Source organism: Streptomyces sp. NPDC026206 (assembly GCF_040638465.1).
Taxonomy (GTDB): Bacteria; Actinomycetota; Actinomycetes; order Streptomycetales; family Streptomycetaceae; genus Streptomyces.
Genome location: NZ_JBEZYL010000002.1, coordinates 574401 through 660261 on the forward strand (window position 1 = coordinate 574401; position 85861 = coordinate 660261).

At 71.2% G+C, this 85861-nt stretch carries 60 protein-coding genes, 1 tRNA gene and 1 pseudogene (1 of these 62 running past the window's edge); 39 read left to right on the plus strand and 23 right to left on the minus strand.

The annotated features are described in order from the left end of the window. Positions 1-2310, minus strand: partial view of a Tex family protein gene (locus AB0F13_RS06010; RefSeq protein ID WP_362075826.1) — the 5' portion only. 54 nt of this gene lie to the left of the window's left edge; the window shows 2310 of its 2364 coding nt (coding positions 1-2310); the start codon lies at positions 2308-2310; its stop codon lies beyond the left edge, outside the window. A 72-nt stretch (positions 2311-2382) separates the two neighbouring features. Further along, positions 2383-3237 carry a hypothetical protein gene (locus AB0F13_RS06015; RefSeq protein ID WP_362075829.1) on the minus strand — a complete coding sequence of 285 codons (855 nt, stop codon included), beginning with the start codon at positions 3235-3237 and terminating at the stop codon, positions 2383-2385. A gap of 103 nt (positions 3238-3340) precedes the next feature. Between AB0F13_RS06015 and AB0F13_RS06020 the strand changes: the two genes are divergently transcribed. Both AB0F13_RS06020 and AB0F13_RS06025 read left to right on the plus strand, forming a co-directional pair. Beyond that, positions 3341-4363, plus strand: a complete 1023-nt coding sequence (locus tag AB0F13_RS06020; protein ID WP_362075832.1) for a GlxA family transcriptional regulator — start codon at positions 3341-3343, stop codon at positions 4361-4363. Positions 4364-4377: 14 nt separating this feature from the next. Beyond that, complete coding sequence (locus AB0F13_RS06025; RefSeq protein ID WP_362075835.1) at positions 4378-5007, plus strand: DJ-1/PfpI family protein; 630 nt, start codon at positions 4378-4380, stop codon at positions 5005-5007. Between the two features lie 14 nt (positions 5008-5021). Here the strand turns inward: AB0F13_RS06025 and AB0F13_RS06030 are convergent, their stop codons facing one another. Beyond that, positions 5022-5792 (minus strand): enoyl-CoA hydratase-related protein, encoded by a 771-nt coding sequence (locus AB0F13_RS06030; protein WP_362075838.1) that lies wholly within the window; start codon positions 5790-5792, stop codon positions 5022-5024. A 245-nt stretch (positions 5793-6037) separates the two neighbouring features. On the opposite strand from AB0F13_RS06030, the gene AB0F13_RS06035 reads away from it, so the two are divergent. Beyond that, on the plus strand, positions 6038-6556 hold the full coding sequence (locus AB0F13_RS06035; RefSeq protein ID WP_362075841.1) for an ATP-binding protein: 519 nt from the start codon (positions 6038-6040) through the stop codon (positions 6554-6556). Here the strand turns inward: AB0F13_RS06035 and idi are convergent. The 3 genes from idi to galE form a co-directional block, all read right to left on the minus strand. Next, a complete protein-coding gene (gene idi, locus AB0F13_RS06040) occupies positions 6531-7142 on the minus strand; it encodes an isopentenyl-diphosphate Delta-isomerase (protein WP_362075844.1) in 612 nt (203 codons plus the stop codon). The two genes, AB0F13_RS06035 and idi, sit on opposite strands and share 26 nt — an antisense overlap. Positions 7143-7251: 109 nt before the next feature. Next, positions 7252-8199, minus strand: a complete 948-nt coding sequence (locus tag AB0F13_RS06045) for a cation diffusion facilitator family transporter (RefSeq protein ID WP_362075847.1) — start codon at positions 8197-8199, stop codon at positions 7252-7254. 143 nt (positions 8200-8342) lie between these two features. Continuing rightward, a complete protein-coding gene (gene galE / locus AB0F13_RS06050) occupies positions 8343-9329 on the minus strand; it encodes a UDP-glucose 4-epimerase GalE (RefSeq protein WP_362075850.1) in 987 nt (328 codons plus the stop codon). A 252-nt stretch (positions 9330-9581) separates the two neighbouring features. Here galE and AB0F13_RS06055 point away from each other — a divergent pair, with 252 nt between their 5' ends. The 17 genes from AB0F13_RS06055 (at position 9582) to AB0F13_RS06135 (ending at position 30020) form a co-directional block, all read left to right on the plus strand. After that, positions 9582-11369, plus strand: a complete 1788-nt coding sequence (locus AB0F13_RS06055; RefSeq protein ID WP_362076074.1) for a DUF5941 domain-containing protein — start codon at positions 9582-9584, stop codon at positions 11367-11369. Further along, positions 11366-12118: a phosphocholine cytidylyltransferase family protein gene (locus AB0F13_RS06060; RefSeq protein ID WP_362075853.1), complete on the plus strand. Its 753-nt coding sequence runs from the start codon at positions 11366-11368 to the stop codon at positions 12116-12118. Before AB0F13_RS06055 ends, AB0F13_RS06060 begins: the two co-directional genes overlap by 4 nt. Next, a complete protein-coding gene (locus AB0F13_RS06065; protein WP_362075856.1) occupies positions 12106-13167 on the plus strand; it encodes an iron-containing alcohol dehydrogenase family protein in 1062 nt (353 codons plus the stop codon). Before AB0F13_RS06060 ends, AB0F13_RS06065 begins: the two co-directional genes overlap by 13 nt. Continuing rightward, entirely contained in the window at positions 13145-13930 is a 786-nt protein-coding gene (locus AB0F13_RS06070; protein WP_362075859.1) for a CDP-alcohol phosphatidyltransferase family protein, read from the plus strand. Before AB0F13_RS06065 ends, AB0F13_RS06070 begins: the two co-directional genes overlap by 23 nt. Then, positions 13927-14823 (plus strand): glycosyltransferase, encoded by an 897-nt coding sequence (locus AB0F13_RS06075; protein WP_362075862.1) that lies wholly within the window; start codon positions 13927-13929, stop codon positions 14821-14823. Before AB0F13_RS06070 ends, AB0F13_RS06075 begins: the two co-directional genes overlap by 4 nt. Positions 14824-14901: 78 nt before the next feature. After that, a complete protein-coding gene (locus AB0F13_RS06080) occupies positions 14902-15837 on the plus strand; it encodes an ABC transporter permease (RefSeq protein ID WP_362075865.1) in 936 nt (311 codons plus the stop codon). Continuing rightward, the gene (locus tag AB0F13_RS06085) at positions 15830-16621 is read left to right on the plus strand and encodes an ABC transporter ATP-binding protein (protein WP_362075868.1); all 792 of its coding nucleotides are present in this window, start codon (positions 15830-15832) and stop codon (positions 16619-16621) included. Before AB0F13_RS06080 ends, AB0F13_RS06085 begins: the two co-directional genes overlap by 8 nt. 488 nt (positions 16622-17109) lie before the next feature. After that, positions 17110-17976 (plus strand): squalene synthase HpnC, encoded by an 867-nt coding sequence (gene hpnC, locus AB0F13_RS06090; protein ID WP_362076077.1) that lies wholly within the window; start codon positions 17110-17112, stop codon positions 17974-17976. Further along, on the plus strand, positions 17973-18923 hold the full coding sequence (gene hpnD, locus AB0F13_RS06095) for a presqualene diphosphate synthase HpnD (protein WP_362075871.1): 951 nt from the start codon (positions 17973-17975) through the stop codon (positions 18921-18923). Before hpnC ends, hpnD begins: the two co-directional genes overlap by 4 nt. 103 nt (positions 18924-19026) lie before the next feature. Then, positions 19027-20487, plus strand: coding sequence for a hydroxysqualene dehydroxylase HpnE (gene hpnE, locus AB0F13_RS06100; RefSeq protein WP_362075874.1), 1461 nt, complete (start codon positions 19027-19029; stop codon positions 20485-20487). A gap of 70 nt (positions 20488-20557) precedes the next feature. Beyond that, positions 20558-21622: a polyprenyl synthetase family protein gene (locus AB0F13_RS06105; RefSeq protein WP_362075877.1), complete on the plus strand. Its 1065-nt coding sequence runs from the start codon at positions 20558-20560 to the stop codon at positions 21620-21622. A 133-nt stretch (positions 21623-21755) separates the two neighbouring features. Further along, positions 21756-23777: a squalene--hopene cyclase gene (gene shc, locus AB0F13_RS06110; RefSeq protein ID WP_362075880.1), complete on the plus strand. Its 2022-nt coding sequence runs from the start codon at positions 21756-21758 to the stop codon at positions 23775-23777. Further along, a complete protein-coding gene (locus AB0F13_RS06115; RefSeq protein ID WP_362075883.1) occupies positions 23777-24427 on the plus strand; it encodes a 1-hydroxy-2-methyl-2-butenyl 4-diphosphate reductase in 651 nt (216 codons plus the stop codon). The genes shc and AB0F13_RS06115 overlap by 1 nt, the downstream gene beginning before the upstream one ends. Before the next feature lie 5 nt (positions 24428-24432). Next, entirely contained in the window at positions 24433-25455 is a 1023-nt protein-coding gene (gene hpnH / locus AB0F13_RS06120; RefSeq protein ID WP_362075886.1) for an adenosyl-hopene transferase HpnH, read from the plus strand. A gap of 5 nt (positions 25456-25460) precedes the next feature. Next, on the plus strand, positions 25461-26627 hold the full coding sequence (ispG, locus tag AB0F13_RS06125) for a flavodoxin-dependent (E)-4-hydroxy-3-methylbut-2-enyl-diphosphate synthase (protein ID WP_362075889.1): 1167 nt from the start codon (positions 25461-25463) through the stop codon (positions 26625-26627). Between the two features lie 58 nt (positions 26628-26685). Then, positions 26686-28626, plus strand: coding sequence for a 1-deoxy-D-xylulose-5-phosphate synthase (dxs, locus tag AB0F13_RS06130; protein WP_362075891.1), 1941 nt, complete (start codon positions 26686-26688; stop codon positions 28624-28626). Then, a complete protein-coding gene (locus tag AB0F13_RS06135) occupies positions 28623-30020 on the plus strand; it encodes an aspartate aminotransferase family protein (protein WP_362075893.1) in 1398 nt (465 codons plus the stop codon). Before dxs ends, AB0F13_RS06135 begins: the two co-directional genes overlap by 4 nt. A gap of 57 nt (positions 30021-30077) precedes the next feature. Here the strand turns inward: AB0F13_RS06135 and AB0F13_RS06140 are convergent, their stop codons facing one another. Further along, on the minus strand, positions 30078-30884 hold the full coding sequence (locus AB0F13_RS06140; protein ID WP_362075895.1) for a tyrosine-protein phosphatase: 807 nt from the start codon (positions 30882-30884) through the stop codon (positions 30078-30080). Between the two features lie 137 nt (positions 30885-31021). Between AB0F13_RS06140 and AB0F13_RS06145 the strand changes: the two genes are divergently transcribed. Continuing rightward, a complete protein-coding gene (locus tag AB0F13_RS06145; protein ID WP_362075898.1) occupies positions 31022-31813 on the plus strand; it encodes an SGNH/GDSL hydrolase family protein in 792 nt (263 codons plus the stop codon). Positions 31814-31827: 14 nt separating this feature from the next. Here the strand turns inward: AB0F13_RS06145 and AB0F13_RS06150 are convergent, their stop codons facing one another. Then, a complete protein-coding gene (locus AB0F13_RS06150; protein WP_362075901.1) occupies positions 31828-32286 on the minus strand; it encodes an ATP-binding protein in 459 nt (152 codons plus the stop codon). Between the two features lie 135 nt (positions 32287-32421). Between AB0F13_RS06150 and AB0F13_RS06155 the strand changes: the two genes are divergently transcribed. The 3 genes from AB0F13_RS06155 to AB0F13_RS06165 all read left to right on the plus strand — a co-directional run bounded on the left by AB0F13_RS06155 (position 32422) and on the right by AB0F13_RS06165 (position 34465). Next, positions 32422-33288, plus strand: a complete 867-nt coding sequence (locus AB0F13_RS06155; RefSeq protein WP_362075904.1) for a helix-turn-helix transcriptional regulator — start codon at positions 32422-32424, stop codon at positions 33286-33288. Positions 33289-33291: 3 nt separating this feature from the next. After that, a complete protein-coding gene (locus AB0F13_RS06160; RefSeq protein ID WP_362075907.1) occupies positions 33292-33555 on the plus strand; it encodes a DUF397 domain-containing protein in 264 nt (87 codons plus the stop codon). 61 nt (positions 33556-33616) lie between these two features. Then, entirely contained in the window at positions 33617-34465 is an 849-nt protein-coding gene (locus AB0F13_RS06165; RefSeq protein WP_362076080.1) for an SAM-dependent methyltransferase, read from the plus strand. Positions 34466-34480: 15 nt separating this feature from the next. Here AB0F13_RS06165 and AB0F13_RS06170 read toward each other — a convergent pair whose 3' ends face one another. Further along, entirely contained in the window at positions 34481-35041 is a 561-nt protein-coding gene (locus tag AB0F13_RS06170) for a carboxymuconolactone decarboxylase family protein (protein WP_362075910.1), read from the minus strand. A 177-nt stretch (positions 35042-35218) separates the two neighbouring features. On the opposite strand from AB0F13_RS06170, the gene AB0F13_RS06175 reads away from it, so the two are divergent. The 3 genes from AB0F13_RS06175 (at position 35219) to AB0F13_RS06185 (ending at position 38268) form a co-directional block, all read left to right on the plus strand. Further along, positions 35219-35872, plus strand: coding sequence for an alpha-ketoglutarate-dependent dioxygenase AlkB (locus AB0F13_RS06175; RefSeq protein WP_362076083.1), 654 nt, complete (start codon positions 35219-35221; stop codon positions 35870-35872). Positions 35873-35956: 84 nt separating this feature from the next. Further along, complete coding sequence (locus tag AB0F13_RS06180; RefSeq protein ID WP_362075913.1) at positions 35957-37201, plus strand: MBL fold metallo-hydrolase; 1245 nt, start codon at positions 35957-35959, stop codon at positions 37199-37201. A gap of 215 nt (positions 37202-37416) precedes the next feature. Further along, positions 37417-38268 carry a chitosanase gene (locus tag AB0F13_RS06185; RefSeq protein WP_362075916.1) on the plus strand — a complete coding sequence of 284 codons (852 nt, stop codon included), beginning with the start codon at positions 37417-37419 and terminating at the stop codon, positions 38266-38268. Between the two features lie 63 nt (positions 38269-38331). Here AB0F13_RS06185 and AB0F13_RS06190 read toward each other — a convergent pair whose 3' ends face one another. Continuing rightward, a complete protein-coding gene (locus AB0F13_RS06190) occupies positions 38332-41604 on the minus strand; it encodes an amidohydrolase family protein (RefSeq protein WP_362075919.1) in 3273 nt (1090 codons plus the stop codon). A gap of 470 nt (positions 41605-42074) precedes the next feature. On the opposite strand from AB0F13_RS06190, the gene AB0F13_RS06195 reads away from it, so the two are divergent. Further along, positions 42075-42148: transfer RNA gene (locus tag AB0F13_RS06195), tRNA-Pro, on the plus strand. Positions 42149-42546: 398 nt separating this feature from the next. Beyond that, entirely contained in the window at positions 42547-43143 is a 597-nt protein-coding gene (locus AB0F13_RS06200; protein ID WP_362075922.1) for a 2'-5' RNA ligase family protein, read from the plus strand. Here AB0F13_RS06200 and AB0F13_RS06205 read toward each other — a convergent pair. Continuing rightward, positions 43140-43268: pseudogene (locus AB0F13_RS06205) on the minus strand (ADP-ribosylation/crystallin J1); the annotation flags it as partial. The gene AB0F13_RS06200 and the pseudogene AB0F13_RS06205 overlap by 4 nt on opposite strands. Positions 43269-43767: 499 nt before the next feature. On the opposite strand from AB0F13_RS06205, the gene AB0F13_RS06210 reads away from it, so the two are divergent. Beyond that, complete coding sequence (locus AB0F13_RS06210) at positions 43768-44181, plus strand: lipocalin-like domain-containing protein (protein ID WP_362075925.1); 414 nt, start codon at positions 43768-43770, stop codon at positions 44179-44181. Beyond that, positions 44178-45134: an acyltransferase domain-containing protein gene (locus AB0F13_RS06215; protein WP_362075928.1), complete on the plus strand. Its 957-nt coding sequence runs from the start codon at positions 44178-44180 to the stop codon at positions 45132-45134. The genes AB0F13_RS06210 and AB0F13_RS06215 overlap by 4 nt, the downstream gene beginning before the upstream one ends. Positions 45135-45233: 99 nt before the next feature. Here the strand turns inward: AB0F13_RS06215 and AB0F13_RS06220 are convergent, their stop codons facing one another. Next, entirely contained in the window at positions 45234-52772 is a 7539-nt protein-coding gene (locus AB0F13_RS06220) for an SDR family NAD(P)-dependent oxidoreductase (protein ID WP_362075931.1), read from the minus strand. A 498-nt stretch (positions 52773-53270) separates the two neighbouring features. Between AB0F13_RS06220 and AB0F13_RS06225 the strand changes: the two genes are divergently transcribed. Both AB0F13_RS06225 and AB0F13_RS06230 read left to right on the plus strand, forming a co-directional pair. After that, positions 53271-54641, plus strand: a complete 1371-nt coding sequence (locus AB0F13_RS06225; protein ID WP_362075934.1) for a hypothetical protein — start codon at positions 53271-53273, stop codon at positions 54639-54641. A 36-nt stretch (positions 54642-54677) separates the two neighbouring features. Continuing rightward, positions 54678-55529, plus strand: coding sequence for a short-chain dehydrogenase/reductase (locus tag AB0F13_RS06230; RefSeq protein ID WP_362075937.1), 852 nt, complete (start codon positions 54678-54680; stop codon positions 55527-55529). 34 nt (positions 55530-55563) lie between these two features. Here AB0F13_RS06230 and AB0F13_RS06235 read toward each other — a convergent pair whose 3' ends face one another. Beyond that, positions 55564-56925, minus strand: coding sequence for a condensation domain-containing protein (locus AB0F13_RS06235; RefSeq protein ID WP_362075940.1), 1362 nt, complete (start codon positions 56923-56925; stop codon positions 55564-55566). Between the two features lie 37 nt (positions 56926-56962). Continuing rightward, positions 56963-58306, minus strand: coding sequence for a condensation domain-containing protein (locus tag AB0F13_RS06240; protein ID WP_362075943.1), 1344 nt, complete (start codon positions 58304-58306; stop codon positions 56963-56965). Between the two features lie 281 nt (positions 58307-58587). On the opposite strand from AB0F13_RS06240, the gene AB0F13_RS06245 reads away from it, so the two are divergent. Genes AB0F13_RS06245 through AB0F13_RS06255 form a run of 3 tightly spaced genes read left to right on the plus strand, consistent with a single transcriptional unit; the run spans position 58588 to position 60949 of the window. Beyond that, positions 58588-59427 (plus strand): class I SAM-dependent methyltransferase, encoded by an 840-nt coding sequence (locus AB0F13_RS06245; RefSeq protein ID WP_362075946.1) that lies wholly within the window; start codon positions 58588-58590, stop codon positions 59425-59427. Between the two features lie 23 nt (positions 59428-59450). Then, positions 59451-59720 carry a phosphopantetheine-binding protein gene (locus AB0F13_RS06250; protein ID WP_362075949.1) on the plus strand — a complete coding sequence of 90 codons (270 nt, stop codon included), beginning with the start codon at positions 59451-59453 and terminating at the stop codon, positions 59718-59720. Between the two features lie 8 nt (positions 59721-59728). Beyond that, entirely contained in the window at positions 59729-60949 is a 1221-nt protein-coding gene (locus AB0F13_RS06255; RefSeq protein ID WP_362075952.1) for a beta-ketoacyl-[acyl-carrier-protein] synthase family protein, read from the plus strand. 26 nt (positions 60950-60975) lie between these two features. On the opposite strand, the gene AB0F13_RS06260 is transcribed toward AB0F13_RS06255, so the two are convergent. Then, the gene (locus AB0F13_RS06260) at positions 60976-63339 is read right to left on the minus strand and encodes a helix-turn-helix domain-containing protein (RefSeq protein ID WP_362075955.1); all 2364 of its coding nucleotides are present in this window, start codon (positions 63337-63339) and stop codon (positions 60976-60978) included. A gap of 163 nt (positions 63340-63502) precedes the next feature. Between AB0F13_RS06260 and AB0F13_RS06265 the strand changes: the two genes are divergently transcribed. Together AB0F13_RS06265 and AB0F13_RS06270 are read left to right on the plus strand one after the other, a co-directional pair. Further along, positions 63503-64573, plus strand: coding sequence for a BTAD domain-containing putative transcriptional regulator (locus AB0F13_RS06265; protein WP_362075958.1), 1071 nt, complete (start codon positions 63503-63505; stop codon positions 64571-64573). Further along, positions 64570-65289 carry a DUF6585 family protein gene (locus tag AB0F13_RS06270; RefSeq protein WP_362075961.1) on the plus strand — a complete coding sequence of 240 codons (720 nt, stop codon included), beginning with the start codon at positions 64570-64572 and terminating at the stop codon, positions 65287-65289. Before AB0F13_RS06265 ends, AB0F13_RS06270 begins: the two co-directional genes overlap by 4 nt. A gap of 129 nt (positions 65290-65418) precedes the next feature. Here AB0F13_RS06270 and AB0F13_RS06275 read toward each other — a convergent pair whose 3' ends face one another. Continuing rightward, complete coding sequence (locus tag AB0F13_RS06275) at positions 65419-66546, minus strand: PP2C family protein-serine/threonine phosphatase (protein WP_362075964.1); 1128 nt, start codon at positions 66544-66546, stop codon at positions 65419-65421. Between the two features lie 170 nt (positions 66547-66716). Here AB0F13_RS06275 and AB0F13_RS06280 point away from each other — a divergent pair, with 170 nt between their 5' ends. Continuing rightward, a complete protein-coding gene (locus AB0F13_RS06280) occupies positions 66717-67115 on the plus strand; it encodes a DUF4440 domain-containing protein (protein ID WP_362075967.1) in 399 nt (132 codons plus the stop codon). A 135-nt stretch (positions 67116-67250) separates the two neighbouring features. Here the strand turns inward: AB0F13_RS06280 and AB0F13_RS06285 are convergent, their stop codons facing one another. From AB0F13_RS06285 to AB0F13_RS06315, 7 genes are all read right to left on the minus strand, one after another. Then, the gene (locus tag AB0F13_RS06285) at positions 67251-68408 is read right to left on the minus strand and encodes an acyl-CoA dehydrogenase family protein (RefSeq protein WP_362075970.1); all 1158 of its coding nucleotides are present in this window, start codon (positions 68406-68408) and stop codon (positions 67251-67253) included. A gap of 11 nt (positions 68409-68419) precedes the next feature. Continuing rightward, a complete protein-coding gene (locus AB0F13_RS06290) occupies positions 68420-76567 on the minus strand; it encodes a type I polyketide synthase (RefSeq protein WP_362075973.1) in 8148 nt (2715 codons plus the stop codon). 207 nt (positions 76568-76774) lie between these two features. Then, positions 76775-77362: a DUF2867 domain-containing protein gene (locus AB0F13_RS06295; RefSeq protein ID WP_362075976.1), complete on the minus strand. Its 588-nt coding sequence runs from the start codon at positions 77360-77362 to the stop codon at positions 76775-76777. Between the two features lie 86 nt (positions 77363-77448). Then, complete coding sequence (locus AB0F13_RS06300; protein ID WP_362075979.1) at positions 77449-78798, minus strand: DHA2 family efflux MFS transporter permease subunit; 1350 nt, start codon at positions 78796-78798, stop codon at positions 77449-77451. A gap of 125 nt (positions 78799-78923) precedes the next feature. Further along, positions 78924-80384: a cytochrome P450 gene (locus AB0F13_RS06305; protein ID WP_362075982.1), complete on the minus strand. Its 1461-nt coding sequence runs from the start codon at positions 80382-80384 to the stop codon at positions 78924-78926. An 87-nt stretch (positions 80385-80471) separates the two neighbouring features. Then, positions 80472-81881 carry an MFS transporter gene (locus AB0F13_RS06310; RefSeq protein ID WP_362075985.1) on the minus strand — a complete coding sequence of 470 codons (1410 nt, stop codon included), beginning with the start codon at positions 81879-81881 and terminating at the stop codon, positions 80472-80474. Then, the coding region (locus AB0F13_RS06315) for an SDR family NAD(P)-dependent oxidoreductase (protein ID WP_362075988.1) at positions 81878-85861 on the minus strand (3984 nt) is incomplete at its 5' end. The genes AB0F13_RS06310 and AB0F13_RS06315, both read right to left, overlap by 4 nt.

Consider the following 85861-nt stretch of genomic DNA (forward strand, 5'->3'; position numbering starts at 1 on the left):
GGCGTCGTTGGCGGGAGCCGCCGCTTCGCGGTTGTCCGCCCGGCGGGGGCGGGGAGTGCCGCCCCGGCGGGGAGCGCCACCGCGCTCACGCGGCGCGGCCGCCGCCTTGGCCGCCGCCTCGTCCTCCAGCCGCAGCGTCAACGAAACCCGCTTACGCGGAATATCGACGTCCATCACCTTCACCCGCACGATGTCACCCGGCTTCACGACATCCCGCGGATCCTTGACGAACGTCTTCGACATCGCCGACACATGCACCAGACCGTCCTGATGGACGCCGATGTCCACAAAGGCGCCGAAGGCCGCGACGTTGGTGACGACGCCCTCCAGCAGCATCCCCGGCGCCAGGTCGCCGATCTTCTCGACGCCCTCCTTGAACGTCGCCGTCCTGAACGCGGGCCGTGGGTCCCGGCCGGGCTTCTCCAGCTCGCGCAGGATGTCCGTGACCGTGGGCAGGCCGAAGGAGTCGTCGACGAAGTCGCCGGGCCGCAGCGAGCGCAGCGTCGCCGTGTCGCCGATGAGGGAGCCGACCGCGCCGCCCGTGGCCCTGGCCATGGCGCGGACCACGGGGTACGCCTCGGGGTGCACGCTGGACGCGTCGAGCGGGTCGTCGCCGCGGATGCGGAGGAAGCCGGCGCACTGCTCGTACGCCTTGGGGCCGAGCCGCGCCACGTCCTTGAGGGCCTTCCTGGACCGGAAGGGACCGTTCGCGTCACGGTGGGTGACGATGTTGTCGGCGAGGCCCGCGCCGATGCCGGAGACGCGGGAGAGCAGGGGCGCGGAGGCGGTGTTGACGTCGACGCCGACGCCGTTGACACAGTCCTCCACGACCGCGTCCAGCGACCGGGACAGCTTCACCTCGGACAGGTCGTGCTGGTACTGGCCGACGCCGATCGACTTGGGATCGATCTTGACGAGCTCGGCGAGCGGGTCCTGCAGGCGCCGCGCGATGGACACCGCGCCGCGCAGCGACACGTCGAGCTCCGGCAGCTCCTGCGAGGCGAAGGCCGAGGCGGAGTAGACCGAGGCACCGGCCTCGGAGACCATCACCTTGGTGAGCCTCAGCTCGGGATGACGGGAGATCAGGTCCGCCGCCAGCTTGTCGGTCTCGCGGGAGGCCGTGCCGTTGCCGATGGCGACGAGCTCCACGCCGTGCTCGCGGGCGAGCCGGGCCAGCGTGGCGAGGGAGGCGTCCCACTTGTTCTGCGGGACGTGCGGGTAGATGGTCTCGGTGGCGGCCACCTTGCCGGTGGCGTCCACCACGGCGACCTTCACACCCGTACGGAAACCGGGGTCGAGCCCCATCGTGGCGCGCGTGCCGGCGGGCGCGGCGAGCAGCAGATCGCGCAGGTTGGCGGCGAAGACACGGACCGCCTCGTCCTCGGCGGCCTGCCGCAGCCGCAGCCGCAGGTCGATGCCGAGGTGGACCAGGACGCGGGTGCGCCAGGCCCAGCGGACGGTGTCGCCCAGCCACTTGTCCGCCGGGCGGCGGTGCTTCCAGGGTTCCGCGATGCCGAAGCGGCGGGCGATCATCTGCTCGTACGAGCTCGGGCCCACGGCGGCCTCGTCCGGTGCCTCCGGCTCCAGGGCGAGGTCGAGGACCTCCTCCTTCTCGCCCCGCAGTATCGCCAGCACCCGGTGCGAGGGCAGCTCGGTGAAGGGCTCGGTGAAGTCGAAGTAGTCGGCGAACTTCGCGCCCGCCTCCTCCTTGCCCTCGCGCACCTTCGCGACCATGCGCCCGCGCGACCACATGCGCTCGCGCAGCTCGCCGATGAGGTCCGCGTCCTCACCGATCCGCTCGGTGAGGACGGCCCGGGCGCCCTCCAGCGCGGCGGCCGCGTCCGCGACGCCCTTGTCCGCGTCCACGAAGGCCGCCGCGGCGGCCGACGGCTCGACGCCGGGGTCGGCGAGCAGCGCGTCGGCCAGCGGCTCCAGCCCGGCCTCCCGCGCGATCTGCGCCTTCGTGCGCCGCTTGGGCTTGAAGGGCAGGTAGATGTCCTCCAGCCGGGCCTTGGAGTCTGCGGCGCGGATCCGCGCCTCCAGCGCCTCGTCCAGCTTGCCCTGCGAGCGCACGGACTCCAGGACGGCCGTGCGCCGCTCCTCCAGCTCCCGCAGATACCGCAGCCGCTCCTCCAGGGCGCGCAGCTGCACGTCGTCGAGCGCCCCGGTCGCCTCCTTGCGGTACCGCGCGACGAACGGCACGGTCGAGCCGCCGTCGAGCAATTCGACGGCCGCCCGCACCTGCCGTTCCCGTACGCCGAGCTCCTCGGCGATCCTGCCTTCGACCGACGTCGACGTCGTCACGATCACGCTCTGCCTTCTTCCGGGATCATTCGAGCCGCGATCTGCATTGTGGCAGGTACCACCGACAGTGACGGCCTTCTACCCCCGCAGGTCCGCCGGGAAGCCGCCGGCTTCCACGATGGCCGTGGTGAACGCCGTCAGCAGCTCGGTGAGGCGCTCGACGCCGGCCGCGCCCAGGTGCTCGTAGGGCGCCGCGTCCAGGACGTCCGTCTCGTCCTCCAGCTCCTCGCGCAGCGTGATGCCGGCCTCCGTCAACGTGCCGTCCGGGCCGAGCAGTCCGCGCTCCACCAGCCGCTCCCTGCCCGCGGTCAGCTCCTCCTCGCTCCACCCCCGCGTGGTGAGCAGCCACTTCACGGACATGCCGCGCCCGGTGACGGAATGGCTGACGAGCGCCTCCACGGGGTCCAGCCCGGTCCGGCTGAGCGCGATGAGGTGCCCGTCGCCGCGGTGCTCGCGCAGCAGCGTCGCCGCGTGCCACAGGGCGAGGTGCGGGGCGTTCGGCACGGGCAGGTCGGCGTGGGCGGCGTAGAGCGGGCGGACGGGGCGCTCGCAGGCCTCCGTGGCGCGCAGCGCCAGCTCGGCGGCCTCGGCCATCTCCTTGGAGGCCACGGCCTCGCCGAGCAGCCGTCGCAGCGTGGCGTCGGCGGCGCGCAGCCGCGCGTCGAGGACCTGCTGCGGCGAGGCGGTGTCCCAGACGTGCGGGACGTGCCGCGCCACCATCTCGTACTTGAAGCTGTGGAACGTCGCCGTGACGGTGCCCGCACCGACCCGGCCGAGGGCCGCGGCCCGGGCGGCGAGGTAGACGGCGTTGTGGTTCTCTATGCCGAGCCCGGCCATCTCGCGGGCGGAGTCGGGGGAGAAGTAGACGACGGAGTGCAGGGGATTGGCGACGTTGTGGCAGCGGCGTCCGGCGCGCGCGGGCAGAGAGCTCATGTCCCGTACGTTACCGACTGGTTGGTACGGACGGGAAGGCGGGTCGTGATGGCAGGAAAGGTGGGGAGCTCGTCATTGCAGCCATCGCCCGGCCGCCGCCAGCATGGAGGGCATGACCTCCCGCCGCACCGTGCTGATCGTCCTCTACGAAGGGGTGCAGAGCCTCGATGTCACCGGCCCGCTCGAGGTCTTCCACAGCGCCGCCGTCCTGACCGGCGACCCCGGCACCTACCGGGTGCGTACCGCGACCGTCGACGGCGGGCCGGTCCGCACCGGCAGCGGACTGCGCCTCGCCCCGGACGGCGCCCTCGGCGACTGCGCCCCGGCGGACATCGTCCTGGTGCCCGGCGGCCACTGCATGGGCGACGTGGACCCCCGGCTGCTGGACTGGCTGCGCAGCAGCGGCACCCGCGCCGGGCGGCTGGTCTCCGTGTGCACGGGCGCGTTCCTGCTCGCCGCGGCGGGGCTGCTCGACGACCGCCGCGCCACCACGCACTGGGCGTACTGCGAGGACTTCGCACAGCGGTTCCCTGCCGTGCGGCTGGACCCCGAGCCCGTCTTCGTCCGCGACGGCGGCATCGCCACCTCGGCCGGCGTCACCGCCGGCATCGACCTCGCGCTCGCCCTGGTCGAGGAGGACCTGGGGCGTCGGACCGCGCTCAGCATCGCCCGCTACCTGGTGGTCTTCCTGCGCCGCCCGGGCAATCAGCGGCAGTTCAGCATCCAGCTCGCCGCCCAGACCGCCGGCCGGCCGCCGCTGCGCGACGTCCAGCACTGGATCGCCGAACACCCGGACGCCGACCTGAGCGTGGAGTCACTCGCATCCCGCGCCAACCTCTCGCCCCGTCACTTCGCGCGGGCCTTCCAGGCGGAGGTGGGCATGCCGCCCGGCCGCTATGTGGAGGGCGTGCGCCTGGAGGCCGCCCGCCGGCTGCTGGAGGACACCGTGCAGGGCGTCGGGGAGGTCTCCCGCGCGTGCGGCTACGGCACACCCGAGGCCATGCGACGCGCCTTCGTCCGCGCCCTGGGCACGGCACCCGCCGAGTACCGGCGCCGCTTCCGTCCCCTGTCGCCTTCCCTGTCCACGACGTCCACGACCACCTCCCTGTCCACGACCACCTCATGAGACGAGGACCGCGCATGAAGACCGCCATCCTGCTCTTTCCCGGCTTCACCACCCTCGACGCCGTCGGCCCCTTCGAGACACTCGCCCGCCTGTCCGGCGCCGAGACGTCCTTCGTCGCCGAGCGGCCCGGCCCCGTACCCAACGACAACGGCCGGCTCACGCTCGTGGCGGAGGCCTCGCTGGACGACGTGCCGCGCCCGGACATCGTCGTCGTGCCGGGCGGCCCCACGGGCAACCTTCCCCTGAAGCCCGGACCCGTGCGGGACTGGCTGAAGGCGGCGGACGAGACGTCCACGTGGACGACGTCCGTGTGCACCGGCTCCCTGATCCTGGGCGCCGCCGGGCTGCTGGAGGGCCGCCGGGCCACGTCGCACTGGCTGTACCTGGACGACCTCGCCGGTTACGGTGCCGACACGACGGGGGAGCGGGTCGTCACCGACGGCAAGTACGTCACGGCCGCCGGGGTCTCCTCCGGCATCGACATGGGGCTCACGCTCGTGGGCCGCATCGAGGGCGACCGGGCCGCCCAGTCCGTACAGCTGATGATCGAGTACGACCCGCAGCCGCCGTACGACGCGGGCTCGCCGGAGAAGGCCCCCGCCGACCTCGTCGCCGAATGGCGCGAGATCCGGGGCAAGGCCTGAAAGGACGGCAGGAACTAACGGGAACCGGCGGGCCGGACCGTCCACGCGAAGCGCGGCTGCCTGCGCTCCAGGAACGCGGTGACCCCCTCCGTGGTGTCCCCGCTCCCGCGCGCCTGCTCCGCCCAGTGCGCAAGGCGCTCCGGCCCCGCCGGCCCGGCCGCGAACTCCTTCGCCGCCGCCTGCGTCAGCTGCGACCGTGAGGCCAGAGTCCGGGCGAACTCCGCGACCCGCTTCTCCAGCGCCTCCTGGGGCCACACCTCGTCCACCAGCCCCGTGCGCAGGGCCCGCTGGGCGTCGATCAGTTCGGCGGAGAAGAGCAGGTACTTGGCCGTCGCCGGACCCACCAGGTCCACCAGCCGCCGGGTGGAGGAGGCCGGGTAGACGATGCCCAGCCTGGCGGGGGTGACCCCGAAGGAGGCGCCCTCCGCCGCGAACCGCAGGTCGCAGGCGGTGGCGAGCTGGCAGCCGCCGCCCACGCAGTAGCCGCGGACGGCGGCGATCGTGGGCTTGGGGAACGCGGCCAGGGCCTCCTCGGCCGCGACCGCCAGGTCCCTGGAGCCCACGCCGTCGTCGGCGCTCAGCGAGGAGATGTCCGCGCCCGCGCAGAAGGTGCCGCCCTCGCCGGTCAGCACCAGCACCCGGACGTCCGGATCGTCCGCACACCGCTCCAGAAGGCCGGGCAGCGCGCGCCACATGTCCGTGGTCATGGCATTGCGCTTGGCGGGGTTGGCGATGCGGACGGTGGCGGTGGCGTCGGCGACGTCCAGATGCAGTGCGGGGTCCATGCGCCGGATGCTAGCCGGGACGCCCCCGCCCCTGACCGGCCCGCCGCTCTGATCATCCCGTCACCTCATCGTTCATTGAAGGGTGAATGGGGGAGCCAGGAACAGTCGTCGAGGCGGCCACGGCACACGTATGCGATCAAAACCCGTCGATAAAGGCTGACTTCTGTTCAGCTCGCCGCGCGGACCTGGAGATTCCCAACACTCGACCTGTGCGGTCGGGCCACGGCGAGGGGTTGGTATCGGACATGGAGATCCTCGGGGGCGTACCGCCCGAGCCCGGCCGGGCGCACCCGCCGCGAAAGCCGGCCGAGTACGACGGGACCTGGCGCTACACCGCACCCGCGCTCGACTGCTCGGTGCCCCGGGCCAGACACGCGGTCCGCGAGCTGATCCGGCGCCGGCACGTACCGCTGCGCGAGGACCTGCTGCACGGACTGCTGCTCATCGTCTCCGAGCTGGTCACCAACGCCGTCCGGCACGCGGCGCTGCTCTCCCCCGAGGTGGCCGTCGAGGTCTCCATCGGCCCCGAGTGGGTGCGGGTGGCCGTCGAGGACAACCACCCCTACCGCCCCAAGGCGCTCGAGGTGTACCCCGAGGAGGAGCCGCGCACCGGCGGCCGGGGCCTGCTGCTCGTGCAGGCCACCGTGGAGGAGGTGGGCGGCCGGTGCGCCGTCGAGCACACCGCGAGTGGCGGCAAGGTGGTCTGGGCCGCCCTGCCGCTGCGCCCGTGCGCTGCCGCTACCAGCCCGCTGCGTCCCCGGTGACCTCGCGGATCGCCGGGCGCGCGGCGTCCAGCACCGTCATGAACCAGGCGGAGAACGTGCCCTTCTCCCGCAGCTCGTCGAGCTCGGCCGGGGTGACGAACGCCGTCTGGGCGATCTCCGCCGGATCCGGGTCGGGCTCGGCGCGCACGGTACCGACGAAGAGGTGGTTGTACTCCTGCTCGACCAGACCCGAGGCCGGGTCGGGGTGGTTGTAGCGCACGGTCCCGGCCTCGCGCATCAGCGCGGGGGCCAGGCCCAGCTCCTCGCCGGTGCGCCGGGCGGCGGCGACGAAGGGCGGCTCGTCCGGGTAGGGGTGGCCGCAGCAGGTGTTCGACCAGACGCCGGGGGAGTGGTACTTCCCCAGGGCCCGGCGCTGCAGCAGCAGCCGGCCGCTGTCGTCGAAGAGGAAGACCGAGAAGGCGCGATGCAGCCGGCCGGGCGCCACATGGGCGGAGAGCTTCTCGGCGGTGCCGGTGGTCCTGCCGTCCTCGTCGACCAGCTCCAGCATGATCGGTTCAGCGGCGTCGGCGGAGGCGGGAACCGCGGTGGCGTCGGTGGAGCGGCCCGTGGCTGATGTGATCGGCATTGACCATCCTCATTGTCTGTCTTCGACCCCCAAGTCTGCCGTACGAGATGCCCGGGGCGGTGACGGATGAGTCCTGGCCGCCCACCGGGGCGCCGGGCCGCCGGCCGGGTCAGTGGCAGAGCCGGGCCTCGTGCTCCGCGTGCCCGCTGGGCTCCAGCTGGAAGGTGCAGTGCTCGACGGCGAAGTGCTCGCCGAGGCAGCCCTGCAGGTCATGCAGTATCTTCCCGTGTCCGGCCGAGTCCAGCGCGGCCGGATCCACCACCACGTGCGCGGACAGCACCGGCATCCCCGATGTGATCGTCCACACATGCAGGTCGTGCAGATCCTCCACGCCCGGCAGGGCCATGATGTGCGCCCGCACGTCGTCCATGTCGACGTTCTTCGGCGCCGCCTCCAGCAGGACGTCCAGCGCCTCCCGCAACAGCTTCACGGTGCGCGGCACGATCATCAGGCCGATGAGCAGGGAGGCGATCGGGTCGGCCTGCGTCCAGCCCGTCAGCATGATCACCAGAGCCGCGAGGACCACGGCGAACGAGCCGAGCGCGTCCGAGAGGACCTCCAGGAACGCCCCGCGCACATTGAGGCTCTCCTTCTGACCGCGCATCAGCAGGGCCAGCGAGATCAGGTTGGCGACCACACCCACCAGGCCGAAGATCACGGTCGTGCCGCCGGGCACGTCGGCGGGGTCGCGCAGCCGCTCGACGGCCTCGAAGAGGATGAAGCCGCCCACACCCAGCAGCAGCAGACAGTTCAGCAGCGCCGCAAGGATCTCGGCGCGGGCGTAGCCGAACGTGCGCCGGCTGCTCGGCGGCCGGTTCGCGAAGTGGATCGCCACCAGCGCCATCGACACCCCCACCGCGTCCGTCGCCATGTGCCCGGCGTCCGCGAGCAGCGCCAGCGAACCGGTCAGCGCGCTGCCGGCGATCTCGGCGACCAGCACCGTGAGGGTGATGCCCAGCGCGATCCGCAGCCGCCCCTTGTAGGCGGCGGCCGCGGTGCCGCTCGTGCCGGGCGGGGGTCCCCCGTGCGAGTGGCCGTGGTCGTGCCCCGCTCCCATGAATGCCGCCTCCGAAGATCTCCGGGAACGGCCGACGGGCGCCGGCCGAGCCCCAGTGAACTACGGGCGGGGGGCAGCGGGCAACGCGGCACTGAACACCGTTGTCATTGCCTCTGACCTGCGGAGATGCCCACGGGTGCTGATCAGTGCAGACGGGCCTGCGGGTGGTGCAGGCACCACCCTTCCCAGGCCGAAGTGACCATGCTCAGCAGGTCGTGCCGCGCGCTCCAGCCGAGCTCCTTCGCGATCAGCTCGCCGGACGCCACGACACGCGCTGGATCACCCGGACGGCGTGGCCCGGTCTCGGCCGTCAGTCCGGTCCGGCCGGTGACCTCGCCGATCAGGTCGGCCATCTCCCGCACCGACACGCCCCGCCCGGTGCCCACGTTCAGCGTCAGGTCGCCCGCCCCCGGCCGCCCGGCGAGCCGGCGGGCGGCCGCCAGGTGCGCCGTGGCCAGGTCCTCGATGTGGATGTAGTCACGGACGCAGGTGCCGTCGGGAGTGTCGTAGTCGGTACCGAAGATCCGGGGGCGCTCCCCGCGGGTGATGCGGTCGAACATCATCGGAATGATGTTGAAGACGCCGGTGTCGGCCAGTTCCGGCCGGGCCGCGCCCGCCACGTTGAAGTAGCGCAGACACGCCGTCGAGATGCCGTGCGCGGCCCCCGCCGCCCGTACGAGCCACTCGCCCGCCAGCTTCGTCTCACCGTAGGGGTTGATCGGCAGGCAAGGCGTCTCCTCGGTGACGAGGTCGACGTCGGGCATGCCGTAGACGGCGGCGGAGGACGAGAACACGAAGCTGCGGACCCCGGCGGCCACGACCGCCTCCAGCAGCACCGTCAGGCCGTGCACGTTCTCGCGGTAGTAGAGCAGCGGCTTCTCCACCGACTCCCCGACCTGCTTCTTCGCCGCCAGGTGCACCACACCCCGCACGTCCAGCTCCGCGAACGCGCGGTCCAGCACCTCGCGGTCCAGCACCGAGCCCAGCACCAGCGGGACATCCGCGGGCAGCCGGGCGGACACACCGGAGGAGAGGTCGTCCAGCACGGCCACCCGCTCCCCGGCCTCCGTCATCGCCCGCGCCACGTGCGCCCCGATGTACCCCGCTCCGCCTGTGATCAGCCACGTCATGACGGCACCCTATTCCAGCCGGCCGACGCGAGACGTGCTGTGCCCGGGCGGGAACCGCCAGGGCCGCCCGGTCGTCCTGTCAGTGCCGGGACGCCCGGGTGCACGTGCGGTGAACGGCGGCTTCCGGTGATCCGATAGCCTCTGCCGACGTGCCGCACGCCGCCCCTGACCGGGGCCCGGCGCGCCGCGCCCGCTGCCCGGCCACGTCGCGGACCCGGGGCGGCCACGCCAGCTTCCAAGGAGTGAGTTCGTCTGTCGACCGCCATCCTCACCGGCACGCCGCCCGCCGGCTCCTCCCTCGAGGACGACCTGCGGTCCCTGGGCTTCGACGTCCGCACGGCCCCTGACGCCGCCGGCGCCGCCACGGCGCTCGCGGCCGTCCCCGCCGCCGAGCGGGTCGCGCTCGTCGACCACCGCTTCGTGGGTCACCTCCACGCCCTGCGGCTCGCCCTGACCGACCCCCGCTTCCCCGCCGCCGCCGTCACCGGCGCGCTCACCGCGCAGCCGGAGGCCCGAGCGGCGCTGACGCGCGCGCTGGCGGCCACCGCGGCCGGCGAGAGGGGTGCGGGGGACCTGCCGGACGCCCTCGGCGCCCGGCTGGAGGCCGAGGGCGTCGCCGTACACCGCCCCGACCTGGGCGTCCTGGTGGCCGCCGTGCCCGAGGACGCGGACGCCCGCGCCAAGACGCTGGCCGGGACCGCCGCCGTCGACGACGAGGCCGTGCGGCTGCGCAGCGCCGTGAAGTCCCGCGACGGGTTCTTCACCACCTTCTGCATCAGCCCGTACTCCCGCTACCTCGCCCGCTGGTGCGCCCGCCGTGGCCTCACCCCCAATCAGGTGACCACCGCCTCGCTGCTGACCGCGCTGATCGCGGCCGGCTGCGCGGCGACCGGCACGCGCCCCGGATATGTCGCCGCGGGCGTCCTGCTGATCGCGTCGTTCGTGCTCGACTGCACCGACGGCCAGCTCGCCCGCTACTCCCTTCAGTACTCCACGCTCGGCGCCTGGCTCGACGCGACGTTCGACCGCGCCAAGGAGTACGCCTACTACGCGGGCCTCGCGCTCGGCGCGGCCAGGGGCGGGGACGACGTATGGGCCCTCGCGCTCGGCGCGATGATCCTGCAGACCTGCCGGCACGTGGTCGACTTCTCCTTCAACGAGGCCAACCACGACGCCACCGCCAACACCAGCCCCACCGCCGCCCTCTCCGACAAGCTCGACAGCGTCGGCTGGACGGTCTGGGTGCGGCGCATGATCGTGCTGCCCATCGGCGAGCGCTGGGCGCTGATCGCGGTCCTCACCGCGCTCACCACCCCCCGCGTCGTCTTCGTCGTGCTGCTGATCGGCTGCGCCTTCGCCGCCTGCTACACCACCGCCGGCCGCGTGCTGCGCTCGCTGACCCGCAAGGCCAGGAGGACCGACCGGGCCGCCCGGGCGCTGGCGGACCTCACCGACTCGGTCTGGCTCACCGTGGAACCGGCCCGCAAGAGGCCCGGCCGGACGTACAGCGCGCCGCTGTGGGCGGCGGTGGCCGCCGCCCTGCTGCTGGTCGGCCCGCTGCTCTTCGGCTACGGCGGCACCTGGCGGGCGGTCGGGGAAGCGACGGCGTACGCCGGCCTCGCGGCCATCGCCGTCTCCCACTCCCTCAAGGGCCCCCTCGACTGGCTGGTGCCGCCCGTCTTCCGGGGGGCCGAGTACGGGATCATCCTGGGCCTGGCGGCCCGGTCGGATGCCCCGGGCGCCCTGCCCGCGGCTTTCGGCCTGGTGGCCGCGGTCGCCTACCATCACTACGACACGGTGTACCGCATCCGTGGCGGCAGCGGCGCCCCGCCGCACTGGCTGGTGCGGGCGACCGGCGGGCACGAGGGGCGGGTCGTGGCGGTCACGGCCGCCGCCGCCCTCTGGCACGGCCGGGGCTTCACCATCGCGCTGACGGTCCTCGCGGCCGCCATCACGCTCCTGGTGCTCAGCGAGAGCATCCGGTTCTGGGTGTCCGCCGGGGCGCCCGCAGTACACGACGAAACAGGAGAACCCGCATGATCGGCCTCGTGCTGGCAGCCGGCGCCGGACGGCGTCTGCGTCCCTACACCGACACCCTGCCCAAGGCCCTGGTGCCGGTCGGCCCCGAGGGTGCGGAGGAGTCGCTCACCGTTCTCGACCTGACCCTCGGCAACTTCGCCGAGGTCGGCCTGACCGAGGTCGCGATCGTCGTCGGCTACCGCAAGGAGGCCGTGTACGCGCGCAAGGAGGCGCTGGAGGCCAAGTACGGCCTCAAGCTCATCCTGATCGACAACGACAAGGCCGAGGAGTGGAACAACGCCTACTCCCTGTGGTGCGCGCGTGACGTCCTGGGCCGCGGCGTGATCCTCGCCAACGGCGACACCGTCCACCCGGTCTCCGTCGAGAAGACGCTGCTCGCCGCCCGTGGCGACGGCCAGAAGATCATCCTCGCCCTCGACACGGTGAAGAAGCTCGCCGACGAGGAGATGAAGGTCGTCGTGGACGGCGACAAGGGCGTTCAGAAGATCACCAAGCTGATGGAGCCGTCCGACGCCACCGGCGAGTACATCGGTGTCACCCTCATCGAGGCCGACGCCGCCGCCGAGCTGGCCGACGCCCTCAAGGTCACCTTCGAGCGCAACCCCGACCTCTACTACGAGGACGGCTACCAGGAGCTCGTCCACCGCGGCTTCACGATCGACACGGCCCCCATCGGCGACGTGAAGTGGGTCGAGATCGACAACCACGACGACCTCGCCAAGGGCCGGGAGATCGCGTGCCAGTACTGACGAGGCTCATCCCCTCGCCGGTCGTCGTCGACATCCGTGCCGGTGCGCTGAACGATCTGGCCTGCGTCCTCGCCGACCAGCGGATCTCCAGCTCCGGCAAGCTCGCCATCGCCATCAGCGGCGGCTCCGGGGCGGCGCTGCGCGAGCGGCTCGCCCCGGCGCTGCCCGGCGCCTCCTGGTACGAGGTCGGCGGCGGTACCCTCGACGACGCGATCAGGCTCGGCGACCGCATGAAGAAGGGGCACTACGACGCGGTCGTGGGCCTCGGCGGCGGCAAGATCATCGACTGCGCGAAGTACGCGGCGGCGCGGATCGGCCTGCCGCTGGTCGCCGTCGCCACCAACCTCTCGCACGACGGTCTCTGCTCGCCGGTCGCCACCCTCGACAACGACGCGGGCCGCGGCTCGTACGGCGTGCCGAACCCCATCGCCGTCGTCATCGACCTCGACGTCATCCGCGAGGCGCCGGTGCGCTACGTGCGCTCCGGCATCGGCGACGCGGTCTCCAACATCTCCGCCGTCGCCGACTGGGAGCTCGCCCACCGCGAGCGCGGCGAGAAGATCGACGGGCTGGCCGCCGCCATGGCCCGCCAGGCCGGCGAGGCCGTGCTCCGCCACCCCGGCGGCGTCGGCGACGACGGCTTCCTGCAAGTGCTGGCCGAGGGGCTGGTGATGACCGGCATCTCGATGTCCGTCGCCGGTGACAGCCGCCCCGCCTCCGGCGCCTGCCACGAGATCAACCACGCTTTCGACATCCTCTTCCCCAAGCGCGCCGCCAGCCATGGCGAGCAATGCGGCCTCGGGGCCGCCTTCGCGATGCACCTGCGCGGTGCCCGCGAGGAGTCCGCGCTGATGGTCGAGGTGCTGCGGCGGCACGGCCTGCCCGTGCTGCCCGGCGAGATCGGCTTCACCGACGACGAGTTCGTGCAGGTGGTGGAGTACGCGCCGCAGACCCGCCCGGGGCGGTACACGATCCTGGAGCACCTCGACCTCTCCACCCACCAGATCAGGGACGCCTACGCCGACTATGCACAAACCGTCAGTCGCTGAACTCCGCCCGGTCGTCCACCCCGAGGGTGTCAAGGACCGGCGCAGCGGTGAGCACTGGGCCGGCCGCCTCTACATGCGAGAGATCTCGCTGCGTTGCGACCGGTACCTGGTGAACACCCGGATCACCCCCAACCAGCTCACCTACCTGATGGTCGTCGCGGGCGTCCTGGCGGGCGCGGCACTTCTCGTGCCGGGCCTGGCCGGGGCCCTCGCCGGCGCCGTCCTCATCCAGATCTACCTGCTGCTCGACTGCGTCGACGGAGAGATCGCCCGCTGGCGCAAGCAGACCTCGATCACGGGCGTCTACCTCGACCGGATCGGCCACTACCTCTCCGAGGCGGCCCTCCTGGTCGGCTTCGGCGTCCGGGCCGCGGACATCTTCCACAAGGAAGGCGCCGCCACCCACTGGGAGTGGGCGTTCCTCGGCACCCTGGCCGCCCTCGGCGCCATCCTGATCAAGGCCGAGACCGACCTCGTCGACGTCGCACGCGCCCGCAGCGGCCTGGCGGCCGTCAAGGACGAGGCGGCCGTGCCCCGCTCCTCCGGCCTGGCGCTGGCCCGCAGGGCCGCCGCCGCGCTGAAGTTCCACCGGCTCGTCGGCGGTGTCGAGGCGTCGCTGTTCATCCTGGCCGTGGCGGTCGCCGACATGGTGGGGGGCGACCTGTTCTTCACCCGTCTCGGCGTGGCCGTCCTCGCGGGCATCGCCATCGTCCAGACGCTGCTGCACCTCGTGTCCATCCTCGCCTCCAGCAGGCTGCGATGAGCGCCGCCGCCGCGCGGGTGGGCGCGGTCGTCCTGACCATGGGCAACCGCCCCGACGAGCTGCGCGCGCTGCTGGAGTCCGTCGCCAAGCAGACCGGCGACCCCATCGAGGCCGTGGTCGTCGGCAACGGCTCGCCGCTGCCCGAGCTGAACGTGCCCGGGCTGGCCGTGCGGACCGTCGAGCTGCCCGAGAACGTGGGCATCCCGGCGGGCCGCAACGTGGGCATCGAGGCGTTCGGCCCGGCCGGCCGGGACGTCGACATCCTGCTCTTCCTCGACGACGACGGGCTGCTGCCGAACCAGGACACGGCCCAGCTGTGCCGGGAGGCGTTCGCCGCGGACCCGAAGCTCGGCATCATCAGCTTCCGGATCGCCGACCCCGACACCGGGGTCACCCAGCGTCGCCACGTGCCGCGCCTGCGCGCCGCCGACCCGATGCGCTCCTCGCGCGTGACCACCTTCCTCGGCGGTGCCAATGCCGCCCGGACGAGGGTCTTCGCCGAGGTCGGCGGGCTGCCGGACGAGTTCTTCTACGCGCACGAGGAGACCGACCTCGCCTGGCGGGCGCTCGACGCGGGCTGGATGATCGACTACCGGTCGGACATGGTGCTGCACCACCCGACCACGGCCCCCAGCCGGCACGCCGTCTACCACCGCATGGTGGCCCGCAACCGGGTCTGGCTGGCGCGCCGGAACCTTCCGGCACCGCTGGTCCCCGTCTATGTGGGGGTGTGGCTGCTGCTGACCCTGGCCCGGCGCCCGTCGCCCGCCGCGCTGCGCGCGTGGCTCGGCGGATTCCGGGAGGGGTGGGCGACGCCCTGCGGTCCACGGCGGCCCATGAAGTGGCGTACCGTTTGGCGCCTGACCCGACTGGGTCGCCCTCCCGTGATCTGAGAAGCTCGTGTCCGAGTGCACCGGGCGCGATCCGGGGCTCCGCCCCGGCAGCGCATCTTGAGGACGAAAGTGTCAACTGTGAGCGAGACAACGCACGACAGTGCGGTCGCCATGAGTGCCCCGCCATCACCCGACGACGGCCTGCCCGCCGCCGAGCTGGCCCGCAAGTACGGCCTCGCGGTGAGCGGTGCCCGGCCGAGCCTGCCGGACTACGTGCGGCAGCTGTGGGACCGGCGGCACTTCATCGTCGCCTTCTCCCGGGCGAAGATGACGGCCCAGTACAGCCAGGCCAAGCTGGGCCAGGTCTGGCAGGTGGCCACCCCCCTGCTGAACGCCTCGGTGTACTTCCTGATCTTCGGTCTGCTGATGCAGCAGGGCAGGGACATGGGGATCCGTACCTACATCCCCTTCCTGGTCACGGGAATCTTCGTCTTCACCTTCACCCAGAGCTCGGCGATGGCGGGGGTGCGCTCCATCGCCGGCAACCTGGGGCTGGTGCGCGCCCTGCACTTCCCGCGGGCCGCGCTGCCGATCTCCTTCGCGCTGCAGCAGCTCCAGCAGCTCCTGCTCTCGATGTGCGTGCTGTTCCTCTTCCTGCTCGGCTTCGGGCACATGCCCGCGCTGTCCTGGGTGCTGATCGTCCCGGTGCTGGTGCTGCAGTTCCTCTTCAACACCGGCCTGGCGATGATCCTCGCCCGCGCGGGCAGCAAGACCCCCGACCTGGCGCAGCTGCTGCCGTTCATCACGCGCACGTGGATGTACGCGTCCGGTGTGATGTACAGCCTGAGCGCGGCGCTGGCGAAGACCCACGCGCCGGGCTGGGTCGTCGACGTCCTGGCCGCCAACCCGGCCGCCGTCTACATCGACCTCATGCGCTGGTCGCTGATCGACGACCGCAGCCACATCCACCTGCCGTCGCACGTCTGGGCGCTGGCGGTCGGCTGGGCGCTGCTGGTGGGCATCGGCGGCTTCGTGTACTTCTGGAAGGCTGAGGAGAAGTACGGCCGTGGCTGATCAGAACACCGCTTCCCAGGCGTCCGGGCCCGCGCCCACCGTGATCGCGGACGACGTCCACATCGTCTACCGCGTCTACGGCGGCAACACCGGCCGCGGCAGCGCGACCGCCGCCCTGAACCGGATCATCAAGCGCAAGCCGGGTGCGGGTGTGCGCGAGGTGCACGCCGTCAAGGGTGTGAGCTTCACCGCGTACCGGGGCCAGGCCATCGGCCTGATCGGTTCCAACGGCTCCGGCAAGTCCACCCTGCTCAAGGCGGTCGCCGGGCTGCTGCCCACCGAACGGGGCAGGATCTACACCGATGGGCAGCCCTCGCTGCTGGGTGTCAACGCGGCCATGATGAACGACCTCACGGGCGAGCGGAACGTGATGCTCGGGGGCCTGGCCATGGGCATGTCGCGGGAGCAGATCCGCGAGCGTTACCAGGGCATCGTCGACTTCTCCGGCATCAACGAGAAGGGCGACTTCATCACGCTGCCCATGCGGACGTACTCCTCCGGCATGGCGGCGCGGCTGCGCTTCTCCATCGCGGCGGCCAAGGACCACGACGTCCTGATGATTGACGAGGCGCTGGCCACCGGCGACCGGTCCTTCCAGAAGCGTTCCGAGGAGCGCATCCGCGAGCTGCGCAAGGAGGCCGGCACGGTCTTCCTGGTCAGCCACAACAACAGGTCGATCCGGGACACCTGCGACCGGGTGCTGTGGCTGGAGCGCGGGGAGCTGCTGATGGACGGGCCGACCGACGAGGTGGTCCGGGCCTATGAGAAGGAGACGGCCCGGTAACGGATCCGCGCCCCGTGCGTTCCCGGTCGCACCCCGGGAATCGCCGGTCGCACAAGGCCCCCGCAGGCGTGTGCCGACGGGGGCCTTGACCGTTCCGTGACGATCAACTCGCTTATTGTCAGGGCTGATTCGGGCCCCGCGTGGCATTGTATGGATCAAGCACATACCCCGGCGATCGTCGGACACTTGTGCGGCGTACGCTGTAGCGTGCTCTTTTGCTGCTGTTTGTGGTGGGGCATGGCGATACCCGCGCATCCCCACCGCCGAGGGTGTGCGGGGAGGCCCCGGGAGGAGCCCAGGGGACGGCCCCACCCTGCGGCGTGTCCGAAATAGGATGTTCTGGGTCGGCAGTGTAGAACGGGAGATGTGACGGCAATGGCTGCATTGGCCGTATTGGCCAGGGGCTCTCTCCAGATCAGAGACGCGTACGCCGTCCCCGGTCCGGGCAGCCCACGGTGACCGCGGGGACGGACGCGCACGCGCGCGCCGTGCTCGACAAGGCCGCGCACGAGAACTTCCCCGTGGCGCCCTTCTTCGTGCCACGCGCCTGGCGTGCCGACCTCATGGCGGTCTACGGCTATGCCCGCCTCGTCGACGACATCGGCGACGGCGATCTCGCCCCCGGCGGCCGCGACGCCGAGCTGCTGGGCCTGGACCGCGAGCAAAGTGACGACCGTCTCACCATGCTCGACGCCTTCGAGGCCGACCTCCGGCGCGTCTTCGACACCACCGGCACGGGCCCCCGCCACCCGCTGCTGCTCCGCCTCCGTCCGACCGTCCGCCGGTGCGGTCTGACCCCCGAGCCCTTCCTCGGGCTGATCGAGGCCAACCGCCAGGACCAGCGGGTGCGCCGCTACGGAACGTACGACGAGCTGCTCGCCTACTGCGAGCTGTCCGCCAACCCCGTCGGCCGCCTCGTCCTCGGCATCACCGGCACAGCGACCCCCGAGCGGATCCGCCGCTCGGACATGATCTGCACCGCGTTGCAGATCATCGAACACCTACAGGACGTCGCCGAGGATCTCCGACGCGACCGCGTCTACCTCCCCGCCGAGGACATGAACCGCTTCCGCGTCGCGGAGTCCGACCTCGCTCTTGCGACCAGCGGCGCGTCGGTGCGTGCGCTGGTCGCATACGAGGCCGAACGCGCCGGGCACCTGCTGAATGAAGGCACCCCACTCGTGGGTAGCGTCCACGGCAGGCTGAAGCTGTTGCTCGCGGGGTTCGTGGGCGGGGGGAGGGCCGCGCTCAGAGCGGTCGCCGCCGCGGGCCACGACGTTCTCCCCGGACCGCCCAAGCCCACCAAGCTCAGCCTGCTGCGCGAGGTGGGGGCGACACTGCGAAGAGAGGGGTGAGCGGGACCGTGAACGGAACGCCACACGCGTCCGCACCGGTACTCGCCGCGTACAGCTACTGCGAGGCCGTCACCGGACAGCAGGCCGGCAACTTCAGCTACGGCATCAGGCTGCTGCCCGCGGCCAAGCGACGGGCCATGTCGGCCCTGTACGCCTTCTCGCGGCGCGTGGACGACATCGGTGACGGCCCCCTGGACGCCGAGTCCAAGCGGCTCCGGCTCGAGGAGGCCCGTACGACGCTCGACCGGATCAGAGAGGGCGCCATCGACGAGGACGACACCGACCCGGTGGCCGTCGCGCTCGCGCACGCCGTGCGCCGCTTTCCCATTCCCATCGGCGGGCTCGACGAACTGATCGACGGCGTCCAGATGGATGTACGGGGCGAGACCTACGAGACGTGGGACGACCTCGCCGCGTACTGCCGCTGTGTCGCGGGCGCCATCGGACGGCTCTCCCTCGGCGTGTTCGGCACCGTGCCCGGTGCACGGGACACCGCGCGCGCTGCGGAGTACGCCGACACCCTCGGCCTCGCCCTGCAGCTCACCAACATCCTGCGCGACGTCCGCGAGGACGCGGCCAACGGCCGCACCTACCTGCCCTCCGAGGACCTCGCGAAGTTCGGCTGCTCCGCCGGCTTCCACTCCGTGCGGCCCCCGGCCGGCGCCGACTTCACCGGGCTGATCCACTTCGAGGTGCGCCGCGCCCGGGCCCTGTTCGCCGAGGGCATGCGGCTGCTGCCCATGCTCGACCGGCGCAGCGGCGCCTGCGTCGCCGCCATGTCCGGCATCTACCGCCGGCTGCTGGACCGCATCGCCGAGGAGCCGGCGGCCGTGCTGCGCGGCAGGGTCTCCCTGCCCGGGCGTGAGAAGGCCTTCGTCGCCGTGCGCGGGCTGTCCGGGTACGACGCGCGCAGCGTCCACCGGCAGACCGTCAGAGGGCGCGCCTGATGGCCCCCGCACCCGCAGGCACGAACCGCTGCCCCACCGGCAAGCGGTGCGCAACCCTCCACCCGGTCCAGGCGTCCCTGACAACAGCCGAGGGGGTGGGCGCATGACAGCACGCACGACGACCCGGCCCGACCGGCTCCGCACAGACGAGGCAGGCCGCCCCGAGGGGGCGGCCGCGGTAGTGATCGGGGGCGGGCTCGCCGGCATCACGGCGGCGCTCGAGCTCGCCGACGCCGGACTGCGGGTCACCCTCGTCGAGGGCCGGCCCCGGCTGGGCGGGCTCGCCTTCTCCTTCAACCGGGGCGAGCTGACCATCGACAACGGCCAGCACGTCTACCTGCGCTGCTGCACCGCCTACCAGTGGTTCCTCGACCGGGTCGACGCCCTGCACCTGGCCCCGCTGCAGGACCGGCTCGACGTGCCCGTCCTGGACGTCGGCCACCCCTCGGGCCGTCCCCGCCTCGGCCGGCTGCGCCGCACCGCGCTGCCCGTGCCGCTGCACCTCGCGGCGAGCCTCGCCACCTACCCGCACCTCTCGCTAGCCGAGCGCGCGGGCGTCGGACGGGCCGCGCTGGCCCTGCGCGGCCTGGACCCGCTGGACCCGGCGCTGGACGGCGTCGACTTCGCCACCTGGCTGCGCCGCCGGGGCCAGTCGGCCCGTACGGTCGAGGCGCTGTGGGACCTCGTCGGCGTGGCCACCCTCAACGCCACCGCCGACCGGTCCTCGCTGGGCCTGGCCGCCATGGTCTTCAAGACCGGGCTGCTCTCCGAGCCCGGTGCCGCCGACATCGGCTGGGCGCACGTACCGCTGGGCGAGCTGCACGACACCCGGGCCCGGGCCGCCCTCGACGCGGCCGGGGTACGGATCGCCCTGCGCACCCGGGCGAGCCGGATCTCCCGGGGCGCGGGCGGCGGCTGGCACGTGGACACCGAGGCCGGGCCCTCCGCCGCCGAGCGGCTCGACGCCGGCATCGTCGTGCTCGCCGTGCCGCAGCGCGAGACCCATGCCCTGCTGCCCGAGGGTGCCCTGGAGGACCCGGACCGGCTGCTGGGCATCGGCACCGCGCCCATTCTCAACCTGCACGTCGTCTACGACCGCAAGGTCATGCGGCAGCCGTTCCTCACGGCCCTCGGCAGTCCCGTGCAGTGGGTCTTCGACCGCACCGACTCCTCCGGGCTGGCCGCTCTCGACGGCGCCGGCCAGTACCTGGCCGTGTCCCAGTCGGCCGCGCAGGACGACATCGACCGGCCCGTCGCCGAGCTGCGCGAGCGCTACCTCCCCGAGCTGGAGCGGCTGCTGCCCGCGGCCCGGGGCGCGGTCGTCCGCGACTTCTTCGTCACCCGGGAGCGCACGGCGACGTTCGCCCCCACCCCGGGCGTCGGCCGGCTGCGGCCGCACGCCCCCACGAACGCGCCCGGCCTCTACCTGGCCGGTGCGTGGACCGCCACCGGCTGGCCCGCGACCATGGAGAGCGCGGTGCGGAGCGGCCTGAACGCCGCGGGCGCGGCACTCTCCGAGCTCGGCCGGCCGCACCGGGACCCCTTGTGGGAGGCGGCGGTATGAACCAGCGAGCCATCAAGGCGCGCGTTCCCGCAACGGGGCGCGCGTGAGCACGACCACCAGAGGAGAGACCGTGACATCGGCGATCCCAGCTGTCGACACCGCAGGCGTCAGTGCCCTGCTGGAGCGCGGACGGACGCTTGCCACGCCGGTGCTGCGTGCCGCCGTCAACCGGCTCGCGGCACCCATGGACACCGTCGCCGCCTACCACTTCGGCTGGATCGACGCCGAAGGACGGCCGGCGCACGGTGACGGGGGCAAGGCCGTCCGGCCCGCCCTCGCCCTGCTCTCGGCCGAGGCCGCCGGCGCCGCCCCCGAGGTGGGCATCCCCGGCGCCGTCGCCGTGGAGCTCGTGCACAACTTCTCGCTGCTGCACGACGACCTGATGGACGGCGACGAGCAGCGCCGCCACCGCGACACCGTGTGGAAGGCGCACGGCCCCGCACAGGCCATCCTGGTCGGCGACGCGCTCTTCGCCCTCGCGAACGAGGTGCTGCTGGAGCTGGGCACCGTCGAGGCGGGCCGGGCGACCCGCCGGCTGACCACGGCCACCCGCAAGCTCATCGACGGCCAGGCCCAGGACATCTCCTACGAGCACCGCGAGCGCGTCACCGTTGCCGAGTGCCTGGAGATGGAGGGCAACAAGACCGGCGCGCTGCTGGCCTGCGCGGTCTCCATCGGCGCGGTCCTCGGCGGCGCCGACGACCGTACGGCCGACACCCTGGAGGCCTACGGCTACCACCTCGGCCTCGCCTTCCAGGCCGTCGACGACCTGCTCGGCATCTGGGGCGACCCGGAGACCACCGGCAAGCAGACCTGGAGCGACCTGCGGCAGCGCAAGAAGTCCCTCCCGGTGGTCGCCGCCCTCGCGGCCGGCGGCCCCGCCTCCGAGCGGCTCGCCGCGCTGCTGGCCGCCGACGCCAAGCTCACCGACGCCCAGGCGGCCGACTTCGACGAGGCCGAGTTCGCCGCCCGGGCGGCGCTCATCGAGGAGGCGGGCGGCCGGGAGTGGACCTCCCAGGAGGCCCGCCGCCAGCACGCCACCGCCGTCGAGGCCCTCAGCGGAGTCGACATGCCCGCGGAGGTGCGGGCACAGCTGGTCGCACTCGCGGACTTCGTCGTCGTGCGGAAGAGTTGATCGCCATTAGCCCGATCTAGCCAATTCGCGGTCGCCGGCCGGTGTCAATTGTGCGGCACCGGCCGACGGAAGCCCCCAGTACGGCAGTCACAGCAGTACGGCAGAGAAGAAACTCACTGCATTAGGGGAAGCCATGACAGCGACGACCGACGGCACCGGGGCCTTGCCGCCCCGTGCAGCCGGGGCCGGCCACAGCACAACCGTTTTGCCTCCGACCGCAGCGGCCACCGGGTCGCCGAAGGTGTACGAAGCCGCGCGGCGGGCCACCACCCGGGCCGTCGAGCACCTCCTGTCGCGCCAGGACGCCGAGGGATGGTGGAAGGGCGACCTGGAGACCAACGTCACCATGGACGCCGAGGACCTGCTGCTCCGCCAGTTCCTCGGCATCCAGGACGGGCGGACCACCGCGGCGGCCGCCCGCTTCATCCGCTCCCGGCAGCGCCCCGACGGCAGCTGGGCCACCTTCCACGACGGCCCCCCGGAACTGTCCGCCACCATCGAGGCCTATGTCGCCCTGCGGCTCGCCGGGGACGCCCCCGACGCCGCGCACATGGCCGCCGCCTCCGCCTGGGTCCGCGAGCAGGGCGGCATCGCCGCCGCCCGCGTCTTCACCCGCATCTGGCTGGCGCTCTTCGGCTGGTGGCGCTGGGAGGACCTCCCCGAAGTCCCGCCGGAGATCATGTTCCTGCCGAAGCAGGTCCCCCTCAACATCTACGACTTCGGCTGCTGGGCCCGGCAGACCATCGTGCCGCTCACCATCGTCTCCGCGCTGCGGCCCGTACGGCCCGCGCCCTTCGCCCTGGACGAGCTGCACGCCGACCCGCGCCGGCCCGCACCGCCGCGCCCGCTCGCCCCGGCCACCAGCTGGGACGGCCTCTTCCAGCGCCTGGACAAGGTGCTGCACCTCTACCACCGCTTCCCCATCCGCCCGCTGCGCCGGGCGGCACTGGACGCGGCGGCGCGCTGGATCATCGAGCGCCAGGAGAACGACGGCTGCTGGGGCGGCATCCAGCCGCCCGCCGTCTACTCCGTCATCGCCCTGCACCTCCTCGGCTACGACCTGGACCACCCCGTACTGCGGGCCGGGCTGCAGTCGCTGGACCGCTTCGCCGTGTGGCGCAAGGACGGCCCGGACGGCCAACCGGTCCGGATGATCGAGGCCTGCCAGTCACCGGTCTGGGACACCTGCCTGGCCACCGTCGCACTCGCCGACGCGGGCGTGCCCGCCGATCACCCGGCGCTCGTCAAGGCCGCCGACTGGATGCTGGACGAGCAGATCCTGCGCTCCGGGGACTGGGCGGTGCAACGGCCCGCACTGGCCCCGGGCGGCTGGGCGTTCGAGTTCCACAACGACAACTACCCGGACATCGACGACACCGCCGAGGTCGTCCTCGCGCTCAAGCGCGTGCGCCACCCCGAGCCCCAGCGGGTCGAGGAGGCCGTGCGCCGGGCCGCCCGCTGGACCGTGGGCATGCAGTCCGGAAACGGCGCGTGGGGTGCCTTCGACGCCGACAACACCAGCCCGTTCCCCAACCGGCTGCCGTTCTGCGACTTCGGCGAGGTCGTCGACCCGCCGTCCGCCGACGTCACCGCGCACGTCGTCGAGATGCTCGCGGTCCTCGGCAAGCAGCACCACCCGCGCACCCGCCGCGGCATCGAGTGGCTGCTGGCCGAGCAGGAGGAGTGCGGCGCCTGGTTCGGCCGCTGGGGCGTCAACTACATCTACGGCACCGGTTCGGTACTTCCCGCCCTGACGGCCGCCGGGCTGCCCCCCGCCCACCCGGCGATCCGCCGGGCCGTGACCTGGCTGCGCGGCGTGCAGAACGAGGACGGCGGCTGGGGGGAGGACCTGCGCTCGTACCGGGACCCCGCATGGACCGGGCGCGGCGCCTCCACCGCCTCGCAGACCGCCTGGGCGCTGCTGGCCCTGCTGGCGGCGGGGGAGCGGGACAGCGAGGCCGTCGAGCGGGGCGTGCACTGGCTGGCCCGCACCCAGGGCGAGGACGGCTCCTGGGACGAGCCGTACTTCACCGGCACCGGCTTCCCCTGGGACTTCTCCATCAACTACCACCTGTACCGCCAGGTGTTCCCCCTCACCGCGCTCGGCCGGTACCTGCACGGCGAGCCCTTCGCCCCCGAACGGCTGGGGGTCTGATGACACCCGGCACGGGCACCCCCGCCCCCGCACCGCTGCTGGTCGCCTGCGCGCTCGGCATCGAGCGCCTGGCCCTGCGCAGCGGTCTCGGCGGCGCCGCCGGGCCCGTGACCGTGTTGCGCACCGGCATGGGGCCGCAGGCGGCGGAACGGGCGGTGGCCCAGGCCCTGGGCGACGGCACGGTACGCGCCGACGCGGCCGTGATCGCCACCGGCTTCTGCGCCGGTCTGGCCCCCGGGATGCACCCCGGCGACCTGGTCGTCGCCGACGAGACGCGCGACGGTACGGGGCGCACGGAGTGCACCGGCGTCGATCTGCTCGCCAAGGAGCTGGCGCGGGTCGTGCACCGGCGCGTCATTCACACCGGGCCGCTCGTCGGGTCCGACCACGTCGTGCGCGGCGCGGAGCGCGCAGCCCTGCACGCCGCGGGCGCACTGGCCGTGGACATGGAGTCCGCCGCCACGCTTCGAAGCGCCGTTCGAGCGGGCGCACGCCCTGTTGCGGCCGTAAGAGTGGTCGTGGACGCTCCAGAACATGAACTCGTACGAATCGGGACCTTGCGGGGTGGAATATCGGCTTTCCGCGTGCTCCGCACCGTCCTTCCGGCTTTTTTCGAATGGCACCGTTCTTTGCTGCTCCCCAGGAGGTGAGCTAGATGGCCATGCCGCTCCGTCAGACCATCAGGGTCGGGACGTACCTTTTTGAACAGAAGCTCCGGAAGCGGGAGAAGTTCCCGCTGATCGTCGAACTCGAACCGCTCTTCGCCTGCAATCTCAAGTGCGAGGGCTGCGGGAAGATCCAGCATCCGGCAGGGGTGCTCAAGCAGCGCATGCCTGTGGCCCAGGCGGTCGGAGCGGTGCTGGAATCCGGCGCTCCGATGGTCTCGATCGCCGGCGGCGAGCCCTTGATGCACCCGCAGATCGATGAGATCGTACGCCAATTGGTGGCCCGGAAGAAGTACGTCTTCCTCTGCACTAATGCCATGCTCATGCGAAAGAAGATGGAGAAGTTCACACCTTCACCGTATTTCGCATTCGCGGTGCACATCGACGGGCTGCGCGAGCGGCACGACGAGTCCGTTGCGAAGGAAGGTGTATTCGACGAAGCGGTGGAGGCCATCAAGGAGGCCAAACGGCGCGGCTTCCGGGTCACCACCAACTCGACGTTCTTCAACACCGACACCCCGCAGACCATCATCGAGGTGCTGAATTACCTCAATGACGACCTGCGGGTGGACGAGATGATGATCTCGCCCGCCTACGCCTACGAGAAGGCCCCCGACCAGGAGCACTTCCTGGGCGTCGAGCAGACCCGGGAGCTGTTCAGGAAGGCGTTCGCCGGCGGCAACCGGCGCCGGTGGCGGCTCAACCACAGCCCGCTCTTCCTCGACTTCCTCGAAGGCAAGGCGGACTTCCCCTGCACGGCCTGGGCCATCCCCAACTACTCCCTCTTCGGCTGGCAGCGCCCCTGCTACCTGATGAGCGACGGCTACGTCCCCACGTACCGGGAGCTGATCGAGGAGACCGACTGGGAGAAGTACGGGCGCGGCAAGGACCCGCGGTGCGCCAACTGCATGGCCCACTGCGGCTACGAACCCACGGCCGTCCTGGCCACCATGGGTTCGCTGAAGGAGTCGCTGCGCGCGGCCCGCGAGACCGTCTCCGGCAACCGGGGCTGACGGCCGTGGCCACGACGGGGCAGGTCTCCCTCGGGCTCCCCGGTGTACCGGCCCGGCCGCTGGCGGTGCGCCGTCCCTCACGGCGCATCCAGGTGGGGTCGGTGCCGGTCGGCGGGGACGCGCCGGTGTCGGTGCAGTCGATGACGACGACGGTCACGGCCGACGTCGGCGCGACGCTGCAGCAGATCGCCGAACTGACGGCGGCCGGCTGCCAGATCGTCCGGGTGGCGTGCCCCTCGCAGGACGATGCCGACGCGCTGCCGGTCATCGCCAGGAAGTCGCAGATCCCGGTGATCGCGGACATCCACTTCCAGCCGAAGTACGTCTTCGCCGCCATCGACGCCGGCTGCGCGGCCGTCCGGGTCAATCCGGGCAACATCCGGCAGTTCGACGACAAGGTCAAGGAGATCGCCAAGGCGGCCTCCGAGGCCGGCACGCCGATCCGCATCGGTGTCAACGCCGGCTCCCTGGACCGCCGACTGCTGGAGAAGTACGGCAAGGCCACCCCCGAGGCGCTCGTGGAGTCGGCGCTGTGGGAGTGCTCCCTGTTCGAGGAGCACGGCTTCCGCGACATCAAGATCTCGGTCAAGCACAACGACCCGGTCGTCATGGTGAACGCCTACCGCCGGCTCGCGGCCCAGTGCGACTACCCGCTGCACCTCGGCGTCACGGAGGCGGGACCGGCCTTCCAGGGCACCATCAAGTCCGCCGTCGCCTTCGGCGCGCTGCTGGCCGAGGGCATCGGCGACACCATCCGCGTCTCGCTGTCGGCCCCGCCGGTCGAGGAGATCAAGGTCGGCATCCAGATCCTGGAGTCGCTGGGCCTGCGCCGGCGCCGCCTGGAGATCGTCTCCTGCCCCTCCTGCGGCCGCGCCCAGGTCGACGTCTACAAGCTGGCCGAGGAGGTCACGGCGGGCCTGGAGGGCATGGAGGTGCCGCTGCGCGTGGCGGTGATGGGCTGTGTCGTCAACGGCCCCGGCGAGGCCCGCGAGGCCGACCTGGGCGTGGCGTCCGGCAACGGCAAGGGCCAGATCTTCGTCAAGGGCGAGGTCATCAGGACCGTTCCCGAGTCGAAGATCGTGGAGACCCTCATCGACGAAGCGATAAAGCTCGCCGAGCAGATGGAGGCGGAGGGCGCCCTCTCCGGGACGCCCGCCGTCACCGTGCTCTGACCGGCGGAGTCCGACATTGAAGCCTGCGATCAGGCTGACAGAGGAGGAGGGGGCCGGCGTGTCGTTGCTGGAGAACATCCGCAGTCCGCGGGACCTGAAGGCACTGGACGGCGAGGAGCTGACCGACCTCGCCGAGGAGATCCGCCATTTCCTGGTCCACGCCGTGGCCAGGACCGGCGGCCACCTCGGCCCGAACCTCGGCGTGGTGGAGCTGACCATCGCCCTGCACCGCGCCTTCGACTCGCCCGCGGACCGCATCCTGTGGGACACCGGCCATCAGTCGTACGTCCACAAACTGCTCACCGGACGCCAGGACTTCTCCAAGCTGCGCGGCAAGGGCGGCCTGTCCGGCTACCCCTCGCGCGAGGAGTCCGAACACGACGTCATCGAGAACAGCCACGCCTCCACCGTGCTCGGCTGGGCGGACGGCCTCGCCAAGGCCAACCAGGTGCTCGGGCGCTGGAACCGCCACGTCGTCGCCGTCATCGGCGACGGCGCCCTGACCGGCGGCATGGCCTGGGAGGCGCTCAACAACATCGCCGTCGCCAAGGACCGCCGGCTGATCGTCGTCGTCAACGACAACGAGCGCAGCTACGCGCCCACCATCGGCGGCCTCGCCAACCACCTCACCACCCTGCGCACCACCGACGGCTACGAGCGCGCCCTGTCCTGGGGCAAGGACGCGGTCCAGCGCGTGCCGCTGGTCGGCGGGCCCCTGTACGAGTCGCTGCACGGCGCGAAGAAGGGCTTCAAGGACGCCTTCGCCCCGCAGGGCATGTTCGAGGACCTGGGGCTCAAGTACCTCGGCCCGATAGACGGGCACGACATCGCCGCCGTGGAGTCGGCGCTGCGCAGGGCCAAGCGCTTCCACGGGCCCGTCCTCGTGCACTGCCGGACCGAGAAGGGCCGCGGCTACCGGCCCGCCCTGGAGGACGAGGCGGACCGCTTCCACACAGTCGGCGTGATGAACCCCCTCACCTGCGAGCCGCTGACCCCGGCCGGCGGGCAGTCGTGGACCTCGGTGTTCGGCGACGAGATGTTCAGGATCGGCGCCGAGCGGCCGGACGTGGTCGCCATCACGGCGGCGATGCTGCACCCCGTGGGCCTGACGAAGTTCGCCGCGGCCTACCCCGACCGGATCTGGGACGTCGGCATCGCCGAGCAGCACGGCGCCGTCTCGGCGGCCGGACTGGCGACGGGCGGCCTGCACCCGGTCTTCGCGGTCTACGCCACCTTCCTCAACCGCGCCTTCGACCAGGTCCTGATGGACGTGGCCCTGCACAAGTGCGGCGTCACCTTCGTCCTGGACCGTGCGGGCGTCACCGGAACGGACGGCGCCTCGCACAACGGCATGTGGGACATGTCGGTCCTCCAGGTCGTCCCCGGCCTGCGCATCGCCGCCCCGCGCGACGCCGACCAGCTCCGCGCCCAGCTGCGCGAGGCCGTCGACGTCGACGACGCCCCGACCGTCGTGCGCTTCCCGAAGGAGAACGTGGGCCGCAGCATCCCCGCTCTCGGCCGCGTCGGCGGCATGGACGTACTCGCCCGGCCCGAGGACGAGGCCGCCGCCGCGGACGTGCTGCTCGTCGCCGTCGGTGCCATGGCACCGGTGGTGCTGGACGCCGCCGAGCTGCTCGAAGCACGCGGCACCACCTGCACCGTCGTGGACCCCCGCTGGGTCAAGCCCGTCGACGGGGCGCTGCCCGCCCTCGCCGCACAGCACCGCCTGGTCGCGGTCGTCGAGGACAACAGCCGCACCGGCGGCGTCGGCGCGGCCGTGGCGCAGGCGCTGCGCGACGCCGGCGTCGACCTGCCCGTGCGGACCTTCGGTATCCCCGAGCAGTTCCTCCCGCACGCCAAACGGGCCGAGGTGCTGGCGGACCTGGGGCTCACCCCCGCCGAGATCGCCGGACGCATCAGCGCGGCGCTGGTCCGCAAGGAGGCCGGACAGACCCGCAAGGAGGCCGCCCTGGTCGGTAAGGAGAGCGACAGCGCATGACGGCCGACGGCACCAAGGGATTCGACCTGGCCCGGCTGCTGGCCGGGCGCGGCGGCGAACGCTACGACCTGCACGCCCGGCACCTCAACCACCAACTGCCGCGCATGCTGCGCACCATCGGCTTCGACAAGATCTACGAGCGCGCCGAGGGCGCCTATTTCTGGGACTCCGACGGGCAGGACTACCTCGACATGCTCGCGGGCTTCGGGGTGATGGGCGTCGGCCGTCACCACCCGGTCGTCCGCAAGGCGCTGCACGACGTCCTCGACGCCTCCCTCGCCGACCTGACCCGCTTCGACTGCCCGCCGCTGCCCGGCCTGCTCGCCGAGAAGCTGCTGTCCTACGCCCCGCACCTGGACCGGGTGTTCTTCGGCAACAGCGGCACCGAGGCGGTCGAGACGGCGCTGAAGTTCGCCCGGTACGCCACGGGCAGGCCGCGCGTGCTGTACTGCTCCCACGCCTTCCACGGGCTCACCGCCGGTTCGCTGTCCGTCAACGGCGAGGACGGCTTCCGGGACGGCTTCGCGCCGCTGCTGCCGGACACCGAGGTCCCGATGGGTGACCTGGAGGCGCTGGAGCGGGAGCTCGGCCGCGGCGACGTGGCCGCCCTGGTCATCGAGCCGGTCCAGGGCAAGGGCGTTCAGATGCCGCCGCCCGGCTACCTGCTCGCGGCACAGGAACTGCTGCACCGCCACAGGGCGCTGCTCATCGCGGACGAGGTGCAGACCGGCATCGGGCGGACGGGCGAGTTCTTCGCCTACCAGCACGAGCGCGGGGTCGAACCCGACCTGGTGTGCGTGGCCAAGGCGCTCTCCGGCGGCTACGTCCCCGTGGGCGCGACGCTCGGCAAGGACTGGATCTTCAAGAAGATCTACTCCTCCATGGACCGGGTGCTGGTCCACTCGGCCAGCTTCGGCTCCAACGCCCAGGCCATGGCCGCCGGCCTCGCGGTGCTCGCCGTCATGGAGGACGAGCGGATCGTGGCCAACGCCCGGGACACCGGCGAGCTGCTGCGGTCCCGGCTGGCGGCGCTGGTCGGCACGTACGAGCTGCTGCACGAGGTGCGCGGCCGCGGGCTGATGATCGGGATCGAGTTCGGCAAGCCCAAGTCGCTGGGTCTGCGCAGCCGCTGGGCGATGCTGCAGGCGGCACGCAAGGGCCTGTTCGCGCAGATGGTCGTGGTGCCGCTGCTGCAGAAGCACCGCATTCTCACCCAGGTCTCGGGGGACCACCTGGAGGTCATCAAGCTGATCCCGCCGTTGATCATCGGTGAGCGGGAGGTGGACCGGTTCGTGACGGCCTTCACGGCGGTCATGGACGACGCCCACGGTGGCGGCACCCTGATGTGGGACTTCGGCCGGACGCTGGTCAAGCAGGCGGTGGGCGGGCGCTGACACAGCCGCCGGGGGGCCGCGTCCGCGGCCCCACCGCCCTTACCGCTCACCGCCCGTTCAGCCGGTGAGCAGCCGCTCCCGCAGCCGCTCGCGCGTCGCGGTGGCCAGCCCCAGCCCCTCGGCGAGGTAGCCCTCGCTCGTGCCCCAGGTCTCCGCGATGGCGGCGAACGCCGCGGCCAGGTACGCCGCGCGCGCCTCGAACAGCGGTGAGAGCAGCTCACTGACCTCGGGCGACCCGTCGGCGTCCGTACCGTCGCCGCGCCGCACCCGGTAGCGGCGGTGCGGCGCGTTGGACTCCAGGTAATCGGCCTCGATGGCCTCGGGGGGTACCCCGAGGGCGAGCAGCGTCACCGCGATCGACAGCCCCGCCCGGTCCTTGCCGGCGGCGCAGTGCATCAGCGCCGGCACGCTGTCGTCGGCGAGGGTGTGCAGCACCCGGCTGTGCTCGGCGGTACGAGTGATGATCATCGTGCGGTACGAATCGGCCATGCGGCCCGCCGCCCGGCCCTGCCCCAGGACGGACCGCAGGGTGTCCAGGCCGCCGTCGCGGACCATCCGCCAGAACTCGCTGCCCTCGGCCGGGTCCGACAGCGGGATGTTCACGTTCCGCACCCCGGTGAGCGTGACGTCCGGGCCCTCCAGCGCGATGTCCGCGGCGTTGCGGAAGTCGAAGACGGTGTGCAGGCCGAGTGAGCCGAGGAAGTCCGCGTCCGTCTGTGTCGCGTGGGCGAGGTGACCGCTGCGGAAGAGGACGCCGGGCCGTACGCGGCGCCCGCCGGCGGCCGGCAGGCCGCCCAGGTCACGGAAGTTGCGTACTCCCGCCAGCTCGGGCTCGGTCGACGGGACGTGCGGCGTCTGTGTCACGTGCGCTCCTCGGGTCTCGGCTGCCGGCGCGATCGTATTCCGGCAGACGCAACTTTGCCGGGGTGGGATACATCACGGCACGTCAACCCCTGGTTACGGTGGCGTAGGTCACTCCGTAAGGTGAAAGATGTGCTGACGTGGCAGACGATTCGAATTCATTCAGCAAGAGCGCGATCGGGTCGTACGCAGCCGTCGGGGACAGCTTCACCGAGGGCGTCGGCGATCCAGGTCCCGACGGCACCTTCATCGGCTGGGCCGACCGACTGGCCGTACTCCTCTCCGACCAGCAGGCGGAGCACTCCTTCAGGTACGCCAACCTCGCCGTCCGCGGACGGCTCCTGGACCAGATCGTCGAGGAGCAGGTGCCCCGGGCCGTCGAACTCGGGCCGGATCTCGTCACCTTCTGTGCCGGTGGCAATGACATCCTGCGGCCGGGAAGCGACCCGGACGACGTGGCCGAGCGCTATGAGGCGGCCGTGATCCGCCTCAAGGACTCCGTCGGCTCGGTGCTGCTGTGCACCGGCTTCGACACCCGCGGCATGCCGGTACTGCGGCACCTGCGGGGCAAGATCGCGACCTACACCGCCCATGTGCGCTCCATCGCCGACCGCCACGACTGCCCGGTCCTCGACCTGTGGTCGCTGCGCTCGGTGCAGGACCGACGGGCCTGGAGCGAGGACCGGCTGCACCTCTCGCCGGACGGGCACACCCGCGTGGCGCTGCGCGCCGCACAGGTCCTGGGCCTTCAGGTGCCGGCCGACCCCGACCAGGAGTGGCCGGAAGAGGGGCAGCGATCGCCCGCCGAGGTGCGCCGGGACAACATCAACTGGGCCCGCGAGCACCTGGTGCCGTGGATCGGGCGCCGGTTGCGCGGCGAGTCCTCCGGCGACAACGTGGAGCCCAAGCGGCCGGACCTGCTGCCGCTGTAGCGCGCCGGCCCGTTTCAGTGGGGGAGCCGCCTGTGCGGCAGATCGGCCCAGACGACACGGCCCCGGCCGGTGTCGTCGGGCCGGACCCCCCAGGCCTGGGACAGCGCGCCGACCAGCAGCAGTCCGCGCCCGCTCTCCTCGTCCGTCCCGCTGCACCGCGCTCTGGGCTCCGTCGGGGTGTGCCCCTGGTCGGCGACCTCTATGCGCAGGGCCGCCGCGCTGATCCGCAGCTGACAGCTGACCTTCTCGCTGTCCGTGTGCCGCACGGCGTTGGTGAACAGCTCCGACACCACCAACTGGGCGTCGTTGCAGGCCACTTCGTCTATCCCCCACTCCCGCAGCCGCGCGAGAACTCGTTTTCGCGCCTCCGCCACCGAGGCGTTGAGGGCCGGGAAGTGAAAGGCGTCCTGCAGGCGGCCGGCGAGGTAGCTGCCGCAGAACCCGAGCGAGGGTGCGTCATGGGAGGGGAGCACTCCGCAACTATGTGCGATAGAGCTCATCTGTGGCAAGGTTCAATCTGCAAATTACAGAATCGCAAGGACAGTCTGTCCGGTCGACAGACTGCGTGGCACACTGCTGGCATATGACGGCAGTTGGAGGGGGTGGACATGGCGGACACGCGGCCTGCGGGTGCTCCCACGGTCCTGAGAGTCGTGCTCGGCAAGCGGCTCCAGGACCTCCGCGAGAAGGCCGGGATCTCCTACGAGGAGGCGGGCCGCGCACTGGACGTCACGCACGCCACCGTCCGCAGAATGGAGAAGGCCGAGGTCGGGCTGAAGATCCCGTATGTGGAGAAGCTCCTCCGCGTCTACGGCGTCCTCGATCCGGCTGAGGTCGAAGGCTTTCTCGCCCTCACCCGCGAGGCCAACCGCCCCGGCTGGTGGCACCGCTTCCGCGACGTACTCCCCGAGTGGTTCAGCGCGTTCGTGAGCCTGGAGGGAGAGGCCAACCTCATCCGGGCCTACGAACCGCACTACGTCCCCGGCCTGTTGCAGACCGAGGACTACACCCGCGCCGTCCTGCGCGCCGGGATGCCGCACGCCCGCGAGGCCGACGTCGAGCGCGCCGTCACCGTCCGCCGGCAGCGCCAGAGCCTGCTCACCCGGGACCGGGCGCCCCTGCTGTGGGTGGTCATGGACGAGACCGTGCTGCGCCGGCCCATCGGCGGGACGGACGTGATGCGAGCCCAGGTGGACCGGCTCATCGAGGCCACCGACATGCCCAACGTGCGGCTGCAGTTCATGCCGTTCGCCGCCGGGCCGCACCCGGCGATGTACGGCCCCTTCCACATCTTCCGGTTCCCCATCCAGGAGCTGCCGGACATCGCGTACGCCGAAAACCTCGTCGGAGCCTCGTACTTCGACCAGCGCGACGACGTCTCGTCCTTCCTGGAGGCCCTGGACCGGATGTGCGCGCAGGCCGCGCCGGCACACACCACCAAGGCAATCCTGGGTGGCATTCGTAAGGAGATCTGAACCATGGATCTGGATCACATATACAACGGCATGCCCGCGAGGGACCTCGGCACCGAGGGCTGGAGCAAGCCGTGGAGCGGCGGCAACGGCGGCAGCTGCGTCGAGGTCATGCGGCTGGTGGACGGCCGGGTGGCCCTGCGCCAGTCCACCGACCCCGAGGGACCCGCCCTGATCTACTCGCGCCACGAGATGGAGACCTTCATCCGGGGCGCGAAGGCCGGCGAGGCCGACTTCCTGCTGGCCGGGCCGAGCGTGAGCGCGGACTAGCCGCGACGACCAGCGACATCTGCATGCGTACCGAAGGGAACACGGCGTGATCGAGCAGGGCATGCCCGGCATGGGCACGGGCGGGCAGGGCTTTTCGGCCGAGGAGATCGACACCAGCAGGCCGCACCCGGCCCGCATGTACGACTACTACCTCGACGGCTGGGACAACTACGAGGTCGACCGCGCGGCCGCCGAGCGCGTCATCGAGGTCCACCCCCAGGTCCGCCTCTCCGCCCGCGCCAACCGCGCCTTCCTGCGGCGGGCCGTACGGGAGGCGGTGCACGGCGGCATCCGTCAGATCCTCGACATCGGCACCGGCATACCCACCTCCCCCAACACCCACGAGGTGGCCCGGGAGGCCGCCCCCGGCGTACGCGTCGCCTACGTCGACAACGACCCGATCGTGGCGACGCACGCCGGGGCGAAGCTGACGGACGCGGGCGGCACGGGATTCGCCCTCGCGGACGTCAGGGACCCCGAATCGATCCTCCGGAACCCGGTCGTCCGTGAACTCCTCGACTTCACCGAGCCGGTGGCCCTGCTGCTGGTCGCCGTCATGCACTTCGTCAAGGACGAGGAGGACCCGGCGGGCATCATCGCCACCCTCGGCGACGCCCTGCCCGCCGGCAGCCTGCTCATCCTCTCCCACGCCACCGAGGAGCCCTACGAGGAGTACGCCGCGGGCCGCACGGACCACAAGGCCCGGGACGGGGTGCTGGACGTCTACAAGAACGCCACCGCGGCCCTGAACCTGCGCGGCCGCGCGGCCATCGAGCCGCTCTTCGGCCCGTTCGAGCTCCTCGAGCCCGGGCTGGTCCGGGTGCCGCTGTGGCGCCCGGACGGCCCGGTGCCCGGTGCCGAGGAGCTGAGCAACACCATCTTCTACGGCGGTGCGGGACGCAAGGGCTGAGCGGCCGGCGGGCCCTCAACTCCCCGGGCGCGCCGGGATGTCACAGCTGTCCTTGAACCCCTGGCTGGCCAGCCCCAGCGCCGAGTTGATGCGCGAGCGGAGGTTCTCCACCGCCACCATCGCCGTCAGCTCGACGAGGGCGGCCTCGCCGAGCTGCCGGCGCAGCCGCTCCACCAGGTCGTCCTCGACGACCGGCGGAGTGGCGGTCATCGCCTCGGAGTACTCAAGGACGTCCCGCTCCAGCGGTGTGTAGACGTCGCTGTCCCGCCAGCGCGGCACGTCGTGCAGCTTCTCGTGCGACGCACCGCGCCGCCGGCTCTCCCAGTACCCGAAGTCCATGCACCAGGAGCAGCCGATGGCCGCGGCCGACGCCATGACGGCGAGGTCCTTCAGACCGGGGTCGAGCTTGTTCCAGCGGGCCAGCGACATCTCGAAGCGGGAGTCGGTGATCAGCACCCGGCGGTTGTGCGCCAGCGCCATCAGCGGGTCGAGGACCTTGCCGTAGGAGCGCCTGCTGTACCAGGCGGCGAGGCGGGTCAGCAGGGTGCGGGGCTGGTCGAGCGGGATGCGGGCCATGGCCGGTGCCTCCATCAGGAGCGGAGCGGTTACTTTCGACCGTACGACGGACCGCCCCGGCGAGAATGTGACACCGCTCCCGAAAAATCTCTGGAGCCGCAGGTCACAAGCGCTCCGAGGGCGTAGGTCGGAGGTGATGTCAGTGGGCCGTCCTAGGGTGGCCGCATGGACGGTGACATGGACGGGGAGCTCTTCCCCCGGCCCCCGGTGGAGATCGCCCCGGGCGCGGTGCACATCCCCGGCCGGCTGGACACCGCCGCCCAGCGCCGCCTGCTGGAGGCCTGCCGGGAGTGGGCGAAGCCACCCGCCGGCCTGCGGACCACACGGATGCCGAACGGCGGCGAGATGTCGGTGCGGACGGTCTGCCTGGGCTGGCACTGGTTCCCCTACGGCTACGCCCGCACCGTCGTCGACGGCGACGGTGCGGCGGTCAAGCCGTTCCCGCCCTGGCTGGGGGAGCTGGCCCGGGAGGCGGTCGCGTCGGCCTATGGGGCGCAAGCGGGAGCCGGCGGGGAGCCGTACGACATCGCGCTCGTCAACTACTACGACGCCACCGCGAAGATGGGCATGCACCGCGACAGCGACGAGAAGTCCGGCGCCCCGGTCGTCTCGCTGAGTCTCGGTGACACCTGCGTCTTCCGGTTCGGCAATACGAGCAGCCGCAACCGCCCCTGGACGGACGTCGAGCTGCGCAGCGGTGACCTCTTCGTCTTCGGGGGCCCGTCGCGGTCGGCCTATCACGGGGTTCCACGGACCCTGCCGGGCACCGCCCCGCCCGGACTGGGGCTGGAGGGACGGTTGAACATCACGTTGCGGGTGAGTGGGCTGTGACTGACCTGACCGGATAATGGGGGTGACCTGCTTCTCCCGTGGCCCGGTCGGCACGGGGGTGCCCCGCACTGCCCTGGAGACGCCGTGACCGGCTTCCGCCCGAACCGTTCACCTCTCGACTCGCTGCGCCCGGCCGCGTTCGGCGCGGATCCGGCGGGGGAGCGGATGGCGCGCATCAGGCGGTCGCCGAACTTCTCCGGCGGTGTTTTCGTCAACCCCGAGGGCGCCCGGCACGTGCCGTCCGCCTCCATGCTGAGGTTCCTGCCGACCTACTTCCGCAAGGAGGAGCGCCTGCGCAGGGCCCCCGCCCATGCCGTCCCGGTCCACCCCACCACCGTCGCGGAGCTGGCCACGCCCGCCGCGTCGGGGCTGCGGCTGACCTGGATGGGCCACTCCAGCGTGCTGGCCGAGATCGACGGCGCACGGGTCCTGTTCGACCCGGTGTGGTCCCAGCGCTGCTCGCCGTTCGCCTTCGCCGGCCCCCGGCGACTGCACCCCGTGCCGGTGCCCCTGGCCGAGACCGGCCGGCTGGACGCGGTGATCATCTCCCACGACCACTACGACCACCTGGACATGGCGACGGTACGGGCGCTGACCCGAACCGCGACGGCCTTCGTCGTCCCGCTCGGTGTCGGCGCCCACCTGGAGCACTGGGGCGTGCCGGCGGACCGCATCACCGAGCTCGACTGGCACGAGTCGGCCGACGTGGCCGGGCTCACTCTGACCGCCACCCCGGCCCGGCACTTCTGCGGCCGGGCGCTGCGCAACACCCAGCACACGCTGTGGGCCTCCTGGGTGGTCGCCGGTCCGGAGCACCGGATCTTCCACAGCGGCGACACCGGTTACTTCCCCGGGTTCCGCGACATCGGTGCGCAGTACGGGCCGTTCGACGCCACGATGGTGCAGATCGGCGCGTACAGCGAGTTCTGGCGCGACATCCACATGACGCCCGAGGAGGGCATGCGCGCCCATCTGGACCTCCAGGGCGGCGAGCCCACGGCCGGGGTCATGCTGCCCATCCACTGGGGCACGTTCAACCTCGCCCCGCACCCCTGGGAGGAGCCCGCCGAGGGCACGGTCACCGCGGCCCGGCGGGAGGGGGCGCGGATCGCCGTGCCACGGCCCGGGCAGCCCTTCGAGCCGGGCGCCGGGCTGCCGTGCGACCCGTGGTGGCGGGCGGTCGCGGCCCGACCGGCGGCCGGAGCGGTCCCGTCCGGGGCTGTCACCGCGGCCGCGGGCACGGAGAGTGCCGGTACCGGGGCCGCTCCGGCCGCCCACGCGGCCGCTGCCACCGCTGCCACCGATGCCGAATCCGTCCTGCAGGCCTAGCAGCGCGGGGTTGGCGGGGGACCGGTCGGGGTCGGTCAACAACGTTCGAATGAATGGCTTTTTTACGCACATTCGTGCGCGTCGCTCTTGTCATGCAAGCGGACGTCCCGCTTCAATGCGTGACGACGGTTAGGAAAGCTTCCTAACGCATTGATGGACGACCGGGAACGGAGTTCCGCATGCCCGCGCGCACCTCGACGCAGACGAAGACGCCCATGAGGAAGAGGACGACCACGCGGGTCCTCCTCACGGGAATGGCGGTGGCCCTGCCCTTCTCCCTCGCCCTCGGAGGAGTGGGCCAGGCCGCGCCGGCGAAGCCCGCCGGTGGGGACGTCCCGGCCGCCGCCGCGTTCGCGACCGGCCTGGACGACCCGCACAAGAAGGACATCGCCATGCAGGTGGTCTCCAGCGCGGAGAACTCCTCGCTCGACTGGCGCGGCCAGTTCAAGTACATCGAGGACATAGACGACGGCCGTGGCTACACCGCCGGCATCATCGGCTTCTGCTCGGGCACCGGCGACATGCTCGACCTCGTCGAGCTCTACACCAAGCACAAGCCCGGCAACCCGCTCGCCAAGTACCTTCCCGCCCTGCGCAAGGTCAACGGCAGCGACTCGCACGCCGGCCTGGGCAAGCCCTTCGAGGACGCCTGGCGCAAGGCCGCCCAGGACAAGGCCTTCCAGGACGCCCAGGAATCCGAGCGCGACCGCGTCTACTTCAACCCCTCCGTCAAACAGGCGAAGCAGGACGGCCTGCGCGCGCTCGGCCAGTTCATCTACTACGACGCGATCGTCATGCACGGCCCCGGCACCGACAAGTACAGCTTCAGCGGCATCCGTAAGACCGCCCTGTCGAAGGCGAAGTCCCCCGCGCAGGGCGGCGACGAGAAGACGTACCTCAACGCCTTCCTCGACGCCCGCAAGAAGGCCATGCAGAGCGAGAAGGCCCACGAGGACACCAGCCGCGTCGACACCGCCCAGCGCGTGTTCCTCAACAACGGCAACTTCGACTTCCAGCCGCCGCTGAAGTGGAAGGTCTACGGCGAGCCCTTCCAGATCGACCAGTAGCGGGCCGGTCCACCGGCACCACCCGCCCGCGGGCTCCCGCACGAGGAGCCCGCGGGCGGGGCGTCAGTGCCCCATGTCGCAGCAGGAGTCGCGGCGCAGCTGCCGCCCGACGTCCAGCCAGTCCCCGTGCGCGCGCCCATGGCGCATCGCCGGGCTCCCGGCACGCTCGTAGGAGCCGACGAGCTCGCTCTGCCGGTACTCGACCCCACCGCGCAGCACCGACGTCGTCCGTACGAGCGTGTCGAAGTCGGTGAAGGGGTCGCCGTCGATCACGGTGGCGTCGGCGAGCTTGCCGACCTCCAGCGTTCCCAGATCCCGCTCCGCGCCGAACGCCCTCGCGGGCAGCACCGTCGCGGTGCGCAACGCCTGCGCTGCCGACAGGCCGTGCTGGTGCAGGGCCCGCAGCCCCATGTGCAGGGAGAGGCCGACCGGCACCAGCGGGGCGTCCGTGCCCAGGGCGACGATGCCACCGCCCGCCAGCACCCGGCGGTAGACCTCCATCTCGCGGCGCAGCGTGGTCAGCTGGTCGGCGGTGGGCGCCTTGGCGGCCGTCTGCTGGACGAGCGCGACGTCCCAGGGCGGCATCAGCGCGGTGACGCGGGGGTCCTCGGCGAGGGCGGGGTCGGCGCCCAGCAGGGGCACGGAGGTGAAGATCGTGGCGATCAAGTGGAAGCCGGTGGCGGTGTAGATCTCCGCCACATCCTGGTACGCCCGCCCGGTCGCCGTCGTGGCGTGCCCGAACTCCAGCCGCTGGGTGGCCTGCAGATGTGTCGTCAGGTCCTGCCCCAGCTGAACGCCCGGCGAGCACAGATGGCTGCCGGCGCGCACCTTGAGCCGCTCGTGGGCAAAACGGGCCGCCTCCTCCATCACCCAGCCTGGCGCGCGCACGTACGTCTTGACGAAGTCCCAGTCCAGGGCCTCAGCGCGGGCCAGCGACCGGCGCAGCCCCTCCCGGGTGCGGTGCGCGCGTCCCATGCTGTACGCGACGCGCCCACCGTCGAGGAGCTCTCCACTGGTCAGCAGCCTCGGCCCGGCGAGGGCGCCCGCCGACACGGCCTCGCGGATGCGGGCCTGCTCGTAGGCGAACCCGCCCAGGGAGACCGCCGTGGTGATGCCGTAGGCCAGCTGCAGGGCCGTCTGCCGGCCCCCGTAGGTGGTCTGCCACGGATGCGTGTGGGCGTCCCAGAGGCCGGGGATCAGCGTCCGGTTCGAGGCGTCGACCGCGCGCCGGGCGGCCCGCCGCGCCCGGTGCGGCTCGACGGCGGCGATACGGCCGTCCCGCACCACGACGTCGACGTCCTCACGTACCGCCGTCCCCGTGCCGTCCCAGAACCGGCCCGCGTGCACGACGGTGTCGGCGGGGGCCGGGCGGCGGTAGTCGAGCGCGACCGGGACGGTGCGGGTGGTGCCGTCCGCCGTGTCCAGCAGCCGCAGCCGCCCGGCGGAGAGGTAGAGGAGCTTGCGCCCGTCGGCGGACCAGGACGGGTGGTCGGCGGCCTCGTCCGTCAGCCGCCGCGGCTCGCCCTCGGGCGTCCCGTCGGCCCGTACGGGCACCAGCCACAGCGCGGACTCGCTGATCACGGCCATGGTGCGGCCGTCCGGTGACCAGACGGGCCCGGAGTCGTAGCGGTCGGAGACCGAGGCGTGCGGGGCGATCGCGTGCAGGCGCGCGGTGCCGTCGGCCGTGTCGACGACCCGGATGAGGTTGTAGCCCTCACGGAAGCGCTGATTGAGACGGTTGCGGTCGCAGAAAGCGACGAAGCGCCCGTCCGGCGACCAGCTCGGTCTCCCCGGCAGCCCGCCCGCGCCCAGCGGCGCCGCCAGCACCCGCTCCGTGCCGGCCGCCAGATCGCGCACGACGAGGTTCCCGGACAGGTCCAGGCAGGCCAGCCGGGCGCCGTCCGGTGACAGCGCGGGCTGTACGCGCCCTCCGTCCGCCAGCACGCTCTCCTCGCCCGAGGCCAGGTCGTGGCGCCGGACGGCGAGCAGCCCGTCGCGGTCGTCGGCGTAGAGCAGCGCCTGCCCGTCCCGCGACCAGGACGGCGCGAGCAGATAGCGGGTGGGATCGGCCTTCACCACCTGCCGAGGCGCCCGGCCGCCGGAGACGTCCGCGATCCAGAGGGAGTTGAGCGCGGCGAAGGCCACCCGGCGCGCGTCCGGGGACAGCGCGGGCAGGTGCACGGCACGTACGCGCCGCACGCCGCCCCCCGCGGCGAAGTCGTACTGCTTGACCTGGTAGCGGGGCCGGTCGACCGGCAGCTTCGCCGTGAAGGGGATCGCGACCGAGGCCACGGCCCGGGCGGCGGCGGGCGGGGTCGGTGCCGGGGCCGCCGAGGGATGGGGGAAGGAGTCGGCGCCGGACGTCTGCGGGACCCCGGACACCTCCGGCTGGACGATCCGGAATTCTCCGCTCACCGTCAGCAGCAGCTCGTCGCGGGACACCCACCGCGGCGGCACGGGCTCCACGTCCCCGTCGACCGGTACCGGGGCCCCGTCCACGACGAGGCTGCAGGAGGCGGCGGGCGCGGCCGTCGTGCGCAGATACGCCAGTCGCCCGCCCGGCGAGACGGCCGGCGTCATGACCTGTGCGGCGGAGGTCTCGGTGTGCTCGGTCCGCACCGGCCCGCGCCCGTCGGCCGGCACGGAGACGACCGTACGTGCCTCCAGCGCCGCCCCCACCACGCGCCCCCGCACGAACAGCAGCCGCCCGCCGTCCGGCGACCACACCGGGTCGAAGTCCTCCCACGCCCCGTCCTGCCCCGGTCCCTCCTGCCCGGACACCCCCGTGACCTGCGTCAGCCCACCGGTTCGTACATCCACCACCCACAGCCGGTACGGGCTCCCCGCCACCGGATCACCCCCGCGCTCCGAAGCGAAGGCGATCCGCGTCCCGTCCGGCGACCACGCCGGCCCCCGGTCGTCCCACGGCCCGTCCGTCAGCTGCCGCAACCCCGAGCCATCGGTCCGCAGCGTCCAGATATGAAAACCGCCACCCCGGTACGCACACACCGCGAGCCACGCGCCATCCGGCGAATGGACGGGCCGGGTGGGTTCGAGATCCGCCGGAGTGATCGCCACGGCGTCCCCGCCCTTGCGGGGAACCGACCACAGAACGTTCTGCACCTCCGCGATCAGCCGGTCACCGGCAGGCGAGAGGGAAGCGGCCCCATTGGTCGCCCCGGAAAACGAGAGCACGGTACGCCCCGAGCCCCCCACCGGGGACGCCACCGCGTCCACCACCGGGAGAGCTACGGCCGCACCGGCCACGGCGGCGGTCCCGGCCGCCGCCGTCTGCAGAAATCTGCGCCGGGAGATCCGGGAGATGCTGGTGTTCAACTGTCCTCCTGTGTCAAGGGAGTTATGCGAGGTGGCAGCTAAAATCCAAAAGGCGATCGTTGCACGCCCCACAGGCCGGTGGTCAACACCCCATCAAGTAGGAAAAAAGGGGATCGGCGGCCTGGTCAGGGGGGTGATTTCGCGTGCGGTTCTGCGGGTGGCAGGGCGCGATGGCGAGCGTGCGGACGGGCGGGCGGGACTGGTGCGTGGCCGGTGCGCGAGCCGTATGTGGTTGGTGCGCGAGCCGGCTCTGAATTCTTCATCCGAACGGGTCGCGGGGGGCGAGGGGGCTGAGGGGGAGGAGCCCCGGGTCCTGGCGTGACGTGCTGGGCTGCTCACGCTGCGTAGCCGCCGACGTCGCCGCTCGACCGTGATCCACCGGCCGGAAAGCCGTGCGCGACCACCTCGCGAAGTGCGGTATTCTTCTCGTGCGCGGTCGGCAAGGGCGAAAGTCCGAGCCGGACAAGCACCGGGACGTGGCGCAGTTTGGTAGCGCACTTGACTGGGGGTCAAGGGGTCGTGGGTTCAAATCCCGCCGTCCCGACTTGCATTTCCGCAGGTCAGAGGCCGTTTCCGATAATCGGGAACGGCCTTTACCGTTGGGCGAATTGGTCCCCATGTGGCCCCGGTGACCGCTCGCCGACACGTTTTCCCAGGTGAGAGCGGCTAGGGCACCTTGGCTCGGGTCAAATGGCGCTGATCACGAGTGAATTGGCTGGTGTGAGCCGGGGCGTGTCCGGCGCGGGGGCTGTGGAATTCCTGCAATCACCGTCGAATCCGACCTTGCGGTGCTGCGCAGGACTGTGCGGGGCCGGCACCCTCGCGGGTGGCCGCGACCCTGGTGATGGGCAAGCCGCAGGCTCGGAGGCCGGTGCGACGCGGATTCACCCGCGACATCTCCGCCGACTCGTGGGATGCGGGCGCGGTCCGGACCATGGCAGTGTGGACGGGAATCGGGTTTTCGGCGGGGCCGAGCCGGTCGACGCGCTCGAGGTGGCGCCGACGGCGCGGACGGCGGTGGCGTGGCTGCCGCCGCCGGAGCTCTGGCCGGCGATTCAGGCCATCCGCTGGGAGCACGATCCTCAGGTACGGCGGTGGCCCCCGCATGTGAATCTGCTGTTCGGCTTCGTACCGGAGCGGGAGTTCGCGCGGGCTGTGCCGCTGCTCTGCGCCGGGGCGGCGGAGAGCGCGGCGTTCACGGCGCGGCTGACCGGTGTGCGGTACTTCCGGCACCGGGATTACGCGACGGTGTGGCTCGATCCGGCCGCGGCAGACCGGGCACCGTGGGCCCGTCTCCACCGGGCGCTGGGGTTGCGGTTCCCGCTCTGCCGCGGGCGTGGCGGGCAATTCACCCCGCATCTGTCCCTCGGCCGCACGCAGGAACCGCGGCGTCTGGCCGCCGAGTGCGCCGCCCGGCTCGGTGCACTGTCGGCCGTGGTCGAGGAAGTGGTCCTGCTCTCCCGGCGCGGCGAGGAGCCGATGCGGCCCCGGGCCGTGATCACGCTGAGCACGGGCGAGGTCCGCCGACAGCTGGAATAGGAGATCGGCTGCTCGGGCAGGCGCGGCGGCCAGGCCCGCCGGCCCGACGCCTCGACCAGTGCCAGCTCCCGCGGGCCGGTCGGCCGCCATAAGGTCAGGGTGCCGCCGGTCGTGCTCGTACTCATTCCCGCCGACCGGCTTCCATCTCGTCAGGCGCCCCGCCATAGGCAATCGCCGACGCCCACAGCCAGCGGGTTTCCTCTCCGGATGCGCTAATCTCTGATCATGAAATTCGGTACCTGGCAGCGCCACGACGGATGGCCGGCTGGTAAGCCCGCTGCGCCGTCGACGCGAGCCGAGGTCGCCATCTCACGCCATGGGACCGTTCGGCGCGGGTGGCTCATCGTGGCCCGGAGGCCATGAAGTCGCTGCCGTAAGCGCCGCACCTGACGTGCGTCGCGGTCGTCGGTGATGCCTTCGGCGTCACCGGAAGTGCCCGCTCCCAGCTCCGCTGCGCCACCTGAGCATCCAGGACCCTCTCCATGGCGGCCAATCGCGCATTTGTCATGAGCAGGATCGGTGTGCCCGAAGGAACGCAGGCGCGTTTCGTAGGCGGGTTCCGGAGACACATCCCGTACTCGGTCCCGCCCCACCCATGGACTGTTCAAAAGAAAGGAAGAAGCCATGAACACGCTGCCCGGAATCGAGGTGGGCAGGGTCGTCGGCGCTTGGCAGCTGGTGTCATTCACAGCCACCGACGAGAGCGGGGAGGTCGCTCACCCGCTGGGGACCGAAGCCCGCGGCATGCTCATCTATACGCCCGGCGGTCACGTGTCGGCCCAGATAGCCGGTCCGGACGGCTACATCGGCTACGCCGGCACCTATCAGTGGCTTGGGAATCGCGTCGTGCACCGCTCCGTGGTCGGTACTCCCGGCGAGTTCAGCGGGGCCGAGCTGCCCCGCACGGCGCGCTGGGAAGCGGGCTTGCTCAGCCTTGCCACGCTCCCCGCCCACGGCTACCCGGTTCTGACCGCGACCTGGCGGCGGGCCACCCCGGCACCTGACGCCCCGGCCCCGGGCGCTGGTGAGCAGAGATGATTCCGCAACCGGCCGATATGCCACCCGGTGGCGCAGTCTTCCTCTTTCCCGGGCAGGGGCTCTCCCCCCATGGCGCTCTGGCGAGCTTCTACGACGACCAGCACGGAGTTGCTCCCTCGGCGAGGGCCGAGGCCGACCGGGTCCTCCATGAGATCGACAAAGTGGCGGTGTCACGTGGATACGGGCCGGTCCGTGATGTGCTGCTGGCCGAGGGCTCTCCGGCCGACCGGCTCCCGTACGGGACGTCGCAGCTGGCCCATTTCGCTGCCTCCGTCGCCCTGGCCCATGCCTTCGCCTCCACCGGAATCAGCCCCGATCTGATCGTGGGCCACAGCCTCGGCGAATTCTCGGCCTTCGTGACGGCCGGGGCGTTCACCGTCGCCGAAGGAGCCGATCTCGTATGCGCACTGAATGACGCCTACCGTCCGGTCATAGGCCAGGGCGCCATGGTCCTGGTCCTGGCCGGGGAAAGCGGCACCCGGGCCATGCTCGCCGCAACGGGCCGCGACGACCTGGCCATAGCCTGTATCAACTCCCCGAGAGAGACGATCGTCAGCGGCCCCGCTGCCGCCCTGGCCGCACTGCGTGCCTGCGGCAGCGCGCGGCGGTTGTTCGAACTGGACCTCCCCTACGCAGCCCACCACCCCGGCCTCCAGGAAGTCCACGGCCGCTTCCTCGACCTCGCCAAGGACATACGTCAAAAACCGCTCCGCGCAGCCGTGCACTCTCCCGTACAGCGCCGCGCCTACAGCAATGCCGACGATTTCGTCCGGGCCATCGCCGACTGCATTACCCAACCGGTCTACTTCGCCGAGGCGGTAGAGAGCATCGCGTCCGCCGACCAGCAGCTGTTCATCGAGCTCGGAGCCGGTGACACCCTCAGCCGCTGCGTACGCGCCACCATGCGCGGTGCCCACACCATCGCCCCCCTCGTACCCCCGAAGAAGCGGTAGACGCCGCCGGGCGGTGCGGGTAGCGGCAGTCCGGCGGCGCCGGCCAGCATGGGGCGCGAGGGGGCGGCTGCTGAGGGCCTTCGAGGGGCCGACGGGTCGTCAGGTCGCCGCGGGCGTGGTGCCGGGGCGGGAAGCGGGGGTGGGGGGTTGGTAGCCCAGTCGGGTCAGGGCGCGCCGGGCGAGGTCGGTGATGCCCTGGGCGTTGAGGAACTCCAGGGTGGGGATCTCGCAATCGAGGCAGCGTCGGGCTGCCACCACCGCTTCTGCGGCCATGAGCGAGTCCAGGCCCAGTTGATCGAGGCGCCGCGTGCGGTCCAGCTGGTCGGGAGCGGTCTGCAGGATGCCGGCAAGGATCTGGGTGATGGCGTCGGAGGTGAGGGCGAGAGCCGCCTCCGGCGTCGCGGTGGCCAGCTGCCGGCGCAACTGGTCCGGTCCTGCGTCGTGCGAGCCGTGTGCCGGGATCAGGCCGGCGTGCCGTGGGGCGTCCACAGCGGGCATCATGCTGCGGATGCGTGTCCAGTCGATGCGGCCCACGGCGGCGACACAGACGTTCTGCGCCACAAGGTTCTGCAGGGCCGCGCATGCCTCCGTCGGGGTCAGGGATTCCAGCCCGAGGCGGGCGAGGACGTCGGTGATGTTGTTGCGGGCCGCGTAGCCGACCTCGCTGACCGCTCCCCATGCCACGGCGCAAGCCGGGTGTCCGGCGCGGCGCCGGGCGCGGGCCTGCGCCTGGAGGAAGAGGTTGGCCGCGACGTATCCGGACTGGTAGGCATTGCCGAACCAGGCGCTCGCCGAGGAGCAGGCGACGAAGAATTCCAGAGGCCGGTCCCGGGTGAGTGAGTCGAGGAGCATGCCGCCGAGCATCTTGGGGGCAAGGGCGGCGCGCAGGCGGTCGTCGGACAGCTCGGCGAGTGGGGCGTCGTCCAGGGTCATAGCGGCATGGATGACGCCGCCCAGCTCCCGCCCGGTGACGTCGATCGCCGAGAGTACCCGACGGAGATCGGCCGCCTCGGTGACGTCGGCCGCGTAGGCGGTGGCATGCGCGCCGCGCCCTTCCAAGGAGTCGATCAGTTCGGCCGAGCCCGGTGTGCCGGGGCCGCGACGGCCGAGCAGGGCGAGATGGCGGGCGCCATGCTCGACGAGCCGCCGAGCGACGGCTGCACCCAGGCCACTGAGACCTCCGGTGATCAGGTACGTGGCGTCCGGGGACAGTCGCAGAGCGGGGTGGGCCCTCTCGACGGCGGGCGGCTCGTCGAAGGTGAGGACGACCTTGCCCAGGTGGCGTGAACGCTGCAGGCAGTTCAGGGCTTCCGAGATTCTGGTGGCGGGCAGGGCCAGATGCATCAGTGGCCGGTACTGACCGGTGCTGATCCGCTGCGATGTCTGGTGGAAGCAGTCCGCGGCGTGGCGCAGCCGACCCGAAATGAGCTGGTGGGCATCGACGCCGAAGAAGGCGATGTTGTTCTTGAAAGGCCTCAGCGACAGTGGGGTGGACGCGTAGATGTCGCGTTTACCGAGTTCCAGGAACCGGCCGCCGGGACGGAGCAGTTCCAGGCTGCGGCTGATGGCCTCTCCGGCCAGGGAGTTGAGTACGACATCGACGCCACGGCCGCCGGTGAGCCGAAGGACCTGCTCGGCGAAGCCGAGGCCGCGTGAATCCAGTACGTGAGCGACTCCCAGCATGCGCAGCACGTCACGTTTGCCGGGTGTGCCCGCGGTGGCGATCACCGTGGCGCCCCGGGCCTGGGCGTACTGCACGGCGGCCATGCCGATCCCGCCGGCGGCGCCGTGGATCAGAACAGTGTCGTCGGCGGTCAGGCGGGCGAGGTGTTCCAGACTGTGGTGAACGGTGAAGAAGACCACGGGCAATGTGGCGGCCTCGGTGAAGGACATCCCTTCGGGCATGGGGGCGGTCAGCCGGGCATGGGCCGTCACGTGGGAGCTCAGGCTGTTCGGTGCCAGGGCGTAGACGCGGTCGCCGGGCGCGAAACCGGTGGCTTCGGCGCCGACGGCAGTGACCACGCCGGAGCATTCCAGGCCCAGCGCCGGTCCGCCGGGCGTTGGCGTCTCGGCGTCCGGTGGCAGCATGCCGGCGGCCAGCATGACGTCGCGATAGTTCAGCGCGGCTGCTCGTACCGCGATGACGATTTCGTCAGGAGCAGGTGCGGCCTGGGGCATCGGTACCCAGTCGAGCCGCGGATTCAGGCCGGGGTCGCGCAGCTGAAGGGTGTAGGGCGTGCGCTGTGGATCGGCGGCGGCCTCGGTGGCGTGCCGGCGGGGCACCGTCCGGGGGACGAAACGGCCGGCACGGGTGAGGACGATCTCGTCCTCGTCGCTGGGGGCGAGGAGCTCCCGTGCGAGGCGGCGGGCATCGTGCCCGGCCTCGGGGCCGCGGTCGAGGGAGATCCGCCGGACGGTCAGGCCGGGCTGCTCGTTGCCGAGGGTGCGGGCGGCGCCCCACAGCGCGGCGTCCTCCGGTACGAGGGCCTGCTCGGGAGCGGGGAGTGCCCCACTGGGACGGGTGATGAGCCACAGTCGGGGCGTCACCTCGCCCGGCAGCTGGGCGCAGGCACCGGCAACGGTCCGCAGGGCGGCCATCCGCCGTACTGCCTGTTCGACGGTGGCGTTCTCGCTGTGATCGCCCAAGGGGGCCGTGCCAAGGATCATGACGACGTGCAGGTCCTTGCCGCCGGTGCCCAGCAGCGTGGTCCAGTGACTCGGCCCGCAGTCGAACGCGGTGGTGCGTACCGTGTGGCCACCGGCAGCGGTCAGCGAGGCCTCCAGGGCGGTGGTCAGCTCACCTCCCGGTTCCTCGGAGGAGATGACCCAGTGTGCGGCGTCGGCGTTCGGCGGAGCGGGCACGGAGCGCGAGGGACGGGGCGCCCGGCTTGCCGCGATCACCGAGTATTCGAGGTCGGCCGGTGCGCGGTCGTGGCCCAGCTGCGCGACCTCGTCGAATCCGCACTCGCGTAGCAGCGGGGGCCAAGCGGTGGCCGGGAGCACAGGGGATGCGGTGCGCAGCGGGCTGTCGGCGAAGGTCCAGAAGCTGTCCAGGGTGCCGAAGCACAGGGAGAGAACGCTCGGATCGTGGGTTTCGAACGCGAGGAGTTGTCCGCCGTCGGCGAGCAGCCGGGTGACGTGGCCGAGCGTCCGCCGCAGGTCGGTCGTGGCGTGCAGGACGTTGGTGGCGACCACGAGGTCGTACGAGCCCTCGGGGAACCCTTGGCCGGCCGGGTCGCGCTCCAGGTCCAGGCACCGGTAGTCGACGAAGTCGAAGGCGGCGAAGCGGGACTGGGCGCGGGGGAAGAATCCCGCGGACACGTCGGTGAAGGTGTAGACCGTCCGCTCCGGCGGCAGTTCGGGCAGCAGCATCGCCGTACTGCCGCCGGTGCCGGCGCCCACTTCCAGCACACGCAGAGGCCGGTCGGCCGGCCATGCCCGGACCGCCTCGCGCACGAGGGCGCGCAGCAGGCGGTTGTGAAAGCCCGTCTGGTGAGCGGCGCCGTAGAAATGCTCGATCAGGTGCCGGTCGGGTGCGTCGAACAGCAACTCCAGTGGGTCCCGCCGGCCGCACAGGACGTCGCCCAGATGCAGGCCGCACCGGCCGAACAACGCGGTCTCGACCGCCAGGCCGGGGTAGTCCCGCGCCACGGCACGGAAGAGTTCCATCGGCTGGAGCTCGCCGGTCGGGCGCCAGCGGGCGGGACGGCCCGGGGCGGCGTCGCAGACCTGTTGCACCAGGTGATGCTCGGCCGCCACGCCGAGAAACAGATCGGCCAAGCGGTCGTACTTGGCCAGCATCCCTGCCGCGACCAAGTCATCCGTGGTGAAGTCGGCCGCACCGGCCAGCAATTGGGTGAACGACCGGGTGATCAGGTGTGCGCAGCACTCTCGCAGGCGACGAAGTCCTTCGTCGTACCGGTTGTCGTGCCAGGTGGCCTGGAGGGAGTCCCGGTAGGGCGTGCATGCGTCCACCAGCGCCGCCGGGGCGGGCAGGGGCCGGGCGGTCGCCGGGTCGTCGGCGACGGGGGCGGCCCGCAGGACGTCCACCAGGTGCTGGATCGGCTCGGTCGGAGCGAGGCCGACGAACCTGCGCAAACGGCAACCCGTCACTTCCAGGGCGACCCGGCCGTCCCCGTCGGTGACAGTGATGTCCCAGCACACGTCGTTGACGCTGTTTTCCCGGGAACGCAGATGGATCAACCCGGTGGGCGCAGGTCGGCGCCACATCCGTACGGCGTCGACCGCGACGGGCAGGAAGGGCTGGTATTCACCCTCGACGGTGGCGAGGGGACCACCGGCCTGCAAGGCGCCGTCCAGCAGGGTCGGGTGGACCTGATAGCCGTCGTCCGGCTGGGTCAGGGCGTAGGAGGCGAGCACCTCGTCGCTGCTCATGTGCAGTTCGGTGAGTACCTGGAAAGCCGGGCCGTATCCGAGGCCGGCACGCTCGGCCCGGGCGTAGTGCCGGGCCGTGTCCAGACGTCGTTCGAGGCGGGCCCGTACGGTGGACGGGTCGATCGCTGGCGGCGCTTCGCGCAGCAGGCGCCGGACCTGGCCGCGCGCGTGTGATTGCCAGGCGGCATCGGCACCGGTACGGCTGGTGATCTCGACCGACTGATCCCCTTCGGACAGGGACAGCTGCAGGTACACGTCCATGGCCGGGTCGTCCCAGGGCAGGTCCAGGGCACGGGAGATGTACAGGTGCCTGACCTCCACGGGGGCGTCCTCGGCGCTCCGCCCGGCAGCGAGGGCCATCTCCAGGTAGGCGGCGGCCGGCATCACCACGGAGCCGCCGACCCGGTGGTCGGCCAGCCACGGGAGGCGGGCGGGGTCCACCGGGCCCGACCACGCCCGTTGCCTGGCCGCCGCCGGGGAGCCCAGCAGAGGGTGCTGTGCCGGCGCCATCTCGCCCAGCGGGCGCAGCCACCACTGGGGATCACCGTTCCAGAGCCGTTCGCGCTGCCAGGGATAGGAGGGCAGATCGACCACCCGTCCCGGACGGGGGAAGAACGCCTCCCAGTCGGCGCGGACACCTGCGGCCAGCAGGTGCGCGACCGCCGTCTCGACGGCGGCTGGGCCCGGAACGCCGCGTGCGCAGGTACCGAGAGTGACCACAGGCCGTTCGGCTGCCTTGGCGCCCTTGCGCAGATAAGGCCGGAGCACCGGGTGCGGCCCGATCTCGACGAAGGTGTCGTATCCCTCGTCAAGCAGCGCCTGGACGGCTGGTGCGAAGAGCACCGGCTGCCTGACGTTGCGCCACCAGTACCCGGCACCAAGGTCCTCGCCGCCGAGCAGACCGCCCGTGACGGTGGACGCGAACGGAACGCGGGTGGGCGAGGGGCACAGCCGGGCCAGCGCGGCGCGAAGGTCCTCCTCGACGGGGTCCATGGCACAGCTGTGGAAGGCATAGTCCAGGTCGAGCATGCGGAAGAAGACCCCGCGCGCTTCCAGATCGGCTCCGAGCGCTTGCAGCGCCTGCTGCGGGCCGCACACCGTCACGTCCTGCGCACTGTTGACGGCTGCCAGTTCCAGGCGTCCGGAGTACGCGGCCAGTTCCTTGAGCGCCTCGTCCTGGGCCAGGCCGACCGCGGCCATCCGGCCCTGACCGGCCGTGGCCGCTTGCGTCCGGCTGCGCTCTGCCACCACCCGGGCCGCGGCCGGAAGGTCCAGCGCGCCCGCCGCGTATGCGGCAGCGATCTCTCCCACGCTGTGTCCGACCACGGCGGCCGGTCGGATACCACGCGTCTTCAGCAGCTCGACCAGGCCGACCTGGAAGGCGAAGAGCAGCGGCTGGGCGATTTCCGTCGCCAGCAGCCGACTGTTGTCCGGGGACGATGCGAGAACTTCGAGGACGGACCACCCCAGATGCGGCTCGAGCGCCGCGTCGGCCTGCTCGACCGCGACGCGGAACGCGGGCTCGTCCTCCAGCAGGTCCGCCCCCATACCGGCCCATTGCGAACCGTTGCCCGAGAACGCGAACACCGCCTTCCCCTCGTCCACCCCTTCCGCAACGGCCGCGCCTGCCGGTAGCGGGTGGACCTCCTGCGCGACGGCACGCAGGGCCTCGGCCGCCCGGGCAGGGGTGTCGGCCAGTACGACAGCGCGGTGAAGGTGCCGGCCGCGCCGCCGTGCAGTGGTGTGGGCCAGGTCGTAGAAGCCTTCCGGTGTCAGACCGTCGAGGCGCGCCACCATCCGTGAGGCGCCTTCGACCAGCGCCTCCGGCGTGCGAGCCGAGACCACCACCGGCAGGGCCGCAGGCCGGGATGTGTCACCTGACCTGCCCCCGTCGCTTCGCCCGGACTCGGCCGGCCCACCGGGCATCTCAGCGTTCGGGGCGGAGGCGAGCACCACATGGGCGTTGGCACCGCCGAAGCCGAAGGAATTCACTCCGGCCACCAACCGTCCGCTCTCCTGCAAGGGGCAGGGGTGCAGAGCGGGCCGCAGCTGCCAGCGGTCGAAGTCGATGTCCGGGTTCAGCGGTTCGGCGTGCAGCGTGCGGGGTACCTTGCGGTGCCTGAGCACCAGCAAGGCCTTGAACAGGCCCGCCATGCCGGACGCCGCTTCCAGATGCCCGGTATTGCTCTTCACCGAGCCGACGAGCAGCGGACCGGTGGTGCGATGGATACCCAACGCCCGGCCGATCGCTTCGCACTCGACAGGGTCACCCACCGGTGTACCCGTGCCGTGCGCCTCCAGGTAGCAGATCTCGTTGGGCTTCACCTTCGCGCGGGCGTACACCTCGCTCAGCAGCCTTGCCTGAGTTTCTGAACTCGGCAGGGCGAGTCCTGCCGTGTGTCCGTCGCTGTTGGCTCCCGTGGCCAGGATCACGCCGTGGATGCGATCCCCGTCGGCCAGCGCATCGGACAGGCGCTTGAGCAGCACCACTCCGCCGCCCTCCGCCCGCACATATCCGTCGGCCTGTGCGGAGAAGGTGCGGCAGCGGCCGGTCGGGGAAAGCATGGACGCCGCCGAGAAGCCGGTGAAGCCGAACGGGCTGAGCAGCACGTTGACGCCGCCTGCCAGAGCGGCCCGCGCATGCCCCGCGCGCAACGACTCACACGCCCGGTGCACCGCGGTCAAAGCCGACGAACAGGCAGTGTCGACCGCGATGCTCTCACCATGCCAGTCGAACAGATGGGAGATGCGGTTGGCCGCGCCCGTAGCAGCAAGGCCTGCCATGGTGTAGGCGTTGGGGGCAGCGGCGCCCAGCGTCTGCAGGTCGGCGTAGTCGTGACTGGACAGTCCGATGAACACCGCCGTGTCCGAGCCGGCTGTCGCCCGGGCATCGATCCCCGCATCATCGAGAGCTTCGACTGCCATTTCCAGCAGCAGCCGGTGCTGCGGGTCGATCCTTGCCGCCTCCCGCGGCGAGGTCCCGGTGAAGTAACCCGTGTCGAAACCGGCAATGTCCCCCAGGAAGCCGCCCGCTGCGGTGTAGCTCCGCAGGTTCCTGCGCTGCCGGGTGTCGACGAAACGTGAGGCATCGAAGCGGTCTGCCGGGACCTCGGTGACAAGGTCACGTTCCTGGTCCAGAGCCGACCACAGGCCCTCGATGCTCTCGATATCTCCAGGCAGGCGGCAGGCCGCCCCAACGATCGCCACGTCGTGGTCGCCCAGGGCCGCAGGCTCTCGGGTCACAGGTTCTCCATTTGCTGGTTCCGCTGCGGACCCCATGACGAACTCCATGGCAGCCGGGCGGACAGGGGCTGGTCGGGCCGGGCGGAAGAAGAGGTAAGGGGCCGCCCAAAGTGCCCCACGGCGGCGTGGGTATCGAGTCGGCAGGCGGCCTGGCGCCCCTTTAGGGTGAATGAACCGCCATTTCGGGTGAATTCGCCGTGTAGGGCATTCATGGGCCGGACCGGCTCCCTCAGGCTCAGGTCGGTCAAGGCTGCGGCCGTGCCGCAAGGGCGTCGCGTCCGGAGTCAAGGCCCGGAGTCAAGGCCCGGAGCCGGATCGCCGCCAGAAGACCGGCCACCCACAGGGGTGAACGGCGGAACATCCTCCGCTCAGTGTCTGCGTAGGGTCCGGAGGAGCCTGTCCGTCAGGTTTCCCCGGCGCTGCGGTATCCGAGCGTCAGTCCGACTCCCGTGCCCCCAAGAGAGGTTGACGATGTGCGGTTCAGCGGCCGATATCCCGGTGACCAGCGGCGACCTGACGAGCCGTGACTGGTGGCGGCCCTGTTCGGTGCAGACGGTCGGCGAGATCCCGCCGGAAAGTCATGCCCTCGCACCGTTCATGACCCGCCTGCTGGCATCGTTCGAGGATCAAGGACACGTCGTACGCGATCGGTCGTACGGCGACGTCGACCTCATGTTCATGTACGCGCACGTGCCTGACGGCCAGGCACCTCTGCGGGACCGGATCCCCGAGCAGTGCCCTCCGCTCAGCGTGACACTTCGGCAGGCGAACGGCCTGCGGCGCAATCCCGCACATGTCGTCGCGGTGGTCGAGATTCCTGAGTCACTCAGTGAACTCCCCCACAGGGACGTCGTCGAGACTGCCAGGACCCTGATGGGACGGGTCGGGGCAGCCAAGGCGCTCTTCGTCACCCGGGGCCCGGCGCCGGGCCGAGTTCGGGAAGTCACCTTCTGCAACATGGAGGGTGGTCATCCCACCGAGAAGGAGAACCTCGCCGACCGCCTGCGGGACCGATTGGTCACCGCCGCATGCGCGTGCCAGGTGGCAGACCGTTACGACATCACCACCGATGCCCTCACCGCAGCAGCCTGGAAAGCCAGCCCCACCCCGGAGCGGCTCGCCGACGCGGGCCGTCGCATGGGGCAACTGGGCCTGCTGTCCGCACCGCTGCGGATCGCGGACTACGTCTCCCCGCAACTCGCCGACATGTACGAGGTCTACATGGGCTGGAAGGGGTTCAGCGAAGGCATGCTGTTCGCCTTCGACCCGGACCTGCAGGCCCTGGTTGTCACGGCGTCAGGAAGCTGGGACGTCGACAAGCGTGCGCTCAACCGGGATCAGGTCGTAGTGGTCGACCACCGGCTCCGGGAGGGCCGCCTGCGCGTCCTTGCACCGGAGGGCACCCTGCCCATGCAGCCGTCGGTGGAGACATGGGAGGTCTGCGCGCTGATGGAGGAGGCTCCCACCGTCCGTGTCCGCAAGGCTCACGACGGACAGTGGGTTCTCGACCCGGACGGGGAGCGGGAGGTTCCCCTCATCCGGGGCGGCATCCACGCGCACGTCGGCGTCTCGTCCGCCAACGAGGCGGCAGTGGAAACAGTCCAGCCCGACCGTGAGCGATTTCCTTACGGGTTCGGCTGCGGAACCGACCTCACCGTGGACCTGGCGCGCAATACGATCCGTCGCTCCAGCGCGGTCAACAACACGGACGACCCCCGACTCTACGTCCGCTGGCCGCTCCTCTATCACGGAGAAATGGCAGTCGAACTGTGGAAGCCAGGAATCCCTGCCGAACCGTTCCGCGGACTGCTCGGCCTGTTCGGAACCGACATCCGCTTCACACCCGATCATGTGGAACAACCGCTGTGACCGTGGTCACCACCCATGACAACAAGGGGATCGTTCATGGCCAAATACACCCTGCGGAACAAAACCGTACTGATCACCGGTGCCGCCGGTGGCATCGGAGCGGCCAGCGCACGGGCGCTGCACGCCCGTGGCGCGAACACCGTCCTGGTAGGCCGCAACCTGGAATCCATCGAGGCCCTGGCGCGGGACATGGGCGGCGACCGCCTCCTTTCCATGAGCGCTGACGTCACCGACCGAACGGCCCTCGAGGACGCCGTGGCCCGCACCGTCGACCGGTTCGGCGCACTCGACGTCGTCTTCGCCAACGCGGGAATCGCCCCTGCCCCGCCGGCCACGATCGCCACCATCGACCCCGACGCCTTCGAGCGCATCGTGGAGGTCGACCTGCTCGGGGTCTGGCGTACGGTCCGTGCCGCCCTGCCGCAGATCATCGCCTCCCGTGGACATGTCCTGGTCACTTCCTCCACCTACGCCTTCGTCAACGGTGCCGTCAACGCGCCATACGCCGCTGCCAAGGCGGCAGTCGAGCAGTTCGCCCGGGCCCTGCGCGTCGAACTGCGCATTCATCACGCGACTGCCGGTGTCCTGTACCCCGGATGGGTCGACACCGCGATGGTCCGCAACGTTTTCGACGGTGACGACATCCTGACCAGGATGCGCGAGGTCGCCTTTCCTGCCTCGCTGGCTCAGACCATCGCTCCGAAAGCCGTCGCCGGCCGAGTCGTCACCGGCATCGAGCGCCGCTCAGCGAGGATCACCGTTCCCCGACGCTGGCAGCCGATCTCGGCCCTGAGCGGCATCATCAACCCCCTCACTGACGCCTGGCTCCTCCGCCACCGCCCGTTCCTGGCGCTCCTGAGGGAACTCGAAACCGCGACCACACGATGAACGGTGCCGCGCACGCCAAGAGCGTTCTCCCCGCTCAGCCCTTCCCGGCCGATGCGGTGAGCATGATCTCCCTGACTCGGTCGAGGTACTTCGGCACACCCGTCGCGGCCTCCGGGGTGTCCGGCATGTTGACCACCAGGTCGGCCCGGTCGGGGAACCAGTTGAACCACAGCGACACGCCGCTGGCGTTGTCCGGGCCGGTCAGGACGGTCGCGTCCGCGCGCAGGTAGTCACGGGAGCCCGGCGCGGTCCGTCCGTCCACATAGGACGCCATGGGCGGGATGGTGGGGGCGTCGCCGCCTTCGAGGAGCAGTTCGAGCGCTCGGTGCAGAGGCACGTCGTATCCCGCGCGGGCGCTCTGGAAGCCTTGCTGTGCGGCGGCGATCGCGCCGGCGAGAGTCGGCGGGGCGGGCAGCCGGAACAGCAAGGGCACGAGGTTGACCAGCCAGCCGTGCACGTGGAGCAGCCGGGGGTAGGCCCTGGTCGACACGGCGGTGAGCACTCGGTAGACGTCGTTGCCGGTGAACTCCCACTGCGCGAGAGCCAGCGCGGCGAAGGCACCCGCGCCGAACCCGCCGCCGTGCCGGCCGCAATAGGCGCGGAACGCGCGTGCCTGGGCACCTGTGAGCACCGGGTACTGGAGTCGCGTGCCGGTCAGCAGCTTGTTGGCGTCCTTGCCCAGCTCGACCGGGAAGCCGGGGAAGCCGCCATCCCCCGCAGCCAGGAACTGCGACCATGCGGCGAGCTCCGGCGCGGCTGCCGTCAGCGACGCGGAACGCTCCAGCTCGCGGCGGTTGTAGTCCAGGTAGCCGGGTGCCGGTGCCAGGTCGACTGAGGCGCCGCCGCAGGCCGCGTGGTACCGGGCGCGGATCTCGTCGAACAGCAGCGCCAGGGAGTGCCCGTCGGTATAGGCGTGGTCGATCGCGAAGTACACAGTGGACGCCGTGTCCCGTCGGATCACTCCGGCCAGCAAACCCGGCCGGCTCGCTGTGGTCTGCTCATCGATCCGCCGGTGCAGGTAGGCGCGCAGGTCACCCGCGCTCGTGAGGCCGCCCACGCGCACCGGACGCACCGTGAGGGAATCAGCTGGCAGGCGGAACCCGGTCAGGTTCTCGGTCTCCGGCTCGTACCAGGTGTGAAATGCCTCGTGTCGACGCGCAAGCCCTTGCCACGCGTCGGTGAGCGCGTCGAGATCGGCCCGGCCCGCCAGGTCGAACACCATGGCCACCCAGGGCGACTGCCGTCGTCCGGCGGCGCGGTGGGCGGCCGCCAACCGCAAGTGCGCCCGCTGGAAGTGCGACGCGGGCACGTGATGCGGTACGGGTGCCCGGTCGGTGGTCAGCCTGAACTCGACCACTTCACCCGGCTCGGGTTGCCAGTCAAGGATCTGGGTCATACGCACGGCAGGGTCTCCTCCTCCATCGGGTGGCCGACTAGGCGGGCGTGGGCACAGCTTCGGCCCGGTGGCCGTCCGTGGCACGGGCGGCGGCGTGCGCGGTGGCCAGCACGAAGCGTCCGACGTTCGTGCGCGCCACGGCCGTGTCGGGGAAGCGTGTCGACAAGTGCACGCCGCGCTCGCTCCTGGTCAGCCATACGTACACCTCGGCCGGTCCGTGGATTCGGCTGCGCAGCATCATGTCTTCCTGCTGGGGCGGGGTGCCCTCCACTCGGCGCACATCGAGATAGGACACGACGAACCGGGGGCGGATCTCCCTGCGCAGCAGCTGTCTGATGTGTGGCAGCGAATTGCCCGGCCCGGGTCTGCGACGGCGCAGTTCGGCGGCGGCGAGGGCGACGGTGTCGGCGAAGGCCGACCCGGGGGCCGTCGGGATCCGAACCGGGTGCAGGCCGACGAACCAGCCCGGCGCCGCTCGCCACTGGTCGGGCCGGGCGTCGGCCAGGCTCACCACGGACAGGTGCCGCCCACCCGCGACCTTCGCCGCGGCGAGCGCGAGGCAGGCGAGCAGTCCTGCGGCGGTAGTGCCGCCGCCTGCGTGTGACGCGGCGGCGAACCTGGTGGTCGCCGGTCCGTCGAGAAGCCAACGGTAGGCGCTGCACTGCGCGAGCGGCACCGCGGACGTGCCGAGCGGCAGGGGGAAAGCGGGTGTCATACCGTGGGCGTTGCCGAGCAGAGTCCGCCAGTGGTCCGCGTGCTCAGGCCCCATCGGCAGCCGGTCGACCAGGCTCCGTTCCTCGGCCCCGAAGTCCAGGAAGGTCCGCCTGGGCATGTCCTCGGCACGGCCTGCCAGGAGGCCGCGGATCTGCCCCGGGATCATGGCGAGCGTGTAGCCGTCCACGATGCCGTGATCCGCCCCCGCGAAAACCGTCACCCCGTCTGCGCCCTCGACCGTCGCGAAGACCAGCTGTGGCCACCCCAGTGGGCCGGCGCCGCGGTCGAAGAATGCCTCGATCTGTCGTCGGACCGAGGCACCGTCGGCGAAGACGCCGATGTCCTCCCGTCGCAGCGTGACCGCGCTCGCGGGGAGCGTACGGCGCACGCAGCGTTCGTGGGTCGGCACCAGCCTGCTGCGCAGGTGCTCGTGTCCGCGCAGCCAGGCCGAGAACGCGGAGCCGACCTGGTGCCGGCTGACCCGGCCCGCGCCGAACGACACACCGACCCACGCCGGGTCCACATGCCGCGGTCCCCGCGCGGCCGCGGCACGCACGTGATGCTCGTGGACGAGCGCGGGCGCTCGTGGGTCGTCTGCCCAGGCCGAGGCCGAAGCGGTCGGTGTCCAGAACACCAGCCGGCCGGCGGGAACCGTGCTGTCACCCAATTCTGTGAACTGCATTGTCTCACCGACCGGACAAAGCGCGACGCCGGCCTCGAATCACAACCACGATGTTCCCCCTATGACGCCTCGGTGCAACTTGCCGAAGCTATCCGGTCGCGATGAAAGAAAGATGAAACAGAGATGTGTCTGCTGGTCACGCAGGCCGGGGCGGCGTCACGGGAAACGACTCTCTTGTTGCTCTTTGAATGCGCTGCTAGCGTCGGCTCCCGTCATTTATTCCGCACTGCGCCGATTCGTCGGGCGCGCCGATGGAGGGTCAATTCATGAACGCACGAGCAGACACCGAATCCTCCCGGGTCGTGGGCGAGGCAAAACCGTCCATGGACTACGCCGCGCTGCGTCGTGACCCGGAATACGCCGAGTTGAACCGCGCGCTGCTCGACTTGGTCCCGGTCGGCTCCGGGCCGGCCGTCCTCGACCTGGGGTGCGGGGACGGAGCCGTCAGCGAGCAACTGCTGCTGCGCGACCCGGCCATGTCCCTGGTCGGCGTCGATCCCGAACCGGCCCTGCTCGACGCGGCACGGGCCCGTCTGGGTGACCGGGCCCGTTTCGTCGTGGGCGACGCGTCCTCCGTCTCCCGGTTGTTCCCACCGGACGCCTTCGACACCGTCGTGCTGGCCAACTGCGTTCATCTCGTCCCGGACCTCGACGAGGCGCTCGACGCGATCGGGCAGGTTCTCGCAGGTGCTGGACGCCTGGTGTTCAACTCGGCCTTCTACTCGGGCGCGGAGACTGCAGCCGACGTGCCGTTGTACGCCGAGTTGGTCGGCACGGCCCGCCGCGTCGCCCGGATGCGCGGGCTCCCACTGTCCCGGTCGGCCGCCGGCCGGCCCTCGGGGCTGCGCAGGAGTGCCGGGGACTATCAGGCTGCCCTCGACGCGGGTGGTTTCACCGGCGTGGTCACCACCGAGCGGGTGTTCACCCTCGGCCCGCGCTTTCTCGCAGCATTGTGCTCGACCCCGATGTTCGCCGCCGCCGCGTTACCCGGGATCGACCGGAATGTCGCTGCGGAACTGCTCGCCGAGACAATGGAGAAACAATACGAGCGCGCCCCGTTCACGATCACGCGGCGCTGCGTGTACTTCTCCGCGATCCGGCCATGAAAACATCACGAAAGGAATGCCTCATGACCGAGGTGCTGAACGTCGTCACCCAGGCCATAATCGGTATCCGGCCGGACCTGGGCGAATCCCGAACGGCAATCACCCGTGACTCCGCCCTGTTCTACGCCGCTGATCCCGACCAGCCGGTGCTGGGACTCGATTCCATGGAGGCCCTTGAGCTGATCGCCGTGCTGGAGCAGGAATTCGGGGTCGAGCTGGCGGACACCGGTATCAGGATCGCTGACCTCGGCACGGTCGGAGACGTGGTGGACGCGATGTCGGGGACGCTGTGATGTCCCAGGTGGCGCGCAACCGCGTGCTGGTGACCGGCATCGGCGTCGAGTCGTGCGCGGGCTCCACACCGGAGGAGTTATGGGACGCCCTGTCCGCAGGACGGCCCGCGATCTCGGCGCTGGAACTTGAGCAACCGCTGCCATGCCAGGTCGGTGGCGTGGTCAATGGTTTCAACCCCCGGGAGCACATGTCCGCCCAGCAGGTCCGCCGTACCTCACGCTTTCAGCAGTTGTTGTTCGCCGCAGCGATGAAGGCACGGGCGGACGCCGGGCTGCGCATGGCGCCGGGGGCGCTGTACGTCGGCACCGGCGGCGGTGGGCTCGACGAAGCCGCGCGACTGGTGACCACTCTGCGCCAGAGCGGGTGGTCGCGGATGAATCGGCTCGGCCTGCTCCGTCTGTTGCCCAACCAGGCTGCCGGGCTCGTCGCCCAGGAACTGAGCATCACAGGCCCGGTGCTCACCGTCTCGACCGCCTGCGCGTCCTCGACGGACGCCATCGGAGCCGGAATGCGCGCGGTGCGTGACGGCATCGCCGACGTGGTCCTCGTCGGCGGCGTGGAGAGCTGGCTGGACCTGCCGTGCCTGGCAGCGTTCTGCTTGCTGGACGCGCTCTCCCAGCGGCCTGCCGCGGAGGCGGTGAGCGCGTCCCGGCCGTTCGACCGCGACCGCGACGGCATGGTGCCGGCCGAAGGCGCCGCCGTGCTGGTGCTGGAGTCCGAGCGATCCGCGCTGCGCCGCGGCGCGACCGTGCACGGCGAGGTGCTCGGCGCCGCGTCCAGCTGCGACGCCCACCACCCCATGGCTCCCCGGGCGGACGGCGCGGTAGCGGCCAGGACGATCGAGCTGGCCTGCGCCGACGCCGGCCTCGACACCACTGCCGTGGACTTGGTCAGCGCGCACGGAACATCGACACCGCTCAACGACCGGGCTGAAACTGCCGCCATCAAGCTCGCGTTCGGCACTCACGCGCGGCATGTGGCGATCACGGCGCCCAAATCGGTCATCGGCCACGCCTGCGGCGCATGCGGGGCGTTGGAGAGCGTGGGTGTGCTGCTCGCCATCCGCGAGAAGTACGTACCGCCCACCGCGAACCTGGACAACCCCGACCCCGACTGCGACTTGGACTACACCCCGGTGGTGGGCCGGCCCGCCCCGATCAACGTCGCCATCAAGCAGAACTTCGGGTTCGGCGGCCAGAACTCGGCGGTTGTGTTCGGCGCCGCGTGAGAGCAGCGAGCGGTCCGAGCGGGGGCTCAGTGGCGTCGATATCGAGTGGGTGCGGCGTCGCCGGGCCCGGTCGGCTGCCGGGGGGTGCGGCGTGCCCGGTAGGTGCGGGCGAGGTGGTCCTGGAGGCGGGCGTGGCGGAACTGGTAGACCGCGCCGGCCTGGCGGAGCACGCCCCGCCGGTAGGCGTCCTCGAGGAAGGTGACGACGGACCAGGGCAGCCGGCCGGTCAGCGGCAGCCAGATCCGGGAGAAGACCACCCACTGGCCCCAGGCGGTCAGGCCGAGCGCGTAGCCCAGGGCGCCGCCGAGCCCGCTGATGACGCCGAGCTTGAGCGCGGCCTGGAGGTCCCAGACGAGCGGGCCCAGGAGCGCCGACAGGGGCGGGATCATCACCCCGGGTCCGAATCCGGCCAGGAGCCCGAAGGCAGGGGCCCAGACGAGGAGTTGGGCGGTGGCCGTCCGGCGGTTCGTGCGCAGCAGGCTGACCGGATTGACGGCGGACCGGATGTCGAGAGGCGCTTCGAAGAAGGTCAGGAGACCGAAGGTGGGGCCGGCTCCCAGCGCGAACACAAGCCCGAAGAACAAGCCGTCGTTGAGGCCGAGGCGCAGGGTGACCGAGAGGCCGGCAGGCAAGAGGACGCCTTTGAGCACTCCGTGTTCGAAGCCGAAGCCGAAGCCGAAGACGAGTCCGCACAGTAATCCGATCACGAGCCGGTGGGCGGTTCTCCGCCCGGCCTTTCCGGCTCTGCCGAAGACCTTCATGCGCACGCCGGATGGCGCCACCGCCGTGTTCTTGGCCGCGACCATGAACCAGTACGTGATCCCGAATATGAGCCCGGAGAGGAGCCCTGTCGACAACGCTTCCGCGAGCTGGAATGCGAGGGGGTTGTCGAAAAGGGTGCCGACGACACAGTCGACGAGCCCGATGGTCAGACAGATCATCAACGCGGTCACCAGTGCGCGCGTCGGGCGGCGCAGCCCTGAACCGAGTCGCCACCATTCCAGGTTGGGGGTGTCGAGCCGGGTCAGGTGGTGGGCGAGGTAGCCGAGCCAGTACTGGGCGCGTTCCGGGTCGAAGTCGCGGCGCGGCCTGCTGACCGGGTGGTGCTCCGGCCGAAGGCGATAGGCGGCGGCGGTGAAGTTGTCGAGGAGGTGGTCCTCCAACTCCCCGGGGCCGCCGAATCGCCGGGTGTCCAGGAGCGTGGCCGGGTCGCGGTCGGGGGCGTCGCTGTAGACGGCGCGGGCGAGCGTGACCATCAGCGGGGTGGTCAGCACCGCAGCGAGGTCGGCACCGCCCCGGCTGCGCGGCTGCTCGCGCAGCTCGTTCAGCACGGGGTCCCACGCGGTCGTCGCCAAGTCGCCGCCGTGGGCCTTGCGCGTGCTGCGCGGCAGGTAGTCGGCCAGGTCGTCCAGGGTGAGATCCGTCAGATCCACCGCGGCAGCGGAAGTGAGCACGTCGGTCTCCGCCACTGCGGCGGCGTACTCGGACGGACGGCTCGTCAGCAGCAGGGGCAGGGTGGTGGCATTGAGCGCTTCCAGCGCCGGGCGGTGCAGTCCGCCGGCGATCTCGTCGAAGCCGTCCAGCACGGGGAGCACCCGGCCGGTCTCGACCAGGGCGGCGGCCAGGCTCGGCCCGCCGGGTGCCGGGGAGGCAAGGCCGGGGTGATCGCGGGTCAGTTGTGCGGTCAGCCAGTCCCGGAACGTGATGGCGGTGGGATCCCACGCGGCGATACTGAAGATCACCGGTACGGCCTCGGTGCGGGCCCTCGACTTCAAGTAGTCCAGGACGAACCGCATGGTGAGGATCGTCTTCCCGGAACCGGGCCGGCCCAGCACCACCAGCCGCCCGGAGGGGATCCGCCGGTACACGCCCACGATCTCGTCCAGTTGCCCGCTGAGGTCCAGCGGGCCGTGCGTGCCTCCGGCGGGCAGACGCCGAATGTTGGCCCAGTGGTCGGTCAGCTCTTCGGGAACCGCCCGCCAGCGCACCGGCAGCGGGTACGGATCGTGCACCTGCCGCTGCTCCTCCTCGCGCTGCCAGCGGGCAGCCACCGCGTGGGCGAGTTGCTCGGCGACGTCGGCCAGGGTTTCGTGCAGCACCGAAGCCGGCTGCCCGGTGACCGGTTCGATGTGGCCGGCCGAGTCCTCGGGCTGGATCTCGTGCCCGGTCCGGCGGACGGCGGCCCCCAGCAGTTCCTCGCGTTCCGCCGGTCTCAGCCCGAGCGCATCAGCCAATAGCCGGACCGTGGTCACCCTGGGGTCGGCACGCTCGCCGGTCTCCAACCCGCGGATGGTTCGCACGCCCACTCCGGCGCGCGCTGCCAGGGTCTCCTGAGTCATTCCCGCGTTGTGCCGCAGCCGCCGTAACAGCGCGCTGAACTCACTGGCCACAGGTCACGGCCTCCCCCTCGGACATGTTGTTTCCCCAGGTGAGGGACTCTAGCGTGGCCACCGGCCGGATACGGCCGGTCTCCTGGCCTGTCCCTTGTCCGGCGCCGGGGCCAGGGTCGACGGCATTCGCTGCAGGAAGCAGCCCAGAGCCCGGGGAGCCACGATGCCGATCACCGCAACCACCGGCCAGCCGACCGTCACCACGCTCAGGCACCAGGAGCGCGAGATGCTCTACGCGGTCGGCTGTGGCCTGAGAGACGACGAGATCGCCGCCGCCCTCGCCATCCCCGAGGACGCCGTGGCCGGACACCTCGCACGGATCCTCGTCAAACTCGGGCTGCGTGACCGGGCCGCCGCCATCGTCCACGCCTTCGACTGCGGTCTGGTCGCCCCCGGCCGCGGTCCCCGCAGGCAGGCGACAAGCCCGGTGCCACAGGCTGCCACCCGGCACGTGCCCGAACCGCGGTTACGGATCTCGGTGCTCGGACCACTGCGGGCGTGGCGCGACGGACAGCCCCTGGACCTGGGGCATCTGCGCCAGCAAGCCGTACTGACAGTGCTGGCGCTGTGCCTGGGCCGGACGGTCAGCCGGCAGGAACTGCTGGATGGAGTGTGGGGGGAGGAGCCGCCGAACACGAACGTGGTGCCGGTGTACATCTACCGGCTGCGCAAGATCCTGCATGTGGGAGGCAGCCCGGACTCGGTGATAGAGCGCGACCGGTGCGGCTACCGGCTGCTCTCCGGCGCGGTCACCGTGGACGTGGCGCGCGTGGAGGAACTGGTCACCGCAGCCGGCACGGCCGAGCGGGCGGGCGACCTGACCGAGGCGGTCCGTGCCTGCTCCCAGGCGCTGGACCTGTTCCGTGGAGAGCCCCTGGCCGGCCAGCCGGGGCCGTTCGCCGAGCTGGAGCGGCTGCGGCTCACCGAGCGCAGGATCGTCCTCGTGCAGCGGAAGCTCGACTGGCAGCTGCGGCTGGGCCGGCACTGCGAAGCGATCGCCGAGCTGTCGGCCTTGACCATGGCGCAGCCCCTGAACGAACCGGTCGCCGCGATGCTGATGCGTGCGCTGTACCTCAGCGGCCGGCAGGCCGACGCATTGACCGTGTTCGACCGCACCCGCCGCCGCCTGGCCGACGACCTGGGTGTCTCTCCGGGCCGGATGCTGCGGCGGACGCACCAGATGATTCTGCGCGGAGACGAAGCCTGCCTCGACCTCACCGGTACCGCGCAGTGACCGGACCGACGCGGCGTACGCCCAGCGAGGAGCTGCTGCTGGCGAGGATCTCGGCGGCGGCCGGCCGCGAGCACCTCGGCAGGCGGCGTGCCACCTACGCAGGGACCGCGCATACGGCACACAGGAAGGCCCTGGGGGCCCGGGGGATCCGCGGTCTGCTGGCCTTCGTCCGGTACGACAGGCCTTCCGCGACGAAGGTGCGCGATGACGCGCGATTGGACCTGTACGAGCACGGAATGACGGTTGCCGTGCAGGGGCGGATCCACGTCGTCCGCTACGACACCACCTCCGTATTCCGGACGAACACCTTGCACCCGCACGACTCAGCCCGCGCCGGCACCGCCTGCACGCTCACCGACGTCGACGGGGAACGAGTCGTGCTGCGCGGCAGGCCGGAGCCCGGCGGCGACGCGACGGAATGGCGGTCCGAGATCCAGCGGGGCGTCATCCGCGCCCAACTGCCCCGGGCGCTTGCCGCACTTGACATGGGTGAGTGCCTGGCCTTCGGCGATATTCGGCTGACCAGGGAGAAGGTCTGGTGTGGCGAGGTTTGCGCGCGGTGGCCGCAGGTCCGGCACATCCGGATCCGGAAGGGAGCCATCAAGCTCAACATCGACGGGACGTGGCACGGGCTGGGCTCCAGGGTGTCCGAGATCCCGAACCTCTTCATCCTCCGCGCGCTCGTCGAGCGCCTCGGGCCGGACGGCGTGCGCTGACCTCCGGGAGCCCGGGGCGGGGCGGAGCCGGCGAGCTGTTTCACCGTGAAGTCAACGGCCGTGGCCAAAGTCCAGGTCCCCGCTCATCCGGCGGTTGTGAACGGCACCACCGGGTGGCCCTGGGCGCGTCTACCCGGACTTGGCCCGCTGGCCGTCAAGCGGGTCCGGAATTTCACGCAGGCGCACGGAGAGAGCGGCGATGTCGTCGTCGAGGTCTCCGCTGCTGTAGAGGAGGAGGTCGTGGTGGAGCCCGTCGAGCAGCTCGCGGGGGTGCACCGGGGTTTGCCGCCGCATCCAGTCCGCCAGGGGGAAGAACTCCCCGTTGCGGTCGCGGGCCTCCGTGACGCCGTCGGTATAGAGGAGCAACTGGTCGCCGCGGGCGAAGTCGAAGGTGTCGATGCTGTAGTGATCGCCGATCAGGTCCGCGAGGTTGAGAAGCGGCGAGGGAGCGGTGGGATGCAGGACGCGTAGCCCCTCCCGGCTGAGGAGCAGCGGTGGCGGATGCCCGCAGTTGAGGATTCTGACGAGGCCGTTCTCGTACGGGAGCTCGACGAGAACGGCGGTCGTGAAGCGCTCCATCAGGTCCTCAGGGGAGAACGCGGCGTTGTAACGGGTGCTGCTGGCCTCCAGGCGGCGTGCGATGCCGCCCAGACCGGGCTCGTCGTAGGCCGCCTCCCGGAAGGAGTTGACCACGGCTGCGGCCGCTCCCACCGCCGGCAGCCCCTTGCCCCGCACATCGCCGATGAGCAACCGGACCCCGAACCGCGTGTCGGCCACCTCGTAGAAGTCGCCACCGATACGGGCCTCCTTGGCGGCCGCGAGATACAGCGCCTCGATCTCGATGCCCCCGAAGCAGCGCGGCATCGGGCTCAGGACCACTTTCTGCGCCGCGTCGGCGACGAGCCGGACCTGGAAGAGGGCCTGCTCGCGCTGGAGCCGGACGTGACTTCCGTACGCGGCCGCCACGGTGACCGCGACGATGCCCGCCACCGTGTACCACGCCCCGAGGCCGGGGAACACGAGGCTGAGGCCGATCATGAGCAGAAAGCAGACCGTCCCCAGCAGCACGGTGGGAAGCACGGGCCACATGGCGGCCGCCAGAGCGGGGGCCGCGGGCAGGATGCGACTGAAGGCCATGTCCGGGGGCGTGGAGTACGCCAGGGCGGCGATGACCACGGTCAGGATCACCGGGGACAGCAGAACAAGGGACCACCGGCGGTGAGGACGGCGGAGCCGCGACTGTCCAGGCTTGACCATGACACATATCTTATCCGGGCAACATGGACATACATCCCTTTTTGGTCGGGGTGCCACCCCCTTGTTCCGAACATTTGTTCCCCAAAGGGCGAGACGTCATCTCGAACGCGGGTGCGATAACAGGTTCCGGGAGCGGGTCGGCGGAACGCGAGCCCTGTTACTGTCGCGCCATGTCCAAGGTCGAGATAGATGTGGTGACCGCCGAGTTCTACGGCGCCTTTGACAATCGGAGTGGCAAGGCTGCCGACGTGGCCCGGATCCGTCGGCTGGTTCTTCCGGGTGGCGTGATCGTCATGAGTGGCCCGGGGTTCACGGTCTACACGGTGGAGGAGTTCATCGAGCCTCGCCGGCGGCTGCTGGCCGACGGCCGGCTGGTCGAGTTCTCCGAGTGGGAGACCTCCGAACGGACCGAGATCGCGGGCGATATCGCGTCGCGGTTCGGCGAGTACCGCAAGTCCGGGATCCTGGACGGTGAGCCGTTCGAGGGAGGCGGGACCAAGACCTTCCAGTTCGTCCGCACCCCAGAGGGCTGGCGGATCGCGGCATTCGCCTGGCACGACCGGCCCTGACCGCAGGAGCGGTCGCTGCGGTGATGCCGGCTCGGCTTGATGCGGTGCGTCGAGCCGGCTCGGCCCAGCCGTGTCGTCAGCGGGCAGTTCACGGCCCCGGCCCCGACGGGGTCGGGGCCGGGGCCGGACTCATCGCTACGACCGGCGCGGTACCGGGATCACATAGCGGCCGAAGAGCAGCTCCCTCAGGACGTCGTCGCCGCCCTCGACGATCGAGACGTAGCGGATGTCCCGCAGCAGCTTCCCGATGGGCATCTCGTCGGTGTATCCGAGCCCGCCGAACATCTCGGAGCCGACGCCGGCTATGTCCCAGCCGGTCTGGCCGCAGAACACCTTGGCGGTCAGCGCCGCCTTCAGTGTGCCCTGCCGGGCGAACACGGCGGCCGCGTCGGGACCTTCCATGATTTTGTCGTAGTCACGGGCCGCCCTGAGGCAGTGGCTCTTCATGACGTCGATCTGCATCTCCATCTGCCCGAGCTTCTGAGCGAACACCGGGCTGTCGAGCAGGGTGCCGTCCCGGAACGGCTTGCTCTTGGCGTAGGTCATGCAGTGGTCACGGATCCGGCGAGCGATCCCGATCGCGGTCGCCGCGATCAGGATCCGGCTGGCGTTGAGGCCGATCTCCAGCAGCCGGAGCCCGGAACCCTCCAGCCGGTTGGCGGCGGGCACCCGGCAGTTGTCCAGCTTCACCTGGTAGGTGTGCGAGGCCCGCAGGCCGTTGACGTCCCACCGCTTGACGATCTCGACTCCAGGCGTGTCCCGCGGCACCAGAACGGCGTGGTGCGTTTCCGGATCGTCCGCCGCCCTGGCGATGACGACCAGGAAGTCCGCGAAATCGGTATTGGTGGAGAAGAACTTCTCTCCCGTGACGACCAGTTCGTTCCCGTCCCGGGCGACCACCGTCTCGATCTTGTTGAGTTCACTGCCCGCGGTACGCTCGCTGCCCAGGGCGGCGCAGAAGGATCCGTTGGCCGCCATGGGTGCCAGGTAGCGGGCCTTCAGTTCGTCGGATCCGTAGAGCTGCACCATGCTGGTGCCCAGGACCGAGATGAACAGCGTGAAGGCCACACCGGCGTCACCGTAGGCGATCTCGTTGACGATCTCGACGCTGTCCTCGAGGCCGATCCCACGGCCGCCGAACTCCTCGGGCAGCCACCAGTTCGCGAGTCCGGTCTCGCGGAACTTGCCGTAAAGCTCCAGGGGCTTCTCCGACAATGTGTCCAACTGTGGGTCACCGGCGACGAGTTCGTTCTTGACGAACTGTCGGACGGTCTTCAGGTCTTCGGGTTTCATTGTCCCACCACTCACTCGAAAGCACGCTGGATGAGGTTCTCGACGTCCATGGCGTCGATCTCGTCATCCACCTCGTCCGCTATCAGGTCCTCGTCGTTGTCCTGCGGTTCCGCGTCGAGCGCGTCCTCGGGGAACAGCAGCTCCCGCAGGCGTCCCGCCAGTGCCGCCGGGGTCGGGTAGTTGAAGATCACCGTCGCGGGGATCTGCACCCCCGTGTCCTTCTTGACCTCGTTGCGGAACTCCACTCCGCTCAGGGAGTCGAAGCCGATCTCCTTGAAGGACAGCTCGGCGTCGATGTCGTCGGCGGACGGGTAGCCCAGCACCGTCGCCGCGGTGGTGAGCAGCAGTTCCACCAGTTCGTTCAGCTGCTCGTCGACGTCCAGCCCCGCCAGGCGCTGGACGAGTGCCGGCTCGGCCGGTTCCCCGGCAGGCTTGCGCCGCGGCTCGACCATGCCGCGCAGCAGCGCGGGCACGGTTGCCAGTTCCCGCAACGCGGCCTTGTCGAGCACGGTGGGCACCGCCAGCGCCGCATCCAGCGCGAGCGCCGCGTCGAACAGTGCGGTCCCCTTCCCGGCGGCCAGCGGCACCATGCCGTTGCGCCGGAACCGCGCCAGGTCGGCCTGGCCGAGCTCGCCCGCCATACCGAGTTCCCACGGGCCCCACGCCAGCGAGATCGCCGGCAGTCCGGCGGCCTTGCGGTGCGCGGCCAGGGCGTCGAGGAAGGTGTTGGCGGCGGCGTAGTTCGCCTGGCCGGCAGTGCCGATCGCCCCGGCGACGGACGAGTACAGGACGAACGCCGACAGACCCAGCTCCTCGGTCAGTTCATGCAGGTGCCAGGCGGCGTCGACCTTCGGCCGGAGCACCCGGTCCAGCTGGTCGGCCGTCAGCTTCTCCGCGGCACCGTCGTCGAGCACACCCGCCAGGTGGACGACCGCGGTCAGCGGCGCCTCCGCCGGGATCCCGGCGATCCGCTCGGCCAGCGCGGCACGGTCGGCCACATCGCAGACGGCCTGGGTGACCTCGGCGCCGAGCGCGGTCAGTTCCGCGGCCAGCTCGGTCGCACCGGGCGCCGCCGTGCCCCGCCGGCTGAGCATCAGCAGGTGCCGCACCCCGTGCTCGGTCACCAGGTGCCGGGCGAACAGCGCGCCGAGCGCGCCCGTCGCTCCGGTGAGCAGCACCGTGCCCCGCGGGTCCCACTCCGGTCGTCCGGCCTGCGCCGGCGGTGCCGCGACCAGGCGCGGCACATACGCCACGCCCCGGCGGATCGCCACCTGCGGCTCGCCGGACAGATCCAGTGCGGTCAGCGCACGCTCGGATGCCTCGTGCCCGTCCGTGTCCACCAGGATGAACCGGTCAGGGTGTTCCGCCTGGACCGACCGCACCAGGCCCCAGACCGGGGCGCCGGACAGGTCGGGGGACTCGTCCTGGGCAACCGCCACCGCCTGGCGCGTCACGATCACCCGTCGGGTCTGGCGCTCGTCCTGCAGCCACTCCTGCACCAGGCCGAGCACCTCGTGGGCCGTGGCCCGGGCGGACGCGGGGACGTCCCCCGATCCGTCCGCGGCCACCCGCGTGAACTCCAGCTCCGGCGCCGGCCGGCCTGCGCCGGCGGGCTCGGGCAGCGGCGCCCAGTCCACCACGAACAGGGAGTCGGCCGCAGCGCCACCGGTCAGCTGCTCGACGGAGGCCGGCATCAGCGCCAGCGACTCGACGGACAACACCGGTGTGCCGCTGGGGCCGGTGATCCGCAGCGACACCTCATGGGTGTCCTTGCGCGCCACCCGGACCCGCAGTTCCCTGCCGGCCGGTGCCTGGAGCGACACCCCCGACCAGGAGTACGGCAGCAGCGTCCGGTCCGAGTCGGCCAGCAGCGACAGCATCGGGTGCAGGGCCGCGTCGAACAACGCCGGGTGGAGGATGAAACCGTCCGCGGCGCGCGGCACGTCGTCGGGCAGCCGTATCTCGCCGTAGACCTCGTTGTCCAGGCGCCACATGGCACGCAGCCCCTGGAAGGCCCGCCCGTACGCATAGCCGCGGCCGACGAGCTCCGGATAGAAGTCCGCCAGCTCCACCGGTGTGGCTCCCTCCGGGGGCCATACCTCGCAGGCGGCCGCGTCCGGCACCGCCGGGGTGGCGGCGGAGAGTGTGCCGGTCGCGTGCTGCGTCCAGGACGTCGCTCCCGCGGCTGCCGCACGGGAGTAGACGCCGATCTCACGCCGCCCCGAGTCATCGGCCGCGCCGCTGACGATCTGCAGCTGGACCGTGTCGTCGGCCAGGGTCAGCGGCGCCTGCAGGGTCAGTTCCTCGACACTCCCGCAGCCGGCGCCGTCCATGGCGTGCAGCGCCATCTCCAGGAAGGCCGCGCCCGGGAACACCGTGTTGCCGAAGATCGCGTGGTCGGCCAGCCAGGGATCGTCGGCCGGCGAGACCTGGCCGCTGAGCACCAGCTGGTCACCGACGGCGAGGTCGGTGGCGGCGGCGAGGAACGGGTGCTCGATCGCGGCGAGTCCCGCGCTGGTGAGATCGCCCCGTGCGGGGACCGGCTCCGCCCAGTACCGCTGCCGGTCGAAGGCATAGGTGGGCAGATCGACATGGTGCCCGGTGACGCCCAGGGTGGCCAGGTAGCCCCGCCAGTCGACCGGCACGCCCGCGACGTGCAGGCGCGCCAGTGCCTCGGCGACCGAACGCGCTTCGGACCGGCCCTTGCGGACCAGCGGGACCGCCGGCAGCTCCGGTGCGGTCCCGGCCAGGGTTTCCCGGGCCATGGCGGTCAGCACCCCGTCCGGACCGACCTCGACCAGGACATCGGCCCCGGCCGCGACCGTGGCGCGCACGCCGTCGGCGAAGCGCACCGCCTCGCGGACATGGCGCACCCAGTACTCCGGCTGCTGCAGCTCACCGTCTTCGGCCAGGCGGCCGGTCACGTTGGAGACGATCGCGATGCGCGGCGCCGCGTACGACACCGACCGCGCCACCTCCCGGAACTCCGCCAGCATCGGCTCCATCAGGGGCGAGTGGAACGCGTGCGAGACCCGCAGCCGTGTGGTCTTGCGGCCCTCGGCGGCGAACGCCGACTCGACCTCGGCGAGCACCTCCTCGGCGCCGGAGATCACCGTGGCGGTGGGGCCGTTCACCGCGGCGATCGAGGCGGATCCCTCGTAGCCCTTCAGCGCGGCGGCGACCGCCTCCTCGGCGGCCTGGACGGCCACCATCATCCCGCCCCCGGGCAGCGCCTGCATCAGGCGGCCCCGGGCGGCGACCAGCCGGGCCGCGTCGGCGAGCGAGAACACGCCCGCCACCTGCGCGGCGGCCAGTTCGCCGATCGAGTGCCCCATCAGGACCGAGGGGGCGACCCCCAGCGACTCCAGCAGCCGGAACGCCGCCACCTCGAAGGCGAAGAGCGCGGGCTGCGTCATCGCCGTCTCGTCGAGCAGCCGCGCCTGCTCCGAGCCCGGCTCGGCCGCCACCACACTGTCGAGCGGGTGTGCCAGCAGCGGATCGAGCTCGGTGCAGACCTCGCGCCACGCCCGGGCGAACACCGGGAAAGCGGCGATGAGGTCACGGCTCATGCCGAGCCGCTGGCTGCCCTGGCCGGAGAACAGGACGCCGACGTTCGGCGCGACCGCCGCACTGCCCGTGACCAGGCCCGGCGCCCGGCCGCCCGTCGCCAGCGCGTCCAGCGCGGACAGCAACTCCGCCCGCCCGGAACCCAGCAGCACCGCGCGGTGCTCCAGGTCCGTCCGGTCCGTGGCGAGGGAGAACGCCACATCGGCCACGCGCGGTGCCGGTTCGGCGGATACCGCCGTCCGCAGCCGCTCGGCCTGGCCCGTCAGCGCGTGGGCGCTGCGCGCCGACACCAGCCACGGCACGACACCCGCCGGCTCCTGTTCACCGGCCCGGTCCCGGGGCTCGTCGAGGTCGCCCTGCTCGATGATCACGTGCGCGTTGGTCCCGCTGATGCCGAAGGACGAGACACCGGCCCGCCGCGGCCGTTCGGCCTCCGGCCAGGCCTGCTCCTCGGTCAGCAGCTCCACGGCACCCGACGACCAGTCGATGTGGTGGGACGGCCGGTCGGCATGGAGCGTCCGGGGCAGGACACCGTGCCGCATGGCCATGATCATCTTGATCACGCCCGCGACACCGGCCGCCGCCTGGGTGTGGCCGATGTTCGACTTCAGCGACCCCAGCCACAGCGGACGCTCACGGTCCTCCCCATAGGTGGCCAGCAGTGCCTGGGCCTCGATGGGATCGCCCAGGCTGGTGCCGGTGCCGTGTGCCTCGACTGCGTCGACGTCCGCCGTGGACAGGCCCGCGGACGCCAGCGCCTGCCGGATCACCCGCTCCTGCGACGGGCCGTTGGGCGCGGTGAGCCCATTGGACTCGCCGTCCTGGTTGACCGCCGAACCGCGCAGCACCGCCAGCACCCGGTGACCGTTGCGCCGGGCGTCGGAGAGCCGTTCCAGCACCAGCACGCCCACGCCCTCGGACCAGCCGGTGCCGTCGGCCGCGTCGGAGAACGCCTTGCACCGGCCGTCGGCGGCCAGCCCGCCCTGCCGGGCGAACTCGATGAACATGCCGGGCGTCGACATCACCGTCACACCGCCCGCCAGGGCCAGGGAGCAGTCACCCGAACGCAGGGACTTGGCCGCCAGGTCCAGCGCCACCAACGACGACGAGCACGCCGTGTCGACGGTCACCGCGGGCCCTTCGAGGCCCAGGGTGTAGGCGATCCGGCCGGACACCACGCTGGAGGCGCTGCCGGTCAGGGCGTAGCCGCCGAGGTTCTCGGGCACGTCGTGCAGGCGCGGCAGGTAGTCCTGGCTCATGGCGCCCATGAAGACCGCCGTCCGGCTGCGGCGCAGCGCGGCCGGATCCTGACCGGCCCGTTCCAGCGCCTCCCAGGCCACCTCCAGCACCAGCCGCTGCTGCGGGTCCATCGCCAGCGCCTCGCGGGGGCTGATGCGGAAGAAGCCGGCGTCGAAGTCCCCGGCACCGGCCAGGAAGCCGCCCCGGCGCGGGAAGTCCGCGCCGGACTCCAGGCGCCAGCCACGGTCCTGCGGGAAGCCCGTGATCGCGTCCGCGCCCTCGGAGACCAGCCGCCACAGGTCCTCCGGCGAGGTCACCCCACCGGGGAACCGGCAGCTCATGCCGACGATCGCGATCGGGTCACCGGTGACCACGGCGGCCGCCTCGTCCGGGCGCCGGTCCGTACCGGGTCCGGCCAGCTCCGCACGCAGGTGCTGGACGAGCGCGTTGGGGGTGGGGTAGTCGAACAGCAGCGAGGTCGGCAGCCGCAGTCCCGCCGCGGTGCCCAGCCGGCTGCTCAGCTCCACCGCCGTCACCGAGTCGAAGCCGAGCTCCTTGAACGTGCTGTCGGCTTCCACCAGCCTCGGGTCGGCGAGCCCGAGCACGGCCGCCGTGTGGGAGCGGACCAGCCTCCACAGCTCCTGGTCGGACAGCCGGGCGGACTCCGCCGCCGGGGCCGCCGCGGAATCCGCGGGCGCGGCGTCGGCCGACGGCAGGGCGCGCGGCTCCCCGCGCTCCCCGGTGACCCAGAACCTCTCCCGCTGGAAGGCGTAGGTGGGCAGCTCCACACGGCGGGAGCCCTCCAGGAGCGGCCGCCAGTCCACGGCGACGCCCTGGGTGTACAGCTCGGCCATGGACAGCAGCAGCCGGCGGGGTTCGTCCTCCCGCCTGCGCAGCGTGCCCTGGACCAGCGCGGTGTCCACGGTGTCGGAAATGGCCATGGTCAGCGTCGGGTGCGGGCTGAGCTCCAGGAACAGCGTGTGGCCCGCGTCGGCCAGCGCCTGGACGGTCTCGTGGAGCCGCACCGTCTGCCGCAGGTTGCGGTACCAGTACTCGGCGTCCAGCTCCCTGACGTCCACCCGGCCACCGGTGACCGTGGAGTAGAAGGCGATGCCGCTGTCGGTGGTCGCGACGCCGTCGGCGACCCGCAGCATCTCGTCCCGGATCGCTTCCACCTGTGCGGAGTGGGAGGCGTAGTCGATCGGTACGATCTTGGCGCGGATGCCGCGCTCCCGGCACCGGGCCACCGCCGCGTGCACCGCGTCGACCTCCCCGGCGACCACGACCGAGTTGGGGCCGTTCACCACGGCGACCGAAACCCCGTCGTGGTCCACCTCCTCGGCGGGCATCGCCAGCGAGGCCATCGCGCCACGGCCGGAGAGCCCGGAGTTGATGGCCAGGCTGCGGCTGACCACCAGCCGCAGCCCGTCGGGCAGGGAGACGATGCCCGCCGCGCACGCGGCCGCGATCTCGCCCTGCGAATGCCCCACGACGGCATCCGGCACCAGGCCGACCGAGCGCCATACCTCGGCCAGGGACACCATCACCGCGAACAGCGCGGGCTGCACCACGTCCACGCGCTCCAGCGCGGCCTCGTCATCGAGGACATCCCGCAGCGACCAGTCCACCAGGTCGTCCAGCAGCCGCTCGCACTCCGCCATCCGGGCGGCGAACACCGGGGAGGAGTCCCACAGGCCACGGGCCATGCCGACCCACTGGGAGCCCTGGCCCGGGAACACCCACACCGCACCGGGCCGAGCGGTCACGGAACCGGTCACCACGTGCGCCGACGGTTCTCCCGCCGACAGCGCCGACAGGCCGGCCAGCAGCTCGGCGCGGTCCGCGGCCACCACGACCGCCCTGTGCTTCAGCGCCGACCGGGTGGTCACCGCGGAGTGGCCGACATCCGCCGGGCGCAGCCCGGGACGGGACTCCACCCAGTCCTTCAGCCGCCCGGCCTGGGCGCGCAGCGCCGCCGCGGACCTGGCCGAGACCACCACCGGTACGGGGCCGGAGAGCTCGGGTCCGGCAACCTCCGCCGGTGCGGCGGTGTGGGCGCCGACCACCAGGTGGCAGTTGGTGCCGCCGACGCCGAACGAGCTGACGCCGGCGAGCCGGCGGCCCTCGGGCCACGGACCGGTGGCGTCGTTCACCCGGAGCTTCCACTGCTCCATGGGGATCGACGGGTGCGGCTCGGCGAAGTTGAGGCTGGCGGGGAGAGCCCCGTGCTTCATCGCCAGCGCGACCTTGATCAGCCCGATGACACCCGCGGCGGCGTCGAGGTGGCCGATGTTCGTCTTGACCGACCCGACGAGCAGCGGCTGCCCGGCCTCGCGGCCGGAGCCGAACACCGCGCCGAGCGCGCCGGCCTCGACCGGGTCGCCCGCCTTCGTTCCGGTGCCGTGCAGCTCGACGTACCGCACGTCACCGGGTTCGACCCCGGCCCGGGCGTACGCCTCCCGCAGCAGGGCCTGCTGTGCGTCGCTGTCGGGCACGGTCAGGGCCTGGCCGTCGCCGTCGTGGTTCACCGCCCCGCCGAGCAGCACACAGTAGACGGGGTCGCCGTCGGCGACCGCGTCCGACAGCCGCTTGAGGACGACCACTCCGGCGCCCTCGCCCCGGACGAAGCCATTGGCCCGCTCGTCGAAGGTGTAGCTGCGGCAGTCCGGGGACAGCGCGCCCGCCCGTGCGAAGGCGACCGTGCTCTCCGGCACCAGGTTCAGGTGCACACCGCCGGCCAGGGCCACCCGGGCGCCGCCGGAGAGCAGGCTCTCGCACGCCATGTGCACGGCGACCAGCGACGAGGACTGCGCGGTGTCCACCGTGACGCTCGGCCCGTGGAGGCCGAGTTGGTGGGAGACCCGGTTGGCGATCACGCCCCGGCTCAGCCCGGCCAGCGAGTGGTGGGACACCGCGTCCAGGCCGTGGCGGTGGACGAGCGAGGCGTAGTCGTCGCCCGTGGCGCCCAGGAAGACCGCGGTGGAGCTGCCGCGCAGGTTCTCCGGTGCGGTACGGGCGTCCTCCAGCGCCTCCCAGCTCAGTTCGAGGGCCAGGCGCTGGCGCGGGTCCATGGCCACGGCCTCGCGCGGGGAGATGCCGAAGAACCCGGCATCGAAGTCGGCGACGCGGTCGAGGAAGCCTCCCCGGCGGAACTGTGCCAGCTCCGGGATGTCGTACCCGCGGTCCGCGGGCGCATCGGTGATCGCGTCGGTACCGTCGCTCAACAGCCGCCAGAAGGCAGCTGGGTTGTCGGCCCCCGGGACCCGGCACGACATCCCGATTACGGCAACAGCACGCTCGTTCATCGGAGTCCTCCGGCCATCGGGCCCTCGCCCGGCCTCATTCACCTGCATAACTTTCAGACCTTCCCAACCCGCAAAAAGTAAGCTTCGAATGCAGGATCACCGAGGCTCACGAACAGAAACAGCTCTTACAGAAAGGTTCTTACAGAGTCGACTTCAACGGATCGCGTACCGTCGCCAAAGAATCCGGGCGGCGATGCACGCCGCCGGGGTGTGCCCGACGGCGCATGCGTCGCGGGCACACCGGAACCGCATGGACTAACCTGCGGTCCGGCCGACGTTGCGGCGCTGCCAGTCCTTGGCGAGCGACCGCATGATCGGCGGGTACACGAGCCAATACCGGAACGGCTTGATCCCGGCCATGTACGCCTTCCCGAACAGGCCATTGGGCTTCACCAGCACGGCCATCTCGGCGTGGTGGCCGCCGGCTCCGTCCGAGACCCAGCCCATGTGCATCACCGCGTGACAGGTGCGGTTGGCCAGCTCGGCCGCCCACTCGTCGTCCGTCAGATACAGCGAGGTGAACACGCCGAAATCGGGTCCACGCGGCCCGGTACGGAGATCTTCGGGCACTCGGTCCCGCAGCGACGCCACCCGGGAGTCCAGGCCTCCGTCGGTTTTGTCCAAGCCGAACAGCGCCCCGAGCTTCCAGCGAATTGCGAACAACGCATCCGCTATGACGGAGCCCTTCGATCTGGAATCGTCCGAGTAGATCTCCACAAAGCGACCGAATTCATCGGGACCGCCGGGTGTGGGCAACGCCCACACGTCCTCGAGCACAAAGTCACCCACCAACTCGTGGATGCGCCACGGCCGAGCGGTGTGTGCGGTGTTCGGTAACCTCATCTGCGGTCCCTTCGCCTCTGGTCAACGACCCGGAAACGGGTTATGCGACACAGCTGCCAGCGCGGGCTGTGCCCCCTGGTGGCAATCTACGCCTCGACAACTTCCGTCTGCCGCTTGGGTATCACCAGTCCGGCGACCGCTCCGACGAGTGCCAGTGCCGCGGCCGTGGCGATCGCCGCACTGAACCCGTCGCTGAACTGTTTCGCCGATCCATAGCCGCCGACAGTGGCGAAAACCGATACCGAAACCGCGATACCGAAGACGCCGCCGAGCTGACGCATGGTGGTGGACGTCCCCGACGCCGCACCGACGGCCGCCGGCGGAACGGAGGAGAACACCGTCGCCATCACCGCCGGAACCGCCAGCGCGATGCCGGCGCCGCTGATCACGAACGGAGCAACCATTTCCACGTAGGTCATGTCCGGGGTCGCAATGAGTGCGATCCAGCCGGACGCGATCGCCTGCAGGAGCAATCCCGCCACCACCAGCGGACGTTCACCGAAGCGGGTCACCAGCCGCCCCGCGATCGGAGAGCCGATGAAGACCGCCACGGTCCACGGCGCGAGCCGGAGACCGGTGGCAAGGGCATCGTAATGCAGGGCGGTCTGCAGGAACTGTGCGAAGAAAAACACACCGGACATCGCACAGCCGAACAGCAGGAACATCGCCGAGTTACCGGCCGAGAACGCCCGCGACCCGAAGAACCGAATGGGCAACAACGGCTCGGGCGTGCGCAGTTCCCACCATACGAATCCGGCCACCGCGGCCGCGCCCATCACAAACCCGCCGACCACCTCGACACTGGACCAGCCCGCCTCGTTGCCGCGCACGAAACCCCACACCAGCCCGAACGCCGCCACGGTGGCCAGCACCACACCGCCGATATCGAAGCGGCGTGCGTCACCGGTGCTCTCGGTGAGCCGGGTGAGGATCAACGGAAGCAGCACCATCCCGACCGGGATGTTGATCCAGAAGATCCACTGCCAGGCCACATTCTGAACGACGACGCCTCCGACGATCGGCCCGACCAGCGTCGCCAGGCCTGTCACCGCCCCGAACACGCCCAGGGCCTTCGGCCGCTCCTGCGGACCGAACGCAGCACCCAGCAGTGCCTGCGCGACCGCCATCACGCCCGCTCCGCCGACACCCTGAGCAACGCGCGCGGCGATGAGCCAGCCGATGCCGGGAGCGAGCGCACACGCCACCGAACCCACAGTGAACACCACGAGCCCCATGGCGAATACGCGCCTGCGGCCGTACCGGTCGCCCAGCGCCGTACCCGCCATCAGCAGCACCGCGAAGGCCAGGGTATAGGCGTTGACGGTCCATTCCAGTTCCTCGACGGACGCGTTCAGATCGAGCCGGATCGCCGGCAGCGCCGTCATCACCACCATCGAATCCAGAGCGGTCATCAATGCTGCCAGCGAGGTCAGCACCAGTACCCACCGCTGCTTAGAAGTCATTTCTGATGTTTCCCATACTTCCCGATAGCTGATTCGTTGGTCGCGGGGCGCTGCTGTGGGCCCGGGGACCACCCGGTGAGGCAATCTGCTGGTCTTTCCTAGCTGTTGACCAGCTCCGCCTTCCGCACCCGCGGCCGGAACACGAGGCGGGCACCGGTGTCCGGCACGAGAACGATGCCGCGTCCATGCAGCTCGGCCGGCCGCGGGTTGGCCCGGTGGAGCTCGCAGGTCATCAGCACCTCGCGGAGGACCGCCTTGAGCTCGACCATCGCGATGCGATCGCCGAGACAGCGGGTGGCACCGCCGCCGAAGGGGATCCAGGTGTGATTTCCGGGGTTGACGCCCAGGAAGCGCTCGGGCCGGAACACATGCGGTTCCGGGTAGCGGGACGGGTCATGGTTCACCAGATAGGCGTTGGCCCACAAGCGCGCACCGGGCTCGTAGCGGACGCCGCCGATCTCGATCGGTTTCACCACTTCGCGGGTGATGATGTGGGTGAGCGGCGGCCGCATCCGCAGCACCTCATTGATGACCGCGGTGAGGTAGGTGTCTTCCGTGCCCTCCTCCAGCTCGGCGATCAGCCGGTCGCGCACCTCGTGTTCGAGGCTCAAGAACTCAAGAGCCCAGCTGACGGTCGCCGCGACCGTCTCGGTGCCCGCGAGGAAGATGGTCATCATCTCGTCGCGCATCTCCGAGGCACTGAGCAGCGAGCCGTCCTCGTGGGTGATGCCGAGCATCAGAGAGAGCATGTCGTCGCCGAGTTCGCCGGCATCCATCCGCTCCTTGACGGCCTCGGCGAGCAGCGCGTCGGCGCGCTTGCGGTGCTCGATGAAGTGGCCCAGGCCCACCGGCGGGATGGCCGCGAGCGCACGCACCACACCGGGCCGCATCCGGTGCGGCATGAGGATGCCCGCCGGGCGGCGGTTGACCCGCATCATCTTCATGAGCACTTCGAACAGCTCGTTCCAGCGCGACGGAACCACCGGCCCGAAGATCACCTCGCGGATGACTTCCATCGTGAAGATATGGGCCCGCGGGTGCACCCAGAGGGCCTGCTCACGCGGCCAGGCGGCGATATCCCGCTGGATCCGGGCGTTGATCGACGCCTCGATGCGCTTCAGCGACGTCCCCTTGAAGCTCGGCATCAGTTGCTTGCGCCGAACCTTGTGCTCGTCCTCGTCGAGCCATGCCAGCCCGGTCTGGCCGGTGAACTTCTCGATGGCGTGGTTGCTGTTCCCGGTGTGGATGACATCGCGAGGCGCCATGAACATCGCCCGCACCTCGTCCGGATCCGAGAGCATGTAGAGCCGGGAGTTGGGCATGATGCTCACCTTGTACCGGCTGCCGTACCGATTGCGGCACCAGTCGGCGAATTTCGTCGGGCGCTTCCGGAGAATCGCCAGCTGCACCGGTGTGGGGATCTTCGGCCCCGTCAGCGCCGTTTCGGGGATGACGGTCCGCGCGGGCTCGGCGCCGTGGCCGACCGGGCACCGGGCGGCTTCCGCAGACGCCGTGTCCCCGGTGGCACCGCCCGCGCCGTGCGGCGAACCGTGAGTCATGTCGTGCGCTTCCATTTCACTCTCCGTGATCGGTGGTTGGCATGGGTGTCCGCCCTTGCGGCGGATCCGCTCGCGGAATCCGGCCGGTCATGTGAGCCGCGCCGGTACTTCCTCGCGCCGGGCATCCGCGCCGGCCACCGCCGGAGGCCGGTCCGCTTTGATCGCGAACAGCGCGAGGCCGGTGGCGAGGCCGCAAACCGCCATGAGCAGGAAGACGCTGCGGAAGGATGCGGCGTCCGGACGAACAGCGACGAAGGCCGCGGTCACCGCGACACCGATGGCGATCCCGACCTGCCGGCACATCCACGCCATGGCGGTGCCGGTGGCGAAGCGCTCGGTCGGCAGTGCCGTCGTGGTCGCCATGGACCAGGCCGGCATGACAAGGCCGACAGCCAGCCCGCCGATGGCCATTCCCGGGAGAAAACCGGTCACGTAATCCGAGCTGTCGTCCAGCATGACCGCCCACCACAGACCCGAGGCCGCGAAGACGACACCACCGATCAGCCCGGTCACACGGACACCGAACCGGGCCGTGAGCATGGTGCCCGACGCGGCGAGAGCCGTCGCCATCACCGGCCCCGGCAGGAATTCCAGCGCGGCGCGCACCACCGAGTGGCCCCACACCTCCGTCAGGAACAGCGTGGTACCGGTCATCGTGACGCCGAACCCGACGTTGAACAACAGCGTGGCGAGATTGCCGAGCGCCACGGAACGTATCCGCAAAAGGGCGGGCTCGATGACGGGAGCGGGATGGCGGAATGCGCGACGCACGATGAACGCGATGCCGAGAATGCCCAGGGCGATCAGGCTGAGCACGCGGAGACCACCCCACCCCCAGGTGGGGCCCTGCACGATTGCGGCGACGACCACCGCGATGGTGGCCGCGAGCACCAGGGCGCCGAGCACATCCTGCGCCGAACGCCGGTCCTCACGGACCTCCGGCACCGTTTTCCAGCCGAGGTATGTCGCTACCGCCCCGATCGGAATGTTGATGATGAACACCCAGCGCCAGTCGAACTGCACGCACACCGCGCCGATCAGCGGCGCGAAGACGGCGCCGACACCGGACATCGACGTCCACAACGCGATCGCGGTGCGGCGCTTTTCCGGCGGGAAGAGGGCGAGCAGCAGACCGAGGGACGTCGGCATCATCAATGCTCCGCCGGCGCCCTCCAGGACCCGTGCCGCTATGAGCGCGCCGAGCGTAGGAGCGGCGGCGCAGGCCAGCGACGCCACGGTGAACAGCACCAGGCCGATCATGAACACCCGCTTGCGCCCGGCCTGGTCCGCCCATCGGCCGCTGGGTATCAGGAATGCGGCGAGCGTAATCGCGTAGGCATTCAGCACCCAGGACAGAGAGGTCAGGCTCGACGACGGAAACGAGCGCTCGAAGTCGGGTATCGCGATATTGACGATGACGGCGTCGAGGCCGGCGAGGAAGACACCGACGAGGACAACCGCAACGGCAATGCCTCGTTGAGAGAGGGAACGGCTCATGCCTGGAGCCACCTTTCGATGACGTCCGCGGTCTCCGTGGCCGCGGACTCGACCAGGGCCAGGTGGTCGGCGGCGATCTCGACCTGGTCGTCGCACACCTCCCAGACGGGCCAGTCGGCCGGACCGTCTCCGCCGAGCGCCACGGTCGCCCGGACCAGCAGGGTCGGGGTGTCGATCCGGGCGTGACGCCGGTCGCGGGCCAGGCGACTGTAGATGCCCATGCCGAGCCAGTTGGCGTCGTCGATCACCATGGCGCGCTGCTCGTTCTCGAACATCGCGGTGGTCACCGCGGAGAACGCCCGGTCGATCGCCGCGTCCTGCTCGGGCGTGGGGGTATCGATCAGGACAACGCCTGCCGCGGCATTGCCCGCGGCCTCGAGCGCGGCGGCCAGGGAGTGCGCGATGAGACCACCGGCCGAATAGCCGGCCAGAACGAAGGGAGCGTCGCCGACGGCCCGGAGTATCGAGCCCGCCATGGCCTCGATCGCCGCTTCCCAGGATCCCGGCACCGGATCGGTGCCGCGAAATCCCGGGAGCGAACAGGCGAAGACGTCCCGCACCCCGTCGTAGCGAGCGGCGAACCGCATGAACTGATGCGGACCGGAGCCGACCACGTACATGAAGGACGGTACGCAGACGAGCTTCGGCAACCCTGGCCCCGAGGCGAGCTGCACAACGTATCCGTCGTCGCCCTCCAGCTCGGCGGACGACGCGAAGGAGGGCCGGAACCGCGATGCCTCACCGAGCCACTGCCACGCGTCCGTCATCGTCCCTTCCGCGTAGGCCTGGCCGAGCAGCGCGGCGAGTGTTCCGTGGCCGTTGCGGCCCACGGACGCGATGGCGTCATGGCGAGGCGCCGGCAATCCGTCCCCGAGCATCTCGAAGAGCATCTTCGCGGCCGCCGCCGAAGTCGGGTGGTCGAAAATGAAGGTGGTCGGCAACCGCAACCCGGTGGTCCGAGTCAACCGGTTGCGCAACTCGACCGCCCCCAGGGAATCCAGTCCCAGCTCCTGGAAAGCCCGGTCCGGATCGACCGCCGCAGGGGAGGCATGCCCCAGCACGGCCGCCACCTGCCCCCGCACCAGCTGGAGGACAACCTGATCCCGCTCTTCCTCCGCCACCGCGGCCAGCCGCTGTGCCAGCGACCCACCCGCCGATTCCGTCCGCCGCGCCGGTTCCCGCACCAACCCGCGCAACAGCGCCGGCAGCATCCCGGCCCGTGCCTGCGCCCGCAGTGCGGCCGGCTCCAGCCCGACCGGCACCAGCAGCGCCGCATCCAACCCCAGCGCCTGATCGAACAGCTTGAGTCCGAGCTCGGCCGACAGCGGTGCGACACCCATCCGCTCCATGCGCGCGCGATCGGCCGCACCGAACTCACCGGTCATCCCGGTCGCATCGGCCCACACACCCCACGCCAGCGAACTGACCGGCAGCCCTTCGGCGCGCCGTTGTGTCGCGAGCGCATCGAGGGCCGCATTGGCGGCGGCGTAGTTGCCCTGCCCCGGATTGCCGAACAGCGTCGCCGCCGAGGAGAACAGCACGAACGCCGACAGGTTCATCCCGGCGGTGAGCTCGTGCAAGTGCCACGCTGCATCGACCTTGGGACGCATCACCCGCTCGACCTGCTCAGCGGTCAGCGACTCGACGACACCATCGTCGAGCACACCCGCCGCATGCACGACCGCCGTGAGCGGCCGGTCCAAGGTGTCGAGGACTGCGGAAAGCCGGGTGTGATCGGTGACATCGCACGCGGCCACCTGAACCTTGGCACCAAGGGCCTCGAGCTCCGCGACCAAGTCCTGCACACCGTCGGCGGCAGGGCCACGACGGCTCACCAGCACCAGATGCTTCGCACCATGCCGCTCGGCCAGGTGGCGGGCGAACAGCCCGCCCAGACCACCCGTACCACCAGTGATCAGCACAGCGCCGTCCGGATCCAGCGTGCGGGTCGACGGCTCCGCCGACGCACGCGTCAGCCGCGGCGCCAGCAACCGCCCCTTGCGCACGGCGATCTGCGGCTCGTCGAGATCGAGCAGCGCGCCCCACTCCGGCTCGTCGCCGTTGTCGAGGTCGACGAGCAGGAAGCGGCCCGGGTGCTCGGACTGGGCAGTGTGCACAAGACCCCACACCGCCGCCTGCGTCACGTCCGACGTCTCGTCGTCCACGGCGACCGCATTGCGGGTCACCACCGTCAGCACCGTCCCGGTCAGCGCCTCGCTCGCCAGCCACCGCTGGATCAGCTCCAGCGCCTGCCAGGCAGTCGCCCGCGCAGACTCCGCCGGATCACCGGCCCCGGCCGGGGCCGCGACAACAACCGCATCCGGGACCGCAGCACCCTCAGCGAGCGCCTTCTCCAGCGCGTCCAGATCCGCGAGCCGCTCACCCGAAGCGGCCGGCTCACCGAGGGACACCGGCTCACCGAGGAACACCACCCGCGCCGGCTTCGAGGGCCCGGCCGCGACGGAGACCCAGTCGAGCTGGAACAGCGAACTCTGCCCGCTCCGGCTCGCAGCCTCCAGCTCCGCCTGCTCCACCGGACGGAACGCGAGCTCGCTCACGCTCACCACCGGTTCGCCGGTCTCACCGACCACATCGATCCGGACCGCGGAGTCACCGGCCGGGCAGATCCGTGCTCGCACTCGCGAGAGTCCCGTCTGCCCGAGCCGTACTCCCGACCAGGAGTACGGGAGGTCCACGGACGATCCCGGGTCCTTGTCCAGCATTCCGCCGTGGAGGGCGGCGTCGAACAGCGCCGGATGGACACCGAATCCGTCGGCTCCGGCGTCGTCGGGCAACGCCACCTCGGCGTAGACCTCGTCACCGGAGCGCCATGCGGCCCGTACGCCCTGGAACAGCGGCCCGTGGTCCAGGCCGAGGTCGGCCAGCCGCGCATGGAGATCCTCGACGTCGACCGGTTCGGCGCCGGCCGGCGGCCACTGCACCGGGAGCGGCGCCGACGGCTCCGCGTCCCCGGCCGCCAGCCAGCCGCGGGCGTGACGCGTCACCTCCTGCAGCGCTTCCTCACCACCGGTTTCCGGGCGCGAGTAGATGGCCACCTCGCGGCGGCCGTCGGCACCGGCCTGGCCGACGGTGACCTGAACCTGAACCGCGACACCGTCCTCCAGCAGGAGCGGCGCATCCCGCACCAGTTCGTCGAGCACGGGACTGGCGACCTGCCGACCCGCAGTGAGTGCCAGCTCGACGAGTGCGGTGCCCGGTACGACGATGTTGCCCAGGAGAACGTGCTCGGCGACCCAGGGCTGGGTCTCGGTGGACAGGCGGCCCGTGAACACCCATTCGTCCCGGTCCCCGATGTGGACGGCACCGGCCAGAATCGGGTGCTCGACCCGGCCCAGCCCGGCCGCGGTCGCGTCTGCGGTGCCGGTGTTGGGCGCCAGCCAGTACCGCTCGTGCTGGAAGGCGTAGGTGGGTAGCGCGACGTGCTCGGCGCCGGTGCCGGCGTAGTAGGCCGGCCAGTCCACGCCGACTCCGGCGAGGTGGGCCTGGCCGAGGAACCCGGCGAAGGTCTCGGCTTCGGGGCGCCGGGCGCGCAGCGCCGATGCGAAGACCGTGCCGTCCTCGTCGTCCAGGCACTGCCGGGCCATGGCGGTCAGTACCGCGTCCGGTCCCAGTTCCAGGTAGCGGCGAACGCCCAGGCCGTAGAGGGTCTGTATGCCGTCGGCGAAGCGCACGGCCTGCCGTACGTGCCGCACCCAGTACTCCGGGTCCGTCACCTCCGACGATGCCAGTTTGCCGGTGACGTTGGAGACGATGGGGATCTGTGGTTCGTTGAAGTGAAGGCCGGCTGCTACCTGGCGGAACTCTTCCAGCATGGGTTCCATGCGGGGGGAGTGGAAGGCGTGGGAGACCCGCAGTCGTGTGGTTTTGACGTCCTTCCACTGCGGCAGCCATTCCTCCGCGGCCTGCGTGTCACCGGAGACGACGACCGCGCGGGGTCCGTTGACGGCAGCGATTTCCAA

What these genes read in the sequence shown, in the direction of transcription:
- AB0F13_RS06015 (WP_362075829.1), bottom strand. Translation starts at nt 3,237, where the DNA reads ATGAGCTCTCTGCCCGCGCGCGCCGGACGCCGCTGCCACAACGTCGCC.
- AB0F13_RS06020 (WP_362075832.1), top strand. Translation starts at nt 3,341, where the DNA reads ATGGAGGGCATGACCTCCCGCCGCACCGTGCTGATCGTCCTCTACGAA.
- AB0F13_RS06025 (WP_362075835.1), top strand. Translation starts at nt 4,378, where the DNA reads ATGAAGACCGCCATCCTGCTCTTTCCCGGCTTCACCACCCTCGACGCC.
- AB0F13_RS06030 (WP_362075838.1), bottom strand. Translation starts at nt 5,792, where the DNA reads ATGGACCCCGCACTGCATCTGGACGTCGCCGACGCCACCGCCACCGTC.
- AB0F13_RS06035 (WP_362075841.1), top strand. Translation starts at nt 6,038, where the DNA reads ATGGAGATCCTCGGGGGCGTACCGCCCGAGCCCGGCCGGGCGCACCCG.
- idi (WP_362075844.1), bottom strand. Translation starts at nt 7,142, where the DNA reads ATGCCGATCACATCAGCCACGGGCCGCTCCACCGACGCCACCGCGGTT.
- AB0F13_RS06045 (WP_362075847.1), bottom strand. Translation starts at nt 8,199, where the DNA reads ATGGGAGCGGGGCACGACCACGGCCACTCGCACGGGGGACCCCCGCCC.
- galE (WP_362075850.1), bottom strand. Translation starts at nt 9,329, where the DNA reads ATGACGTGGCTGATCACAGGCGGAGCGGGGTACATCGGGGCGCACGTG.
- AB0F13_RS06060 (WP_362075853.1), top strand. Translation starts at nt 11,366, where the DNA reads ATGATCGGCCTCGTGCTGGCAGCCGGCGCCGGACGGCGTCTGCGTCCC.
- AB0F13_RS06070 (WP_362075859.1), top strand. Translation starts at nt 13,145, where the DNA reads ATGCACAAACCGTCAGTCGCTGAACTCCGCCCGGTCGTCCACCCCGAG.
- AB0F13_RS06075 (WP_362075862.1), top strand. Translation starts at nt 13,927, where the DNA reads ATGAGCGCCGCCGCCGCGCGGGTGGGCGCGGTCGTCCTGACCATGGGC.
- hpnE (WP_362075874.1), top strand. Translation starts at nt 19,027, where the DNA reads ATGACAGCACGCACGACGACCCGGCCCGACCGGCTCCGCACAGACGAG.
- shc (WP_362075880.1), top strand. Translation starts at nt 21,756, where the DNA reads ATGACAGCGACGACCGACGGCACCGGGGCCTTGCCGCCCCGTGCAGCC.
- AB0F13_RS06115 (WP_362075883.1), top strand. Translation starts at nt 23,777, where the DNA reads ATGACACCCGGCACGGGCACCCCCGCCCCCGCACCGCTGCTGGTCGCC.
- hpnH (WP_362075886.1), top strand. Translation starts at nt 24,433, where the DNA reads ATGGCCATGCCGCTCCGTCAGACCATCAGGGTCGGGACGTACCTTTTT.
- AB0F13_RS06135 (WP_362075893.1), top strand. Translation starts at nt 28,623, where the DNA reads ATGACGGCCGACGGCACCAAGGGATTCGACCTGGCCCGGCTGCTGGCC.
- AB0F13_RS06155 (WP_362075904.1), top strand. Translation starts at nt 32,422, where the DNA reads ATGGCGGACACGCGGCCTGCGGGTGCTCCCACGGTCCTGAGAGTCGTG.
- AB0F13_RS06160 (WP_362075907.1), top strand. Translation starts at nt 33,292, where the DNA reads ATGGATCTGGATCACATATACAACGGCATGCCCGCGAGGGACCTCGGC.
- AB0F13_RS06165 (WP_362076080.1), top strand. Translation starts at nt 33,617, where the DNA reads ATGCCCGGCATGGGCACGGGCGGGCAGGGCTTTTCGGCCGAGGAGATC.
- AB0F13_RS06170 (WP_362075910.1), bottom strand. Translation starts at nt 35,041, where the DNA reads ATGGCCCGCATCCCGCTCGACCAGCCCCGCACCCTGCTGACCCGCCTC.
- AB0F13_RS06175 (WP_362076083.1), top strand. Translation starts at nt 35,219, where the DNA reads ATGGACGGGGAGCTCTTCCCCCGGCCCCCGGTGGAGATCGCCCCGGGC.
- AB0F13_RS06185 (WP_362075916.1), top strand. Translation starts at nt 37,417, where the DNA reads ATGAGGAAGAGGACGACCACGCGGGTCCTCCTCACGGGAATGGCGGTG.
- AB0F13_RS06210 (WP_362075925.1), top strand. Translation starts at nt 43,768, where the DNA reads ATGAACACGCTGCCCGGAATCGAGGTGGGCAGGGTCGTCGGCGCTTGG.
- AB0F13_RS06215 (WP_362075928.1), top strand. Translation starts at nt 44,178, where the DNA reads ATGATTCCGCAACCGGCCGATATGCCACCCGGTGGCGCAGTCTTCCTC.
- AB0F13_RS06230 (WP_362075937.1), top strand. Translation starts at nt 54,678, where the DNA reads ATGGCCAAATACACCCTGCGGAACAAAACCGTACTGATCACCGGTGCC.
- AB0F13_RS06235 (WP_362075940.1), bottom strand. Translation starts at nt 56,925, where the DNA reads ATGACCCAGATCCTTGACTGGCAACCCGAGCCGGGTGAAGTGGTCGAG.
- AB0F13_RS06245 (WP_362075946.1), top strand. Translation starts at nt 58,588, where the DNA reads ATGAACGCACGAGCAGACACCGAATCCTCCCGGGTCGTGGGCGAGGCA.
- AB0F13_RS06250 (WP_362075949.1), top strand. Translation starts at nt 59,451, where the DNA reads ATGACCGAGGTGCTGAACGTCGTCACCCAGGCCATAATCGGTATCCGG.
- AB0F13_RS06265 (WP_362075958.1), top strand. Translation starts at nt 63,503, where the DNA reads ATGCCGATCACCGCAACCACCGGCCAGCCGACCGTCACCACGCTCAGG.
- AB0F13_RS06275 (WP_362075964.1), bottom strand. Translation starts at nt 66,546, where the DNA reads ATGGTCAAGCCTGGACAGTCGCGGCTCCGCCGTCCTCACCGCCGGTGG.
- AB0F13_RS06280 (WP_362075967.1), top strand. Translation starts at nt 66,717, where the DNA reads ATGTCCAAGGTCGAGATAGATGTGGTGACCGCCGAGTTCTACGGCGCC.
- AB0F13_RS06285 (WP_362075970.1), bottom strand. Translation starts at nt 68,408, where the DNA reads ATGAAACCCGAAGACCTGAAGACCGTCCGACAGTTCGTCAAGAACGAA.
- AB0F13_RS06290 (WP_362075973.1), bottom strand. Translation starts at nt 76,567, where the DNA reads ATGCAGGTGAATGAGGCCGGGCGAGGGCCCGATGGCCGGAGGACTCCG.
- AB0F13_RS06295 (WP_362075976.1), bottom strand. Translation starts at nt 77,362, where the DNA reads ATGAGGTTACCGAACACCGCACACACCGCTCGGCCGTGGCGCATCCAC.
- AB0F13_RS06305 (WP_362075982.1), bottom strand. Translation starts at nt 80,384, where the DNA reads ATGACTCACGGTTCGCCGCACGGCGCGGGCGGTGCCACCGGGGACACG.
- AB0F13_RS06310 (WP_362075985.1), bottom strand. Translation starts at nt 81,881, where the DNA reads ATGAGCCGTTCCCTCTCTCAACGAGGCATTGCCGTTGCGGTTGTCCTC.